The sequence below is a fragment of the Nonomuraea sp. NPDC003727 genome (assembly GCF_053586935.1).
The window spans coordinates 395,709-494,820 of record NZ_JBSFNE010000006.1 but is presented as its reverse complement, the minus strand read 5'-3'; the positions used below and the strand labels follow the sequence as shown (position 1 = coordinate 494,820).

At 71.6% G+C, this 99,112-nt stretch carries 98 protein-coding genes and 1 riboswitch (1 of these 99 running past the window's edge); of the genes, 47 read left to right on the top strand and 51 right to left on the bottom strand.

Annotation, left to right across the window (positions count from 1 at the left end):
* Positions 1-41 precede the first annotated feature (41 nt).
* The 11 genes from ACWDLG_RS18735 to ACWDLG_RS18685 form a co-directional block, all read right to left on the bottom strand.
* Positions 42-803, bottom strand: coding sequence for a class I SAM-dependent methyltransferase (locus tag ACWDLG_RS18735; RefSeq protein ID WP_449921422.1), 762 nt, complete (start codon positions 801-803; stop codon positions 42-44).
* Positions 803-1,483, bottom strand: a complete 681-nt coding sequence (locus tag ACWDLG_RS18730; protein ID WP_449921419.1) for a DUF4191 domain-containing protein — start codon at positions 1,481-1,483, stop codon at positions 803-805. Before ACWDLG_RS18730 ends, ACWDLG_RS18735 begins: the two co-directional genes overlap by 1 nt.
* A 273-nt stretch (positions 1,484-1,756) precedes the next feature.
* Positions 1,757-4,186, bottom strand: coding sequence for a beta-glucosidase H (locus ACWDLG_RS18725; protein WP_449921418.1), 2,430 nt, complete (start codon positions 4,184-4,186; stop codon positions 1,757-1,759).
* Between the two features lie 123 nt (positions 4,187-4,309).
* The gene (gene lipA / locus ACWDLG_RS18720) at positions 4,310-5,239 is read right to left on the bottom strand and encodes a lipoyl synthase (RefSeq protein ID WP_449921417.1); all 930 of its coding nucleotides are present in this window, start codon (positions 5,237-5,239) and stop codon (positions 4,310-4,312) included.
* An 18-nt stretch (positions 5,240-5,257) separates the two neighbouring features.
* Positions 5,258-6,235, bottom strand: a complete 978-nt coding sequence (locus ACWDLG_RS18715; protein ID WP_449921415.1) for a M48 family metallopeptidase — start codon at positions 6,233-6,235, stop codon at positions 5,258-5,260.
* 32 nt (positions 6,236-6,267) lie between these two features.
* Positions 6,268-6,942, bottom strand: coding sequence for a lipoyl(octanoyl) transferase LipB (gene lipB / locus ACWDLG_RS18710; RefSeq protein ID WP_354919549.1), 675 nt, complete (start codon positions 6,940-6,942; stop codon positions 6,268-6,270).
* Positions 6,943-7,038: 96 nt separating this feature from the next.
* Positions 7,039-7,776, bottom strand: a complete 738-nt coding sequence (locus ACWDLG_RS18705; RefSeq protein WP_354919546.1) for a Type 1 glutamine amidotransferase-like domain-containing protein — start codon at positions 7,774-7,776, stop codon at positions 7,039-7,041.
* Between the two features lie 35 nt (positions 7,777-7,811).
* Positions 7,812-8,705, bottom strand: coding sequence for a TIGR01777 family oxidoreductase (locus tag ACWDLG_RS18700; RefSeq protein WP_449921411.1), 894 nt, complete (start codon positions 8,703-8,705; stop codon positions 7,812-7,814).
* Positions 8,706-8,921: 216 nt separating this feature from the next.
* On the bottom strand, positions 8,922-10,382 hold the full coding sequence (gene sucB, locus ACWDLG_RS18695) for a 2-oxoglutarate dehydrogenase, E2 component, dihydrolipoamide succinyltransferase (protein WP_449921408.1): 1,461 nt from the start codon (positions 10,380-10,382) through the stop codon (positions 8,922-8,924).
* 21 nt (positions 10,383-10,403) lie between these two features.
* Positions 10,404-11,768, bottom strand: coding sequence for a dihydrolipoyl dehydrogenase (gene lpdA / locus ACWDLG_RS18690; RefSeq protein WP_449921406.1), 1,365 nt, complete (start codon positions 11,766-11,768; stop codon positions 10,404-10,406).
* 38 nt (positions 11,769-11,806) lie between these two features.
* Complete coding sequence (locus tag ACWDLG_RS18685) at positions 11,807-13,276, bottom strand: leucyl aminopeptidase (RefSeq protein ID WP_449921403.1); 1,470 nt, start codon at positions 13,274-13,276, stop codon at positions 11,807-11,809.
* 96 nt (positions 13,277-13,372) lie between these two features.
* Between ACWDLG_RS18685 and ACWDLG_RS18680 the strand changes: the two genes are divergently transcribed.
* The 3 genes from ACWDLG_RS18680 (at position 13,373) to ACWDLG_RS18670 (ending at position 15,638) form a co-directional block, all read left to right on the top strand.
* On the top strand, positions 13,373-13,720 hold the full coding sequence (locus ACWDLG_RS18680; RefSeq protein WP_354919531.1) for a GntR family transcriptional regulator: 348 nt from the start codon (positions 13,373-13,375) through the stop codon (positions 13,718-13,720).
* On the top strand, positions 13,717-14,694 hold the full coding sequence (locus ACWDLG_RS18675; RefSeq protein ID WP_449921402.1) for a hypothetical protein: 978 nt from the start codon (positions 13,717-13,719) through the stop codon (positions 14,692-14,694). Before ACWDLG_RS18680 ends, ACWDLG_RS18675 begins: the two co-directional genes overlap by 4 nt.
* A gap of 83 nt (positions 14,695-14,777) precedes the next feature.
* Positions 14,778-15,638, top strand: a complete 861-nt coding sequence (locus ACWDLG_RS18670; protein WP_449921399.1) for a CPBP family intramembrane glutamic endopeptidase — start codon at positions 14,778-14,780, stop codon at positions 15,636-15,638.
* Here ACWDLG_RS18670 and ACWDLG_RS18665 read toward each other — a convergent pair.
* Complete coding sequence (locus tag ACWDLG_RS18665; RefSeq protein ID WP_449921398.1) at positions 15,635-16,387, bottom strand: adenosylcobinamide-GDP ribazoletransferase; 753 nt, start codon at positions 16,385-16,387, stop codon at positions 15,635-15,637. The genes ACWDLG_RS18670 and ACWDLG_RS18665 overlap by 4 nt on opposite strands.
* A gap of 326 nt (positions 16,388-16,713) precedes the next feature.
* On the opposite strand from ACWDLG_RS18665, the gene ACWDLG_RS18660 reads away from it, so the two are divergent.
* A complete protein-coding gene (locus ACWDLG_RS18660) occupies positions 16,714-17,520 on the top strand; it encodes an ABC transporter ATP-binding protein (protein ID WP_449921396.1) in 807 nt (268 codons plus the stop codon).
* 98 nt (positions 17,521-17,618) lie between these two features.
* Here ACWDLG_RS18660 and ACWDLG_RS18655 read toward each other — a convergent pair whose 3' ends face one another.
* Positions 17,619-18,731 (bottom strand): bifunctional adenosylcobinamide kinase/adenosylcobinamide-phosphate guanylyltransferase, encoded by a 1,113-nt coding sequence (locus ACWDLG_RS18655; RefSeq protein WP_449921393.1) that lies wholly within the window; start codon positions 18,729-18,731, stop codon positions 17,619-17,621.
* Positions 18,732-18,861: 130 nt separating this feature from the next.
* The gene (locus tag ACWDLG_RS18650; protein WP_449921391.1) at positions 18,862-19,794 is read right to left on the bottom strand and encodes an SCO2322 family protein; all 933 of its coding nucleotides are present in this window, start codon (positions 19,792-19,794) and stop codon (positions 18,862-18,864) included.
* Positions 19,795-19,874: 80 nt separating this feature from the next.
* On the opposite strand from ACWDLG_RS18650, the gene ACWDLG_RS18645 reads away from it, so the two are divergent.
* Complete coding sequence (locus ACWDLG_RS18645; RefSeq protein ID WP_354919511.1) at positions 19,875-20,081, top strand: hypothetical protein; 207 nt, start codon at positions 19,875-19,877, stop codon at positions 20,079-20,081.
* 49 nt (positions 20,082-20,130) lie between these two features.
* Here ACWDLG_RS18645 and ACWDLG_RS18640 read toward each other — a convergent pair whose 3' ends face one another.
* A complete protein-coding gene (locus ACWDLG_RS18640; protein WP_354919508.1) occupies positions 20,131-21,129 on the bottom strand; it encodes an aldo/keto reductase family protein in 999 nt (332 codons plus the stop codon).
* Positions 21,130-21,166: 37 nt separating this feature from the next.
* On the opposite strand from ACWDLG_RS18640, the gene ACWDLG_RS18635 reads away from it, so the two are divergent.
* Together ACWDLG_RS18635 and ACWDLG_RS18630 are read left to right on the top strand one after the other, a co-directional pair.
* Positions 21,167-21,331, top strand: coding sequence for a hypothetical protein (locus ACWDLG_RS18635; protein WP_449921388.1), 165 nt, complete (start codon positions 21,167-21,169; stop codon positions 21,329-21,331).
* 110 nt (positions 21,332-21,441) lie between these two features.
* Positions 21,442-22,521, top strand: coding sequence for a hypothetical protein (locus ACWDLG_RS18630; RefSeq protein WP_449921387.1), 1,080 nt, complete (start codon positions 21,442-21,444; stop codon positions 22,519-22,521).
* 79 nt (positions 22,522-22,600) lie between these two features.
* Here the strand turns inward: ACWDLG_RS18630 and ACWDLG_RS18625 are convergent, their stop codons facing one another.
* Both ACWDLG_RS18625 and ACWDLG_RS18620 read right to left on the bottom strand, forming a co-directional pair.
* Positions 22,601-24,502, bottom strand: a complete 1,902-nt coding sequence (locus tag ACWDLG_RS18625) for a multicopper oxidase family protein (RefSeq protein ID WP_449921384.1) — start codon at positions 24,500-24,502, stop codon at positions 22,601-22,603.
* Between the two features lie 164 nt (positions 24,503-24,666).
* On the bottom strand, positions 24,667-25,251 hold the full coding sequence (locus ACWDLG_RS18620; protein WP_449921457.1) for a DUF3043 domain-containing protein: 585 nt from the start codon (positions 25,249-25,251) through the stop codon (positions 24,667-24,669).
* 152 nt (positions 25,252-25,403) lie between these two features.
* Between ACWDLG_RS18620 and ACWDLG_RS18615 the strand changes: the two genes are divergently transcribed.
* The 5 genes from ACWDLG_RS18615 to ACWDLG_RS18595 all read left to right on the top strand — a co-directional run bounded on the left by ACWDLG_RS18615 (position 25,404) and on the right by ACWDLG_RS18595 (position 28,787).
* A complete protein-coding gene (locus ACWDLG_RS18615; protein ID WP_449921381.1) occupies positions 25,404-26,198 on the top strand; it encodes a PspA/IM30 family protein in 795 nt (264 codons plus the stop codon).
* A complete protein-coding gene (gene pspAA, locus ACWDLG_RS18610; RefSeq protein WP_449921379.1) occupies positions 26,195-26,473 on the top strand; it encodes a PspA-associated protein PspAA in 279 nt (92 codons plus the stop codon). The genes ACWDLG_RS18615 and pspAA overlap by 4 nt, the downstream gene beginning before the upstream one ends.
* 3 nt (positions 26,474-26,476) lie before the next feature.
* Positions 26,477-27,376: a zinc metalloprotease HtpX gene (htpX, locus tag ACWDLG_RS18605; RefSeq protein ID WP_449921377.1), complete on the top strand. Its 900-nt coding sequence runs from the start codon at positions 26,477-26,479 to the stop codon at positions 27,374-27,376.
* Between the two features lie 3 nt (positions 27,377-27,379).
* Positions 27,380-27,937, top strand: coding sequence for a PspA-associated protein PspAB (gene pspAB, locus ACWDLG_RS18600; RefSeq protein ID WP_449921374.1), 558 nt, complete (start codon positions 27,380-27,382; stop codon positions 27,935-27,937).
* A 235-nt stretch (positions 27,938-28,172) separates the two neighbouring features.
* Positions 28,173-28,787, top strand: a complete 615-nt coding sequence (locus ACWDLG_RS18595) for an SIMPL domain-containing protein (RefSeq protein ID WP_449921372.1) — start codon at positions 28,173-28,175, stop codon at positions 28,785-28,787.
* Positions 28,788-28,845: 58 nt separating this feature from the next.
* On the opposite strand, the gene nadA is transcribed toward ACWDLG_RS18595, so the two are convergent.
* Positions 28,846-29,988 carry a quinolinate synthase NadA gene (gene nadA, locus ACWDLG_RS18590; RefSeq protein WP_449921369.1) on the bottom strand — a complete coding sequence of 381 codons (1,143 nt, stop codon included), beginning with the start codon at positions 29,986-29,988 and terminating at the stop codon, positions 28,846-28,848.
* A gap of 324 nt (positions 29,989-30,312) precedes the next feature.
* Here nadA and ACWDLG_RS18585 point away from each other — a divergent pair, with 324 nt between their 5' ends.
* Complete coding sequence (locus ACWDLG_RS18585) at positions 30,313-30,666, top strand: HesB/IscA family protein (RefSeq protein ID WP_354919477.1); 354 nt, start codon at positions 30,313-30,315, stop codon at positions 30,664-30,666.
* A gap of 98 nt (positions 30,667-30,764) precedes the next feature.
* Complete coding sequence (locus tag ACWDLG_RS18580; protein WP_354919474.1) at positions 30,765-31,751, top strand: carbohydrate kinase family protein; 987 nt, start codon at positions 30,765-30,767, stop codon at positions 31,749-31,751.
* Between the two features lie 172 nt (positions 31,752-31,923).
* Here the strand turns inward: ACWDLG_RS18580 and ACWDLG_RS18575 are convergent, their stop codons facing one another.
* The 4 genes from ACWDLG_RS18575 to ACWDLG_RS18560 all read right to left on the bottom strand — a co-directional run bounded on the left by ACWDLG_RS18575 (position 31,924) and on the right by ACWDLG_RS18560 (position 34,646).
* Complete coding sequence (locus ACWDLG_RS18575; RefSeq protein ID WP_354919472.1) at positions 31,924-32,355, bottom strand: CBS domain-containing protein; 432 nt, start codon at positions 32,353-32,355, stop codon at positions 31,924-31,926.
* 141 nt (positions 32,356-32,496) lie between these two features.
* Positions 32,497-32,943, bottom strand: a complete 447-nt coding sequence (locus tag ACWDLG_RS18570) for a MarR family winged helix-turn-helix transcriptional regulator (RefSeq protein WP_449921366.1) — start codon at positions 32,941-32,943, stop codon at positions 32,497-32,499.
* A 259-nt stretch (positions 32,944-33,202) separates the two neighbouring features.
* The gene (locus ACWDLG_RS18565) at positions 33,203-33,448 is read right to left on the bottom strand and encodes a sulfurtransferase TusA family protein (protein ID WP_354919466.1); all 246 of its coding nucleotides are present in this window, start codon (positions 33,446-33,448) and stop codon (positions 33,203-33,205) included.
* Between the two features lie 64 nt (positions 33,449-33,512).
* Complete coding sequence (locus ACWDLG_RS18560) at positions 33,513-34,646, bottom strand: cysteine desulfurase family protein (protein ID WP_449921364.1); 1,134 nt, start codon at positions 34,644-34,646, stop codon at positions 33,513-33,515.
* 197 nt (positions 34,647-34,843) lie between these two features.
* On the opposite strand from ACWDLG_RS18560, the gene ctaC reads away from it, so the two are divergent.
* From ctaC to ACWDLG_RS18540, 4 genes are all read left to right on the top strand, one after another.
* Positions 34,844-35,602: an aa3-type cytochrome oxidase subunit II gene (ctaC, locus tag ACWDLG_RS18555; protein ID WP_449921361.1), complete on the top strand. Its 759-nt coding sequence runs from the start codon at positions 34,844-34,846 to the stop codon at positions 35,600-35,602.
* On the top strand, positions 35,599-37,254 hold the full coding sequence (ctaD, locus tag ACWDLG_RS18550) for an aa3-type cytochrome oxidase subunit I (protein WP_354919458.1): 1,656 nt from the start codon (positions 35,599-35,601) through the stop codon (positions 37,252-37,254). Before ctaC ends, ctaD begins: the two co-directional genes overlap by 4 nt.
* On the top strand, positions 37,254-37,649 hold the full coding sequence (locus ACWDLG_RS18545; RefSeq protein ID WP_354919456.1) for a cytochrome c oxidase subunit 4: 396 nt from the start codon (positions 37,254-37,256) through the stop codon (positions 37,647-37,649). Before ctaD ends, ACWDLG_RS18545 begins: the two co-directional genes overlap by 1 nt.
* Positions 37,650-37,901: 252 nt before the next feature.
* Complete coding sequence (locus tag ACWDLG_RS18540) at positions 37,902-38,978, top strand: Ig-like domain-containing protein (protein WP_449921357.1); 1,077 nt, start codon at positions 37,902-37,904, stop codon at positions 38,976-38,978.
* Positions 38,979-38,988: 10 nt separating this feature from the next.
* Here ACWDLG_RS18540 and ACWDLG_RS18535 read toward each other — a convergent pair whose 3' ends face one another.
* The 3 genes from ACWDLG_RS18535 to ACWDLG_RS18525 form a co-directional block, all read right to left on the bottom strand.
* The gene (locus ACWDLG_RS18535; protein WP_449921354.1) at positions 38,989-39,693 is read right to left on the bottom strand and encodes a sensor histidine kinase; all 705 of its coding nucleotides are present in this window, start codon (positions 39,691-39,693) and stop codon (positions 38,989-38,991) included.
* A gap of 139 nt (positions 39,694-39,832) precedes the next feature.
* Positions 39,833-40,879 carry an anthranilate phosphoribosyltransferase gene (trpD, locus tag ACWDLG_RS18530; protein WP_449921351.1) on the bottom strand — a complete coding sequence of 349 codons (1,047 nt, stop codon included), beginning with the start codon at positions 40,877-40,879 and terminating at the stop codon, positions 39,833-39,835.
* A gap of 8 nt (positions 40,880-40,887) precedes the next feature.
* Positions 40,888-41,286: a hypothetical protein gene (locus tag ACWDLG_RS18525; protein ID WP_354919574.1), complete on the bottom strand. Its 399-nt coding sequence runs from the start codon at positions 41,284-41,286 to the stop codon at positions 40,888-40,890.
* A gap of 197 nt (positions 41,287-41,483) precedes the next feature.
* Between ACWDLG_RS18525 and ctaE the strand changes: the two genes are divergently transcribed.
* Genes ctaE through qcrB form a run of 4 tightly spaced genes read left to right on the top strand, consistent with a single transcriptional unit; the run spans position 41,484 to position 45,682 of the window.
* Positions 41,484-42,098, top strand: coding sequence for an aa3-type cytochrome oxidase subunit III (ctaE, locus tag ACWDLG_RS18520; RefSeq protein ID WP_354919444.1), 615 nt, complete (start codon positions 41,484-41,486; stop codon positions 42,096-42,098).
* Positions 42,099-42,114: 16 nt separating this feature from the next.
* The gene (gene qcrC, locus ACWDLG_RS18515) at positions 42,115-42,924 is read left to right on the top strand and encodes a cytochrome bc1 complex diheme cytochrome c subunit (protein WP_449921349.1); all 810 of its coding nucleotides are present in this window, start codon (positions 42,115-42,117) and stop codon (positions 42,922-42,924) included.
* Complete coding sequence (gene qcrA / locus ACWDLG_RS18510) at positions 42,921-44,030, top strand: cytochrome bc1 complex Rieske iron-sulfur subunit (RefSeq protein WP_449921348.1); 1,110 nt, start codon at positions 42,921-42,923, stop codon at positions 44,028-44,030. Before qcrC ends, qcrA begins: the two co-directional genes overlap by 4 nt.
* Positions 44,027-45,682: a cytochrome bc1 complex cytochrome b subunit gene (gene qcrB / locus ACWDLG_RS18505; RefSeq protein ID WP_354919435.1), complete on the top strand. Its 1,656-nt coding sequence runs from the start codon at positions 44,027-44,029 to the stop codon at positions 45,680-45,682. Before qcrA ends, qcrB begins: the two co-directional genes overlap by 4 nt.
* 553 nt (positions 45,683-46,235) lie before the next feature.
* Here the strand turns inward: qcrB and ACWDLG_RS18500 are convergent.
* Positions 46,236-46,523, bottom strand: a complete 288-nt coding sequence (locus ACWDLG_RS18500; protein WP_354919433.1) for an Lrp/AsnC family transcriptional regulator — start codon at positions 46,521-46,523, stop codon at positions 46,236-46,238.
* A gap of 17 nt (positions 46,524-46,540) precedes the next feature.
* Positions 46,541-48,265 carry a DEDD exonuclease domain-containing protein gene (locus ACWDLG_RS18495; RefSeq protein WP_449921345.1) on the bottom strand — a complete coding sequence of 575 codons (1,725 nt, stop codon included), beginning with the start codon at positions 48,263-48,265 and terminating at the stop codon, positions 46,541-46,543.
* A gap of 140 nt (positions 48,266-48,405) precedes the next feature.
* Here ACWDLG_RS18495 and ACWDLG_RS18490 point away from each other — a divergent pair, with 140 nt between their 5' ends.
* From ACWDLG_RS18490 to ACWDLG_RS18480, 3 genes are read left to right on the top strand one after another with little or no spacing between them, the layout of a single operon-like run.
* Complete coding sequence (locus tag ACWDLG_RS18490; protein WP_449921342.1) at positions 48,406-49,926, top strand: serine/threonine-protein kinase; 1,521 nt, start codon at positions 48,406-48,408, stop codon at positions 49,924-49,926.
* Positions 49,927-49,930: 4 nt separating this feature from the next.
* Positions 49,931-51,361, top strand: coding sequence for a serine/threonine-protein kinase (locus ACWDLG_RS18485; protein ID WP_449921340.1), 1,431 nt, complete (start codon positions 49,931-49,933; stop codon positions 51,359-51,361).
* A gap of 44 nt (positions 51,362-51,405) precedes the next feature.
* Positions 51,406-52,959, top strand: a complete 1,554-nt coding sequence (locus ACWDLG_RS18480; protein WP_449921338.1) for a hypothetical protein — start codon at positions 51,406-51,408, stop codon at positions 52,957-52,959.
* A 159-nt stretch (positions 52,960-53,118) separates the two neighbouring features.
* On the opposite strand, the gene ACWDLG_RS18475 is transcribed toward ACWDLG_RS18480, so the two are convergent.
* The 3 genes from ACWDLG_RS18475 to ACWDLG_RS18465 are packed head-to-tail and all read right to left on the bottom strand — an operon-like array spanning position 53,119 to position 55,733.
* Entirely contained in the window at positions 53,119-55,023 is a 1,905-nt protein-coding gene (locus ACWDLG_RS18475; protein WP_449921335.1) for a PH domain-containing protein, read from the bottom strand.
* Complete coding sequence (locus tag ACWDLG_RS18470) at positions 55,020-55,511, bottom strand: PH domain-containing protein (RefSeq protein ID WP_449921333.1); 492 nt, start codon at positions 55,509-55,511, stop codon at positions 55,020-55,022. The genes ACWDLG_RS18475 and ACWDLG_RS18470 overlap by 4 nt, the downstream gene beginning before the upstream one ends.
* A 3-nt stretch (positions 55,512-55,514) precedes the next feature.
* A complete protein-coding gene (locus ACWDLG_RS18465; protein WP_354919413.1) occupies positions 55,515-55,733 on the bottom strand; it encodes a hypothetical protein in 219 nt (72 codons plus the stop codon).
* Positions 55,734-55,844: 111 nt separating this feature from the next.
* On the opposite strand from ACWDLG_RS18465, the gene ACWDLG_RS18460 reads away from it, so the two are divergent.
* Together ACWDLG_RS18460 and ACWDLG_RS18455 are read left to right on the top strand one after the other, a co-directional pair.
* On the top strand, positions 55,845-57,014 hold the full coding sequence (locus ACWDLG_RS18460) for a sensor histidine kinase (protein WP_449921330.1): 1,170 nt from the start codon (positions 55,845-55,847) through the stop codon (positions 57,012-57,014).
* Positions 57,011-57,661, top strand: coding sequence for a response regulator transcription factor (locus ACWDLG_RS18455; protein WP_449921454.1), 651 nt, complete (start codon positions 57,011-57,013; stop codon positions 57,659-57,661). The genes ACWDLG_RS18460 and ACWDLG_RS18455 overlap by 4 nt, the downstream gene beginning before the upstream one ends.
* Here ACWDLG_RS18455 and ACWDLG_RS18450 read toward each other — a convergent pair.
* On the bottom strand, positions 57,656-58,684 hold the full coding sequence (locus ACWDLG_RS18450; protein WP_449921328.1) for a phosphotransferase family protein: 1,029 nt from the start codon (positions 58,682-58,684) through the stop codon (positions 57,656-57,658). The genes ACWDLG_RS18455 and ACWDLG_RS18450 overlap by 6 nt on opposite strands.
* 168 nt (positions 58,685-58,852) lie before the next feature.
* Here ACWDLG_RS18450 and ACWDLG_RS18445 point away from each other — a divergent pair, with 168 nt between their 5' ends.
* Together ACWDLG_RS18445 and ACWDLG_RS18440 are read left to right on the top strand one after the other, a co-directional pair.
* Positions 58,853-60,130 (top strand): NYN domain-containing protein, encoded by a 1,278-nt coding sequence (locus ACWDLG_RS18445; protein WP_354919404.1) that lies wholly within the window; start codon positions 58,853-58,855, stop codon positions 60,128-60,130.
* A 101-nt stretch (positions 60,131-60,231) separates the two neighbouring features.
* Complete coding sequence (locus tag ACWDLG_RS18440; protein WP_449921326.1) at positions 60,232-61,188, top strand: NlpC/P60 family protein; 957 nt, start codon at positions 60,232-60,234, stop codon at positions 61,186-61,188.
* Here ACWDLG_RS18440 and ACWDLG_RS18435 read toward each other — a convergent pair.
* Entirely contained in the window at positions 61,152-62,081 is a 930-nt protein-coding gene (locus ACWDLG_RS18435) for a LysR family transcriptional regulator (RefSeq protein WP_449921324.1), read from the bottom strand. The genes ACWDLG_RS18440 and ACWDLG_RS18435 overlap by 37 nt on opposite strands.
* A 341-nt stretch (positions 62,082-62,422) precedes the next feature.
* A riboswitch (cyclic di-AMP (ydaO/yuaA leader) is annotated at positions 62,423-62,565 on the top strand.
* Positions 62,566-62,638: 73 nt separating this feature from the next.
* Between ACWDLG_RS18435 and ACWDLG_RS18430 the strand changes: the two genes are divergently transcribed.
* The 4 genes from ACWDLG_RS18430 to ACWDLG_RS18415 all read left to right on the top strand — a co-directional run bounded on the left by ACWDLG_RS18430 (position 62,639) and on the right by ACWDLG_RS18415 (position 66,544).
* Positions 62,639-63,199 (top strand): C40 family peptidase, encoded by a 561-nt coding sequence (locus ACWDLG_RS18430; protein WP_449921322.1) that lies wholly within the window; start codon positions 62,639-62,641, stop codon positions 63,197-63,199.
* 117 nt (positions 63,200-63,316) lie between these two features.
* A complete protein-coding gene (locus ACWDLG_RS18425) occupies positions 63,317-64,132 on the top strand; it encodes a hypothetical protein (protein ID WP_449921321.1) in 816 nt (271 codons plus the stop codon).
* Positions 64,129-65,352, top strand: a complete 1,224-nt coding sequence (locus ACWDLG_RS18420; RefSeq protein WP_449921318.1) for a M48 family metallopeptidase — start codon at positions 64,129-64,131, stop codon at positions 65,350-65,352. The genes ACWDLG_RS18425 and ACWDLG_RS18420 overlap by 4 nt, the downstream gene beginning before the upstream one ends.
* A gap of 103 nt (positions 65,353-65,455) precedes the next feature.
* Complete coding sequence (locus tag ACWDLG_RS18415) at positions 65,456-66,544, top strand: glycosyltransferase family 4 protein (RefSeq protein ID WP_354919388.1); 1,089 nt, start codon at positions 65,456-65,458, stop codon at positions 66,542-66,544.
* Between the two features lie 31 nt (positions 66,545-66,575).
* On the opposite strand, the gene ACWDLG_RS18410 is transcribed toward ACWDLG_RS18415, so the two are convergent.
* The 7 genes from ACWDLG_RS18410 to ACWDLG_RS18380 all read right to left on the bottom strand — a co-directional run bounded on the left by ACWDLG_RS18410 (position 66,576) and on the right by ACWDLG_RS18380 (position 72,356).
* Complete coding sequence (locus tag ACWDLG_RS18410; RefSeq protein WP_449921316.1) at positions 66,576-66,779, bottom strand: hypothetical protein; 204 nt, start codon at positions 66,777-66,779, stop codon at positions 66,576-66,578.
* A gap of 108 nt (positions 66,780-66,887) precedes the next feature.
* Positions 66,888-67,682: a DUF4097 family beta strand repeat-containing protein gene (locus tag ACWDLG_RS18405; protein ID WP_449921314.1), complete on the bottom strand. Its 795-nt coding sequence runs from the start codon at positions 67,680-67,682 to the stop codon at positions 66,888-66,890.
* 35 nt (positions 67,683-67,717) lie between these two features.
* Entirely contained in the window at positions 67,718-68,290 is a 573-nt protein-coding gene (locus ACWDLG_RS18400; RefSeq protein ID WP_449921312.1) for a toxin-antitoxin system HicB family antitoxin, read from the bottom strand.
* A gap of 47 nt (positions 68,291-68,337) precedes the next feature.
* Positions 68,338-69,216 carry an NAD-dependent epimerase/dehydratase family protein gene (locus tag ACWDLG_RS18395; RefSeq protein ID WP_449921311.1) on the bottom strand — a complete coding sequence of 293 codons (879 nt, stop codon included), beginning with the start codon at positions 69,214-69,216 and terminating at the stop codon, positions 68,338-68,340.
* A 73-nt stretch (positions 69,217-69,289) separates the two neighbouring features.
* Positions 69,290-70,204, bottom strand: coding sequence for a carbohydrate ABC transporter permease (locus tag ACWDLG_RS18390; protein WP_354919374.1), 915 nt, complete (start codon positions 70,202-70,204; stop codon positions 69,290-69,292).
* Positions 70,201-71,067, bottom strand: a complete 867-nt coding sequence (locus ACWDLG_RS18385; RefSeq protein ID WP_449921309.1) for a carbohydrate ABC transporter permease — start codon at positions 71,065-71,067, stop codon at positions 70,201-70,203. Before ACWDLG_RS18385 ends, ACWDLG_RS18390 begins: the two co-directional genes overlap by 4 nt.
* Positions 71,067-72,356, bottom strand: coding sequence for an ABC transporter substrate-binding protein (locus ACWDLG_RS18380; RefSeq protein WP_354919369.1), 1,290 nt, complete (start codon positions 72,354-72,356; stop codon positions 71,067-71,069). The genes ACWDLG_RS18385 and ACWDLG_RS18380 overlap by 1 nt, the downstream gene beginning before the upstream one ends.
* A 167-nt stretch (positions 72,357-72,523) precedes the next feature.
* Here ACWDLG_RS18380 and ACWDLG_RS18375 point away from each other — a divergent pair, with 167 nt between their 5' ends.
* Positions 72,524-73,129 (top strand): PadR family transcriptional regulator, encoded by a 606-nt coding sequence (locus ACWDLG_RS18375; protein ID WP_449921307.1) that lies wholly within the window; start codon positions 72,524-72,526, stop codon positions 73,127-73,129.
* Complete coding sequence (locus tag ACWDLG_RS18370) at positions 73,116-74,333, top strand: FAD-dependent oxidoreductase (RefSeq protein ID WP_449921304.1); 1,218 nt, start codon at positions 73,116-73,118, stop codon at positions 74,331-74,333. Before ACWDLG_RS18375 ends, ACWDLG_RS18370 begins: the two co-directional genes overlap by 14 nt.
* A 10-nt stretch (positions 74,334-74,343) precedes the next feature.
* Here ACWDLG_RS18370 and ACWDLG_RS18365 read toward each other — a convergent pair whose 3' ends face one another.
* Positions 74,344-76,095 carry an AMP-dependent synthetase/ligase gene (locus ACWDLG_RS18365; protein WP_449921303.1) on the bottom strand — a complete coding sequence of 584 codons (1,752 nt, stop codon included), beginning with the start codon at positions 76,093-76,095 and terminating at the stop codon, positions 74,344-74,346.
* Between the two features lie 168 nt (positions 76,096-76,263).
* On the opposite strand from ACWDLG_RS18365, the gene ACWDLG_RS18360 reads away from it, so the two are divergent.
* Genes ACWDLG_RS18360 through ACWDLG_RS18330 form a run of 7 tightly spaced genes read left to right on the top strand, consistent with a single transcriptional unit; the run spans position 76,264 to position 81,833 of the window.
* Positions 76,264-77,031 carry a metallophosphoesterase family protein gene (locus ACWDLG_RS18360; RefSeq protein WP_354919357.1) on the top strand — a complete coding sequence of 256 codons (768 nt, stop codon included), beginning with the start codon at positions 76,264-76,266 and terminating at the stop codon, positions 77,029-77,031.
* Positions 77,032-77,052: 21 nt separating this feature from the next.
* Positions 77,053-77,490: an SRPBCC family protein gene (locus ACWDLG_RS18355; protein WP_449921300.1), complete on the top strand. Its 438-nt coding sequence runs from the start codon at positions 77,053-77,055 to the stop codon at positions 77,488-77,490.
* Positions 77,487-78,650 carry an ArsA family ATPase gene (locus ACWDLG_RS18350; RefSeq protein ID WP_449921297.1) on the top strand — a complete coding sequence of 388 codons (1,164 nt, stop codon included), beginning with the start codon at positions 77,487-77,489 and terminating at the stop codon, positions 78,648-78,650. The genes ACWDLG_RS18355 and ACWDLG_RS18350 overlap by 4 nt, the downstream gene beginning before the upstream one ends.
* Positions 78,643-79,032, top strand: coding sequence for a DUF5304 family protein (locus tag ACWDLG_RS18345; protein WP_449921294.1), 390 nt, complete (start codon positions 78,643-78,645; stop codon positions 79,030-79,032). The genes ACWDLG_RS18350 and ACWDLG_RS18345 overlap by 8 nt, the downstream gene beginning before the upstream one ends.
* Positions 79,033-79,061: 29 nt before the next feature.
* Positions 79,062-79,994: an ROK family glucokinase gene (locus ACWDLG_RS18340; protein WP_449921293.1), complete on the top strand. Its 933-nt coding sequence runs from the start codon at positions 79,062-79,064 to the stop codon at positions 79,992-79,994.
* Positions 79,995-80,003: 9 nt separating this feature from the next.
* On the top strand, positions 80,004-80,696 hold the full coding sequence (locus ACWDLG_RS18335; RefSeq protein WP_449921291.1) for an endonuclease/exonuclease/phosphatase family protein: 693 nt from the start codon (positions 80,004-80,006) through the stop codon (positions 80,694-80,696).
* A 36-nt stretch (positions 80,697-80,732) separates the two neighbouring features.
* Positions 80,733-81,833, top strand: a complete 1,101-nt coding sequence (locus ACWDLG_RS18330) for a hypothetical protein (protein ID WP_449921289.1) — start codon at positions 80,733-80,735, stop codon at positions 81,831-81,833.
* Positions 81,834-81,864: 31 nt separating this feature from the next.
* On the opposite strand, the gene ACWDLG_RS18325 is transcribed toward ACWDLG_RS18330, so the two are convergent.
* Together ACWDLG_RS18325 and ACWDLG_RS18320 are read right to left on the bottom strand one after the other, a co-directional pair.
* Complete coding sequence (locus ACWDLG_RS18325; protein WP_449921287.1) at positions 81,865-82,308, bottom strand: hypothetical protein; 444 nt, start codon at positions 82,306-82,308, stop codon at positions 81,865-81,867.
* Between the two features lie 42 nt (positions 82,309-82,350).
* Positions 82,351-83,109, bottom strand: a complete 759-nt coding sequence (locus ACWDLG_RS18320; protein WP_354919334.1) for an alpha/beta hydrolase — start codon at positions 83,107-83,109, stop codon at positions 82,351-82,353.
* Positions 83,110-83,275: 166 nt separating this feature from the next.
* On the opposite strand from ACWDLG_RS18320, the gene ACWDLG_RS18315 reads away from it, so the two are divergent.
* On the top strand, positions 83,276-83,977 hold the full coding sequence (locus tag ACWDLG_RS18315; protein WP_354919331.1) for a lysophospholipid acyltransferase family protein: 702 nt from the start codon (positions 83,276-83,278) through the stop codon (positions 83,975-83,977).
* Here ACWDLG_RS18315 and ACWDLG_RS18310 read toward each other — a convergent pair.
* Positions 83,974-84,267 carry a hypothetical protein gene (locus tag ACWDLG_RS18310; protein WP_449921282.1) on the bottom strand — a complete coding sequence of 98 codons (294 nt, stop codon included), beginning with the start codon at positions 84,265-84,267 and terminating at the stop codon, positions 83,974-83,976. The genes ACWDLG_RS18315 and ACWDLG_RS18310 overlap by 4 nt on opposite strands.
* A 154-nt stretch (positions 84,268-84,421) precedes the next feature.
* Here ACWDLG_RS18310 and ACWDLG_RS18305 point away from each other — a divergent pair, with 154 nt between their 5' ends.
* Positions 84,422-84,829, top strand: a complete 408-nt coding sequence (locus ACWDLG_RS18305; RefSeq protein WP_449921279.1) for a hypothetical protein — start codon at positions 84,422-84,424, stop codon at positions 84,827-84,829.
* On the opposite strand, the gene mmuM is transcribed toward ACWDLG_RS18305, so the two are convergent.
* Both mmuM and ACWDLG_RS18295 read right to left on the bottom strand, forming a co-directional pair.
* Positions 84,762-85,628, bottom strand: a complete 867-nt coding sequence (mmuM, locus tag ACWDLG_RS18300; protein WP_449921276.1) for a homocysteine S-methyltransferase — start codon at positions 85,626-85,628, stop codon at positions 84,762-84,764. The two genes, ACWDLG_RS18305 and mmuM, sit on opposite strands and share 68 nt — an antisense overlap.
* A 566-nt stretch (positions 85,629-86,194) precedes the next feature.
* A complete protein-coding gene (locus ACWDLG_RS18295; RefSeq protein WP_449921451.1) occupies positions 86,195-86,707 on the bottom strand; it encodes a fasciclin domain-containing protein in 513 nt (170 codons plus the stop codon).
* 213 nt (positions 86,708-86,920) lie between these two features.
* On the opposite strand from ACWDLG_RS18295, the gene ACWDLG_RS18290 reads away from it, so the two are divergent.
* Positions 86,921-88,432 (top strand): SDR family oxidoreductase, encoded by a 1,512-nt coding sequence (locus tag ACWDLG_RS18290; RefSeq protein ID WP_449921273.1) that lies wholly within the window; start codon positions 86,921-86,923, stop codon positions 88,430-88,432.
* Positions 88,433-88,669: 237 nt separating this feature from the next.
* On the opposite strand, the gene ACWDLG_RS18285 is transcribed toward ACWDLG_RS18290, so the two are convergent.
* The gene (locus tag ACWDLG_RS18285) at positions 88,670-91,390 is read right to left on the bottom strand and encodes a VIT domain-containing protein (protein ID WP_449921270.1); all 2,721 of its coding nucleotides are present in this window, start codon (positions 91,388-91,390) and stop codon (positions 88,670-88,672) included.
* Entirely contained in the window at positions 91,387-92,511 is a 1,125-nt protein-coding gene (locus ACWDLG_RS18280) for a MerR family transcriptional regulator (protein ID WP_449921267.1), read from the bottom strand. Before ACWDLG_RS18280 ends, ACWDLG_RS18285 begins: the two co-directional genes overlap by 4 nt.
* Positions 92,512-92,621: 110 nt before the next feature.
* On the opposite strand from ACWDLG_RS18280, the gene ACWDLG_RS18275 reads away from it, so the two are divergent.
* Positions 92,622-93,089 carry a Dps family protein gene (locus ACWDLG_RS18275; RefSeq protein WP_354919314.1) on the top strand — a complete coding sequence of 156 codons (468 nt, stop codon included), beginning with the start codon at positions 92,622-92,624 and terminating at the stop codon, positions 93,087-93,089.
* A gap of 132 nt (positions 93,090-93,221) precedes the next feature.
* Here the strand turns inward: ACWDLG_RS18275 and ACWDLG_RS18270 are convergent, their stop codons facing one another.
* A complete protein-coding gene (locus ACWDLG_RS18270; protein ID WP_449921263.1) occupies positions 93,222-95,921 on the bottom strand; it encodes a KAP family P-loop NTPase fold protein in 2,700 nt (899 codons plus the stop codon).
* Positions 95,922-96,063: 142 nt separating this feature from the next.
* On the opposite strand from ACWDLG_RS18270, the gene ACWDLG_RS18265 reads away from it, so the two are divergent.
* A complete protein-coding gene (locus tag ACWDLG_RS18265; protein ID WP_449921260.1) occupies positions 96,064-97,161 on the top strand; it encodes an alkaline phosphatase PhoX in 1,098 nt (365 codons plus the stop codon).
* Here ACWDLG_RS18265 and ACWDLG_RS18260 read toward each other — a convergent pair.
* The 3 genes from ACWDLG_RS18260 to ACWDLG_RS18250 form a co-directional block, all read right to left on the bottom strand.
* Entirely contained in the window at positions 97,143-97,721 is a 579-nt protein-coding gene (locus tag ACWDLG_RS18260; RefSeq protein ID WP_449921258.1) for a TetR/AcrR family transcriptional regulator, read from the bottom strand. The two genes, ACWDLG_RS18265 and ACWDLG_RS18260, sit on opposite strands and share 19 nt — an antisense overlap.
* A gap of 9 nt (positions 97,722-97,730) precedes the next feature.
* Positions 97,731-98,360 (bottom strand): N-acetyltransferase family protein, encoded by a 630-nt coding sequence (locus tag ACWDLG_RS18255; RefSeq protein ID WP_449921255.1) that lies wholly within the window; start codon positions 98,358-98,360, stop codon positions 97,731-97,733.
* An 81-nt stretch (positions 98,361-98,441) separates the two neighbouring features.
* Positions 98,442-99,112 carry the 3' portion of a bifunctional helix-turn-helix transcriptional regulator/GNAT family N-acetyltransferase gene (locus ACWDLG_RS18250; RefSeq protein WP_449921252.1) on the bottom strand. Its footprint extends 253 nt past the window's final position, so 671 of the gene's 924 nt are visible here — the last part of the coding sequence; its start codon lies beyond the right edge, outside the window; its stop codon occupies positions 98,442-98,444.

The following is a 99,112-nucleotide window of genomic DNA, read 5'->3' as shown; positions in this document are numbered from 1 at the left end:
GCGGCGCCGCGACCCACGCGGCGCCGCGGCCGGCGGGGCGGCTACGCGCTACAGGTGAAGATCGCCGTGCCCGGGAGGTGGCGGCCCCTGAGGGGGCTCCACCCGCCCCAGACGCGGGCGTGGCCCTCCGGCCACTCCGGCTCCATGAGCGAGGTCACGGTGAGCCCGCCGGCCACGATCAGGCCGATCCAGTCGCCCATCGTCCGATGGTGCTCGACGTAGGCGAGCCTGCCCTCGTCGTCGGTCTCGGCGTACGGCGTGCGGTCGAAGTAGGAGCGGTCGGAGGTGAGGCCCCGCTCGCCCGGGTCGTCGGGGAAGGCCCACCTGATCGGATGGCTCACCGAGAACACGAACCTGCCGCCCGGCCTGAGCACCCGCTTGACCTCGGCGAAGACGCGCGCTGGCGCCGCCACGAACGGCAGCGCCCCGAACGCCGAACACACCAGGTCGAAGACGGCCGCCCCGAACGGCAGGCTCTCGGCGTCGGCCTGCAGCACGGGCACCCGCGACCCCGTCTCCAGGTCGATCCGCTGCGAGTGGCGAAGCTGCCGGTGGGAGATGTCGAAGGCCACGACGCGCGCGCCCCGCGTGCTCAGCCAGCGCGAGCACTGGGCGGCGCCGCAGCCGATCTCCAGCACGTCCTTGCCCGCGACGTCACCGAGCAGGTGCGCCTCGGCCTCGTCGACCCCTTCGGGGCACCACACGAAGCCGGCGTCCCGCAGGAACTCGCCGTGCTCCACCTGGTAGTCGTCCGCGTTGCCGTCCCACCAGGAACGGTTGGCCCGCGACGAAGCCGACAGCACTAGCGCATCTTCGGGCCGCGCGGCATCCGCGCGCCCTTGGGCATCGGGCCCTTGGGCATCGGCAGGTTCTTCGGCAGCGAGCGCAGCCGGTCCTTCACCTGGTTGACCGCGGGCTTCTTGAGGTTGCGCGGCAGCTTCATCAGGTGGCGCTGGAGCTTGCCGAGCGGGATCTGCCCCTCGCCGTCACCGCACTGGATGTCGTAGACGGGCACGTCCATGGCGACGCGCTGCAGGCGCTTCTTCTCGCCGACGAGCATCTTCTGCACGCGGTTGCCCGGCCCCTCGGAGACCAGGACGATGCCCGGGTGGCCCACGACCAGGTGCACGAGGTCCTGGTCACGGTTGGCGGCGATCGCCGGGGTCACCTCCCAGTTGCCCCGCATGCCCTGCAGCACCGCGGCCGCCGCGCCGGTCTGGCCGTCGAGCAGGCTGTACTGGGCGCGCTGCGCGAGCTGGCCGAAGACGACCAGGCCCACGGTGAACGCGAGCATGACGCCGATGAAGATGGAATACCAGAAGAAGCCAGTGACCAGGCCGATCACGATGACCACGGCCAGCGTGGCGACCGCCGAGAGGAAGACGATCGGCATCCCCTTGGGATTGGCCTGCTGGATGATCTTCGCGATCATGCGGAGCTGCTTGATGCGCCCCGGCTTTTCTGGGTCTACGGGCTTCGCCATGTTGTGAAGGATACAAACACCCCCCGCCGGAGATGAAAACGTGACCCTCCACGTTTTTCTCCGGGGCCGGCCGTACCTCGCGGAAAAGCCGGCGCGGCCCCTCGAACAGCGGGGTTTTCCTGCCCTTCAGGCGCGGATCGAACGGTCACCAAAACCCGCCGGGCGACGCCGAACCCGGCGGAAATGACCGGCAGCCCGTCCGCCCCACCGGCGCGCCGATCCTGGCGTGCGTCCTGGAGGCCGCCCCGTCGGCGGCTCGGGTCTTGACGGCGCTCAGACCTTGACGGTGACCGCCACCCGCGGGTCGGCAAGGCTGCGGCCCGCCGCGATCGTGTACTCGCCTGGCACGGTGCGCCAGCCGTCCTCCGTCCACACCTGGAAGGCCCGCTCGGGCAGGAACACGGTGGTCAGCACCGTCTCGCCCGGCGCCGCCTCCACCACGTCGAAGCCGGCCAGCCACCGCGCGGGCCGCTCGTCGGGCGTCACCGGCGACACGTACAGCTGCACGACCTCCCGCCCTGGGCGCGTGCCGGTGTTGGTGACCGCGACCGTCACGGTCGACCCCTCGGCCGCGATGGTGTCGTACGACCAGTCCGTGTAGCCGAGGCCGTGCCCGAACCAGAACGCCGGGGTACGGCCCAGCCGCTCCCACGCCCGGTAGCCGATGAAGACGCCCTCCTCGTAGGCGACGGCCCCGTCGACTGGCGTGACGTCGACGACGGGGCTGTCGGCCAGCCGTACCGGCCAGGTGGTTGGCAGGCGGCCCCCAGGCTCGGCGTCGCCGTACAGGACGTCGGCGAGCGCCGATCCCGCCTCCTGGCCGGGGAACCAGGTGAGCAGCACCGCCGCCACGTCGGCGGCCCACGGCATCTCCACCGGCGAGCCCGCGTTCACCACGACGACCGTGCGCGGGTTGGCGGCGGCGACGGCGGCGATCAGCTCGTCCTGGCGGCCGGGCAGGCGCAGGTCCTTGCGGTCGAAGCCCTCGCTCTCGACCTCCAGCGTCGTGGAGGCCACGACCACGGCCACCTCGCACGCGCGCGCCGCGGCCACGGCCTCGGCGATGAGCGCGTCCTGGCCGGGGGAGGGGTTGGCGTGGCCGAGGGTGAAGGCGACGAAGGCCATGCCGCTGAAGGCGCCGGCCGGATGCGTCACCTCCACCTCGTACGGCCTGCCCGCGGTGAGCTCGACGACGACGCGCTTCTCGGGCGGCGCCAGGAACGCCGCGGCGGGGTCGTCGCCCTCCAGCTCGATCGTCTCGTCGAGCACCGTCGCGCTGTCCACCCGCAGCGTGAAGGGGCCCACCCCGGCCACCGACAGCTCGTGCGCCCCGGTGAGCTCGGGCGTGTAGGCGGCGCGCAGCCGCACCGCGCGCAGCCGCTCGCCGTCCACGTCGGACGGCAGCTGGCCGACCCACCGGGCCTCCGTGGCGGCCAGCGGGTGCTCGGCCAGCACCTGGCCGCCGTCGCCCAGGAACTGCGCCGCCGTCGGTACGGCCAGCGGAGCCAGCCGTACGCGGGGGTCGGTGCCGAGCGCGTACCTGACCTCGCCGCGGGCGCGCAGCCCCTCCAGGGGGGAGACGGTGCGGTCGGGGAAGACCTGGGCGCTGCCGCCACCCATGATCCGCGCCTCGTCGGCGGCCGAGCCGATGAGCGCGAGGGTCGGCGTCCCGGCGAAGGGAAGCAGCCCGCCCTCGTTCTTCAGCAGCGTGAAGGAGCGTGCGGCCACCTCGCGGGCCAGCGCCACCCCGTCGATCGACCCGGCCCGCGCGCCCCGCAGGGCCTGCTCTGCCCGCGGGGCCTGCTCTGCCTGGACGGTCTGGTCGGCCGGGGCGGCCGCGTTCGCCTCGCGCGCGCGCAGCGCCCCCACGCGGGCGGCCAGGCGCAGGATGCGGCGTACCTTGTCGTCGATGACGGACTCGGGCACCCGGCCCTCGCGGACGGCCTCCTCCAGCTTGTCGCCCCACGGCCCGAACGGGCCTGGCATGGCCACGTCCGTGCCGCCGACCGCCGCCGCCTCGGTGGACCGCACCGCCGTCCAGTCGGACACGACGTAGCCGTCGAAGCCCCACTCGTCCTTGAGCACACCGTTGACCAGCGCCGAGTGCTCGGTCATCGTGGTGCCGTTGACCGCGTTGTAGGCGGTCATCATGCCCCACGCCCCGGCCTTCGCCACCCGCTCGAAGGGGGCCAGGTATGCCTCCCGCAGCACCCGGTCGGTGACCTTGACGTCGACGGTGAACCGGTCGGTCTCGAAGTCGTTGGCCACGAAGTGCTTGGGCGTGGTCGCGACGCCGCCCTCCTGCACGCCCTCCACGTAGGCGGCGCCCAGCTCCCCTGTCAGGTAGGGGTCCTCGGAGAAGCACTCGAAGTGGCGTCCGCCGAGCGGGGAGCGGTGCAGGTTGATGGTCGGCGCCAGCAGCACGTGCACGCCCTTGCGCCTGGCCTCCTGGGCGAGCAGCCGGCCGACCTGGCGGACCAGGCCGACGTCCCAGGTGGCGGCCAGCGCGGTGGGGCTCGGCAGCGCGATGGAGGGGTCGGCGGAGCTCCACTGCTCGCCGCGCACGCCGATGGGCCCGTCGCTCATGACGAGCCGGTCGAGGCCGATCTCGGGGACGGCGGGCAGCGACCACATGTCCGCGCCGGTGAGCAGGCGGATCTTGGTGGCCAGGTCCAGCTGGGTGATCAGTTCGTCGAAGTCCACGCAGCCAGTGTTAACCAGAAAACTTACCGCTTACTAGGTTTGTTACTATTGCGTTACCTGTAGCGGGGTGTCCGGGCAAAAGAAAAAGGCCGCACGGCGTGCGGCCTTTTCTCGGTGCGGTGGTCAGGCGTTCTGGCGGGCCGCCATGGCCTGCTGGTAGAGCCGGCCCGCGCGGTACGACGAGCGCACCAGCGGACCCGACATGACGCCGGCGAAGCCGATCGCCTCGGCCTCGGCCTGCAGCTCGACGAACTCCTCCGGCTTCACCCACCGGTCGACGGGATGGTGGCGCGGCGTCGGGCGGAGGTACTGGGTGATCGTCAGCAGGTCGCAGCCCGCCTCGTGCAGGTCGCGCATCGCCTGGATCACCTCCTCCCGCTCCTCGCCCATGCCCAGGATCAGGTTGGACTTGGTGACGAGCCCCGCCTCGCGCGCCTTGGTGATCACCAGCAGCGAGCGCTCGTAGCGGAAGGCGGGACGGATGCGCTTGAAGATCCGCGGCACCGTCTCGATGTTGTGCGCGAACACCTCGGGCTTGCTGGAGAAGACCTCCTCCAGCTGTTCCTGGTTGGCGTTGAAGTCGGGAACCAGCAGCTCGACGCCGCAGCCCGGCAGCAGCGAGTGGATCTGCCTGGCCGTCTCGGCGTAGAGCCAGGCGCCGCCGTCGGGCAGGTCGTCACGGGCGACACCGGTCACCGTGGCGTACTTCAGGCCCATCTGCTGGACCGACTCGGCCACCCGGCGCGGCTCGTCCTTGTCGTACTCCTTGGGCTTGCCCGTGTCGATCTGGCAGAAGTCACAGCGCCTGGTGCACTGGTCGCCGCCGATGAGGAAGGTCGCCTCGCGGTCCTCCCAGCACTCGTAGATGTTGGGACAGCCCGCCTCTTCACAGACCGTGTGCAGGCCCTCCCGGCGCACCAGCGATTTCAGCTCGGTGTACTCGGGACCGGTCTTGAGCTTGGTCTTGATCCACGGGGGCTTGCGCTCAATAGGGGTTTCGGCGTTGCGCACCTCCAGGCGGAGGAGCTTACGGCCATCAGGAGCAACGGTCACCGTTAAAGCTTACGTCGCTCAACTTATGAGACCGAACCCGCGGGCGGCCCTGGCATAGTGGCCGGCGAGTTCGGTGTCGATGACCGCCGACTCGGCCGCGCCGAGCAGCCGCGAACCCGGCGCGGAGGTGAGCACGCCGTCGTCGGACAGCCGGGCCCGCGTCAGCGCCGCCTGCCTGATCTGCTCCACGCTCTCGCCGCGCAGCACCGCCGCCTGCATCGGCGCCAGATAGCTGCGGCCCGCGATCAGCTCCTGCAGCTCGGTCAGGTCCTTCTCGGTCACCGCGCGCAGCGTGATCGCCCGCCGCCGCTCGGCCGCGCGCGGGTCGCCCGAGCGGATCAGCCACCGCAGCAGGTGCTCGGCCGCCAGCACGGGCCAGCCGAAGATCCTGCCGACGGTACGGCCGAGCATGCCCGCCACGTTGTAGGAACTGCTCGGGGCCCAGGCGCCGAGCGTGAACGCCATGGCCACGTCCGCCTCGGTGCGGGCGCTCAGCGGTTCGGAACCCAGCAGCGTGTGGCGCCACTCGCCGAGCGTCGACAGCGCGCCCTCCACGATCGGCCCGTCGAGCGTCTCGGCCGCGGCGTACGCGCCGGCGACCACCGTCACGCGCTGCCGCGGCGACAGCGCCAGCCACAACGGCAGGCCGATGACCAGCGTGGGGGTCCTGCGCAGCCCGATCCGGGGGCAGCTCGCGACGGTGGCCAGGTCCAGCACCGCCACCTGGGCGGGTCTGGCCACCCCCACCTCGTCGGCCACGCGCTCGGCCAGGCCGTACAGCGCGGGGGCGGCGTCGCGGTCGAGCACCTCCGCGTCGGCGGGCAGGCGGGCGAGGCGCGGGCGCAGCAGCACCCCGATCCCCACCAGCACGGCGCCCATCAACCAGGACACGATCCGGGTCGGCCCGTTGAGGATGATCGACACGCCGAGCACCACGAACCCCAGCGTCAGGGCATGGACAGCGAGGGATAGGACAAGAGCGGCAATCCTTCGCATGTCGCCGATACTAGAAGCGGCGCACCCCGATGTCAGCGCAGCTTTGCCAGTGCTTGGAGAAGGTCCTCCTCGTGCATGTCGTGCGGCTCGGCTTCCAACGCCTCCGCCAGACGTTTCTCCGCGTACGGCATGACCTCGTCGACCACGATCCGCCGGCCCGACTCCTGCGACAGCGAGGTGACACCCGCGTCGGTGATGCCGCACGGCACGATCCTGCTGAACCAGCTCGGGTCGTTGGCGCAGTTGAGCGCGAAGCCGTGCATGGTGACGCCGCCCACGATCCTGATGCCCACCGCCCCGAGCGCCCGCTCGGGGCCGCCCTCGTCGCGGACCCAGACGCCGCTGCGCCCCGCGACCCGGTGGACGGCCACCCCGAAGTCGGCGCAGATCTGGATCATGGCCTCTTCGAGCGCGTGGACGTAGGCGCCGACGTCGCCCACCCGCATGATCGGATAGCCGACGAGCTGACCAGGGCCGTGCCAGGTGATGCGGCCGCCCCGGTCGACGTCGACGACGGGCGTGCCGTCGGCGGGCCGCTCGTGCGCCGCCGTACGCCTGCCCGCCGTGTAGACCGGCGCGTGCTCCAGCAGCAGCGCGGTGTCGCCGAGCGTGCCGGTCACCCTGTGGGCGTGGACGCGTCTCTGGAGTGTCCAGGCCTGCTCGTACGGCACGTCCACACCAAGACGGACAATCGTCAGCTTCGCCACAGATAAAGGTTACTCACAAGAAACGACCACGGGACCGCAATGAGGTTCCTCTGGCCTGCTCGCCAGGTCATCACGACCCCGTGGGCGCGACCGTCGTCAGGCGGTGAGCAGCCTCGGCTCGATCCTGAACTCCTTCACGCCGCCCGCGCCGTCGTGCTCCACCCGGTAGGCGTAGCCCGCGGGATCGACGGTGACCGCCTGGATGAACTCGGTGCCGACGTAGTGCAGGCCGACGCCTTCGTCGGCGGCGTAGCCGTCGGGCAGCTCGCCGCTGGCCACCGACTCGTGCAGCAGCTGCCTGCGCTGCGGGTCGGAGTTGTAGTGGACGCCACAGGAGTAGGGCAGCAGGCCCAGGCCGTCGGCCCACACCTGAAGCTTCGGGCCGAAGGAGTCGGTGTTGCCGCCGACGTGCCAGCACAGCGCGCCCGCGCTCTGCCCCGCCAGCACCACACCGGACCGCCACGCCTGCTCGAAGGCCTCGTCAAGGCCGTGCAGGCGCCACAACGCCGCCAGGTTGGCCACACTGCCACCACTGACGTAGATCATGTCCTGCTCGAGGATCCAGGCCCGCGGATCCTCGACGTTGGGCATCGGGAAGACCGTCAGGTGGCTCACCTCGACATCCCAACCGGCGAAGGCGCCGTACATCTTCAGCAGCCAGTCGGAGTCGTCGCCCGTCGCGGTGGCGAGCAGGCCGAGCTTGGGCCGGTCCTGGCCGGTGAGGTCGAGCGCGTAGCGCAGCAACGGGCTGGCCTGCAGGAAGCCGTAGCGCTCCGTCGGCTTGAAGGACCCGCCGCCGATGGCGAGGATATGGGACTGTCCTGACCTGGTCATGTGCTACCCCCACGGTGAGTCGGACGAACGGCTCACTAGAGTACGGCCGCCAGCGCCTCGTCGAGGGTCGGATGAAGGAACCTGAAGCCGCTGTCAAGCAGTTTGGACGGAACGGCGCGCTGTCCGATCAGCAGTCCTTCGTCCGCGAAACCGCCGAGCCCCGCCCGAAGCGCGAACCCGGGAACCGCGATCGGCATCGTCGCCCGCTTCAGCGCCCTGCCCAGCGCCAGCGTGAACTCCTTGTTGGTCACCGGCTCCGGCGCGGCCACGTTCACCGGCCCCTCCAGGGCCCGGTTGTTCAGGATGTGAAGGGCCGCGCGGACCCAGTCGTCGAGCGTGATCCACGACCACCACTGCCTGCCCGAGCCCAGCGGCGCGCCGAGCCCCATCCTGAAGATCGGCAGTATCTGCTTGAGCGCCCCGCCCTGCGCCGACAGCGTGATCGCGGTTCGCAGGGTCGCGGTCCTGACGCCCGCCTGCGTCGCCTGGCCGGCCTCGGCCTCCCAGCGCTCGCACAGCTCGGCCAGGAAGCCCTCGCCGCGCGGGCCGCTCTCGTCGGTCACCCGGTCGCCCGTGTCGCCGTAGAAGCCCGCTCCAGAGGCGGACATCAGCACCTCCGGCGGGCTCTCCAGTTCCTTCAGCGCGGTGACCAGCGTCCTGGTGCCCATCACTCGGCTGTCGAGGATCTCGCGACGGTAGTCGTCGCTCCACCGCCGCTCACCGAGGCCCGCGCCCGCCAGGTGGACCACCGCCCGGGCGCCCTCCAGCACGGCCCGGTCGACGACGCCCTTGTCGGGCTGCCAGAACGACTCGTCGGTACGGCGCGGCGTCCGCCGTACCAGCCGGACGACGTTCTCGCCCTCCGCGGTGAGCGCGCCGACCAGCGCCCTGCCGAGCAGACCTGACGCGCCCGTCACGATGATCGCCATTCCTCCACCCTACGCGCAGGCGTCCGCACACCCGCGGACCCGGCCCCGCCGGCCCGCGCCGCGGCCGGGGAACGGCCCGTGCCGGTGAGGACGCCCCTTCGCGGGAACAGTGGGGGAACAGCCGGGGGAACAGTGGGGGGAAGTCGCGGAAAACGGGCGGGGCGCCCGCGGAGAGACTCCGCGGGCGCCCCGCGTCCGAACCGGGTGTACCGGGTGTTACGCCAGACCCAGCTGCGCCTCGAAGCGGCCCTCCTCGAGGCGGCGCTTGATCGTGGTCAGGAAGCGCGCCGCGTCGGCACCGTCGACCAGGCGGTGGTCGTAGGTGAGCGCGAGGTAGACCATCGACCTGACGGCGATGACCTCGCCCTCCGGCGTGTCGACCACGACGGGACGCTTGACGACCGCGCCGGTGCCGAGCATGCCGACCTGCGGCTGGTTCAGGATCGGCGTGTCGAACAGCGCGCCACGGCTGCCGGTGTTGGTCAGCGTGAACGTGCCGCCGGTCAGCTCGTCGGGCGTCACCTTGTTGTCGCGGGTGCGCTCGGCCAGGTCGGTGATCTTCCTGGCCAGGCCGGCCAGGTTGAGGTCGCCGGCGTTCTTCACCACCGCGGCCAGCAGGCCGCGCTCGGTGTCGACCGCGAGGCCGAGGTTCTCCACGTCGAAGTAGGTGACCTCGTTGGTCTCGTTGTTGATCGTGGCGTTGAGCTTCGGGTGCTGCTTGAGCGCCTCGACCGTGGCCATCGCGAAGAACGGCGTGAAGGTCAGCTTGACGCCCTCGCGGCGCAGGAACTCGTCCTTCGCCTTCGCGCGGAGCTTGGCGATCTTGGTGACGTCGACCTCGACGACCGAGGTGAGCTGGGCCGCGGTCTGCAGCGACTCGACCATGCGCTTGGCGATGGTCTGCCGCAGGCGCGACATCTTCTCGGTACGGCCCCGCAGCGTGGTGTCGACCTGGACCGGCTCGGGCGTGGCCGCCACCGGAGCCTGCGCCGCGGGCGCGGCGGGGGCAGCGGCGGCGGGCGCCGCCTGGGCCGGAGCGGGAGCCTGGGCGGCCGGAGCGGCCTGCTCACGCTGCGCCTTGGCGGCCTCGAGCACGTCCTGCTTGCGGATGCGGCCGCCGACGCCGGTGCCGGTCAGCGCGTCGAGGTCGACGCCGTGCTCGTTGGCGAGCTTGCGCACCAGCGGCGTGACGTAGGGGCTCTCGCCCGAGGACGGCAGCGGTGTCGGCACGGTGGCGGGCGTGGTCGTCGCCGGCGCGGGAGCCTGCGCCTGCACCGGAGCCGGGGCGGGCGCGGGAGCCGGAGCCGGCGCGGGGGCCGGGGCCGGCTGCGGGATCGAGGAGACGGGCGCGGGAGCCGGCTCGGGCTCGGGCTCCGGAGCCGGAGCGGGCGCCGGGGCGGCCGCCGCCTCGGGAGCGGGAGCGGCGGCGCCGGCGCTGCCACCCTCGTCAATGATCGCAAGCTCGGCGCCGACCTCGACGGTCTCGTCCTCGGCGACGACAATCTTGGTCAGCACACCCGCCGCGGGCGACGGGATCTCGGTGTCGACCTTGTCGGTCGACACTTCGAGGAGCGGCTCGTCGGCCTCGACGCGCTCGCCCTCCTTCTTCAGCCAACGGGTTACCGTGCCCTCGGTCACGCTCTCGCCGAGCTGGGGCATCTGTACGGAGACCGGCATGGGTATGTCTTCCTCGAGTTCTTAGTTGTGGACGTGCAGGGGCTTGCCGGCCAGCGCCAGCATGGCCTCGCCCATGGCTTCGGACTGGGTCGGGTGCGCGTGGATCAGCTGGGCGACCTCGGTGGGGAGCGCCTCCCAGTTGTAGATCAGCTGGCCCTCGGTGACGAGCTCGCCGATGCGGCGGCCGACCATGTGGACGCCCACGACCGGGCCGTCCTTCCTGGCCAGCACCTTGACGGCCCCCGCGGTGCCGAGAATCTGGCTCTTGGGGTTGCCCGCCAGGTCGTAGACCTGCTCGACGATCTCGATGCCCCGCTCGGCCGCCTGCTTGGAGGTGATGCCCACGGAGGCGACCTCGGGGTCGGAGTAGGTGATGCGCGGCACGCCGTCGTAGTCGATCGGCGGCGGGTTGAGGCCCGCGATGTGCTCGGCCACCAGGATGCCCTCGGCGAACCCGGCGTGCGCCAGCTGCGGGGTGGCGATCAGGTCGCCGATCGCGTAGACGCCCGGCACGCTGGTGCGGCAGTGCTCGTCGACGACCACGGTGCCGCGCTCGATCGCGACGCCCTGCTCCTCGAAGCCCATGCCCTCGCTCACCGCGCCGCGGCCCACGGCCACCAGCAGCAGCTCCGCGTCGAGGGTCTTGCCGTTGGCCAGCGTGACGATCACGCCGGTGTCGGTGGTCTTGACGCTGTCGAAGAAGACGCCCAGCTGGTAGGAGATGCCCCTGCGGCGGAAGGCGCGCTCCAGCAGCTTGGAGCTCGACTCCTCCTCGGCCGGGAGCAGGTGGGGCAGGGCCTCGACGATGGTGACCTCGGCGCCGAAGGAGCGGTAGACGCTGGCCAGCTCGACGCCGATGACGCCGCCGCCCAGCACGATGACCGAGGTGGGCACGCGCTCCATCCGCAGCGTGTGCTCACTGGTGATGATCCGCTCGCCGTCGATCTCGAGGCCGGGCAGCGTCTTCGGGGTGCTGCCGGTGGCCAGCACGATGCTGCCGCCCTCGTAGACCTCGCCGCCGACCTGGACGCGGTTGGAGCCGGCGAGCCTGCCCTCGCCCTCGACGATCGTGACACCCGCTGACCTCAGCAGGCCCTGCACGCCCTTCCACGCCCGATTGACGATCTTGTCCTTGAAGGCGTGGACGCCGGGGACGTCGATGCCGTCGAAGCGCGCCTTGACGCCGTAGGCCTCGCTCTCGCGGGTCTCGTCGGCGATCTCGGCCGAGTGCAGCAGGGCCTTGGTGGGGATGCAGCCGCGGTGGAGGCAGGTGCCGCCGATCTTGTCCTTCTCGATCAGCGCGACGGTCTTGCCCAGCTCTGCCGCCCGCAGAGCGCAGGCGTAGCCGCCGCTACCGCCACCTAGGACGACGATGTCGTAGGCCACAGGAAAGCTCCTTGTCGGATGGTGATGCCGTCATCTTTTCACTTGTTCAAGCCCGTCGCGGCCCTCTCGGCCAGTCCGATGAGCGTGCGGGTGATGGCGCCCGTGCCGCCCTTGGGGGTGTAGCCGTGCGGCTCTCCCTTGTTGAAGGCGGGCCCGGCCATGTCGATGTGGGCCCAGCGCCGGTCGTCGGGCACGAACTCCTTGAGGAACAGGCCCGCGGCCAGCATGCTGCCCCAGCGCTCGGGCTGCAGGTTGGCGATGTCGGCGATCGGCGAGTCGAGGCCCTTGCGGAGCTCCTCAGGCAGCGGCATGCCCCATGCTCCCTCGCCCGCCTCGCCGGCGACCGAGACGACCAGCTCGCGGACGGCGTCGTCGTTGGACATGACGCCGGCCGTCCGCCAGCCGAGCGCGACGATCTGCGCGCCGGTGAGGGTGGCGACGTCGACGATCAGGTCGGGGTCGTCCTCCAGGGCGCGGGCGATGCCGTCCATGAGGACCAGGCGGCCCTCGGCGTCGGTGTCGAGCACCTCGACGGTCTTGCCGCTGTAGCTGGTCAGCACGTCGGAGGGGCGGGTGGCGGTGCCGCTCGGCAGGTTCTCGGCCAGGCAGAGGTAGCCGACGGCGTTCACCTTGACGCCGAGGCGGGCGATGCCGAGGAGCGCGCCGAACACCGCGCCCGCGCCACCCATGTCGGACTTCATCCAGTCCATGGCCGCGGACGGCTTGAGCGACAGGCCGCCGGAGTCGAAGGTGATGCCCTTGCCGACGTAGGCCAGCGTCTGGGTCGCCTCGGGGTGGGAGTAGGACAGGCGGACCAGCCGCGGCGGGTTGGCCGAGCCCTGCCCGACGCCGACGATGCCGCCGTAGCCGCCCTCCTTGAGCTGCTTCTCGTCGAGGACCTCGACGGTCAGACCCGCCTTGGCGCCCTCCTGCTCGGCGATCTCGGCGAACTTGGCCGGCCACAGGTCCTTCGGCGGGGTGTTGACCAGGTCGCGCACCAGCGTGACCGCGTCGGCCACGATGGCGGCCCGCTCGGCCGAGCCCTCGGCGGCGGTCAGCACGACCAGCTCGCCGACGGGGGCCTTCTGCTCGCCGTTGGTGCGGTACCTGTCGAAGCTGTAGGCGCCCAGCAGGCCGCCGAGCGCCACCGCCTCGGCCTCGCCGGCGGAGGAGGCGGGCAGGGCGAGCGCGGCGCGGGCCGTACCGGCCAGGGCGCGCGTGGCCGCACCGGCGGCGCGGCGCAGCCCCTCGACGTCGGCGGACTCACCGAGCCCGACGGCGACCAGCAGCGGCGCGGTGATGGCGCCGAACGTCGGGATCTTGGACACTTCGCCGGGCTTTCCCGTGAAGCCGACGGCGTCCAGAGAGGCGGCCAGTTTGCCGTCGAAGGCGGCGTCGAGGCCCTTGGCAGTGGGGCGCGGGCCCTCCGAACCTGACAGGAAACCGACGACCAGCGCGTCGGTGTCGAACGAGACGGGATCTGCTGAGTTCAGCCGCACAGTGGTCACGTAGACCGATGCTATCCACGGTTGGCGGCTTATTCATAAACAGGGGTTCATCCCACCAATACGGCGTCGCCAAATGGTGCTAGTGTTAATAGCACTATGTTGCTCACGCTCGATCTCAACGATCCCCGGCCGCTGCACGAACAGGTGGCCGGGGCGATCAGACGCGCCATCGGTGAGGGCTCCTACCAGGCAGGCGACCGCCTCCCGCCGGCCAAGGACCTCGCCGACGCGCTGGGCATCAACGCCAACACCGTGTTGCGTGCCCTGCGCGACCTGCGCGACGAGGGCCTCCTGGAGTTCAGGAGAGGCAGGGGAGTGAGCGTCGCGGGCGTGCCCACGGGCCGCGCGCTCATCGTCCAGCGCGCCCGCGACCTGCTCGAGGAGGCGAAGAAGTACGGCTACAGCCGCGACGACCTCATCGAAGTACTGAAGGAGCTGTCATGACCAGCAGGACCCGTGCGTTGCTCGCCACCGGGGTGTGGGGGCTGACCGTCATCCCCGCCCTCGTGGCACTCCCCCTCTCCCTGAGAGACAGGTTGCCCGAACCGCTCGCCACCCACTGGAGCGGCGCCACGCCCGACGGGAACATGTCCTTCACCCAGAACATGCTGTTCAGCGTCACCATGGCCGCCGTGATCCTGGTGGTCATGGCGGGCATCGCCGTCCACGGCAAGGCCTTCGAGCGCAGGCTGAGCCGCGGCTACTGGTGGGGCGTCCTCTTCGGTTCCGCGGTCTTCGTCATCGGCATGGAATGGTCCATCCTCCGCGCCAACCTCGACGTCCAGGTCTGGACCCAGGCCGGCGGCCTCGGCTGGGCCCCCGTGGCCGTCATGGCCGGGGCCGCCGCCGTCGGCGTGCTCGCGGGCTTCCTCCTCAGGGGCGAGCCCGACCAGGCCGCACCCGAGGGCGAGGCGCCGCCCAGGCTGCGGCTGCGCTCCGGACAGCGCTCGGTGTGGGTCAGCCGCGTCTCCAACCCGTGGCTGGTCGCGCTCACCGCGGGATCGGCGCTGCTGACGGCCGCCGTCGGCGTCCTGACCCTCATGGGGCTGACGAGCGGCGCGGGCTGGTCGCTGCTCGGCGTGTCGGTGCTCCTGCTCACCGTCGGGCTGCTGACCTCCTCCATCACCGCGCGGATCACCGATGACGGCCTCGCCATCGGCTTCGGGCCGTTCGGTTGGCCGGTGCGCAGGATCAGGCTCTCCAAGATCGACAGCGCCTGGTCGGAGCAGCGCTTCCCCAGCCAGGTGGGCGGCTGGGGCATCCGCGGCGTCCCCGGCGCGGCGGCCATCATGCTGCGCGGCGGCGACTGCCTCGTCCTTCGCTACCGCTCGGGCGGCCAGCTGCTGATCAGCATCGACGACGCCGAGCGCGGCGCCGCCCTGCTCAACGCCCTCATCGAGGAGAGAGCCGGCGCGTGACCCGCCGCCACGAGCCCTTCCTGCCCGCCGATCCCCATGACTTCGGGCCCCCGTCCTGATCCCCCCTACACCTGGAGTCCCAGATGATCGTGTTGTTCCTCGCCGTCGCCTTCGGCGCGGCGTGGCTGGCCGCGCTTCCCCTCTGGCTCGGCGGCGGCCTGGCCGACCCCCTGTTCGGCCCGCTGGTCGGGCTGATGATGTTCACCCCGAGCCTCGGCGTCCTGGCCGTCTGGCTCGCCAGGCGCACGCCGTTCCGCGCCTGGGCGAAGGAGACCGGCCTCACCTTCGGCGAGCGCCCCGGCCGCACCGTCGGCCTGCTGCTCGCCACGTGGGCGGCCGTCCCCCTGGTCGTGTACGGCACGCTCGCCCTCACCGCCGCCCTCGGCCTGGTCTCCCTCGACCTCGACCGCCTGAGCCTCTTCAGCGCCGCGTCGGGAGCGCCGGGCGACCCGCACACCGCCCTGATCGTCCAGCTGGTGGTGACGACCCTGGTGGCCCCGATCGTCAACATCATCCCCATGGTGGGCGAGGAATGGGGCTGGCGCGGCTGGCTGCTGCCCAAGCTGGTCGAATCGCGCGGCGTCTTCGGCGGGCTGGTCCTCTCCGGAGTGATCTGGGGGCTCTGGCACGCCCCCGCCACCGGCCTCGGCTACAACTACCCGGCCGTCGGCCCGTGGGCCGCGCTGCTGTTCGTGGGATTCTGCGTGCCGGCCGGGATGCTCTTCGGCTGGCTGCGCCTGCGCACCGGCAGCATCTGGCCCGCCGTGATCGGCCACGCGGCGCTCAACCCGGCCGCCTCGCTCGCCCTGATGCTGGGAGACGCGGCCGCCCCGCCCAACGCCCTCTTCGCGGGCATCACCGGGCTGGTCGGCTGGGCCGTGCTCGCCGTCCTCGTGGCCCTCGTCTTCAGGCGCTGGCCCGTACGGCAGCCGCAGCCGGTCTAGCCGAACACCGCGCACACGACCAGCACGGCGGTGGTCGCGGTCTCGACGAGCGCGCCCAGCACGTCGCCCGTGATCCCGCCGAGCCTGCGCACCGCGTGGGCGAGCAACCCGCTCGCCGTCCCCAGCCCGGCGAGCACGGCCAGCGGGAGGACCAACCCGTACCCTCCCGCCGGCCCCCACGGCCCTCCCAGCAGCACCGCCGCGCCCACCACGACCAGCGTGGCGACCAGCGCGGCGGCCGGCCGTACGGTGCCCGCCACCATGGCGCCGAGCCCCTCGGGCCGCGCCGGCGGCACCCCGCGCGTGCACGCCCACGTCAGCGCCAGCCGCCCGGTCACGCAGGCGGCCACCAGCGCGACCGGACCCGCCTCGGCCAGCGCCGCACACTGCACGATCAGCGTGAACACCAGCGTCAGAACGCCGAACGGCCCGATGTCCGACTTCTTCATCACCTCGAGCGCCTGGACGGCGGGCCTGCCGCTGCCGAGACCGTCCGCCAGGTCGGCGAGACCGTCCAGGTGCAGGCCCCTGGTCAGCAGCGCGAGCAGGCCCAGCGCCAGCGCCGCCCCGAGCAGCGGCGAACCTGGCAGCGCCAGCGGCAGGCAGCTCACGGCACCGAGCAGCAGCCCTGCCAGCGGCGCGAGGAGCATCGCCCGCCCGGCCACCTCACGGTCGACCCGGTTCACCATGACGGGGAAGACGCTCAACGTCCCCACCGCGAACCGCATCCCGTCCACCCACCCGGCCATGAGCGTCGATCCTACGGTCCCCCCGGACTTCCCCTGCGGCCCGGCTCCCTGGCCTCCTGGCCTCCCTTTCCGGGCAGCCCGGCGCATGCGGGGAGCTTCCCGGCGCATCCGGGGGACGTGGACGTCACCGTCCGCGCACACCGAAAGGGCGGCGCTTCCTGGCGCATCCGGGGGACGTGGAGGTCACCGTCCGCGCACACCGAAAGGGCGGCGTTTCCTGGCGCATCCGGGGGACGTGGAGGTCACCGTCCGCGCACACCGAAAGGGCGGCGTTTCCCGGCGCACCCGGGGGAACGGCGCGGTCGCGCGGTCGCTAGGGTGTCCGGATGCACGCCGTGGAACTCGAAGGTGTCAGCGTCAGGGTGGTCGCCAGGACGCTGCTGGCGGAGATCGACTGGCGGGTCGCCTACGGCCAGCACTGGGTGATCCTCGGCCCGAACGGGGCAGGCAAGACCACGCTGCTGTCCCTGGCCGCCGCCGTACGGCATCCCAGCGAGGGCACCGCCACCATCCTCGGCCGCCGCATGGGCCGGGTGGACCTGCGCGAGCTGCGCAGGGACATCGGCCTGGTCGCCGCCAGCCAGCGCCTGGTCGACGAGGGGCTGCTGGAGGAAGAGGCGGCGACCGCGCACACCGTGGTCCTCACCGGGCACACGGGCACGAGCGCGCCGCTCTGGGACAGGTACGGCCAGGCCGAGCACGACAGGGCCCACGCGCTGCTGGCCGAGATGGGCTGCAAGGACCTGGCCGACCGGCTCTTCGTGGTGTGCTCGCAGGGAGAGCGCGCCCGGATCAGGGTGGCCAGGGCGCTCATGGCGGACCCGGCCATGCTGCTGCTGGACGAACCGTTCGCTGGACTGGACTTCCCCGCCCGTGAAGACCTCATCACCTCCATCGAGGACCTGGCGGCACGCGACGGGCTGACCACGGTGACCGTCACGCACCACCTGGAGGAGGTGCCCGCCACGACCACGCACGCGCTGCTCATGCGCGACACCCGCATCCTGGCGGCGGGGCCGGTGGAGGAGACGCTGACCGAGGAGGCGCTGTCGGAGTGCTTCGGCCGCAGGCTGCGCGTCGACCGGCTGGACGGCCGCTGGTCCGCCCGCGCCGTCCGCACCCGACACCCCTGACCCGGCCCGTCTTGGTCCGGCCCGCCTGATCCGACACCCCTGGCCCGGCCCGCCTTGATCGCGGCCGCGTCTTGTTTTCGCTCGGCGGCGGGTGGCGTTCAGCCGAGGGGGAGGAGGCGGCCCGCCACGACGAGCGTGACGTCCTCCGACTCGGCCGCCAGCCGCTGGTTCAGGCGGCCCAGCGCGTCGCGGAAGGCCCGCCCGCTGGAGGTGGAGGGGACGACGCCGAGCCCGACCTCGTCCGACACCGCGACGATCCGGTGCCGGGTCGAGCGCCAGGCCGCCACGAGCTCGTCGCAGCGCCGTACGACCTCCTCGCGACGCGCGGGCTCCTCCCACGCGTCCGCCTGGTCGAACACCGCCGCCAGCCACGTCCCCAGCCCGTCGACCAGTAGCGGCGTCGTGGCCCGCGCGATCGCCTCGGCCAGCTCGGTGGTCTCCTCGCATGCCCAGTGCGCCGGACGCCTGGCCTGGTGGGCGGCGACCCGCGCGGCCCACTCGGGGTCGCCGTGGCCCGAGGGTCCCGTGGCGAGGTAGGTGACGTGCGGCTCGGCCGCCAGCCGCAGCTCGGCCTCGTCGGACTTGCCCGACCGGGAGCCGCCCAGCAGCAACGTGCGGCGCGGCGGGGCCGGGCGGGGCGGGGGAGCCTGCGCGGTGTCCACGACCGTCCCGTCCGGTACGGCCCGCGCCCCCCACAGCGCCAGCCGTCTGGCCAGCTCGGACTCCGACCTGACACGGTGGTCCAAGCCGACGGCGACGACGTGGGTCCCGGCGGTCACGAGCCCGCGCCGTCGCAGGTCGCCGAGGACGGCGGGGTCGTCGAGCAGGTCCACCAGGACGAGGTCGCACGAGGGGCTCTCGCCGCCGGACGTCGGATTCCCGGATCCCGGCACCTCACGCGACCCAGGAGAACCGCCGCCGTGCCGACAGCCGGCCGGAAGACCGCTGAGAGCGCTGAGAGCAGAGCCGAGGTCGGTCAGGGAGCGGATGCCGGACAGGTCGAGCAGCCGGGAGCCGTCAGGGGCGACGAGGAGCGGGCCCGTCGCCGCATAGCCGGGGGGACACGCCCCACCGCCCGGCCACGGTATCCCGTCGACCTCCACACGCAGCGGCGAACGCCACCCCGGCGGCAACCCCGCGCACGACGCGCACGCGCACCCGGGCGAGGGCCAGCCGTCCCGCCCCGCCGTACCGATGAACCTGACAAGCACGCGTCACAGCGTGGCACGCCCGCGGAACCCGCGCGCCACCCGCACCCCGCCAATGAACCTGAGCGGCACGCGTCGCAGCGTGGCGCGCCTCCGCGACCTGCGCCCCGCCGCTGAACCTGAGCGGCACGTGTCACAGCGTGGTGCGCCTGCGGGACCTGCGCGCCGCCAATACCCCGGCGCCCACGAGTACGAGCGCGGCCACGCCGCCGGCGATCCATGCCACCGGCAGTCCGCCATCCTCCACGGAGGGGGCGGAGGGCGTGGCGGGGAGGGACGGCGCGGCGCCGCCCTTCGCGCGCGCTGGATAGTCGTTGACGGCCAGGACCGTTCCAGCCGGCTCCGCGCGCACCCTGGTGGCCAGGGCCAGCGCCTGCACCCCCGTCGCTCCCTCGGGAGCGGTGACGCACGCGGTGAGCGACGCGGGCGGTCGCTCGCCGGGGTAGGCGTCGAGGTCCGGGTCGCCGAAGTCGGTCACGACGGCCACGCGCTGGTGCCCCGAGGCGGCGGGCTCCTTGCCGCAGACCTGGTCGAAGGCGGGCAGCTCGCCGCGGGGGGACTCCGGCGCCGAGCCGTCGGGAGCCGCGGCGAACCGCCAGCCGATCACCGCCCCGTCGCGTACGGCGGCGGCCGCCTCGCCGGACAGCCATGCGGTGCCGTCGCTGTGCCAGTAGCTCCACCGGCGGGCGGCGTTCGGATCCACCCCGCCCGTGGCGGGATCGGCCAGGACACGGCCGCGATGACCCGAGCCGCGATGACCCAAGCCGGGATGACCCAAGCCGGGATGACCCAAGGCGGAGGGGGCGGCGAGGGCGGAGACGGTCGCTGGGGGAGCGGCGGCCAGGGCCGAGACGGACGAGGTGGAGGCGGCGGCGAGGGTGGAGACGGTCGAGGAGGAGGGAACGGCGGAGGCGGAGGCTGGGGGAGCGGCGGCCAGGGCCGAGACGGTCGCGGCTGAAGGAGAGGTAGCGGTCGTGGCTGAAGGAGAGATAGAGGGGGAGATGGCGAGGGCAGGGGTGGAGACGGTGAGGGTCGCCGCGAAGGCGAGCCCGAATGCGCGCAGCATCGATCAACCTCCATGCTCCAGGGGTATGGTGCGGGTGCCGATGTGAGCTCGGGCGATCCCGCGGAAAAGGAGCGTATGGCATGACTTGGCGCTGGCGTTATGAAAACGCGAATGGTGGTGAAGTGACCGACCGCCTGCTGCCGCGCGAGGTTTTTCCCAGCCAGGCCGACGCGGAGTCCTGGCTCGGTGAGAACTACCGTGAGCTGCTGGAATCCGGGGTCGAGCGGGTGGCTCTGCTCGAGGAGGACCGGGTGGAATATGCGGGTATGTCGTTGCGAACGGAGTGAATGAAAAAACCCCTTGGGAGCCAAGGGGTTTTTCTTTCATGCGTAACCGCTATGGCCTGGTGGCCGGCGAGATCGTCTTGGCCGGGTCACGCTCGACGATCGGGCCGAGCACGTCGTCGATCTTCTGGAGCACCTCGGCGTCGAGCTTCACGCCGGACGCCTTGACGTTGTCACGCACCTGCTCAGGCCTGGACGCCCCGACGATGGCGCTGGCGACGTTCGGGTTCTGCAGCACCCACGCGATCGCCAGCTGGGCCATGCTGAGCCCGAGGTCGGCCGCGATCGGCTTGAGGTCCTGGACACGGGCGAGCACGTCGTCGGTCATGAACCTGTCGATCATCTTGGCGCCGGTCTCGTCGGTGGCGCGCGAGCCCGCGGGAACGGGCTGGCCGGGCAGGTACTTGCCGGTCAGCACGCCCTGAGCGATGGGCGACCAGACGATCTGGCTGACGCCCTCCTTCTCGCTCAGCGGCACGATCTCCGTCTCGATGACCCGCCAGATGGCGTTGTACTGCGGCTGGTTGGACACGATCCGGTCGAAGCCCATCTCGTCGGCGATCTTCAGCGCCTGGGCGATCTGGTCGGCGGTCCACTCGCTGACGCCGACGTAGAGGACCTTGCCCTGCCGTACGAGGTCGTCGAAGGTCTTGAGGGTCTCCTCGAGCGGAGTGGCGTAGTCGAAGCGGTGCGCCTGGTAGAGGTCGACGTAGTCGGTCTGCAGGCGACGCAGCGAGCCGTTGATCGACTCGGTGATGTGCTTGCGGGACAGGCCGCGGTCGTTGGGCCCGGGGCCCGTCGGCCAGTAGACCTTGGTGAAGATCTCCAGCGACTCGCGGCGCAGGCCCTTCAACGCCCTGCCGAGCACCTCTTCGGCGCGCGTGCCCGCGTAGACGTCGGCGGTGTCGAAGGTCGTGATCCCCTCGTCGAGCGCCGCCTTCACGCACGCGATGGCGGCCTCCTCCTCGACCTGTGAGCCGTGGGTGATCCAGTTGCCGTAGCTGATCTCGCTGACCAGGAGACCGCTGCGGCCGAGGTGACGGAATTCCATGCGCCCGACTGTATCGGTTCGGGATAGTGTGCCCAGCGTGGTGAAGGTTGTACGGCATGCGCTGACCGCCGCCATCCTGACCGCGATCGCCGTACGGCTGCGCCGCCGCATGTCGGCGTCGCCGGGCACGGGGAAGGCGCAGGCGCAGCGAAAGACGCGGACGCAGGGAAAGGCGCCGACGCGGGGCGCGGCGCCGACGTAGGGCACGGCGCAGATGTAAGGCAAGACGCGGGCGCAGGGAGAGACGCCGAGACCGGTCGGCGGTGATCTCCGTGGCGCCGGTCCCGGGGCGGGTCCGGTAGGGTGCCGCGCGTGCTCAAGCTCCTGCGGATGGCCCTGACCGCCGCCGTGCTCGCCGCGATCGCGATCAGGATCGACACAAGGACCAGGACGGCCGCTCCCGACCAGGAGCCGGCGCCCGGCCTCCCTGCCACCGAGCATCCAGGGCATCCAGGGCATCCAGGGCATCAAGGGCGTCCGGGGCGTCCAGCACGTCCGGGGCAGCCGGGGCAGCCAGAGCGCCGCCGGCGGCTGGACGCCCGCTTCCTCGCGGGAGCGCTGGTGGGAGTGCTCGTCGCCGGTGTGGTGGCCGCCGGGCTGTACGCGCTCGCGGGTCGTTCGCCGCGCGAGGCCGACGTCCGGGCAGGGCGGATGCCGATGGCCGGCGAGGCCGCCAGGAGCGGGGCGCCCCAGCCCCCCGGGCAGCCCGCGGCGACCGCCGTCCCGCAGCCGTCACCCCAGCCGTCCCGGCTGTCGTCTCCGGCGACGGGGGCCACGCCGCGGCCCGATCCCGCCTGCTCTCCTGAACGGCGTCCGGTGACGATCAGGCCCCTCGACCGCCAGGTCCAGCGGCAGGTGAACGCGCAGTGGCGGCGCATCGAGCGGTGGTTGCGGCGCAACGACCCGGCCGGCTACGCCTCCCTGCGCGGTCCCGGCAGGGCGCGCACGATCGCCGTCGCCGAGTCGCAGATGGGCCTGGAGTTCCCCGACGACCTGCGGGCCTCCCTGCTCCGGCACGACGGTTCGACCGGCCCCTTCGGCTTCGGCTTCGCCGAGAAGGGCACGCACAACCTCAGCATCAGGGGCATCCGCGACGCGTGGCGGCAGATGTGCGCGCTGGATCCCACCGACAGCGGGGGCGACCCGCGCGCCGAGACGTGGAACGGCCGGATGATCCCCTACGCCGCCCGCAACGGGACCGACCGGCGCCCCGACTTCGGGGTGATCGACTCCGTCGTGGGCGACGTCAAGGCTCCGGGCATGCGGGACGTCCGGTGGCCCTCGTACCTCGCACTGCTGAGCGCCGTGGCCGACATGCTGGAGTCGCCGGACGGGTGGTACTCGGGCGTGGTCAAGCGGCCGCCCTCCTCGGAGGCGACCGAGTCCGGGTGACCGAGTCCGGGTGACCGAGTCCGGGTGACCGAGTCTGAGTGACCGAGTCTGCGTGACCTAGTCCGGGTGACCGAGTGACCTAGCGCCCGCGCAGCCGGGCCTGGTCCACCAGGGCGTGCCGGTGGTGGCCGTGCTGCCCGCGCAGGGCCAGGACGGCGGGCGGGAAGACGACCAGCGGCCGCATCATGCCCTCGTCCTGGTGTTCGAGCAGGTGGCAGTGGTAGGCGAAGCGCCCGCTGCCGCCTTCGAACCGTCCCGCGACCTTGACGACCTCCGCCCCGCCGACCCTGACGACGTCCTTCCATCCCTGCTCGTTCGGGTCGAGCACGCCCGCCTGCTTGAAGGTCACCGGCGTCTCCGTCGTCCCCCTGTCCACCTTGAATCCGGAAATGTCGTAGACGTCGCGACTGAGGATCTGGAAGCGCATCAGGTGGATGTGCATGGGGTGCATCGCGGGAGCGACGTTGACGAACGTCCACGCCTCGGTCCCGCCCAGCGCGGCGAAGAAGTTGACGGCGTCGTCGGGCATCCGCGCCACCCGCCGGTACGTCCTGACCGTGCCCGAGGCGTCCTTGATCTGGACGACGCCTTCCGTGCCGACCGGCGCCGCAGGATCCTCGGCCATCTCCCACATCTGCGCGTGGTCGCCGCCGCCCACCATCGTGAGCACCACCCGGTGCCCGTGGTCGGCCGGCAGGTTGTCGTGCGTGGTGCGCACGAAGCTCGGCGAGATCACCGCGGGCAGCGTGAAGGAGTCGTGCGGCCTGCGGTCGGCCACCCGGAACTGCATCACGTCGGGGAAGGGGATGTTCGCCTGCGGCGCGGGCTGGCCCGGCGCGCCCGGCCCGCAGTTGACCAGCTTGACCCGCCTACCGGCCAGCGCCCGGAAGTCGACGAGCACGTCGGCCCGCTCGGCGGGCGCCAGCACCAGATCGCCGTCGATCGCCACCGGCGCGGGCAGCAGCCCGCCGTCGCTGCCGATCTGCTTGACCACGCCGGTCACCGGCTGCCCGCTCGCCTCGTCCAGCAGGCGCAGCCTGAACGTCCTGGCGTTGGCCGCGTTGAGCACCCTGAACCTGTACCACCGCGGCTCGACGTCCATGTACGGCCAGACCACCCCGTTGACCAGCGTGTACGGCCCGGCGAAGGGCCTGGTCACCACCTTCGGCGTGGTCGCGGCGATCTGCACCTTGTGCAGCAGGTCCCCGGTGAGGAGCCCGGCCGCGTCGGTGTCGAAGTTGCGGTCGCACAGGATGAGCGGGACCTCGTGCCTGCCGGCGGGCAGCCCGAGCGCGTCCTCCTCCTCGTCCCTGACCAGGTAGGCGCCCAGCAGGCCGGAGAAGACCGTCCAGGTGCCCACGTGCATGCCGTGGTCGTGGTACCAGAGCCCGGTGCACGGCTGGTCGTTGAGGTACTCCACGGCCTCGGCCTCACCGGCCAGCAGCCCGTTCTCGCTCCAGCCGTCGTTGCCCGCGTTGGTGATCGCGCCGTGCAGGTGGACGGCCAGCCAGGGCGGGATCGCCGCCACGTCGGCGCGCGGCGTGGCCCCGTCCCTTCCCGGCTGGTTGATCGGGATCGTCGGACCGGCCGGCACCTGGACCGCGGTGACCGGCACGGTCTCGTCCTTGATCGTGTTGGTCCACGCCACCTTGACCTTCTGGCCGCGCCGTACCTCGATGGTCGGGCCGGGGAAGCTGCCGGCGTAGGTCCAGAGCCGCGTGGGCGGCAACTGGGAGTGCAGCCTCCTGCGCACCGAGCGCATCTCGAGCACGACCTCCCTGTCCTTGGGCCTGAGCACCCGAGGGACGGGCAGGGCGTCGAGGAACGGCGTGAGCGTGGCGGTGGTCGGCCGGTCGACGCCGTCCAGCTCCGGGCCGTCTCCGATGAGTGGTTCGGGTTCGGCGGCGGCCGCCGTGGTCGTGGTCACCGCGGCCGCGGCCCCCGCGGCGACGCCGAGGAACCCTCGTCTTGTCGTTCGCACCTGGTCTCCCCGTGAATGAAGAACCGGACCCCAACGGGTGGGACGAACGTGACGACTCCCAGGTTTGCTGGATTTTCAGGAAATTTTAAGTTCCTGATGGCAGGCGCACATACCAGTACGGCCCGCGTCCTGCGGGACGCGGGCCGTACTGGTATGAAGCGAGCTCAGGCTTTGGGCGGCGCCGGCTTTCCGCCGGGCAGGAACTGCGGCGGCGGGAAGCGAAGCCTGCGGATCTGCAGCGCGCGCATGGCCGCGTAGAAGCCGATGCCCTTGATGTCCTCGTTCGGGAACTTGTCCGCGGCGGCCTTCTTCACCTTCCACGACACCCAGAACGACGTGGCCAGCACGCCCACCATCATGACCGGCCAGCCGACCGTGATGACGCCGAAGTAGACCCACTGGCGGGCCGCCGGCGGGAACGGGATCCACGTCAGCAGCAGGATGACCAGAGAGAAGGGCAGGAAGTACTGGCTGAGGACGCGGCGCGAGTCGACCCAGTCGCGAGCGAACTTGCGCACCGGGCCCTTGTCGCGGGCCGGCAGGTAGCGCTCCTCGCCGCGCAGCATGCCCTGGCGTGCCTTGTCCCGGTCGGCCGTCTGCCTGGCCCGCATCTGCTTGTAGGCCTCTTTGCGGTTGGCAGGCGCGGTCACCGGCTGGCGCCGACGCCCTTCGGCGTCACGGCGCTTCGGGGTGGGACGACCTTTGCCCTGGGGCTTAGGATCGTCAGTGGGGACGGGGGATTCGTCCACTGAGGTCTGGGTTCGGCGTCGCAACACAGCGTCAACCCTACCTGGAGTGCAACTTAGTGACGCCCCCGTGCGTTATGCGTAGGGTAATCCCAAGGCGGCTGCGCTGCACTGGGTGATCACAGCACGACCTAAGAAGGGGACGGCCGACGCGCATGAGCGTGATGAAGAGACTTTCGATGATCTTCAAGTCCAAGGCCAACAAGGCCCTGGACAAGATGGAGGATCCGCGCGAGACCCTTGACTACTCCTATCAGCGGCAGCTCGAGCTGCTGCAGAAGGTGCGCAGGGGTGTGGCCGACGTCGCCACCTCGCGCAAGCGGGTGGAGCTGCAGATCAACCAGATCGAGCAGCAGGCCAGCCGGTTGGAGGACCAGGGGCGCAAGGCGCTGTCCGTCGGGCGCGAAGACCTGGCCCGTGAGGCGCTGACCCGTCGCTCCAGCCTGCAGACGCAGATCGCCGACCTGCGGGTCCAGCACGACAACCTGCAGGCCGAGGAGGAGAAGCTCACCACCGCCTCCCAGCGGCTGCAGGCGAAGGTCGACTCCTTCCGTCACAAGAAGGAGACCATCAAGGCCACCTACACCGCGGCCGAGGCGCAGACGCGCATCAACGAGGCCTTCTCCGGCATCTCCGAGGAGATGGGCGACGTCGGCCTGGCGATCCAGCGCGCCGAGGACAAGACCGCGCAGATGCAGGCCCGCGCCGGCGCCATCGACGAGCTGCTGGCCTCCGGCGCGCTCGACGACTTCAGCGGCAGCCGCAGCGACGACATCCAGGCCGAGCTCGACCGCATGGGCGGCGGCAGGGACATCGAGCTGGAGCTGGCCAGGATGAAGGCCGAGCTCGGCCAGGGCTCGGCGCCCCAGGCCTCCATCGAGCAGGGGCAGCCGCAGGCCCAGCCGCAGCAGCAGACCCAGCAGCTGCGCCAGCCGGGGGAGCCCGCATGATCGTGCGCATCATGGGCGAGGGCCAGGTCCAGATCGACGAGTCCGACCTCGGCGTGCTCAACGAACTCGACGGCGAGCTCGAGACGGCCATCGAGGCCGGCGACGAGCCCGAATTCCGTCAGAAGCTCCACGCTCTGCTCGACAAGGTGCGCCATGTGGGCAAGGCGCTGCCGGACGACAGCCTGGAGCCGTCCGAGCTGATCCTTCCCCCCGCTGACGCCTCGATCGAGGAAGTCAGGGAGATGCTGGGCGACTCGGGGCTCATCCCGGGATAGCCCGTGAGCACCCGGTTCGCGTCCGACCGCGGTCTCACCGTCCGCATGGTCATGACGATGTTCCTGCTGGGTCTGCTCTACGTCGTCTTCGTCGGCGCCCTCATCGCCCTGGGCGTGCGGGCGCTGGGCGTGCTGCTGATCGCCGGCGGCATGTTGCTGGTGCAGTACTTCCTGTCCGATCGCATCGCGCTGTTCGCGATGGGCGGGCGGGAGGTCTCGCCGCAGGAGGCGCCCGCCCTTCACGGCCTGATCGACAGGCTGTGCGCGATGGCCGACATGCCCAAGCCGAGGGTCGCCATCGCCGACTCCGACGTGCCCAACGCCTTCGCGACGGGGCGTAACAGGCAGCACTCCGTCGTCTGCGTGACGACCGGCATCCTGCGCCGGCTGGAGCCCCGCGAGCTCGAAGGCGTGCTGGCGCACGAACTCTCGCACGTCGCCCACCGCGACGTCGCCGTGATGACCATCGCCTCCTTCCTCGGCATCCTGGCCGGCCTCATGACCCGCTTCGCCCTCTACAGCGGGCTGGGCAGAAGCCGCGACAGCAACCAGGGCGGCCTGCCCATCGGCCTGATCGTGATGCTGGTCTCCATCGCCGTCTACGCCGTCAGCTTCCTGCTCACCCGCGCCCTGTCCCGCTACCGGGAACTGGCCGCCGACCGGGCGGGCGCGCTGCTGACGCAGCAGCCGTCGGTGCTGGCCAGCGCGCTGGTCAAGGTGAGCGGCGAGATGGCCAGGATCCCCACGCGCGACCTGCGCGAGGCCGAGCCGTTCAACGCCTTCTACTTCGCGCCGGCGCTGGCTCCCGGCAAGGCGCTGGCGCAGCTGTTCTCCACGCACCCGCCGCTCGAGCGGCGCCTGGAGAACCTGGAGAAGATCTCCGCGCAACTCGGGAAAGGCTGAGCGATGGGCTGGCTCGACGTGATCCTCGGCAGGTCCAAGCCGGTCCGGCCCAACCTCGACGCGCTCTTCGCGCTGCCGTCGGCGGCCGTCACGCTGCAGGCCGCCACCGGTCTGGCGCCCACGGGGGTGGGCTCGGTCAGTTTCCGCGCGGCCGAGGGCAGCGCCTTCGCGACGCTCAGCGCCGACGTCAAGGCGCTGCTGGGGGACAGGGTGGAGGAGACGCGCGACGAGTACGGGTACTCGTGGCTGGTGGTCAGGCGCGACCCCGACGCGGTCGGCGACCTGGTCACCGAGCTGCACGCGGTCAACTCCTCGCTGGAGGGGGCGGGGTTCGGGCCGTCCCTGCTGTGCTCGCTGGTGTCCTTCGCCGACCCGCAGCAGCGTCGCCTGGCGGTCGTCTACCTGTACAAGCGGGGGACGTTCTATCCGTTCGCCCCGCTGCCGGGCCACACCAGGGACACCGCGCTCGAACTCCAGGTGCGCGGGGTGCTGGCGGGCGAGCTGAGGATCGAGGAGGACCTCGGCCGGTGGTTCCCCGTCTGGGGCGCGCCCGGTTTGTGACGCTCCCGCCCGCGCCGGGCCGCCTGTTCGAGGATCGAACCGCCATCTGGTGGGCAGACCATTCCATGATCTGGTCAAGTGGTCGTGTCGGTCGATGGGGACAGGCGGGACCGATGGTGACATGGCGCCTATGATCAAACTTGCTGTCGCGCTCGCGGCTTCGGCCGTCGCGATCGGAATGACGAGCACGCTCGGCGGTACGGCTCATGCGGCGCCGGAATCAGCGAGGGTGGTTGTGGAAGAGACGAGAAACCAGATCGCGGTCGTCGGGCAGGGCGCGGTCTCGGCCGCTCCTGACGTCATGCGCCTGACGGCGGGCGTCGAGGTCCGCAGGGCGACGGCGGGCGAGGCGTTCGCCGCGGCCAGGGCGGCGGCGGCGAAGCTCACCAGGACGCTGATCGGGGCCGGTGTGGCCGCCGACGACCTCACAACGAACGAGCTGTCGCTCGGCCCCGAGTACGAGAGCTACCCGAAGGTGTCCGGCTACCGCGGCGCCCAGGGCGTCGAGGCGGTGGTCCGCGACCTTTCCAAGGCCGACCGGATCATCGACGCGGCCGCCGCCGTCGGCGAGGAGGTCAGGCTCAACGGCGTCTCCTTCGAGGTCTCCGACCGCACCAGGCTGATGGAGGCGGCCCGCGCCGCCGCCTTCAAGGACGCGGCGGACAAGGCCAGGCACTACGCGGCGCTGGCCGGACGGCGGCTCGGCGACGTGGTCGAGATCACCGAGGAGATCACCGGCGGCCCCATCCCGATGCACGTCTCCGCCACGCTCGCGGAGGACAAGGCGTCGGTGAACCCCGGACGGCAGAACCTTGGCATCAACGTCCGGGTGGTCTACGAGCTGAGGTAGCCCGCCGAAGAACGGTGGTGCGGGCCCTTCCCACGCGGGAGGGCCCGCATCCGGCGGTCTACGGCAGGGCCAGCATGCGGTCGAGGGCGACCTTGGCCCAGTGGGTGGTGTCGGCGTCGACCGTGATCTGGTTGACCACCTCGCCGAGCACCAGCGACTCCAGCGCCCACACCAGGTGCGGCAGGTCGATGCGGTTCATCGTGGAGCAGTAGCAGACCGTCTTGTCGAGGAACGAGACGCCCTTGTCGGGGAACATCTGCGCCAGGCGCTTGACCAGGTTCAGCTCGGTGCCGATGGCCCACTGGGAGCCGGCCGGCGCCGCCTCGAGCTTCTTGATGATGTACTCGGTCGAGCCGACGTGGTCGGCCTTCAGCACGACCTCGTGCTTGCACTCGGGGTGGACCAGCACGTTGACGCCGGGGATGCGGCGCCGTACGTCGTCGACGGAGTCGGCGGTGAAGCGGCCGTGCACCGAGCAGTGACCCTTCCAGAGGATCATCTTGGCCCGGCGCAACTCCTCCACGCTCGGCGGCCGGTGGGGGTTGTAGACGACGCAGTCGTCCAGCGACATGCCCATCTCCAGCACGGCGGTGTTGCGGCCCAGGTGCTGGTCGGGCAGGAAGAGCACCTTCTGGCCCTGCTCGAAGGCCCACTCGAGAGCCCGCCTGGCGTTGGACGAGGTGCACACCGCGCCGCCGCGCCGGCCGCAGAAGGCCTTGATGTCGGCGCTGGAGTTCATGTACGTGATGGGCACGGTGACGTCGGCGATGCCGGCGTCCTCCAGCAGCTCCCACGCCTCCTCGACCTGGTCGAACGTGGCCATGTCGGCCATCGAGCACCCCGCCGCCAGGTCCGGCAGGATCACCTTCTGGGAGTCGCCGGTCAGGATGTCGGCGGACTCGGCCATGAAGTGCACGCCGCAGAAGACGATGTACTCCGCCTGGGGGCGGGCCGCGGCCTGCTGGGCGAGCTTGAAGGAGTCGCCGGTCACGTCGGCGAACTGGATGACCTCGTCACGCTGGTAGTGGTGGCCGAGGACGAACAGCCTGTCGCCCAGCGCCTCCTTCGCCTTGCGCGCGCGCTCCACCAGCCCCGGGTCGGAGGCCGGGGGAAGCTCGCCGGGACAGTCGACGCCCTTCTCGCTGTGCGGATCGGTGCCCTGCCCGAGGACGAAGAGCGGCAGCCCTGTCTGGGTGGCCATGGCCGTACCCCCTTATCGTCGAAGTGACGACTAATGATGACACACGGCTTGGGGCGATTTGTTCCGGCCACCCGTTTCGGGTGATCGCCGCAGGCCGGAGGGGGTCCGGTCGTGCCTGCCGTATCGGGAGGAGCAGGTGGGCGCCGGTCCGCGTCCGTGGGGCGCGTCACGGGAAGGGGTCGGTTTCCGGTTCTTCTGGACGATCCATAACAACCCCGCAGACGCGGAATGCATAGCTCGCCTCCGGTGTTGGTAGCGTCTTAGTAGGACGTCAGAAACAGACAGCCGTGACACTGCGGCTGATCCAGACGCGGGAGTCAGCACATGACGGTTGAGAGCAGCGAGACCACGGCGCAGGGCCTGATCCTGACCGACGCGGCCGCGGCCAAGGTCAAGAGCCTGCTGGAGCAGCAGGGTGAAGAGGGCCTCCAGCTGCGTGTGGCCGTGCAGCCGGGCGGCTGTTCCGGTCTGCGTTACCAGCTCTTCTTCGACGACCGCTCGATGGACGGCGACATCGTGTCCGACTTCGGCGGCGTCGGTGTCGTGACCGACAGGATGAGCGCGCCGTACCTGATCGGCGCCACCATCGACTTCGTCGACACGATCGAGAAGCAGGGCTTCACGATCGACAACCCGAACGCCACGGGCTCCTGCGCCTGCGGCGACTCGTTCAACTAGGTCGGCGCCTCCAGGTCCCGCTCGCCTTTGTGCGCGCGGGACCTTCGCGTATTCTCTTGGGGCTCATTGGCTTGCTGACAACGAGGAAGAAGAACCCCGTGCGCATCGCCGTCACCGGCTCCATCGCGACCGACCATCTGATGACCTTCCCCGGAAGCTTCGGGGACCAGCTCATCGCCGACCAGCTCGACCGGGTCTCCCTGTCGTTCCTCGTCGACGATCTGCAGGTCAGGCGCGGTGGTTGCGCGGCAAACATCACCTTTGGGATGGGCTGTCTGGGCCTCAGCCCCATCCTTGTGGGAGCGGTCGGGGCGGACTTCGCCGACTACCGCTCGTGGCTGGAGCGCCATCGGGTCGACTGTGACTCGGTTCACGTCTCCGAGACCCACCACACCGCTCGTTTCCTGTGCACCACCGACGAGCAGCACAACCAGATCGCCTCGTTCTACACCGGCGCGATGGCGGAGGCGCGGCTCATCGAGCTGCAGCCGATCGCCGACCGGGTGGGCGGCCTCGACCTGGTGCTGATCAGCCCGAACGACCCCGACGCCATGCTGCGCCACACCGACGAGTGCCGCCAGCGGGGCATCCCGTTCGCCGCCGACCCGTCGCAGCAGCTGGCCAGGATGTCCGGCGAGCAGATCCGCCAGCTCGTCGACGGCGCGGCGTACCTGTTCTCCAACGACTACGAGAAGGGCCTCATCGAGCAGAAGACCGGCTGGTCCGACGCCGAGGTGCTCGACCGGGTCGGCGTCCGGGTCACCACGCTCGGCCCGAAGGGCGCGGTCATCGACCGCAAGGGGGAGCCCTCGCTCCACGTGACCCCCGCTCCCGAGCTGGGCAAGGCCGACCCGACGGGTGTCGGCGACGCGTTCAGGGCCGGCTTCCTCGCGGGCGTCGCCTGGGGGCTGCCGCTGGAGCGGGCGGGCCAGATCGGCAACCTGACGGCCACGCACGTCCTGGAGCGGGTGGGCTGCCAGGAGTACGAGCTGGGCCAGCGGGTGTTCCTCGAGCGGTTCGCCGCCGCGTACGGCCAGCCGGCCGCCGACGAGGTCGCCCAGCACCTCCGCTGCCACTACGCCTGACCACCGGTCGACGGCCACCGGGTTCACCGGTGGCCGTCGGTCCTTCACGCCGCTGCGGCGGCACGTCGCTTCCTTCCGGCTTGCCCGCCGGGGCGCCCGCCTCTCCTGGGCGGTCAGGTAGGCCGGGCCGTCCCCGGCCTACCTTTCGGTCTCCGCCGTGGCCGCGGCGCGGTCAGGTCGCGTAGACCCGGTGGCAGAATTCGGCGAGCTTGTCGTCGGGCAGGTGCTTGGCGAGGTCCGCCTCGGTGATCATGCCGACGATGCGGTGCTGGTCGATCACCGGCAGCCTTCTGATCTGGTGCTCCTCCATGCGGGACAGCGCCTCTTCCACCGTCGCGTCGGCGGGGACCCAGACGAGGCCCGTCGCCATGTCGCCGGCCGTCGTGCGGGAGGGGTCGCGTCCCGACGCGATGCAGTTCACGACGATGTCCCTGTCGGTGATGATGCCCTTGAGGCGGTCGTCGGGCCCGCAGACGGGCAGCGCGCCGACGTTCATCTCGCGCATCATCTGAGCCGCGCGGTCGAGGGTTTCGTGAGCGGCGATGCACTCCACGCCCGGGTTCATGAGGTCACGCGCGGTGTTGTGCGGATGTCCGCTTGTCATGTGATCCCCCCTGAAGTCGATGACGGTGGTCCGTGAGGTTTCTACCCATTTGCACCCTTTGTGACCCTGGGAAGGCACCTCTCCGCCATGTCGCCGACATGCTCGGGTCGGCTGCCGCGGGAACAGGCCCGGCGGCTGGCGTCAGCCGGGGAGGTTGAGCAGCTTGCCGAGGAGCGCCGCCAGTTGCGAGCGCTCGTCGGGGGTGAGCACCTGGAAGGTGTCGTGGAGGAACGCGGGAACGGCCCCCTCCGCCGCGGCCAGCCGGTGCCGTCCCGCGTCGGTGATGGTGACCGCGTAGGAGCGCCGGTCGCGGGGGTTGCGCTCGCGCCTGACGCACTCCGCCCGCTCCAGGTCGTCGCAGATCGTCACCATCACGCTGCGGTCGATGCGCAGCTCCTCGCTGAGCGCCTGCTGGGAGCAGGGGCCGACGTCGTCGAGCATCTTCAGCACCAGGTGCTGGCCCACACCGAGGCCCTGCCCGGCCGCGTGGGCGTCGGCCGCACGGGCGACAGAGGCCGAGGCCCGGCACAGCGCGATGTCGAGCCGCTCGCCGGCCAGCTTGGGAAAGTACGTCGGCCTGACCTGCATCGAAACCTCTCATCACCCTGGAGGTCCAGCCTAGCACTCTTCGTTTGAGGCCAGATCGTCTGTGCTCATACCGTTTGTAGCGCAGACCATGTCGACGCGCGGGCGCCTCAGGAGCGCGAACCGGCGGCGGTGCCGGGCGTGCCGTACGACGAGGTGATGCCGGCCGCGTTCGTGCCCGTGGCCTGCACCGTCGGCACAGAACTCAGGGCCGACCGCAGGTTCCCGCGCGAGCGGGTCCTGCCCCGGGAACGCCGGCAGGTCAGTAGTTGCGCCGCACGTGGATCGCCCAGCCGCCCGCGGGCAGCTCGTAGGTGCCCACGTGGGGATGCGACTTGAGCCTGCACCAGGCGGGCACGTCGGTGTAGGCGGCCGGATCGTCGGCCAGGACGGCGACGATGGCGTTCAGCGGGACGTGGTTGATCCGCTCGGCGAGCATGATGATCGGAATCGGGCACTTCTTGCCGAGCGCGTCGATGGTCAGGGTCGGCTGAGCTGCGACGGTCACGAGGCCCCCTTCGTCGGTCTCATGACCCCCGTGCCGCGTCCATGAACGACGACCCCGAGCCCGGTCATACGACCCCTGCGTCTTGACGTATCCGGCGCACCATCTCAGGGAGGACGGCCAGGAACCGGTCCACCTCGGCGGCGGCAGCGCCCCTGGGCAGCGATACCCGGACGTTTCCATGAGTGAGCACGCCCATCGCCTCCAAAACGTGCGATGGACGAAGCGTACTAGCCGTGCACGAACTCCCGGACGATACCGCGAAACCCGCCTTGTCCAGCTCGGTGAGCAGCGCCTCCCCGTCGACGTAGAGGCAGGAGAAGGTGACGATGTGCGGCGCCCTGCCGACCGGGTCGCCGATCACCTCCACGTCGGGCACGAGCGTGGGGATCCGCTCCCTGATCGTGTCGACGAGGGCCGACAGGCGGGCGTTCTCCAGCGCCGCCTCCTCCCGCATCGCCGTCAGCGCCGCCGCCGCCGCGACGATCGACGGGACGTTCTCGAAGCCCGGCACCCGGCGCCGCTCACGCTCGTCCTCCGGCAGGAACGAGCGGAACCGGGTGCCCTTGCGTACGGCCAGCACCCCGACCCCCGCGGGCCCGCCCCACTTGTGCGCGCTCGCGGTCAGCACCGACCAGCCCTCCGGCACCGGCAGCCGGCCCGCGGTCTGGGCGGCGTCGACCAAAAGCGGCACCTCCAGCCGCCGGCACGCCGCCGCGGCCTCGGCGACCGGCTGCAGCGTTCCCACCTCGTGGTTGGCCGTCTGGAGGCAGGCCAGCGCCGTGCCCTCGGCCGAGACCGCCGCGGTGAAGGCGTCGAGATCGACGCGGCCCGCCAGGTCGACGCCGACGGTGGTGACCGTGCCGCCCTGGCTCTCGTGGACCGACGCGGCGTGCAGGACGCTGGAGTGCTCCACCGCGCTGGTGACGAGGTGACGTCCGGCCCTCCGCCTGCCGTGTAGGGTGCCCAGGACGCCGAGATGCACGGCCTGGGTGCCGGAAGAGGTGAAGGAGACCTCGTCCGGCCTGGCGCCGAGCGCCTCGGCCACCTCCGTGCGTGCCTGTTCGAGAAGCAGGTGGGCACGGCGGGCCTGGCCGTACAACCGCGCGGGGTCGGCCCAGCCCGCGTCCAGGGTCGCGATCAGCGCCTCGCGTGCCTGGGGATGCAGGGGCTCGGTCGATGCCGCGTCGAAGTAAGCCACATCGAGACATTAACGGGGGCGAGCGGGGAGCCGACCACCCCCCACGCTAATGTGTCTGCAATCAGCTGTGCATATGGAAATACGAGCGCCCAGGAGAGACTTCTGGGCTTCATCTGTGGGGTAGGCGATCCGTGAGTCCGACCCGCCGTACTGAGCGGCGTCCGTTGGGCCGGCGCAGAGTGTCCAGCGCCGCCGGTTTGGCGTTGCTGCTGGCCTCCGCGACGGCCTGTGCAAATGACGTGCCCGAGGCCGACTGGTCGCGTGGTCTTCTTCCTGAGGGTGCCACCGAGCAGGCTGACATCGTCACGAATCTGTGGAACGGGGCCTGGATCGCGGCGCTGGCCACGGGGCTCGTCGTCATCGTGCTGATCCTGTGGGCGTGCGCCTTCCACCGCAAGCGCAAGGCGTCGGCCGAGCTTCCTCCGCAGGTTCGCTACAACCTGCCGATCGAGATCCTGTACACGGTCGTGCCGCTCGTCATGGTGTCGGTGTTCTTCTTCTTCACCGCCCGCGACGAGAACGTGCTCATGGACACCTCGGCGCAGCCTGACGTCACGGTCCACGTGGAAGGGTTCCAGTGGAGCTGGCGGTTCACCACCGACGCCGGTGGCAAGACCGCCAAGGTCGTCGGCATGCCGGTCAGCGACTACCAGGCGCCCCAGTCGCCGGAGCTGGTGCTGCCGGTGAACAAGAAGGTGCTGTTCAAGCTCGACGCCGACGACGTGATCCACTCGTTCTGGGTGCCCGCGTTCATGTTCAAGCGCGACGTGATCCCCGGTATCTCCGGCGAGAAGAACAAGTTCATGATCACCACGTTGAACAAGCCTGGTGTCTACGCGGGCCGGTGCGCCGAACTGTGCGGCGTCGACCACAGCCGCATGCTCTTCAGGGTCAAGCTCGTCTCGCAGGCCGAGTTCGACCAGTACATGACGACCCAGGCTGGGAGAGCCCAGTGACCGCCATCCAAGCACCCTCAGTCTCGGCGCGGCCGACCCGCAAGGGCCTGGCCATCGCCAAGTGGATGTCCTCCACCGATCACAAGGTCATCGGGCATCTCTACCTCATCACGTCGTTCGTGTTCTTCCTCATCGGCGGCGTGATGGCGCTGATCATGCGCGCCGAGCTCGCCCAGCCGGGGCTGCAGGTCACCACGAACGAGCAGTTCAACCAGCTGTTCACCATGCACGGCACGATCATGCTGCTGATGTTCGCGACGCCGCTGTTCGCCGGCTTCGCCAACGAGCTGATGCCGCTGCAGATCGGCGCGCCCGACGTGGCGTTCCCCCGGCTCAACATGGTCAGCTACTGGCTCTACCTGTTCGGCAGCATCATCGCGGTCAGTGGATTCCTGACCCCGAACGGCGCGGCCAGCTTCGGCTGGTTCGCCTACACCCCGCTGTCGAACGCGATCAGCTCGCCCGGTGTCGGCGGTGACCTGTGGATCATGGGTCTGGCGCTGTCCGGTCTGGGCACCATCCTCGGCGCGGTGAACTTCATCACCACCATCATCTGCATGCGCGCGCCCGGCATGACGATGTTCCGGATGCCGATGTTCACCTGGAACATCCTGCTGACCAGCATGCTCGTGCTGATGGCCTTCCCGGTGCTGGCCGCCGCGCTGCTCGCGCTGGAGGCCGACCGCAAGCTCGGCACCCACATCTTCGCCTCCGAGACCGGTGGCGCGATGCTGTGGCAGCACCTGTTCTGGTTCTTCGGCCACCCCGAGGTCTACATCATCGCGCTGCCGTTCTTCGGCATCGTGACCGAGATCCTGCCGGTCTTCAGCCGCAAGCCGATCTTCGGTTACATCGGCCTCGTGGCCGCGACCATCGCCATCGCCGGTCTGTCGATCACCGTGTGGGCGCACCACATGTTCGCCACCGGCCAGGTCCTGCTGCCGTTCTTCTCGTTCATGACGTTCCTCATCGCGGTTCCGACGGGCGTGAAGTTCTTCAACTGGATCGGCACGATGTGGCGAGGCCATCTGAGCTTCGAGTCGCCGATGCTGTTCTCGGTGGGCTTCCTGATCACCTTCCTCCTCGGCGGTCTGACCGGCGTCATCCTGGCCTCCCCGCCGCTGGACTTCCAGATCAGCGACAGCTACTTCGTCGTGGCCCACTTCCACTACGTGGTCTTCGGCACCGTCGTGTTCGCGATGTTCGCCGGCTTCTACTTCTGGTGGCCGAAGTTCACCGGCCGGATGCTCAACGACAAGCTCGGCAAGGTGCACTTCTGGTTGCTGTTCATCGGCTTCCACACCACCTTCCTCGTCCAGCACTGGCTGGGCATGGTGGGCTTCCCCCGCCGTTACGCCGACTACGCCCCGACCGACGGCTTCACCGACCTGAACCTCATCTCGTCGGTGGGCGCCTTCATCCTCGGCGCCTCGACCCTGCCGTTCTTCTACAACGTCTGGAAGACCTGGCGCAGCGCGCCCAAGGTCACCGTCGACGACCCGTGGGGCTACGGCGGCTCGCTCGAGTGGGCGACCTCCTGCCCGCCGCCGCGGCACAACTTCACCTCGCTGCCGCGCATCAGGTCCGAGCGTCCCGCGTTCGACCTGCACTACCCGCACGTGTCGGCCAAGCCGCAGGAGGTTGAGGCCTGATGAAGGTTCAGGGTTGGCTGTTCCTGCTCTGCGGACTGTTCTTCGCGGGCGTGGACGTCGTCTACTGGTTCTGGTCTAAGGAGCCCGTCGGCACCACGGCCATGGCCATCTCGGTCGGCTTCGCCTTCATGATCGGCTACTACCTGATGTTCACGGCTCGCCGTATCGGCGACCAGCCGGAGGACAACAAGACGGCCGAGATCAGCGACGGCGCCGGAGAGATCGGCTTCTTCAGCCCGAGCAGCTGGTGGCCGCTGTTCGTCTGCCTCGCGGCGGCGTTCGCGTTCGTCGGCTTCGTGATCGGCCTGTGGATGTTCCTGATCGGCGTCTTCATGGTGATCATGGCGATGGTCGGCTTCGTCTTCCAGTACTACCGGGGTAACTTCTCCCACTGATCCGACCAGCACAGAAGCGGGTGCCCTGTCCGAGGGCGCCCGCTTTTGGTGTTTTTTACTCCATGCCGAATGTGGCGAAACGATCACTGCGGGTAGTAAGGGGGCGTTAGGGCTTCGACGGAGAGGGGAGTACCCGTGGGGCGGATGACTCAAGGATCGGCTGGAGTTCTGGCCCTCGCCGTACTCGCAGCGTGCTCGGCAGGCAGCACCACGGGCGGGGCCTCGCCCAGCGCGGCGCCACCGCCCGCGAGTGTGGCGATCGTCCCTGCCGACAGGTCGGGCAACGTGCCGACCGGCCAGACCGTCCTGGTCACGGCCCGCGGTGGCACGCTCAGGGACGTCACCGTCACCGGACCGTCCGGCGGTCTGGAGGGCGAGCTCAGCGCGGACCGCACGAAGTGGCGCAGCAAGCGGTACAGCCGCCCCGGCACGACCTACACCGTGAGCGCGCTCGTGGCCAACCCCGCCGGTCAGACGACCAGGACCACCAGCACCTTCACCACGGTCAAGGCGCACGGCACCTTCGGCATCGAGCAGCTGCTGCCGCACAAGGACGACACCGGCCTGACGGTGGGCGTCGGCATGCCGATCATGATCACGTTCGACAAGGACGTCACGGACCGCGTGGCCGTCGAGCGGAACCTGGTCGTCAAGACGTCCAAGCCGGTCCAGGGCGCCTGGCACTGGTTCGACGACCGGCACGTGGACTTCCGGCCGAAGACCTACTGGCCCGCCCGCACCAAGGTCCGCCTCGAGGCGCGCCTGGCCAACGTGCCCGGCGCCCCCGGCATCTACGGCAAGCGCGACTACACCCTCGACTTCACCGTCGGCAGGTCGCAGATCACCTCCGGCAGCACCGGCAACCACCACCTCGTGGTGAAGCGCGACGGCAAGGTCGTCAGGAACATGCCGATGAGCGCCGGCCAGGGCGGGGAGTGGAAGTATTACACCACCTCCGGCATCCACCTGGCGATGTCGAGGGAACCGGTGACGGTCATGACCTCGCCGGGGATCGGGCCCGGGCAGGCCGGCTACTACCAGCTGACGGTCTACAACACCGTGCGGATCTCCAACTCGGGCGAGTACGTGCACAGCGCGCCCTGGTCGGTCGGGTCGCAGGGGTACTCCAACGTCAGCCACGGGTGCGTGAACGTCAGCCCCGAGAACGCGGCGTGGTTCATCAAGAACACCCTGATCGGCGACCCGATCGTCATCACCGGGTCCCCGCGCCCGCTCGAGCCGACCAACGGGTGGGGCCACTGGCAGGAGAACTGGAAGGAGTGGCTGCAGTGGAGCTCGCTGAAGTCGATGACCACCGAGGCGCTGTAGCGCCGTCGCCCTAGTGGAGCGGGAGACGGGCGCGCACCGCGTGCCCGTCGGCGTGCCCCTCCACCGTGAGGGAGCCGCCGACGAGGGCGGCCCGCTCCCGCGCCGCCTGCCCGATGGGCCTGGAAGGCCCGTCGTCGCTCACCAGGACCTCCAGGAGGCGCCGCCGCCACCGCAGGGTCACCGTGGCCCTGGACGCGCCCTCGGCGTCTCTGAGGGCCTCCTGAACGATCCGGAAGGCGGACAGTTCCACCCCCGGCGCGGCCGGCGCGGGGGAGCCGTCCTGGACGAGGTCCACCGACAGGCCCCTCCCGCGCATCTCCTGGAGCAGGTCGGGCAGGTCATCGAGGCACGGCTGCGGGGTGCGCGAGGGCGGGACACCGGTGAAGGCGCTCAGGACGCCGAGCGTGCGCTGCAGCTCGCCGAGCGCCTGGCGGCCTGACTCCTCCGCGTCCTTGAGCGTGTCGGCGGCCCTGCGCGCGTCCCTGCCCATGGTCATCCGGCCCGCGCCGATGCCGAGGGTCATGACGCTGACCCGGTGCGCCACGACCTCGTGCAGCTCCTGCACGATCAGGGCGCGCCGTACGGTCTGCGCGCGGGCGCGCCGTTCGGCGGCCAGCTCGGCCGCGGAACGGGCGCGCAGCCGGAGCAGAAGGACGACTGCGGGGCACAGGACTACCGTGGTCACGGCGGCCAGCCATGACAGGAGAGGCGGCATGGCCGGGAGCGTAGGCGCGGGTCCCGTGCGGCGCATCCGCTCGGCGGTGGATCTTCACTCCACCCCCGAGCGTAGGGCGGGCCGTCGCGGGTGGCTCCTCGGCGGCCCGGCGCGGCCACCACCGGGCCGGGGAAGGGGCTCAGGCCATGCTGAGGGCGCGGCTGACCTCGACCCATCGGTCGAGCGTCGCCGCGGCGCGCCCCGAGTCGACCGCCTGTACGGCACGCGCGTAGCCGTCGATCATCGCCGAGTCGAGGTCGTCGCCGGGACCGTCGGCGGCCACCAGCGCGGCCGCGGCGTTGAGCAGCACCGCGTCACGCACCGGGCCGGTCTTCCCGCGCAGCAGGTCGTGCACCGCCTGGGCGTTGAACGCCACGTCGCCGCCGCGCAGCGCGCCCACCTCCGCGCGGGGGATCCCCAGCACCGCAGGGTCGAACACGGTCTGCGTCGCGCTGCCGTCGCGCACCACCCACACCGTGGAGGTGGTGGCGATGGTCAGCTCGTCGAGCCCGTCGTCGCCGCGGAACACCAGGGCCGAGACGCCGCGCTCGGCGAAGACGCCGGCCAGGACGGGCAGCATGCGGGCGTCGTAGACGCCGATGGCCTGCGCGGACGGGCGGGCCGGATTGGTCAGGGGGCCCAGGAAGTTGAAGATCGTCGGGACGCCCAGCTCCTTGCGCGGCGGACCGGCGAAGCGCAGCGCCGGGTGGTAGACGGGCGCGAAGCAGAACGCGATGCCCGCCTCGGCCGCCACCCGCGCGGTCGCCTCGGGCGGTAGGTCGAGCTTGATGCCGAGGTACTCCAGGACGTCCGCGGCGCCGCAGGAGGAGGAGGCGGCGCGGTTGCCGTGCTTGACCACGCGCGCGCCGGCCGCGGCGGCCACGATGGCCGCCATCGTGGAGACGTTGACCGTGTGCGCGCGGTCGCCGCCCGTGCCCACGATGTCGACGACGGGCCCCTCCACCCGCAACGGGGTGGCCAGCTCGAGCATCGTCCTGGCCAGGCCGGTCACCTCGGCGACGGTCTCGCCCTTGGCCCGCAGCGCGACCGCGAACCCGGCGATCTGCGCGGGGGTGGCCGAGCCCGACATGATCTCCCGCATCGCCCACGCCGTCTCGTCGGCGGTCAGGTGTTCCCCCGCCAGGAGGGCTGACAGCAGTGCGGGCCAGGTGGTGCGAGCGTCCATGGGAGAACCTACTTCGCGTTGAGTCGGGTCGAGGAGCGCTGCCGCATCAGGGTCGCGACGGCGTCGGCGACCGCGATCGGCTCCAGCGGCTGCGGCAGGACGGCGTCGGCGCGCGACCAGTTGGCCAGCCAGCGGTCGTCCTTGCGGGCGACGAGCAGCAGGATCGGCGGGCAGTCGTAGACCTCGTCCTTGGCCTGCTTGCTGACTCCCATGCCACCGGCGGGCTGGGCCTCACCGTCGAGCACGGCGACGTCGATCGTGCCCGAGTCGAGCAACTGCAGGACCTTCGGCTGGGTGGCGCACTCCACGATCTCCACCAGCGGGACGTCGGCTGCGGGACGGCGCCCGATGGCCTGCCGTACCTGGTCGCGGGTCCTGGCGTCGTCGCTGTAGACGAGGACCCTCATGGTGTCGTCGGTGCTCACGGTCACAGCTCACTATCAGTGGTAGCAGTATGGTCACCTGGGATCGTACCGGTGCCTTCAGGCGGAAACCCAGGCCGCCGGGGTCGGCGGGCGTTTTGCACTAATTCTCCCAGGCTGGGGGTGTGGGCGGACCCCCTAACGGGGGGTCGTGCGGCGACCCGACCACCAGAGCCGCAATAATGCTGCCCGTGGCGACAGCATCCGCAATTACGACGACGACAGCTCACGCGTCCCGGCGACCGAACCTGGTCAGCGTCGGGACGATCGTGTGGCTGTCCTCTGAGCTCATGTTCTTCGCGGCGCTGTTCGCGATGTACTTCACCATCCGGTCAGTGAGTCTCGGCCAGGGCAAGGCCTGGCCCGAGGCAGAGCTGAACATTCCGTTCTCTACGGTCAACACGATCATCCTGGTCCTGTCGAGTGTGACGTGTCAGCTTGGCGTGTGGGCCGCGGAAAAGGGTCAGGTCGGCAAGCTCCGCTTCTGGTACTTCGTCAGCTTCATCATGGGCGCCGTCTTCGTCGGCGGCCAGATCTACGAGTACATGCAGCTCGCTCATGAGGGCGCGACGCTTTCCGCGAACCCGTACACCTCGGTGTTCTACCTGACCACGGGCTTCCACGGCCTCCACGTGACCGGTGGACTGATCGCGTTCCTGTTCATGCTGGGACGCACGTACGCCGCGAAGCGCTTCACACATGAGCAGGCGACCAGCGCGATCGTCGTGTCCTACTACTGGCACTTCGTTGACGTGGTCTGGATCGGCCTTTTCGCGACCATCTACATCATTCAGTAAGGAAACGGGGATCTCTGTGACTAGGATCACCGCTCGGCGGCGGCATCCGCTCGCGAGATACGCCGTCCTGCTTTTCGCGTTGGCGCTGGTCGGGGGGGTGTATACCCTCATCTCGCCGACCGGCAGGCCGGCGGACGCCGCTCTGGCGGCCGGCAAGGCCGACGACGTCGCTGAAGGCAAGAGCCTGTTCCAGGCGCACTGCTCGAGCTGCCATGGCCTCAACGCCGAGGGCACTTCCACCGGACCCACGCTCGTCGGCGTGGGCGCGGCGGCAGTCGACTTCCAGGTGAGCAGCGGCCGCATGCCCGCCGCCAACCCTGGTGCCCAGGCACCGCGCAAGCCGGTGCCCGCCTGGGTCAACGAGGACACCACCCGCCAGCTCGGCGCCTTCGTGCAGTCGCTCGGCGGCGGTCCCGTCGTGCCCGACAAGAACGCCGTCGACGCCGCGCAGGGTGACGTGGCCAGGGGTGGTGAGCTCTTCCGCGCCAACTGCATCCAGTGCCACAACTGGACCGGGGCCGGCGGTGCGCTCACCCAGGGCAAGTACGCGCCGAACCTGAACCAGGCGACGCCCACCCAGATCTACGAGGCGATGGCCACGGGACCGCAGGCGATGCCGGTCTTCAACGACTCCACGATCACTCCCAAGGAGAAGCGCGACATGATCGCGTACATCGTGGATGTGCGCGAGCAGAAGGACCCCGGAGGCTTCGGACTCGGCCGCATCGGCCCGGTCACCGAGGGCCTCGTGGCGTGGCTCGTGGGCATCAGCGCCCTCGTGCTGGCCGCCATCTGGATCACCGCTAAGAAGCGACAGGCGTCATGACAGACAACGGACATGAGATCGAGCAGCCGGACGAGCGCGTCCCCAAGCGCGTCATCGGCACTCCTCCGCACGGCAAGACCCTGATCCCCGCGGAGCAGAAGCCGGTGGACGTGGAGGTTCCCGGCGTCTACTTCCCCGACGAGGCCAAGGCCCGCAAGGGCGAGCGGATCGTGGCGCTCTGCTTCACGATCACCTTCATCGCCGCCCTCGTGTTCATCGTCAACTACGTGGTCTTCCAGGTAGGCGACGTCGACAGCACGGCGGTCTCCAACTTCGCGCTCGGCGCGCCGCTGACCGTGGCCCTGCTCGGCCTCGCGGTCGGCATCGTGGTGTGGGTCCGTCAGGTCATGCCGAAGTACACGCTGGTCCAGGAGCGCCACCCGATGGCCTCCGACGACCCCACCAGGCGTTACGTCGCTGAGACGTTCCTGCAGGGCGCCAAGGAGAGCGGCCTGGCCAAGCGGCCGCTGCTGCGCCGTACGCTGCTGCTGGCCTCGGCCCCGCTCGGGCTGATCCCGCTGGTGCTGATGCGTGACCTCGACAACTCCAAGATGCCCGCCTCGGCCTTCCAGAAGGAGCTCCGCCACACCGTGTGGGGCACCAAGAGCAAGGAGGGCAAGCCGCTCAAGCTCGTCGTCGAGGGCACGGGTCAGCCGATCCGCGCCGCCGACTTCAACTCGCCCGGCGGCATCCTGTCGGTGGTTCCCGAGGGCTACGAGCACGACCTCAACGCCCTGGCGAAGGCCACGCTCATCCTGATCAAGTTCCGTCCCGAGGAGATCAAGTCGGGCACGAACCTGAACTGGACCCACGACGGGATCGTGGCCTACTCCAAGATCTGCACGCACGTCGGCTGCCCCGCGGCCCTGTACGAGCAGACCACCCACCACATCCTGTGCCCCTGCCACCAGTCGACGTTCGACGCCGCCGACGGCGCCAAGGTCATCTTCGGCCCGGCCGCCAGGCCGCTGCCCCAGCTGCCCATCGGCGTCGACGAGCAGGGCTACCTCATCGCCAAGGGCGACTTCGCGGTGCCCGTCGGTCCCAGCTTCTGGGAGCGCGGCGACGCCGAGGCGAAGGTCAGGTCCGAGGGAGGCCACGCGTGAGCGACGACCTGAAGACGGTTCCCAAGGCCATCGGCGGCACGTCGAGCTACATCGACGACCGGATCGGCGCGGGCACCTTCCTCCAGCGCAACCTGCGCAAGATCTTCCCCGATCACTGGTCGTTCCTGCTCGGTGAGATCGCGCTCTACTCGTTCGTCATCCTGCTGCTGAGCGGTACGTTCCTGACGTTCTTCTTCAAGCCCAGCATGATGCACGTCATCTACGACGGCCCCTACGAGCCGCTCAAGGGCGTGATGATGTCGGAGGCCTACGCCTCCGCACTGGAGATCAGCTTCGAGGTCCGCGGCGGTCTGCTCATGCGGCAGATCCACCACTGGGCCGCCCTGCTGTTCGTGGCCGGCATGATGGTGCACATGCTCCGCGTGTTCTTCACGGGTGCATACCGCAAGCCGCGCGAGCTGAACTGGGTGATCGGTGTCCTGCTGCTGACGCTCGCGCTGGCCGAGGGTCTGACCGGCTACTCGCTGCCGGACGACCTGCTGTCGGGCGCGGGTCTGCGCATCACCGAGGGTGTGGCGATCTCGCTGCCGCTCGTCGGCACCTACATCACCTTCTTCCTGTTCGGCGGGGAGTACCCGGGCGAGGACGTCATCTCCCGGTTCTACTCGCTGCACATCCTGCTCATCCCCGGTATCCTGCTGGCCCTCATCTCGGCCCACATGGTGCTCATGTGGGTGCAGAAGCACACGCAGATGCCGGGCAAGGCGCGCAACAACCACAACGTGGTCGGCGCGCCGTTCTACCCCGCCTTCATGCTCAAGGCCGGCGCGTACTTCCTGTTCACCTTCGCGGTGATCGCTGGACTGGCGACCTTCGCGCAGATCAACCCGATCTGGGCGTTCGGTCCCTACACGCCTGCCGACATCTCGGCCGGTTCGCAGCCCGACTTCTACATGGGCTTCCTGGAGGGCTCCCTGCGGTTGATGCCGCCGTGGGAGATCAACCTGTTCGGGAGCAGCGAGGCCGGCACGCTGCCGCTGAGCGTGATCATCCCGGCGCTGGTGCCGATGGGCATCATCATGACCGGGCTGGCCCTCTACCCGTTCCTCGAGCGGTGGGTCACCGGCGACAACCGCGAGCACCACATCGCGGACCGTCCCCGCAACAACCCGCACCGCACCTCGATCGGCATGGCCGCCATCGCCTTCTACGGCGTGCTGTGGCTGCTCGGCGCCAACGACGAACTGTCGGCCAACTTCCACATCAGCCTGAACTGGACGACCTACATCGGCCGGGTCATGGTGTTCGTGGCTCCGGTGATCGCCTACATCGTCACCTACCGGATGTGCCTCGGCCTGCAGCGTTCCGACGCCGCGATCATCGGGCACGGCGTGGAGTCGGGTGTGATCAAGCGGCTGCCGCACGGTGAGTTCATCGAGATCCACACGCCCGCGGCGGACGACATCGAGGCCCACATGCGCGGCAAGGAAGCCATCCCGCAGGTGGACGTCGACGCCGACACCGACGGCATCCCGCCCAAGGGGATGCGCGGCCCGCTCGGCAAGCTGCGCGGGAGCATGTCGAAGGCGTACGGCGGGGAGAAGATCCCGCTGGACGACGGTCACGGACACGGTCACGGCGACGAGCACGCCGAGATCACCTCCGGCGACGACCGCAGCCTGACGCACTAGTCTCGCCACACGAAACGCCCCGGCCCGGACACCATCCGTCCGAGCCGGGGCGTTTCCCTTTCCGCCGTCGCCTGGCGTCTTCTTCAGCGCGGGGGACTTCCTTCGCCTGGCGTCTCCTCACCGCGGGCGGCTTCCTTCCCCCACCGTGTCCTCGCCGCGGGCGTGTTGTCCGCCCTCCCGTACGGCAAGCCGGGTCAAGGCCACCGCAGGCGCGTGGCCGGGGCCCGTCCATCACGCCACTCCAGCGGGACTCCGGCCGGCCGCCGTCACGTCGCCCGCGATGCCCGCTGTCCGTCTCCCAGGCCGGCCACGTGCGCTCGGTGACGCGTATTCCTGGAAAGAGGCCGGCCACGTGCGGAGGGTGGCGCCTGGCCCGGCTTGCCGTACGGGCCGGGTGGATGTCTGGAAGCGAAGCGCGCCGGGCACCCGCTCGGCACTCACGCACGCGCGCGGAGGGACGCGCCCGCGATCGACGGGTCAGCGCTCACGAGGAGGAAGGGGAGCGCGGTGCGGGCGGTCGGATGGGGGCGACCGGTGGAGAAGGGGGCGCGGGTCAGTCGGATTCGGTGAGGCCGATGGAGAAGGCGGCGTCGAGGTCGTGCTTGGAGTAGGTGCGGAACGCGATGTGCGTCGAGGTGTCGAGCACGCCGGGCACCTTGTTCAGCCGCCCGGGGATGACCTCGGCGATCTCCTCGTAGGCGGCGACGCGCACGATGGCCAGCAGGTCGTATTCGCCGGTGATCGAGTAGACCTCGCTGACGCCGTCGATCTCGGCGATCGTCTGCGCGATCTCCGGGATCCGGTCGACCTCGGCGTTGATGTGAACGATTGCCGTGACCATGCACCAACTGTATCGGGTCACCGCAACGGTCGTCCCTCGCGGCGACTGCGGTGGTCGAGGCGCTGGTAGGCCAGGTCGATGCGGGCCTTGTGGCGGGCGGCGCCGTGGGCGGGCAGCGCCCATTCGCCGTCGACCTCGACCAGGCGCACTCCCGGCGACTCCAGCCAGCGCAGGATGCACTCGGTCTCCTCGGCGCTGGCGGCGTGGATGGGGCCGGGGCCGGGGATGACGACCTCCGCGGTGGCGACGAGCTTCTCGACGAAGGGCGTGGGGTGGGCGCCGCGCGGCATGTGGGCGGCGGCGGTGAGCCTGCCGTAGCGGATGACGTGGATGTCCCAGCCGCCGTCGAAGGCGGGGCTGGCCGCGACCATCTGCGGGATGCGGGTCAGGGAGGTGAGGCGCTGCATCCTGGCCGCGGTGCGGACGTAGGAGGCGAGCCGGTCGCGGTCGACGGAGGCCTCCTCGTAGCGTTGCTCGACCGACAGGCGCTCCATACGGGCCTCGAGCGCGGTGAAGACGAGGGAGACGTCGGTGGCCATGGCCCTGCGGGCGCTGGCGACGTGGACGGCGTAGTCGGCGGGCGTCTCCAGCCCCTCGCACGGGGCGCCGCACCGGCCCATCTCGTGCAGCACGCACGCGGGCCGCCGGGTCCTGAGGGTGAGGCGCTCGGTGCACTGGCGCAGCGGCACGGCGTCGTGGAGCGCGGTGCGGGCGTCGTCGGCGGCCTTGGCGCTGGTGAAGGGGCCGAGATAGGCGGCGCCGTCGTCCTTGAGTTCGCGCACGATCGACAGGCGGGGGAAGGGCTCGTCGGTCAGCTTGAGCCAGACCACCTTCTCGGGAAAGCGTGACCTGCGGTTGTAGCGGGGTTTGGCGCCGCCGATCAGGCGCAGCTCCCTGACCTCGGCCTCCAGCGGGGTGGCGCAGACGATGTGGCGGACCTGCTCGGCGATGCCGATCATCTCGCGGATGCGGGGCCTGGTCTCGCTGGCGGTGAAGTAGGAGCGGACGCGGTTGCGCAGGTTGGTGGACTTGCCGATGTAGAGGACCTCGCCGCGGGCGTCCTCGAACAGGTAGACGCCGGGGGCGTGGGGCACGGTCTCGGCCAGGTGGCGCTTGCGCTGCTGCTCGGGCGTGGGGGCGCGGACGAACGACTTGAGCTCTTCGAGCGTGTGGACCTGGAAGGACCCGGCACGGGCGATCAGGCCGTGGAGCACGTCGACGGTCGCCCTGGCGTCCTGCAGGGCGCGGTGGCAGGGCTCGACGGGGCTGTGGAAGAACCTGGCGAGCGTGGAGAGCTTCGCGTTGGGGATCTCGTCGCGGGTCAGCACCCTGCGCGCCAGGTCGACGGTGTCGACGACCGGATTGGCGGGCGGCGGGTAGCCCTGCGCGGCGCAGGCGGCCTTGATGAAGCCGGTGTCGAAGGCGGCGTTGTGGGCGACCAGCGTGGCGCCGGAGATGAACTCCAGGAAGCTGGGCAGCACCGACTCGATGAGCGGGGCGGCCATCACCATCGCGTCGGTGATGCCGGTCAGCACGGAGATGAACGGCGGGATGGGACCGCCGGGGTCGACGAGCGTGGCGAACTCGCCGAGCACCTCGCCCGCGCGCACCTTGACCGCGCCGATCTCGGTGATCGCGTGCTCCTGCGCCGAGCCGCCGGTCGTCTCCAGGTCGAAGACCACGAAGGTGACCTCGCTCAGCGGGGTGCCGAGCTCGTCGAGAGTGCCTTGAACCGCGTCCACGTTCCAAGACCATAGAGAGGCGGACCGACAGTTATCGGGGCGACCCGGCGATCGACGGATTGATCTGCGCGCCCGGGTTCGCGGTGGGCGACGATCCGGGCGGACCTCATCATGGGAGATTATTCGTTACTCTCCCCTGTATGTCCGGGGGACGACTCGCCGGCCGCTACACCCTGATCAGGCCGCTGGGCAGCGGCGGGATGGGCAAGGTCTGGCTGGCCAGAGACGAGATGCTCGACCGCGAGGTGGCGGTCAAGGAGCTCACCCTGCCCGAAGGGCTCGACGAGCAGGGCAGGGCCGAGGCCGTGGCCAGGGCCGCACGCGAGGCGCAGGCCACCGCCCAGCTGCGGCACCCCGGCGTGGTCGCGCTCCACGACGTCCTGGTCGAGTACGGCAGGCCGTGGCTGATCATGGAGTTGTTGCGCGGCCGCACGCTCGGCGACGCGATCGCCCAGGAGGGCCCGATGCCGCCCGCGACGGTCGCCAGGATCGGCGCGGACGTGCTGGAGGCGCTGACCGCCGCCCACTCGCGCGGCCTGCAGCACCGCGACGTCAAGCCGGGCAACGTCTTCCTCACAGACAGCGGCCGGGTCGTGCTGACCGACTTCGGCATCGCCAGGCAGGAGGGCCAGGCGACGCTGACCCAGGCCGGCCTGATGATCGGCTCGCCCGGGTTCATCGCGCCCGAACGCCTGGAAGGCGAGCCGGGCGGACCGGCGAGCGACCTGTGGTCCCTGGGCGCCACGCTGTTCGCCGCGGCCGAGGGTGTCTCCGCCTACGAGGGCACGGCGATGGAGCGGATCAGGGCGACGCTGACCGCGCCGCCGCGCCCGCCGTACCTGGCCGGGCCGCTGGCGCCCGTGCTGACCGCGATGATGGCCAGGCACCCGGCGGCGCGGCCCGATCCGTGGAGCACCGTCCACGCGCTGCGCCAGATCGCCTCGGGGCAGGAGGCTCCGTCGCTGACGCGCCAGGACCTGACCGTCCCCGGAAGGCTCGGCCGGCCGCGCCGCGGACGCCTGCGGTGGCTCCTGCCTGCGGGCGCCGTGGTGGTCGCGGGCGCGGTGGCCGCCGTCCTGTTCCTGTGGAAGGGCGGCGCCACGGCCACGCCCACCGCGTTCACACTGCCCGTGGACCTGTGCGGGCTGCTCACCCCGTCCCAGGTCGGCGAGGCGCTGGGCACCGGCCAGCCGCCCAAGGGCACGCAGAACGTGGCGGAGGGCGACGACAGCCTCGGCGTCGCCTGCGACTGGACCGTCAACGGCAGGGGCGTGTCGCTGACCGCGCAGCGCGACTCCGACACCCCGCAGCCCTGGGCGATGACCGCCGAGTCCGCCCACCGGCTGATGGAGAGCCAGCGGGTGTGGATCGGCAAGTACAAGGAACTGCAGTGGTCGTGGAAGGAGATCGGCGCCAAGGGGCCGTTCACCGCGCAGATCGGCAAGGCGCAGCCGCTGCAGGGCGTGGGCGAGGAGGCCTACACCTACGAGCTGAGCGCCCACGGCAGGGTCCACACGGCCGTCGTCATGTACCGCGTGGCCAACCTGGTCATGCAGGTGGAGTACACGACGCTGGCCAGCAGGCCCACCGACGAGCAGGTCAGGGAGAGCGCGCTGACCATCGCCCGGCACACCGAGCAGGCGCTGCGGAGCGGGGGCTAGCGACGTGCACTACCTGCTCTCGGGCCGGTACCGGCTGACCGAACGGCTCGGCGAGGGTGGCGCGGGCACGGTGTGGCGCGCCCTCGACGAACGGCTCGGCCGCGAGGTGGCCGTCAAGCAGGTCCGCATCCCGCAGCAGCTCGACGCGGCGGGCCGGGCGGCCTTCGTCGAGCAGGCCATCCACGAGGCCAGGTCGGCGGGCCGGCTGCGTGACCCCTCGATCGTCATGGTCCACGACGTGGTGCTCGACCAGGACCTGCCGTGGATCGTCATGGACCTGGCGACGGGGCGCTCCCTCGACAAGATCATCAAGGAGACCGGGCCGCTGCCTCCGCACATCGTGTCGCGCATCGGCCTGCAGATGCTGTCGGCGCTGGAGGTGGCCCACGCGCACGGCATCCTCCACCAGGACGTCAAGCCGGCCAACATCCTGCTGGACGCCGACGGCACCGCGATGCTCACCGACTTCGGCGTGGCCGCGCCCGTGGGCGGCGTCGGCGGTGGCGGGTCGCCCGGATACATGGCGCCCGAACGGCTCAACGGCCTGCCCGCGGGCCCGGCCTCCGACCTGTTCTCGCTGGGCGCGAGCCTCTACACCGCGGTCGAGGGGAAGCCGCCCTTCCACCGGGAGATGCAGGCCGCGGTGGCCGCCGCAGTCCTGCTGCACGACCCGCCGCCGCCCGAGCGGGCGGGCCGCGACCTGGGCAGGCTGATCCTCGACCTGCTGGCCAAGCAGCCCGAACGGCGCCCGCACGCGCGTGAGGTCCGGGAGCGGCTGACGAGCTCGGCGCACACCGCCCCGGTCGCCTACCGGCCGCGCCGCCGGTGGAAGCTGCCCGCGGCGCTGGCGGTCGCCGGGGCCGCCGCCGTGGGCGGGCTGGTCTACGCCCTCGCCGTCGCCGGGCCCGGGCAGGCCGGACAGGGCAGGTTCGCCGGCGTGCCCGACGCCTGCGCGCTGCTCAGCGACGCCCAGGCCCGCGCCCTGCTGGGCGGCGAGATGCGCAGGGACGCGCCGATGCCCGGCGGCTGCAGGTGGAAGGTGTGGCGAGGATCCGGCGAGGAGCGCTCGATCAGCCTGCGGCTGACCGCGCACCGGCCGCAGGACGGCCACGACGGGCCGGGGGTGGCGGCGCTGGTGTTCGACGCCGACCGTGGGGCCGCCGCCGCGTCCGACGGCACGTCGTTCCGGAAGACCACCTACAAGATCAGGGACGTCCAGGGGGTGGGGGAGGCGGCCTTCGCCCAGGACAGCTTCCAGACCCACCAGGTGGGGCAAGGCCGTACCGGCCAGGTGTGGTACCGCGTGGCCCTGCGCGACAGCAACCTCACCGCGGAGGTCGTCTACCACATCCAGGACGCGAGGCAGGCCGACGCGGCTGGCCAGCGGGTGGCCGAGACGGCCGCGCGGCAGGTCACATCCTCGCTTCGAGGCTGACAGGTGCGAGTCAACCGCCATCAGGACGGCTAGCATCCATGCCCATGTCTTGGAATCAGGACGATCCCCCGCCTACCAACCCGTACCGCGCACCGGACTGGCAGTTCCAGCAGGTGCCGACGATGCCGACGCAGCCACCGTCCCCGCCGCCGAAGCGACGGGGATGGGTGCTGCCGGTGGTGGCGGGAGGGGCCGCGGTCGTGCTGATCGCCGGCGGCGCGGGCGCCTTCCTCCTGTACGGCAGGCCCACCGCCGCCGACGAGCCCGCCAAGCCCACACCGGTCTCCCCTTCGGCCGGCGTCACGGCATCGGCCACGGGGTCGGCCACCGCGCCCGCCGCCGCGCCGACGCTCGACGCCTGCGCCATGCTTCCCCCCGCCGAGGCCGAGCGCCTGGTGCCCGGCGCGACGGTGGACAAGCGCTCCAGGGACTCCGACTACGCCGTCGTCTCCTCCTGCGACTGGACCAACCGCCGCATCTCCTACGGCGAGTTCTGGCGCAGCCGCGAGATCAGGATCAACGTCTCCCAGTACCGGCCCGACGGGCCCAAGACGGGCAGGGCGGAGGCGCAGCAGGCGCACGAGGCCGAGCGCGGCTTCTTCTCCTACAAGGCGACCAGCAAGGACAAGGACGCGAAGCCGGGGGAGAAGAACTACTACTCGCCCCTCAAGGAGTACGCGGGGGTGGGAGACGGCGCCTTCGGCCAGTACACCTGGCGGCGCGACAAGCTGCTGTGGTACTCGTTCGGCGAGGGCCGCGTCCGGGTCGACGACCTCGTCATCGAGGTGCACTACCAGGCCAGCCAGCAGCGCAAGGAGGCCAAGCTGCTGACCAACGAGAGCGTCCAGTCGGTCAGCGAGGAGAACGCCCTGCGCGAGGTCGGCGTCCTGCTGACCCACCTGGCCAAGGCGGCGGCCGAGTGGAAGAAGGCCCATCCGGCCGTCCTGGCCACGGTCGCGCCCAGCGCGTCGCCGTCCCCTTCGCCCGCCCCGACCCCGTCGTCGACGCCCACCGTGCTGGCCCAGATGCCCGAGGCGTGCAAGCGGATGGCGCCCGCGATGATCAAGCTGGTGCCCGGCGCGACCGAGCGGGCCAGGGGCAACGACGCCGTCGGCGTGAAGGAGACCGAGTGCCGCTGGCTCAACCTGAAGGCCCCCGCCGGCCAGGGCCGGCGCGGGATCCGCAGCGCGCTCGTCACGGTCCAGGTGTTCAGCAACCGGGCGGGCGCCGGAGATCCGACCGCCGCGTTGAGCGCCTACTCCACCGAGCTGTCCGGCGCCGTGGGCATGGCGGAGAGCTCGCTGGGCGGCTTCACCTGGGGCAAGGTCGACAAGCCGCAGGGGCTCGGTGACGCCGCCTTCGTCCAGTACCGGGTCGACAGGAAGAACGCCGTCTTCAACGGCGCCGCCGACGTCGTGGTCAGGAAGGGCTTCACCGTCATCCAGGCCTCCTTCTCGGGGGCCGAGATGGGTGCCGACGAGCCGACCAACTCGCCGAAGGTCGAGGTGCTGGGCGAGAAGGAGGCCCGGGCGGCGGCCATGACGGTGGCGAAGGAGATGCTGGCCGCCCTGGCCCAGGCGACCCCGCAGAAGGACTGACGCGCCCGCCCCGCGCGACGGGACCGTCTGCGCGGGGCGGCGGGGCGGCGGGGCGTCTGCGCGGCGCGCCGTCCCGTCTGCGCGGGGCGGCGGTTTGTCGGCGTAGGGCGGCGGCCCGTCTGTGCGGCGCGGCGGTCAGGTCCTGGGCCGGACGGGCGGTCAGGTCCTGGGCCGGGCGGGGCGCGGGACCCGGGCCAGGAACGGCTCCAGCAGTCCCGGTACGGCACGCGCCGCCAGGTCGAGCCCCTCGGTGACGCCCACGTCCAGCACGTCGTAGTGGCCGTCGCCCGCCGCGGTCGTGGCCGACACGGTGATGAGGCCCAGCCGGCGCTGGAAGACCGACTGGCGGATCCGCCAGCCCACGATGCCGCCGGTGTCGAGCGCCACCGTGGTACGGCCCGCCGAGCCGGCCCGGGTCAGCAGGTGGCCGCCGGCCAGCCGGTGCCCGAGCCCTCGGTAGGCGTCGGCGGCCAGGGCCAGTCCGGCGGGAAGGGCGAGGACGGGCAGCGCCCAGGCGACCGGCGGGATCCACCCGGTCAGCCACTCGGTGACGCCCATGGCGGCGGCAAGCACGGCGACCGCGCCGAAGGCCTGGCGCGTGCGACGGCTCCTGGCCGCCTTCGGGTGCGGCTCCAGCTCGCCCCATGCCACGGCCGCCCGCGCGTCCACCGGAGCCGTAACGATGGATCCGGTAGGTCCACCGGCGGCCCCGGCGAGCCCGTGGGCGTCCGGCGCGCCGGCAAGGGTGTGTCCGCCGTCGGGCCCATGGGTGTTCGGAGTTCTGGAAACGGTGTGTCGGCCCGCGGCAGCGTGGTGGTCCGCTGTGCCGGGGAATCCGCGGGTGGCGGGTGCGTCCTGGACGGCGGGGCCGGGCGGGGTGGCGGCCGGTGAGGCGTGCAGGACGTGGGAGGCGACGCGGAAGGCCTCGGCCCGCGGGACCGGCGGGGTCAGCGCGGAGACCTCCTCGCTCTCCTGGCCTTCCGCCTTGCGCAGCCCCACCGCCACCGCCCTGACCTTGGCACCCCCGCCCAGCCTCAGCAGCAGCGGTTCGGCCACCGCCACCCCGCGCAGCCTGCGTGTCTCCATGGTGAGCGACCGTGTGGTGAGCAGCCCCCTGCGCACCCGCAGCGTCCGGGCCTCCTGCTCGAGCCGGTAGTTGCCCCACGACTCGGCGAACAGCCCCAGCGCGCCGGCCAGCCCGACCAGCAGGCTGCCTGCCGCCACGATCGGCACCGCGATCCACGGGTTGCCGGTCAGCCACTCCCACGCCGCCGTGGCCGCCGCGGTGCTGAACAGGTCGATGCCGACCACGTCGAGCATCTTCTTCAGCGCGCCGGCCGCGATCGCGCCGCCGACGAACACCCAGATCGACAGCGGCGCGTAGCGGATCCAGCCCCACCGCAGAGCGGCGACGACCCGCACGCTCTCCTCGTGTCCAGCGTGCCCGGGGTGCCCGGAGTGCCCGAAGTGACCGGGGTGTCCGGGCTCGGTGTGCTCACGATGGCCGGGCCCGGCGTGCCCGAAGCGCTCTGGGTGCCCGGGGTGACCGGCGCTCGGTGAGGCCGGTGCGGCCGCACCCGCCCCCGTCAGGAGGGTACGGCGCAGCGCCTCGGCCTCGGCGGTGGCGATCGCGTTGAGGGTGAGCTCGGTGTGCTCGCCGGTGGTGTGCTCGCCCGTGCCGATCTTGACGACGGCCAGGCCGAGCGCCCGCCGTACGACGTCGGCCTTGACGTCGACGCTGCGCACCCGGTCGCGCGGGATCGACCGGTGCTGGCGGACCAGCACGCCCGCCCGCAGCTCGAGCCGGTCGCGGGTGAGCCTGAACCGGGTGGTGCGCAGCCGGGCGACGCCGTAGGCGTAGGCGGCGGCCACCACCAGCGCCACCACGCCGGCGGCGCCCGCGACGACCAGCTCGCGCGGCTGGTCCGCGCCGGTCAGGAGGCGCGTCACGCCGAAGGCGGCGGGCGCGGCGACGGTCAGCGACACGGCCGCCGTGGCCAGCGGGATCCTGCGGTGCAGCGCGCTCCACGCCACGTCGTCCTGGTGCTGCTGCCGCGCGGTCACGTGGCGTCCCCCTTCGTCGCCTGCGTCACGGCGGTGAGCCTGGCGGCGAGCTCGGCGGCCAGCTCGTGGTCGAGCCCCTCGATCGTGATCGCCCCCGCCGCCGACGCGGTCGTCACCGTGACGTCGGCCAGCCCGAACATCCGCTGCACCGGGCCGCGCGCGGTGTCCACGGTCTGGATGCGCGACATCGGCGCCACCCTCCAGGTGTGGGTGATCCAGCCGGAGCGGACGTAGACCGCCTCGTCGGTGATCTCCCACCGCTGGACCCGGTAGTAGGCGCGCGGCACGGTCGCGGCCGACAGCAGGCAGGCCAGCGCGACGGCCACGGCCAGCCCGCCGAGTACGGCCGGCCGCGGCGTGAGGAACCAGTAGGCCGCCAGGACGGCCGCCGCCAGGGGGACGGCCAGCAGGAAGGCCTGGACGGTCCACCAGGCGACCGTGCGCGGGTCGGCCAGGTTGCGAGGAGGGCGCAGGGTGAGCTCGGTCACGGGTCAGCCGGTCCTCTTCATCGAGTCGGCGGTGGCCAGCAGCGCGAAGCCGAGGATGCCGAGCCCGATGCCGGCGAAGACCTCGTAGCCGTCGAGGAACGGCAGGCGGTTGACGATCAGGAAGTCGTGCGCCCAGCCCCACCAGCCGAGGACGGTGTTGACCACGCCGCCGACGCCCTGGATGAGGAGCACGGCGCCGGCCACGTCGAGGATTGCCTTCATGCAGCCAAGCCTCGGGTTCGGGCGGCGGCCGCTGCGTCGGCCACAGGTTGAGACCGGTATCGACTTTGGTCGCTGTCGCCCCGCCGAATGGTGGCCCTACGGTGGGGGACCATGAAGGTGGAGTACCGGTGGCTGCTGCCCTCGGTCCTGCTCGGCGATCCGGAGGAGGGGCGGCCGGTGCGCCGCTCGACCCGCGACTGGATCGTGGACATCCTGGTCTTCCTGGTCGCCTGCGGGCTGGCGGTGCTGTCGCTGCCCGACCTGGACGGCCTGGCCAGGCCGTTGCGGGTCAGTGAGCAGGTGCTGGGCGCGCTGGCGTGCGCGTCGGTGTGGCTGCGCCGTCGCTGGCCGGTCACCCTGGCGGTCGTGACGACGCTGCTGTCGGCCACCTTCGTCATGGTGGGCGGCGCCTCGGCCGTGGCGCTGTTCACGGTGGCCGTGCACCGCCCCTTCAAGATCTCCGGCATCGTGCTCGCGCTCAACCTGGTCAGCGTCTTCCCGCTGGCGCTGTGGCGCCCCGACGAGCTCGGTCCCGCGTGGATGATGGGCGTCGGGGTGCTGCTCGTGTTCGCGGTGTTCGGCTGGGGCATGGTCGTCAGGTCCAGGCGCCAGCTGGTCCACACCCTCAGGGAGCAGGCGCAGGTGGCCGGCCGGGAGGCCAGGCGGCTCGAACGCGAGCGCATCGCCCGGGAGATGCACGACGTGCTCGCCCACCGCATCTCCATCCTCAGCCTGCACGCGGGTGCCCTGGAGTTCCGGCCTGACGCGCCGCCCGAGCAGATCTCCAAGGCGGCAGGGGCGATCAGGGAGAGCGCCCACCAGGCGCTGCAGGACCTGCGTGAGGTCATCGGCGTGCTCCGCCAGCCGGGCGACGAGGCCGACGGCCGTCCCGAGCGCCCGCAGCCCACGCTGGACGACCTGCGCGGGCTGGTCGAGGAGTCGCGCGCGGCGGGCATGGAGGTGGCGCTCCGGCTGGAGGCGGTCGGCCACGCGCCGGAGAGTCTCGGCCGCAACGCCTACCGGATCGTCCAGGAGGCGCTCACCAACGCGCGCAAGCACGCCCCCGGCGCGCCCGTCCGGGTGGTGGTGACGGGCGGCCCTGGCGAGGGGCTGACCATCGCGGTCCGCAACAAGACCAGCTGGCCGTCCAGCATCCCCGGCACCGGCACGGGGCTGATCGGGCTGGCCGAGCGGGCGGAGCTGGCCGGTGGCCGGCTGGCCCACCGGCGCGCCGCCGAGGGGGATTTCGTTCTGGAAGCATGGCTGCCGTGGGAGAAATGAAGATCCGGGTGCTGATCGTCGACGACGACGCGCTGGTCCGAGCGGGGCTGTCGATGATCCTCGGCGGCACCGGCGACATCGAGGTGGTGGGCGAGGCCGCCGACGGCGACCAGGTGCCGAGGCTGGTCGCCGAGCACCGGCCCGACGTGGTGCTCATGGACATCCGCATGCCGCGCGTCGACGGGCTGTCCGCGACCGAGGCGCTGCGCGGCACGGCGAGCCCGCCGGAGGTGGTCGTGCTCACCACCTTCCACGCCGACGCGCAGGTGCTCAGGGCGCTGCGGGCGGGGGCGGCCGGGTTCCTGCTGAAGGACATCCCGCCGGCCGACCTGGTCGCCGCCATCCGCCGGGTGGCCGCGGGGGAGCCGATCCTGTCGCCCGCCGTCACCAGGCAGCTCATCTCCCACGTGGCCGACGGCGGCGCGGGCACCCGCAGGGACCGGGCGCGGGCGATGCTCGACAGGCTGAGCGAGCGCGAGCGCGAGGTGGCGGTCTCGGTGGGGCGGGGGCGGTCCAACGCCGAGATCGGCGGCGAGCTCTACATGAGCGTCGCGACCGTCAAGGCCCATGTCTCGCGCATCCTCACCAAGCTGGCGCTCAACAACAGGGTGCAGATCGCGCTGCTGGTCCACGACGCGGAGTCATGACAGCATCCGCTCCAGCCGGGCGCGGTGCAGCACCATGTCGTCGGGGTCGTCGGGAGCGGGCTGCTCGCCGAAGTGGATCCGGCGCTGCCAGACGCGGGCCATGACGATGCCGTGCCGCAGCGCCGCGTACACCTCGTAGAAGTCCATGTCCCTGGGCGTGTGGCCGGACAGGTCGCGGTAGGTGGCGCAGACGTCGGCGCGGCGCATGAAGCCGGGCAGGCCGGGCAGCTCGAAGACCTCGGCCAGGTCCTGGAAGAACCGGTGCAGGAAGATCATCCAGGCCAGGTCGAGCTCGCGCGGCCCCACCGCCGCCATCTCCCAGTCGAGCACCGCCACGGGGGTGAAGTCGCGGTACATCACGTTGCCGATCCTGGCGTCTCCCCAGGTCAGCACGTCGGGGCCGGGCTCGGCGGGCCAGTGGTCCTCCAGCCAGTCGAAGGCCCGTTCCAGCAGCGGGATGCGCGAGGGCCCGCGCATCCACTCGTAGTAGGCGCGCTGCGCGTCGACGTGTGCCCGCAGCCCGCGCCGGCCGAGCGGAGCCAGTTCGGCGTCGCTGAAGCGGGTGCCGTGCAGCCGGGCGGCCACGGCGACCGTGGCGTCCTGCAGCCGCCGCCGGTCGTCGGGCGCCGCCTCCAGCAGCCAGCCCTCGAAGGTGTACGGCGGGACGTCGGGCGGCACCTCGCCCTCCTCCCGCTCCATCACGAAGAACGGCGTGCCGAGCGGTCCGGCCGACGGCTCGAACCGCAGCGCCCTCGGCGCGAGCACCCCGGCCCGTTCCCTGGCCAGCCGCATCACCTCGAACTGCGTGCCGAGGTCGTAGGTAGGGAAGACCGGCACCGCCTCCCGCGCGGGCGCCAGCCGGGCCACGCACCTGGTCGTGCCCGCGGTGAAGAACAGCGTCTCGCTGGACATCCCGTTGGCCGAGGGTCGCGAGAGCTGCGAGACCTCCTGCCCGAGCCAGGCGCTCAGCCGCTCGCGCAGCTCGTCGAGGTCCCTGGTGGAGGTGCGCATCTGCTCGGTCACGACCCTGTCGTACCTCTCCAACCAAGCGCTTGTCCATATACGAGTCACGACACGGACATGTGTGTGACACCCTTACCCTTGGTGAGTAGGACAATCGCGAAGGGTCAGTCGAGAGGCAGTGGGATGAGCTCAGCCGGTGATGGCCTGTCTCGTCCGCTTCCCGAGCAGGTGAGGCTCAACGTGGTGGACCTGGCGGCCCAGCTGCTCGGCGCCATGCCGCCCACGTCCGTGCCGGCGCCGCTGCGCGGCATCGCGAAGTTCGACCCCCGTAAACGCGCCAAGCTGGGCGGCGCGCCCATCGCCGCCCAGCTGGAGAACGACAAGACCTTCCGCGAGGCCGTCGCCGAGTCGATCGAGAAGGGCTGGCCCGAGCTGGTCGCCTCGCTGGCCGAGGGGCACGTGCCGCCCGCCGCCGACCCCGTGCTGGTCGCGGCCGCTGCGTACCTGACCAGGCCGCCCGGCTGGGCGGACATGGTGGAGATGGCCAGGGCCGACCTGGAGCAGTCGGCTGTCGCCGCCGAGGGATCGGCGCAGGAGGCGACCGTCACCCGGCTGCGCGAGCAGCTGGCCACCCAGAAGACCGCCGCCAAGGAGGAGTCCGAACGGCTGCGCGAGCAGCTCAAGGCGGCCAGGGCCGAGAACTCCGACCTGCGCCGCAAGCTCCACGACGCCAGGGAGCGGCTCAAGACCGCCGAGCAGCGGGCCGCCGAGCTGGCCCAGACCGCCGAGGATGCCAGGGTGGCGGCGTCCACGGCCGGCAGCGCGGGGGAGGCCGAGCTCCGGCGGACGCGCGAGCGCCTGGTCGACGTCGAGCGGCAGCTCGAGGCCTCGCGCAGGGCGGCCCGTGAGGGCCGCAGCATCGAGGACACCAGGATCAGGGTGCTGCTGGACGCGCTCCAGGACGCCTCCGCCGGGCTGCGCAGGGAGCTCGCCCTGCCCACGACGATCAGCAGGCCCGCCGACTCGGTCGCGGCCGTCGCCCCCGGCGCGCCCACCGTGCGGGGAGTGCCCGCCAGGGCGCTGGCCGACGACGATCCGCAGCTGCTCGACCAGTTGCTCGCGCTGCCCCAGGTGCACCTGATCATCGACGGCTACAACGTCACCAAGACCGGGTACGGCACGCTCACCCTCGCCGACCAGCGCAACCGGCTGATGACGGGCCTCGGCGGCCTGGTCGCGCAGACCAGGGTCGAGGTCACGGTCGTCTTCGACGGCGCGGAGCTCAACGCGCCCGTGCAGGTCGTCGCGCCGCGCGGGGTCCGGGTGATGTTCAGCGCGCCCGGCGAGATCGCCGACGATCTGATCCGCCAGCTGGTGCGGGCCGAACCGCAGGGCAGGGCGATCGCGGTGGTCTCCTCCGACCGCGAGGTGGCCGAGTCGGTGCGCAGGATGGGGGCGCGCCCCGTGCAGTCGGCGCTGCTCCTGCGCCGTCTTGGCCGAGCCTAGGTCACAAATTGGGTGACTTTTTGAGCTGCTAGGCACCGCTTCTGTACTATTTCGCCCCAGGCGTGATCACTGGGAGGCGTGTCGTCGTGAGGTTTGGCCGGGTGCCGGTGGCTGTGGGTCTCGCGCTCGGAGCGCTTTTCCTGCCCTTGGACGGCGCGCTCGCCGATCCCCGCCCCTCGATCCCTCAGGCCAAGGCCAAGCTCGAGAAGCTCAACGACAAGGCCGACAAGGTCGTCGACAGGTACAACACGGCCACCGAGAAGTACAAGAAGGCCAAGAAGACCTACGACGGGCTCAACACCAGGTACAAGAGCAAGCTGGCCAGGGTGGCGGGCCTGCGTGCCGAGGTCGTCGGCATGGCGGTCAACGCCTACCAGGGCGTCGACGCCACCACCTGGTCCTCGCTGATGGGTGACGCCGACCCCACGGCGACCCTCGGCAGCATGGCGCTGATGGGCCAGATGACGGCCGAGCGGGCGCAGACCCTCGCCGCCTTCGACGAGGAGAACCGGCAGCTCAAGGCCGACAAGGAGGAGGCGCAGGGCGCGCTCACCGAGGCCGACAAGCTGCGCGACGACGTCAAGTCGGAGCGGGACAAGATCCTCGAGCTGGTCGAGCAGCAGAAGAAGCTGCTGCGCAGGCTCGGCGCCTACCGGGTGGGCAACCCCAACAGCACCGGCCTCAAGTACACCGGCTCGGCCTCCGGCAACGCCGCCGCCGTGCTGAGCTTCGCCTACGCGCAGATCGGCAAGCCGTACCAGTACGGCGGGACGGGCCCGGGCGGCTGGGACTGCTCGGGACTGACCCAGGCCTCGTGGCGGGCCGCCGGCGTGTCGCTGCCGCGCACCACCTGGGAGCAGTGGGCCTGGGGTGCCAAGCGCAGGGTCTCTCTCGACAAGCTGCAGCCCGGCGACCTCATCTTCAGCTCAGGGCTCGGGCACGTGAGCATCTACGCCGGCGGCGGCAAGATCGTGCACGCCCCCCAGACGGGTGACGTGGTGAAGGTCGCCAGCCTGTCCTCCTACGGCGGGCGGCTGGTCGGCGCCATCCGGCCGTAGGTCTCGCTCAGCTCGCGCAGCACCCGCAGGTAGGCGCTCACCGCGGGCGGGCGGCCCGGCGCCGGCAGGACGGCGGCGCTGATCCGCCTGGCGGGCAGTCGCGGCGCGGGCTCGACCAGCCGGATGCCGGAGCGCACGGCCATGCCCGCGATCGACGGGTGGAGCATCACGCCCACGCCCGCCGCCACCAGGCCCTGGCGGCCGTTCCAGTCGTCGCACAGGTGGGCGATCCTCGGCGCGCGTCCCATCGCGGCCCGCAGCTGCGCGACGGGGGCCAGGCCGTCGGGGTGCGTGCCGTCGATCCAGGGCTCGGCGGCGAGGTCGGCCAGCCGTACCCGCTCTCCGGCCGCCAGCGGATGCCCGGCCGGCAGGGCGACCAGCAGCTCGTCGTCGAACAGGTCGAGCACTTCCAGCCCCGGGTCGGGGACGGGATCCCACGAGGTCAGCAGGGCGACGTCGGTGGCGCCCTCCGCCAGGCCGGCGGTGACGGGGCACGCGACGTCAGGGCCGCCGACCTTGAGGGAGAGCTCGACGCCGGGGTGGTCGGCGGCGAAGCGGCGGAAGCTCTCGGGCACGAACCTGGTGGCCGCGCTCGGGAAGGCGGTGACCCTGACCCGGCCGGTGTCGGCCGTGGCGAAGGCGCGCAGCCTGGTCTCGAACAGGCTCATGCCGTCGAGCACGGCCATGGCCTGCTCGATCGCCGCCCGGCCCGCCTCCGTCGGCTGGACGCCCCTCGGGCGGCGGTGGAAGAGCGTGACGCCGGTGTGGCGTTCGAGCATGGCGATCTGCCGCGAGACGGCCGGCTGGGTCATGGAGAGCACCTCGGCCGCTCCGGAGAACGAGCCGCGCCGTCCGACCTCCACCAGGACGCGTAGCGACCACCCATCAAGCATGCGCCGAGTGTATGTCGCAGGGATTAAGCCTTAATTCTCCTTATACCGGGAGTGTGAGGAAAGTAACGGATGCGATCTGACAGGTCGCCACAGAAGCAACTGTGAGCAGGGTCACATCCGGATAACGAAACCCGGTGTAGAGCAGCGACTCCTCTTCTGACAAGAACCAGTCGGTGATCTTGACAGCTTTGCCCGGCCTTTGCCTGGCCTTGGGGTGCCGGGTACGTTCTCGCATCGCGGCGACCAAGCCATGGCGCCGGAACCGCTCACCGGCCCCGCAACGGCCGGTGCACGCATAAAGATCCGCTGGTCGCCGCGCCGTAACCCCAGACAGGCGTGCGCGGGTCGACCCGCCGAGTCCGTGCGGCATGGAGCACGGAGCCGGGGACCCACGTTCCTGGGGTGAATCCGGCCTGCGGGCCGGAAGGGCGACTTCCCCGCCCGAACCCGTCAGCTAACCCGGTAGGCATTGGTGGAAGTCCCAAGGAGACATTCTGTCTACCCCCTCTAGCACAACCCGTCTGTCCTGTCTTGCCCTCAGCGGCGTCGTGGTGGCGATGGGAGGGATCGTCCTCCACGCACCCGCGGCGCAGGCGACAGTGACCCCGGCGACAGCGGCCCCCGCGACCACCACCCTGGTGACCCCGGTGACCACCACCCTGGCGACGACGACGACCGTGAAGACGGCGCCGGCCGTACAGGCGGGCGCGGCGTCGACGGCCGCGGCGACACGGCAGGCCAAGGCGGCTCGACAGCGGCTGAAGGCGGCCAAGGCCGTCGCCACCGCCAAGAAGCAGATCGGCGACCCCTACCGCTTCGGCGGCACAGGACCCGGCGCCTTCGACTGCTCGGGACTGGTCCAGTACTCCTGGGCCAAGGCCGGCATCAAGATCCCCCGCGTCACGTACAGCCAGTACGCGCGCATCAAGAAGAAGGTCAGGTGGAGCGATCTCAAGCCTGGTGACCTGATGTTCTTCCGCGGGAAGGGCCACGTCGGCATGTACGTCGGCAAGGGCCGGATGGTCCACTCGCCGAGCACGGGCAAGACCGTGCGGATCGAGAAGCTCGGCGGCTGGCGCAAGGCGTCCTTCGCCGGCGCGGTCCGCCCCGGCGCGTAACCCCCGGCCGCCGGACGCCCGAAACTCCGGCGCGTAGCCCCCGGCCGCCGGACAGGCCTAAGCCCCGTCCATCCCCCTCGGACGGGGCTTCGGCCTGTCCGGGCTAGCATCACAGCCGTGGTGACCCGCAGAACCCTGCTGGCGGCCGCGCTGGCCGGACCGGCGATCTGCACGGTGGCCGGGTCCGCGGGACGCCGCCTGCCGCCCGAGGCCCGCGCGCTCGGCGAATCAGGCGTCGTCGTCGCCTACGGCGCGCGCTCGCTCGTCGTCGGGCACCACACCGCCGCCGCCCTCCTGCGCGACCTGGCCACGCGGGCCGACGTGGCGGCCCTCACCGTCTCGGCGGTCCTGCGGCGCGCCGTACGGCCACGGGTCGTGGTGCCCAGGACCACCGCGGAGGCGGCCGCCCTCGCGGGCACGGGCCCCGTCGTGGGGCTGGCCGCGCTGGCCTCGGCGGGACAGGTGATCGTCCTGCCCGGCGCCTTCGCGCGCCTCACACCCGTGGGCCGCGACGTCGTCCTCACCCACGAGCTGACCCACGTGGCCGCCGGAACGGAAGGGCGGCCCGTGTGGCTGCGGGAAGGGTTCGCCGACTACGTCGGCTACCTGCGCTCGGGACTCGCGACGCGGGTGGCGGCCGCGGAACTGGCGGCCGAGGCGCGCGCGGGACGGCTGCCCGGCGCGCTGCCCGCCGACGCCGCCTTCGCGCCGGGCACGCCCCGGCTCGCGCAGGTCTACCAGGAGTCATGGCTGGCCTGCCGCCTGATCGCCGCCAGGTACGGCGAGCGGGCGCTGGCCGACCTCTACCAGCGGGCCGCCGGAATGCGGCTCGGCCAGGCGCTCGAGCCGCTGGGCCTGTCGGTCCGCGCGCTCGTCGCGCACTGGCGGGAGTATGTCCGCAACGAGCTGACAGGCGCGGAGGGAGACGGATGAGGCGGCTGGACCGGCAGGCGGGCATCGCGTTGACGGTGCTCGGGGTGGCCATCCTGGTGGTCGTGGTGCTCACCACGCCGTGGGACGTCATGGCGGGGGCGCCCACGGTGCCGCCCGACCCCGCACAGGACTTCACCTCCGCCCAGATCGCCCGCTCCCGCGCCTTCGACGCGGCCACGAGCGTGCCCTCCTACCTGTCGCTCGGCCTGACCGTCGTGTTCGCCGGCCTGCTCGTGGCCACCCCCCTCGGCGCGCGGCTGCTGCGCGGGCTGAGGGGACCGTGGTGGCTGCGGGTCGTCCTCGGCGTCGTCGTGCTGACCGCCGTCGTCGAGGTGCTGCGCTGGCCGCTGGGCATGTGGTTCGAGACCGAGCTGCGCGCCTTCGGGCTGTCCACCCAGAACTGGTGGAGCTGGACGGGCGACCGGCTCAAGTCCATCGGCGTGCGCGTCGCGCTGCTGTCGGTCATGGTGCTCGCGATCGTCGGCCTGGCCAGGCGCTTCAGGCGGTGGTGGGTGCCCGTGGCGGCCGGCGCGTTCGTGCTGACGGTGGGCGCCTCCTTCGTCTACCCCGTCGTGTTCGAGCCGATCTTCAACGACTTCGCCCCGATGCCCGCGGGAGAGCTGCGTACCGACCTGCTCGATCTGGCCAGGCGGGCCGACGTGCCGGTCGAGGACGTGCTCGTCGCCGACGCCTCCCGCCGGACCACCGCGCTCAACGCCTACGTCTCCGGGTTCGGCGCCACGCGCAGGATCGTCGTCTACGACACGCTGCTGAAGGCGCCGGACAAGGAGGTGGAGCTGATCATCGCGCACGAGCTCGGGCACGCCACGTACGACGACGTGCTCCACGGCACGCTCGTGGGCGGGCTCGGCGCGGCCTTCGGGGCGGTGCTGCTGTTCTGCGTGGCCCCGCTGTGGCGCCGGCCGTTGTCGGACCCGCTGGCGGTCGGGGCCGTCATGGGGTTCCTGTCGCTGGTGACGGTGTTGTCGGGGCCCGCGCAGAACCTCGTCAGCCGTCACGTCGAGGCGAGGGCCGACCTGCACGCGCTGGACCTGACCCGGGACCCGGGGACGTTCATCGCGATGCAAAAACGGCTTGCTGTTACCAACATTTCGGACTTGTCGCCTGATGCTGTGGAATATGTGCTCTATGCCTCGCATCCGACCGCGCCGCAGCGCATCTCCATGGCCCGCTCATGGGAGCTCATGAACGCCCCGTGAGCAGGGCGCTTCCCATGACCTCCGCCCCTGCCGCGCCCCGGCCCCGCCCCGCCTCCCGGCGGACGCGCCGTGCCGGCCGGCCGGATGTGGGCGGGGTGGCGGCGTGACCAGGGTGCTCATCGTCACCAACGACTTCCCGCCCAGGCCGGGCGGTATCCAGTCGTTCGTCCACGGGCTGGCCCTGCGCACCCCCTCCGTGATCGTCCACGCCTCGCGGTGGCGCGGCTGGGAGGAGTTCGACGGGCGCCAGCCGTACCCGGTCGTCCGGCATCCCACCTCCCTCATGCTGCCCACGGCCGCGGTGGCGCGCGCGGCGGCCAGGCTGGTGACCGCGCACGGCGTCGACACCGTCGTCTTCGGCGCGGCCGCCCCGCTCGGCCTCCTCGCCCCCCGCCTGCGCGCCGCGGGGGCGCGCAGGATCGTCATGCTCACCCACGGGCACGAGTCCTCGCCGCTGTTCCGCCCCCTCATGCGGCGGATCGGCGCCCACGCGGACGTGGTCACCTACCTCGGGTCCTACACCCACGCCCGGCTCGTCGGGGTGGTGCCCGCCGCCAAGCTCGTCCGGCTCACGCCGGGCGTCGACCCGGCGCTCTTCCACCCGTCGGTGGAGGCGGCGGCGCTGCGCCGGTCACTCGGGCTCGACGGCAGGCCCGTCGCGGTCTGCGTGTCCAGGCTCGTGCCGCGCAAGGGACAGGACACGCTGATCACGGCATGGCCGCTGGTGCTGCGGGCGGTCCCGTCGGCGGTGCTGCTCGTCGTGGGCGGCGGGCCGTACCACCGGCGGCTGGCCCGCATGGCGGCACCCCTCGGCGGGTCCGTACGGTTCACCGGCGTCGTGCCCCCCGCCGAGCTGCCCTCGTACTACGCGGTGGGCGACGTGTTCGCCATGCCGTGCAGGACCCGGCTGGGCGGGATCGACGTCGAGGGGCTGGGGATCGTGTTCCTCGAGGCGTCGGCGACCGGCCTGCCGGTGGTGGCGGGCGCCTCCGGCGGAGCCCCCGACGCCGTACGGCACGGCGAGACGGGGTTGGTGGTGGACGGCAGGTCGGTGGAGGAGGTGGCGGGCGCGCTGATCGACCTGCTGGGCGATCCCGGAAGGGCGCGCAAGATGGGGGAGCGGGGCAGGGAGTGGGTGTCGGGCGAGTGGGACTGGGAGCACGTCGCCGCCCGTTTCCACACCCTCCTGTGACACGGGCCTGTGACGTGTGCCCGGGCGGGGGTCAGGCCGAGGGGGCGGGATGGACGCCGGTCTGGCGGGACGGGTCGATGGAGTCGGCCAGGCGGTGCAGGCCGAGCGCGAGCGTGTGACGCAGCCCGCCGTCCCGGCCGGCCCGCCACGGTCGTAAGGCGGCCAGGCGCTCCGCCGCGGCGACGCGGTCCCGGTGCGCCGACCGGGTGTACAGGTAGCTCAGCTGGTCGTTCATCGCGCGTCCTCCGTTTCGGTGTCGCGGTCCGGGTGTGCTGATCGGTCGATCCGGTCGTTCATCGAGCGTCCTCCGTTTTCACTGCCACTGGCCGGTCGATCCGGTCGTTCATCGTGCGCCCGCGGCCCTGACGATCGCGATGTCGCCGCTCAGCGTGCGTGCCCGCACCTCGACCTTGTCGACGCCCTCGGCGGGTTCCTCCGACTGCCGCAGCTCGGACCGGACGCGCCCGGACAGCGACGACACCTCGAGCCAGGCGGCCGACCCCTCGGCGATCGCGATCCTGATGTCTCCCGAGGCGCTCTCGGCGCCGACCCTGCCGCGCGCGACGCTCTCCACGACCAGGTCACCGGAGGCCGAGCGGCTGCCGACGCCGCCGCCCGCATGGCCGATGACGGTGTCGCCGGAGGCGGTGACGACGGAGATCCCGCCGCCGACCGTGCCGAGCCGCACGTTGCCTGAGGTGGCATCGACGATCGCGTCGCTTTCGATGACGTCACATCTGACGTCGCCGGAGGCGCTTTTGACGCCGAGTTCGACCGCGTGCGCCACCGTGACGTCACCCGAGGCGCAGTCGACAGCCACTTCCCGCAGTTCGCCCGTGGCGATGACGTCGGCGGAGGCGGTCGTGGCGCGCAGGTTGGAGCGTGAGGGCAGCGCGATGGAGACGTGGAGTGCGGGCGCCCTCCTGAACCGCTGCCGGTCGGGGGCCTTGACGGTGATCACCCCGTCGGCGTGCTCGACGACGACGTCCTGCGCGTACTCGATGTCGGTGGGGCTGCCGGGGTCGGCCGGCCGTACCTCGACGTGGGTGTCGTCGCGGTCGCTCGCGCTGATCCTGATCTGGCCGGCCGGGATGTCGACGTGGGCGGTGACGGGCTCGGGTGTGGAGAAGACGGGCATGACGGAACTCCAAACGTGTGAGAGAAGGACGGCGGTCAGCTCACCCAGCCGCTGATGCGGCGGCCGATCGTGGGGGGCGGCGTGCCGGGCGCGGGCTCGGCGACGGCGCCGGACAGCGCCCTGACCAGCCAGGCGTTGACCGAGACGCCCGAGGCGGCGGCGGCCCGTTCGATGCGGGCCTTCAGCGCCTCCGGCAGCCGGAGCGTCATCCGGGCGGTGCCCTGGTCGGCCTCGCCGGGCGGCGTCGGCGGCTCGGGGGCCTCCGGCGGGAACCCCGGAGCGGCCGGGAAGGGCGGCAGCGGGGCAGCCCCCGGGGCGGGCGGGAAGGGCGGCTGCGGAGCGGCGGGCGTGCCCGCGTGCCAGGCGGGCGGCACGGTGACCACGAACTCGGGCTGCCTGCCGCGGATGCGCACGTCGACGACGCCGGGCTCGATCTCCCGCGTCAGCTCGTCGGCGGCCTCGGAGAGCACCTCGATGAGCGTGAGCCGCAGAGAAGAGTCGAGCAGCCCGGTGAGCCGGTCGGCCATCGCCCGCGCCTCTGGCCCTGCGGCGTCGGCCGCGTCGCCGAACTCGCGGCGCAGGTTCTCGATGTAGTGCGTCAGATCCATGACGTCATCATGGCATCACCATGACGTCAACACAAGAGGGGGTGACGTCAGTGGGCGCGGCCGTCCTCGTCGAGGTAGTCGCGCCACGACCGCTTCGGCCTCCAGCCGAGCATCCTGACCGCCTTCTCGCACGAGATCGCCGAGGCGTCCACGCGGTCGTGCGGGCGCACCTCGACCGCGTCGCCGTACAGCCGGGCGGCCAGCGCGCGCAGGTCGTGGCCGCCGGCGTTGTCGGGGGAGGCGATGTAGAAGATCTCGTGCCCCGGCAGCGAGCACTCCACGGCCAGCACGATCGCGTCGGCCAGGTCGTGGACGTCGACGTAGCCGCCCAGGCTGACGCCGGCCGCCGCGGCGTCCCTGACGACGGGGCCGAGGTTGCGCTCGTAGTTCCCCTCGTGCTGCACCCAGCTCGGCCTGATCGAGACGCAGCGCAGGTCGCAGCGGCGCACCGCGGCGTCCATGAGCTGCTCGCCGAAGTGCTTGGCGAGCGCGTAGGGGTCCTGCGGGCGGGCGGGATGCTCCTCGTCGACGGGGACGTAGTCGGGCAGGAAGGGCCGGTCGGGGAAGAAGAAGCCCGGCACGGTCTCGCTGGAGATGTTCACGAACCGTCCGGCGCCGCAGGCGATCGCCGCCTCCAGCACGTTGAACAGCGCCATGAGGTTGTTGTGGAAGACCACGTGCGGCGGGTTGGACAGCGGATCGGGGATGGCGGCGGCGTGCACGACCGCCTCGACGCCCCTGACGGCGGCGAACGCCTGGCCGGCGTCGGTGAGGTCGGCCTGCTGGTAGGCGGGCGCGCCGGGCTCGGCGCGCTCGTGGACGGGACGGGTGAGGTCGATCGCCGTCACCTCGTGTCCGGCCGCCTGGAGGGCGCGTACGGTGGCGCGCCCCACCTTGCCGTGGGCTCCTGTGACTGCGACGCGCACGTGGTTCCTTTCGTACGGCCCGGCCGGGCGGGCGGCGCGCCTCCCCCTGGGAAAGACGGGGGGAGGAGGCGCGTCAGCCCTTGGTGGAGCCGAGCGTGAGCCCGGAGATGAACTGCTTGTGCGCCAGCTGGAAGACGATCAGCGTCGGCAGCGCCACCAGCAGCGACCCGGCCGCCAGCAGGTTGTAGTCGGTGAAGAACTGCCCGCGCAGGTTGTTCAGCGCCGACGTCACCGGCAGCTTGTCGCCCGACGACATCAGCACCAGCGCCCACAGGAAGTCGTTGTACATCCACGTGAACTCCAGCGTGGCCAGCGCCGCCAGCGCGGGACGGCACAGCGGCAACGTCAGCTGCCAGTAGCGCCGCCACACGCTCGCCCCGTCCACCAGCGCCGCCTCGGAGATCTCCTCGGGGATCGTCCGCATGAAGTTGGCCAGCACGAACACGCAGAAACCGAACTGGAAGGCCACGTGGACGAGGATCAGCCCGAGGTAGGAGTCGTACAGCGACAGCGAGTCCGACAGCCACCACGGCAGCGGGACCAGCGTGTACAGCGTGTACAGCGGCGTGATCAGCACCTGCGGCGGCAGCAGGTTGCCCGCCGTGAACACCACCAGCAGCACCTTGCGCCCCGGGATGCGCAGCCGGGCGATCACGAAGGCGGCGAAGGAGGCCAGCAGCAGGGTGAGGATCACGCCGGGCACGACGACGATCAGCGTGTTGAGGTAGTACTTGGGCAGCTCGGCCTGGGCCCAGGCCTGGGTGTAGTAGTCGAGGGTGAGCGTGCGGGGCAGCGAGAAGTAGCCCAGCTCGGCCGTCTCCTCGTACGGCCGCAGCGAGGCGTAGACGGCCAGCAGCAGCGGCAGCAGCCAGCCCAGCGACACGACCACGAGGAAGGCGTGCAGCACCACCCGCGACGGCCGGAAGGGGCGTTTGGCCGGCGGCCGGGCCGGCTGGACGGCGGTGGGGCGGGAGGCGGTCAGCGTCACCTGCGGTCCTCCTTGAACATCTGCGTCAGGTAGGTGACGATGAACCCCATCGAGATCACCAGCAGGATCACCGCGATCGCCGAGCCGAACCCGATCCTGCTCGCCTCGCCCACGATGTTCTCGGTGACCAGCACCGACAGCAGTTCGAGCCCGTTCCTGCCCTTGTTGATGGCGTAGACGATGTCGAAGGCGCGCAGCGCCTCGATGACCGTGATCACCAGCACGATGATGTTGATCGGCCGCAGGGTGGGGAAGACCACGCGGAAGAACGACTGCGCCTCGTTGGCCCCGTCGATCGCCGCGGCCTCCTTCAGCGCGGGGTCGACCGCCTTCAGCCCGGCCAGGTAGATGATCATCACGTAGCCGACGTGCCGCCAGGCGGCGGCCACCATGACGACCCAGATGTTGATGTCGCTGTCGCCGAGCCAGTCGGTGGTGAGCCCGGTGACCGCGTTCAGCACGCCGTAGTCGGAGGAGTAGACGAGCTGGGCGATGAAGCCGACGACGGCGAGGGACAGGACGACGGGCAGGTAGAGCGCGCTCTGGTAGGCCCGCGACAGCCGCAGCCGCCGGTCGAGCAGCACCGCGCAGAACAGCCCGAAGGGGGTGGCGACCAGGCCGAGGAAGCCCAGCCACAGCACGTTGTTGCGGACCGCGGACCAGAACGGCGGGTACTCGCCCGCCAGGTCTCCGTAGTTGCGCGTCCCGATCCAGCGCAGCTCGGAGATGCCGTTCCAGTCGGTGCCCGACAGCGCGATCGAGGCCAGCGTGGGTCCCCAGATGAGAGCCACGTTGACCAGGACGGCCGTCCCGAGCCCCAGGCTCAGGACAGCGAGGTCCCTGGGGGAGTATCGGCGGGTCATCAACGGAAGATGTTGAGCTTCTGCGCCTCGATGTCCTTCAGCAAGGAGTCGATGTCGTCGGGTTTGCCGACGAACCGCTGCAGCGCCGGGATCATCACGGTCGAGGCGAAGTCGGGCCGGGTGTCGCGGTCGAGGAACTGGGCGATGTGCTTGGCCTGCGAGACCAGCTCGGCACCCCGTTTCTGCAGCGCGCTGTAGCCGCCGGTGTCGGCCTTGGAGCTGGCCGCCAGTGTGCCGGGGTCGAGCTTGGTGGCCGCGTTCTGCGAGGTGGCCTGCGCGAAGTGCTTGAGCAGCGTCTTGGCGCCGTCCACGTTCTTGGCCTTGGCCGAGATCATGTAGCCGTCGATCGGCGCGTCGATGGAGTCGGTGCCGAACTGCGGGTTGATCTCGGGGAAGGTGAAGAAGTCGATGTCGTCGCGGTCGGCCTCGGGGAACTGCTGGGCGACGAACATGCCCAGCAGGTACATGCCGGTCTTCTTCTGGGCGAGCGACTGCCCGGCCTCCTGCCAGGTACGGCCCAGCGCCGCGGGCTGGTGGAACTCCATCAGGCCCCGCCAGGTGTCGAAGACCTGCCTGACCTTCGGGTCGGTCCACGTCTCCTTGCCGGCCATCAGGGAGATGTGGAAGTCGTAGCCGTTGGTCCGCATGTTGAGGATGTCGAAGGTGCCCATCGCGGGCCAGCCGTCCTTGTCGGCGAAGGCGATGGGGATGAGCCCGTCGGCCTTCATCTTCCTGGCCAGCGCGGTTAACTCGTCCAGCGTCTTGGGTGGCTGGTAGCCCTTCTCCTCCCACAGGCTCTTGCGGTAGAAGACCGCCCACGGGTAGTAGGTGAACGGGACGAAGTACTGCTTGCCGTCCGAGCCTGTCGAGGCCGCCTTGAAGGCGGGGGTGTAGTCGGCGCCGATCTCCTGCCACACGTCGGAGATGTCGGTGGCCAGCCCCTGCTCGGCGAAGAACTGCATGCGGTAGCCCGCGAACCAGGTGAACACGTCGTCGGGCGTGCCCTTGAGGTAGCGGTTGATGTTCTCCTGGAAGGTGTTGTGGTCGACCGTGTTGATTCTGACGTCGGCCTGCGTGAAGGCCTTGATCACGGTTTCCAGTGACTTCTTGGGGATTTCGTCGGAGGCGTTGGAGCCGATGGTGACGGTGCCGCGCGCCGCCGAACCGCTCGCGCCGGGGGCGCGCTGATCGCTGGGGTTTCCGCCGCATCCCGCGAGGATCGCGGGGACTCCGAAGGCCGCTGCGCCGAGCAGCAGGTTCCGGCGGGTGATCGGCAGACGTTGGGTCATGGTGAGTTCCTCCTTGGCCGACCCTCAGATTCCCCCGATATTCCGCAAATTCCCACAGAATCAGCACGAATGTCAACGTAGGTTTCCTAACGATCGAGGGCTTCCCAGAGGCGACTTCCGCGCCTATAGTTGATGTCAACTAGTTGATGTCAACTATGGAGATGTGCGTGGAGAACCGGCGCAAGGTGTCCAACCCGCTCGCCCTGGCGGTGCTGGCGTTCCTGCTGATGGAGCCGATGCATCCGTACGAACTCGGGCGGCGGCTGCAGGAGACCCACAAGGACCGCAGCTTCAAGTACAACAGGGGCTCGCTCTACATGGTGGTCAAGCAGCTGGCGAAGGCGGGTCTCATCGTCGAGCGGGAGACCGTGCGCGACACCGAACGCCCCGAGCGCACGCTCTACGCGCTCACCGACCCCGGCCGGCGCGAGCTCTACGACTGGCTGCGTGAGCTGGTCGCCCAGCCGGCGGAGGAGTACCCGCACTTCGGGGTCGCGCTCTCCCTGCTGAGCGTTCTCGATCCGGCCGAGGCGGCCGGCCTGCTGCGCCGGCGCGCCACCGCGATCGAGGCGCAGGCCGGCGAGATCCGCGAGAGCGTGCGCGCCGCCACCGAGAGCGGCGTCGCATGGGTGTTCCTCGTCGAGGAGGACTACCGGCTCGCCGTGATCGAGGCCGAGCTCCGCTTCGTCGACCGGCTCGTCGAGGCGCTCCAGCAACCCGACTACGTCACCACCTGGCACACGATCTTCGGGAGTCATCATGGCAGCGGTTAGCACGGCACTGGTGATCGGCGGCGGCATCGCGGGCCCCGTGACCGCGATGGCACTGCGCCGCGCGGGCATCGAGGCGACCGTCCACGAGGCCTACGCGGGCACCGCGGACGGCATCGGCGGCACGCTCACCATCGCGCCGAACGGGCTGGACGCCTTACGGGCCGTCGGCGCGGACACGCCGGTCAAGGCCACCGGGCAGCCCGTGAAGGACACGGTGATCACCGACGGCGCGGGCAGGCTCATCGGCGAGTTCCGCGGCCTGGCCGACCTCGAGCCCGGCCAGGCGATGTGGCGCGGCGACCTGTACCGGGCGGTGCACGCCCACGCCGTCGCCTCCGGCGTCCCCTTCGCCTACGGCAGGCGCCTGGTCGGCGCCGACGAGAGCGCCACGGGCGTCACCGCGCACTTCGCCGACGGCACGAGCGCGAGCGCCGACATCCTCGTCGGCGCGGACGGCATCCGCTCCGTCGTCCGCACGCTCATCGACCCCGCCGCGCCCGAGCCGCGCCACGTCCCCCTGCTGAACTTCGGCGGCCTGGCCGACGTCGCGCCACCGGCCCGGCCCGACGCCGCGTACTTCGTCTTCGGCGGGCGCGGCTTCCTCGGCTACTGGGTCCAGCCCGACGGCAGGACCGCCTGGTTCGCCAACGTCCCCCACGACAGGCCGATGACCACCGCCCAGGCGCGGGCCGTGCCCGCGGACGAGTGGCTGCGCCGGCTGCGCGAGATCTACGCGGGCGACGTGCCCGGCCCGGAGCTGCTGCGGCACACCAGGCCCGAGGACCTGGTCACGCTGGGCACGGTCGAGATCATGCCGAGCGTGCCGCGCTGGCACAGCGACAGGATGGTGCTGGTCGGCGACTCCGTCCACGCGCCGTCGCCCAGCTCGGGACAGGGCGCGTCACTGGCGGCGGAGAGCGCGGTCGAGCTCGCCCGCTGCCTGCGCGACCTGCCCGACCCCGCCCGCGCCTTCGCGGCCTACGAACGGCTGCGCCGCGAGCGCGTGGAGAAGGTCGCCAGGCGGGCCGCCAGGACCAACAACAGCAAGGCGCTCGGGCCGTTCGCCATCACGATGATGAGGCTGATGATGCCGCTGGCGACGCGGACGTTCCTGAAGCCGGAGCGGACGCTCGGCGTCGAGCAACGCCACCACGTCGAGTGGGACGCCCCCGTCGGCGCCCCCTCGGCCACCTCGGCGCGATGAGCCCCCGTCGCTAGGCGTACAGGCCGTCGATCTCGGCGGCGAAGTCCTTCATCACCAGGTTCCGCTTGACCTTGAGCGTCGGCGTCAGGTGCCCGCTCTCCTCGGTCAGGTCCGCGTCCAGGATGACGAACTTCTTGATCTGCTCCGCCCGCGACACGCTCCTGTTGGCCGCGTCGACCGCCGACTGCACCTCCGCCAGCACTGCGGCGTCCTGCCCGGCCTGCCCGGCCGGCAGCCCGCGCTGCGCCAGCGCCTCGGGGTCGAGCGTGACGAGGGCGGCGGCGAACGGCCTGCCGTCGCCGACGACCATGGCCTGGGAGATCAGCGGGTGCGACCTGATGGCGTCCTCGAGCGGCGCGGGCGCGATGTTCTTGCCCGCGGCCGTGACCAGGATCTCCTTCTTGCGCCCGGTGATGCGCAGGTACCCGTCGCCGTCGAGCTCCCCGACGTCGCCGGTGTGGTACCAGCCGTCGGCGTCGACCGCCGCCGCGGTGGCCTCGTCGTTGTTCCAGTAGCCGTGGAAGACGTGGCGGCCCTTGGTGAGGATCTCGCCGTCCTCGTCGATCCTGACACTGGCGCCCGGGATCGGCTTGCCCACAGTGCCGATCTTGTTGGCGCCGGGCATGTTGACCGAGACGGGCGCGGTCGTCTCGGTCAGGCCGTACCCCTCGAAGACCTCGATGCCGACGCCGGTGAAGAAGTGACCGAGCCGCTCGCCGAGCGCGCCGCCGCCGGAGACGGCCGCCGACAGCCGGCCGCCCGTGGCCTGGCGGAGCTTGCCGTACACCAGCTTGTCGAACAGCAGGTGCCGCAGGCGCAGGCCGAGCGGCGCGCCGCCGGCGGACCGGGCCTTGCTGTAGGCGATGGCGACGTCGGCGGCGCGGGCGAAGATCCTGCCCTTGCCGCTCGCGATGGCCTTCTGCTCGGCGCCGTTGTAGACCTTCTCGAACACCCTGGGCACGCCGAGCAGGAACGTCGGCTGGAAGGCCGCCAGGTCGGGCGCGACGTTCTTCATGTTCGGCGTGTGGGCCAGCACGGTGCCGGTCTCGACGAGCACGATCTGGATCACCCTGGCGAACACGTGCGCCAGCGGCAGGAACAGCAGCGCCGCCCGGCCCGGCACGTCGAAGAGCGGCTCCAGCGGCCCCCTGGCCACGTTGATCGAGGTGAACAGCAGGTTGTCGTGGGTGAGCCGGCAGCCCTTCGGCCTGCCCGTGGTGCCGGAGGTGTAGATGATCGTCGCCAGGTCGCCGCCCTGCCGGGAGGTACGGCGCGCCTCCAACTCCTCGTCGGAGACGCCGGGACCGGTCAGGTCGCCGATCTCCGTCACCCGCCAGACGTTCTCCAGCGCCGGCTGGGCCGCCTTGACCGTCTCCTCGTGGGCGTCGAGCTCGACGAAGGCGGCCTTGGCGCCGCTGTCGGACAGGATCCACGCGACCTGGTCGGTGGCGGAGGTCTCGTACACGGGCACGCTGACCGCGCCGGCCGCCCAGATGGCGTAGTCGATGACGGTCCACTCGTACCGGGTGCGCGACATCAGCGCGATGCGGTCGCCGGTCTCGATGCCCGCGGCGATGAGGCCCTTGGCCAGCGCGGCGACCTCGTCACGGAACTCGCCCGCGGTGACGGCCGGCCAGCTCTCGCCGGCCTTCCTGCGCATCACGACCACCCCAGGCTCCTGCTCGCCGCGCCTGAAGACCGTGTCGGTGCAGTTGGCGGTTAGCGGAACATCCACCAGGACGGGGACGCTGTACTCGCGCACGGATCACTCCTCCGGGTGCACGCTTCTGGGACGACCGAGGACGCTACCGCGTTAAGTTACGCGTGGGTAGCCTCGTCACATAGGCGTTATCAAGGGCGTTCATCACGCTAGCAGCCGTTGGGCGCAGTGCCGCACCAGCCGCGAAGGGGCGCCACTAGGGTGTCCCGTATGCGGGTGCATGTCGTGAGCGATGTCCACGGAAGCGTCGACGCGCTGGCCCGCGCGGGCGACGGCGCCGACGCCCTGATCTGCCTGGGCGACCTGATCCTCTTCATCGACTACGCCGACCACGCCCAGGGCATCTTCCCCGAGCTGTTCGGCGCGGAGATGGCCGCCGAGTTCATCGCGCTGCGCACCGCCAAGCGGTTCGACGAGGCCAGGCAGCTGTCAGGACGGCTGTGGGCGAGCCTCGACGGCGATCCGCGCGATCACATCGAGCGGATCGTCAGGGACCAGTACGCGCGGCTGTTCGCGGCCATGCCGACGCCGGCCTACCTGACCTACGGCAACGTCGACCTGCCCCGGCTGTGGGGCGACTACCTCAGGCCGGGGCTGACCGTGCTCGACGGGCAGACCGTGGAGATCGGCGGGCTCACGTTCGGCTTCGTCGGGGGAGGGCTGCGCACGCCCTACCGCACGCCGTACGAGATCAGCGACGAGGAGTTCGCCGCCAAGGTGGCCGCGGTCGGCGAGGTGGACGTCCTGTGCTGCCACATCCCGCCCGCGGTGCCCGAGCTGCTCTACGACGTGGTGGCCAGGCGCTACGAGAGAGGCAGCGAGGCGACGCTGGAGGCGATCAGGCGCACCCAGCCGCGCTACGCGCTGTTCGGGCACGTGCACCAGCCGCTCTACGCGCGCACCAGGATCGGTAGGACCGAATGCGTGAACGTCGGCCACTTCCGTGGAAACGGCGTCCCTTACGTCCTCGAATGGTGACCTGACCGGTACCTTGGTCGCATGGCTGACCGCACCACGTCGAGCATCACCATCGACGCCGACCGCTCCAGCGTGATGACCGTCGTCGCCGACTTCCCCGCCTACCCCGAATGGGCGGGTCAGGTGAAGTCGGCCGAGGTCCTGACCACGGACGGCGACGGACGCCCGCAGACCGTGCGCTTCGTGCTCGACGCGGGGGTGATCAGCGACACCTACACCCTCGGCTACGAGTGGAACGACGACGACAGCGTCAGCTGGCGGGTCGTCGAGTCCGGCACGATGGTGCGCGAGCTGAGGGGGAGTTACACCCTCACCGATCGGGGCAGTGGCACCGAGGTGACCTACGATCTCGCGGTCGACCTCAAGGTCCCGATGATCGGCATGATCAAGCGCAAGGCGGAGAAGGTCATCGTCGACACGGCGCTCAAGGGTCTGAAGAGGCGTGTCGAGGGCCGATGAGAGTCCTGCTCTTCACCGGTAAGGGCGGCGTCGGCAAGACGACGGTGGCCGCGGCCACCGCGACGCTCGCCGCGCGGCGCGGGCTGAAGACCCTGGTCGTCTCCACCGACACCGCCCACTCGCTGGCCGACGCGCTCGCCGTCACCGTGGCCGACCAGCCGGTGGAGATCGAGCCCGGCCTGCACCTCCACCAGGTCGACACCCAGAAGTCGCTCGAACGCCACTGGGGAGAGCTGCAGGACTACGCCAGGGGCCTGTTCACCGAGCTCGGCCTCGACGAGATCACCGCCGAGGAGATCACCGTCCTGCCGGGCGCCGAGGAGGTCATCGCGCTGCTCGAGCTGCGCGAGCAGGCCCGGTCGGGACGCTGGGACGTCATCGTCGTCGACTGCGCGCCGACCGCCGAGACGCTGCGCCTGCTGTCCCTGCCCGAGGCGCTCGACTGGCACGTCTCGCGGCTGCTGCCCGTCGGACGCAGGCTGATGAAGGTCGTCGCGCCGTTCGTGCGCGGTCTCGCCCACGTCAGCACCCCCGGCGACGAGGTCGTCGGCGCGGCCGAGCGCCTGCACCGCAGCCTCATGGACGTGCGCGGGCTGCTCACCGGCCCCTCCGCCTCCGTCCGCCTCGTGCTGACGCCCGAGTCGGTGGTGCTGGCCGAGGCCAGGCGCACCCTCACCTCGCTCAACCTGTACGGCTACCGCGTCGACGCGGTGATCGCCAACCGCGTCTTCCCCGCCGAGGACGCCGACGAGTGGCGCACCCAGTGGGTGATCGCCCAGTCGAAGCTCCTGGCGGAGGCCGAGGAGTCGTTCGCCCCGCTGCCCGTCCACGTCGTCCCCTACCTGCCGGGCGAGCCCGTCGGCGCCGACGCGCTGGCCGAGGTGGGCGCGGCCGTTTACGCCGGCAGCGATCCGTTCGCCGATCCCGGCGTCGAGCCGCCGCTCGCCTTCGACGGCGACGAGCTGTCCCTCGCCCTGCCGGGAGCCGACAGGAGCGAGATCGACCTGGCCCGCAAGGGCGACGAGCTGATCGTCACGGCCGGGCCGTACCGGAGGATCCTGGCGCTGCCCGCCGCGCTGGCGCGCAGGAAGATCGGCGGCGCCGTGCTCCGCGACGGCCGCCTGCGGGTACGGTTCCTGGCAGGAGGGCGAGATGACTGAGAGCAACGACAGAGATCCCATCGGCACGGTCGCCGAGGAAGCGCGCAAGCTGTTCGACGCGCTGCAGGGGCGAGCCACCCGCCAGGTCGGCAAGACGGTGATCAACTCGTTCACCGGCGGCGGCAGCCGGGACAGGGACGTGTGGGGTGAGGCGGTCGCCGAACACCCCGAGGGCGAGTACATCTGCCGCGCGTGCCCGTTCTGCCGGGCCATCGCCGCGCAGCGGGAGTCGGGGTCGGACGTGACAGGGCATCTGATGGCCGCCGGTGGCGAGCTGTTCGCCGCCTTCCGCCAGGCCGTCGACGCGCTGAGCCGTCCGAGCACCGCCCGCAGGCCCCGTGAGGAGCGACGCGACGACGTGGAGCACATCGACCTGGGCTGAGGAGCTCCGGAGGAAAGGTTGGGACGGACATGCTGACGATCGGCGTGGACATCGGCGGGACGAAGGTCGCCGCGGGCGTGGTGGACGAGAACGGCACCATCATCGACAACGCCTTGCGGCCCACCGCGGCAGACCGGCCCGACCTGCTCGCCGTGACAGTCGCCGACGTGGTCAAGGAGCTGTCGAAGGGCAAGGAGATCGAGGCGGTCGGCGTGGGCGCGGCGGGCTTCGTCGACGAGACCCGCTCCATCGTCCGCTTCGCGCCGAACCTGGCCTGGCGCGAGGAGCCGCTCCAGAAGAAGATCACCGAGCTCGTCGGCCTGCCCGTCGTCGTGGAGAACGACGCCAACGCCATGGCGTGGGGCGAGGCCCGCTTCGGCGCGGGCAGGGGCGAGAGCCACATAGTGTGCGTCACCGTCGGCACCGGCATCGGCGGCGGCATCGTCATCGACGGCCAGCTCTACCGCGGCCGGTGGGGCATGGGCGCCGAGCTCGGCCACATGCAGGTGGTGCCCGAGGGCAGGCTCTGCGGGTGCGGCAACCTCGGCTGCTGGGAGCAGTACGCCAGCGGCAACGCGCTCGTCCGCGAGACCCGCGAGATCGTCGCCAACCAGCCGGAGCGGGCCTCGATCCTGCTCGGCATGGTAGGCGACACGATCGAGGGCGAGGAGATCACCGAGGCCGCCCGGCAGGGTGACGAGGCCTCGCTGGCCGCCTTCGCCAGCATGGCCGACTGGCTGGCGCAGGGCATGGCCGACCTCGCGGCCGTGCTCGACCCCGGGCTCTTCATCGTCGGCGGCGGCGTGTCGCGGGCGGCCGACCTGTTCATCGACAGGACACGCGAGACGTTCGCCCGCGCGCTGACCGGCAGGGGCCACCGGCCGGTCGCCGAGATCAAGCTCGCCCGGCTCGGCGCGTCGGCCGGGCTCGTGGGCGCTGCGGATCTGGCCCGCAGGAGGTAAATTCACGGGGTGACCATCACGGTCGGCACCTACAACGTGCGCGGCATGAAGGATGACGTCGCCGCGCTTGCCAGGGTCATCAAGGCGATGAGTCCTGACGTGCTGTGCGTGCAGGAGGCGCCGCGGCTGCTGTGCTGGCGGCGCCGGCGCGCGGAACTGGCCGAGTCGGCGGGGTTGCGCGTCGCCGCGGGCGGCAGTCTCGGCGGGGTGGCCATCCTCACCGCTCCCGGGGTACGGCTGCTGCACACCGAGAGCCACGTGTTAAAGATCTTCTTAGGCTTGGAGATCAGAGCCGTCGCCATCGCCGTCGTCGAGGTGGAGGGCGCGCGCTTCGCCGTCGGCTCGATCCACCTCGACCTCGACGAGGCGGCCAGGCTCCACCACGCCACGGAGGCCGTCACCATGATCGAGCAGGTCGCGGCCAGGTTCGGCGCCGCGATCGTCCTCGCGGGCGACATCAACGAGCAGGACGACAAGGCCACCTGGCGCTACATCGCGGCCAGGCTGAGCGACTGCTATCCGAGGGCGCCGCGAGGTAATGGTTTCACCTTCACGGCCAGGCGCCCCGGCAAGCGCATCGACGCGATCTTCGCCGCTCAGGGCCTCGAGGTCGCCTGGTGCGGTGGCGTCGACGCCGATCCCGGCGACCTCATGGCGGCCACCGACCATCTGCCGGTGGCCGCCAGGCTTGTGCGGACCTAGGCCGCGACGCGGCGCCGCGGGCCGTACCATTTGCTCATGACCCGTCGCCTTCGGCGGCGTGCGCTGTTCCTGTGCGTGGCAACCATCGTCTCCGGACTGCCCGTCGTGGGCGCCGCGCACGCCGAGCCCGCCAGCACGCCGATCGAGGCGTGGCAGCGCTCGACGAGCGTGCACCTGCGGGCCGACAGCACGCTGACCGACGTGGACGCGGTCTCCGCGACCGAGGTGTGGGCGGTCGGCCAGCAGCAGATCTGGGACGTGTGGGAGAACCGCGGCTCCATCAGCCGGTGGAACGGCAAGACGTGGAGCGAGGTGCCCATCCGCGACACGACGGGCACAGGGCAACTGCGCAGCGTGTCGGCCGTCTCCGCGGGCCAGGTCTGGACGGTGGGCGACGGCCACGACGGCCTGCCGTACCTGGGCAGGGGTGACGCCGGCGGCTTCGACAGGGTCAGGGTGCCCGGCGTGCGGGCGGGCGACTGGTTCGGCGGCATCGACGCCCGCGCCGGCCGGGTCGTCGCCGCGGGCAGCCGCGACGGCAAGGCGCTGCTGCTGACCGGGCAGGACGGCAGGTGGACGCTGCACCAGAGCGAGGAGGACGGCACCCTCTACGCGGTCGCCGGCACCTTCGCCGTCGGCGACACCGGCAAGGCGCCGCTGATCATGCGCTACGCCGAGGGCAAGTGGACCCGGATGCCGCTGCCCTCCGTCCCCGGCGGCTATCTGCGCGACGTCTACGTCGACAGCGCCAAGCGGGCGGTGGCGGTGGGCGGCGTCTACGGCGAGCTGGGCGTGTCCGAGCCGCTCGCGCTGGTCTGGAACGGCAAGCGCTGGAGCCGCGCCGACCTGCCGGAGTCACGCGCCAGGCTGTACGGCGTCACCGGGGACGGCAAGGGCCGTTTCTGGGTCTCCGGCTACGACCCCGACCACGACGACGAGGCGTACCTGCTGCGCAGGGAGAAGAAGCGGTGGGAGGTCATCCGCGGCGGCCCCGAGAAGGTCAGGGGCAGCGTCAGGCTGCAGGCGGTGACCTACCTGCCGGGCAAGGGCGCGGTCTGGGCCGTCGGCCACGTCGTCGACGCGGCCGAACGCTACACCGACATCGTGGAGTCCTTCGCGCGCTCGGCGGACCGCTGACCGCGACCGCCGCGGCGCGTGCTCCCGGCGGTCAGACGACCGCGCCGTCGTCCCAGCCGGAGTCGTTGGGCGGGCCGTCACCCATGCGCACCACGAGCGCCACGAAGCCGCCGATGAAGGCGGCCACCGCGGTGAACAGCGCCCACCCCTGCATGTCCCAGCCGCTCATGGCCGCAACCAGCAGGTAGGCGGGGCCGCCGAACAGGGCCACCCACGCGAGCTTGGTGGCCAGGTCGATCTTGGGCAGCGGAGGGGGCGGCTCGGGCACGAAGTGGCCCTCGTCGTCGTCCTCCTCCAGGGGCGTCTGGTCGTCGTCCGGCTCGGAGGCCTTGATCACCCTGCGGGTGGGCTCGGGCTCGTGATCGGCGGGGGACAGGTTCTCGCTGTCGGGCCACGGCTGCTCGGCCGAGTCCGGCTCGTTGTAGGACGCGACGATCTGACGCCAGACCTCGTCCTCGTCACTCTGCGGCGTCACGTCACATCCTTCACGAAGATCGCACTTGTCCCCCGGTGGCGATCAGTCTCTCTGCAAGGGTACCGAGGCATGTGTCCTGATGAAGTCCAGGCTCCCGGCAAAGATCTTGTCGGCATCGTTGTCGAGGGTCGCAACATGGTAGCTATCGGGGAGCTCCTCCACCGTCACTCCGGCGACCCGCTCGCGCAGGATCGCCACGCTCGTCGGTTTGACCACGTGGTCCTCGGGGCTGTGGAAGACCAGCACCGGCGCCTCGAGCGTCGCCAGGTCGGCCTGCACGAGCGACCACAGCCACGGCAGCGACGCCGCCGCCTTGACCGGTGTGCGCGTGTAGGCCAGCTCGGCCGCTCCCGGCTTCTTGATGTCGCCCGCCACTCCGGGAACCGACGCGATGAACCACTTCAGCAGCGGCGCGAGACGCAGCAGCGGCACGTCGTTGGCGATCGACGGGTTGACCACGATCACGCCCTTGACGCCAGGACCGTGCACCTCCGCCAGCCTTAACGCCATGCAGCCGCCCAGCGAGAGCCCGGCCACGAACACCTCCGCGCACCTGCCCTGCAGGTCCTCGAAGGCCTTCTCCAGCTCGGCGAACCAGTCCTCCCAGCGGGTGTGGCTCATCTCCTGCCAGGTGGTCCCGTGCCCGGGCAGCCGCGGCAGGGCCACGGTGAGGCCGTGCGCCGCCAGGTACTCGCCCCAGGGCCGCAACGACTGTGGTGTGCCGGTGAAGCCGTGACACAGCAGGACACCCACCTGTCCGGCCTCGTGGTGGTACGGCTCAGCGCCTGGCATGACCGGCATAACCGCTCCTCGCCGGGAAATCATCCCTGCACAATTTCGTCGGTAATTGATCCCCGATTTGCCCGATCGTCGCATGATATGGGGGAGTTGCGCGAGTGGTGGTGTAGGAGCTTGGCCACCGAGATGCGAAGATGATTACCGACTGTTCCGAGGGAGAGGTGGCCAGGTGTTCTATTGGGTGGTCAAGGCCATCTTGGCGCCGTTCCTGCATCTGATCTTCCGGCCGTGGGCCGAGGGCCTCGACAACGTGCCGCGTCAGGGGCCCGTCATCCTCGCGGGCAACCACCTGTCCTTCGCCGACCATTTCTTCGGCGCCCTCCACCTGCCGCGCAAGGTGATCTCGCTCGGCAAATCCGACTACTTCACCGGCCGCGGCGTCAAGGGCTTCTTCACCCGGCTGTTCTTCAGCGGCGTCGGCACCGTACCGATCGACCGTTCGGGCGGCAAGGCCAGCGAGGCGGCGCTGCGCACCGGCAAGCGGATCCTCGCCGAAGGCAGCGTGCTCGGCATCTACCCCGAGGGCACCCGCTCGCCCGACGGCCGCCTCTACAAGGGCAAGACCGGCGTGGCCAGGCTGGCGCTGGAGTCGCGGGCCCCGGTCATCCCCTGGGCCATGGTCAACACCTTCGAGATGATGCCGCCGGGACGGCCGCTGCCCAAGCTCGGCATCAGGCCGGGCGTGCGCTTCGGCAAGCCGCTCGACTTCTCCCGCTACTACGGCATGGAGGACGACCGCCTGGTGCTTCGCGCGGTCACCGACGAGATCATGTACGCGCTGATGGAGCTGTCGGGCCAGGAGTACGTCGACAAGTACGCCGCCAGCGCCAAGGTCGAGATGGAGCGCGCCGCCAGGGCGGCACGCGCCTAACCCTCCTCGGCCACCTGGCGCCGCCCGCTGTCCTCGACCACCCGCCTGACGGTGGCGCGCAGCCACGCGTGCGCCGCGTCGGCGTCGTGGCGAGGATGCCAGGCCTGCGCCTGCCGTGGCAGGCGCTGTTCCTCATCCCCGTCCCGATCGCCGGGCTGCTCGCCCTGCTCACCGCCAGGCTCGCGCCCCGGCTGCCCCGCCACCACGCCGACCTCGACCTGCCCGGCGCCGCGCTGCTGATCGCCGGATCCGTCGCGCTGCTGTTCGGCGTCATCGAAGGACCCTCGCACGGCTGGCTCAGCGCCCCCGTGCTCGGCGCTTTCGCCGTCGCCGCCGCGCTTCCTCGCGGGATTCGTCGCCCACCAGTTCCGTACGGCGGGGCCGCTGCTCGACCCCCGCCTGTTCGCCAGGCCGGGACTGCGGGCGGGCACGCTCGGCGTCGCCGTGCTCTTCTCCGGGCTGTTCGCGCTGTTCTTCGTCAACGCCCGCTACCTGCAGGACGTCATGGGCCTGTCGCCGCTGCTCACCGGCCTGGCGATCCTGCCCCTCACCATCCCGATGATCGTGCTGTCCCGGCTGTCGGCGCGCTTCGACCTGCGCGTCGCGGTGCCGTCCGGGCTCGCGCTGGTCGTGGCCGGGCTGGTGACGCTGTCGTTCGCGGGCGCCGGCACGCCGTACCTGGTCTACGCCGTCGGGCCCACGCTCATGGGCGCCGCCCTGGCCACCCACGGCATGTCGGCGGGCTACCTCGTGATCGCGGGCGTCGTCCTCGCCGGGGCGCTGCTCAGTCTGCGGTGGCTTCGCGCACCCGCCGCACGTGCTCAGGCGTCGTACGGCAGCAGCCCCCGATGAGAGCGGCGCCCATCTCCTTCCACTCCCTGGCGGCCTCGCCGAACTCGGCCGGGTCGGCGGTCCCCAGCCAGCGCCGGTTGTCCGCGTCCCACGTCTCGCCCGAGTTCGGGTAGACGACGATCGTGAACCCGGCCAGCTGCCGGAGCAGGCCCGGGATGTGGGCCGGCGAGGTGCAGTTCACGCCGACCGCCACCACCTGCGGGCTGTCGGCGAACAGGGCCGCGGCGAGCCTGATCGGGGTGCCGTCGTTGAGATGCTTGTCGTCGCGGCAGGAGAAGGCGAGCCAGGCCTTCGTCTCGGGCGTCTCCTTGAGGAGGCGGCCGATCGCCTTGGCCTCCGCGAACGACGGGATGGTCTCACAGGCCAGCAGGTCAGCGCCCGAACCCGCCAGGATCTCCCACCTCGGACGGTGCCAGGCGACCAGGCCGTCCTCGTCGAGGTCGTAGTCACCGGTGTATTCCGCGCCGTTGGCCAGGTACGCGCCGTAGGGGCCGACGCTCGCCGCGACCAGACCGCCGCCCGCCTCGTCCCTGGCCTGGACGGCGAGCTCGACGGACAGGGCGATCAGGTCGGCGGCCTCGCGCTCGGACATCCCCCGCTTGACGAAGCCGGGGACGGAGGCCTGGTAGCTGGCGGTCGTGGCCACCTGCGCGCCGGCGGCGAAGTAGTCGGCGTGGACGCGGCGGATCAGGGCGGGGTCCTCCACCAACAGCCGGGCCGACCACAGGTCGTCGCTCAGGTCGGCACCCAGGGCTTCGAGGTGGGTGGCAAGACCGCCATCCAGGACAAGTGTGCTCACACCATCACCTTATGCGCTGCTGCCTGGGCGTTCTTCCCGGAGGACAGGCGCCTCCCGCGCTCGTTCGTCCGGATGTGGTCGGTGCGAGCACACCCGTGGAGGCTCGAGCCCGCATTCGGCCCCGAGAAATTCCTGCCCCGGCGGCAGCAAGACTCCCGCCCTGCCCGCTCGCCATGGGGGCCGGCCGCCCCCCACTACCGCGTGCGCCCTCCACTCGCTCCTCCCGTGCGCCTCCGCCCGATCCTCCCGTGCGCCTCCGCCCGCTTCCCGTGTGCTTTCCCTCCCCTCCGTGACCGTCATCGGACGGCGCCTCGCTTGCCTGCGGTACTCGACGCAAGGGTGGGTGATGCACCCCGACCCCCGGGAGGTGCCGGGCCTTCCGAACTCGCGACGGTGAGAACCCCCGCCCGCTCTGGCGGACGGTGGGCCCCCGCCCGCTCTGGCGGACGGTGGGCCCCCGCCCGCTCTGGCGGATGGTGAGAACCCCCGCCCGCTCTGGCGGACGGTGGGCCCTCGCCCGGTCTGGCGGACGGTGGAGGCCCCGCCCGCGAGAGCCGCCGTGTCGGTTACTCGGGCATGAGGACCCTGTCGATGACGTACACGGTCGCGTTGGTCGTGCGAACGTCGCCGCAGACCACCTTGGCGTCATTCACCCGATAGCTCTCTCCCGAGCCCGAGGTGGTCAGCCGGCCGCCCTCGAGAGTGGTGAGTGTGGCGTCGGCCAGGTCGGTGGGCGTCTGCTCACCCTTGACCACGTGATAGGCGAGGACCTTGGTGAGCATCTCCTTGTCGGCCAGTACCCGATCCCGCGTCTGTTGCGGGATCGCGGCGAAGGCGGCGTTCGTCGGCGCGAACAGGGTGATGTCCTTGGCGGAGTTGAGCGTGTCCACGAGCCCGGCCTTCGCCACGGCGGCGGTCAGCGTGGACAGTGCGGGGGTGGTGGCCGCCGCCGTCGCCACGGGCTGCTCGGCCATCGCGCTGAAGCTGCCGGTGCCCGAGTCGGGTACGGCCGAGCACGCGGGACCGAACGGCTCCTCGGCCGCCCCGGACATGGCGGTGGCCATCGTGCTGACCGCCATGGTGGCGGCCAGGGTCAGGGCTGCCGGAAAAAGGAAGATGCGTCTCATGGTGCTTCCTTGTCTGGGATTGTGTCGTCAGCCCGGTATTCGGGCTTTCCGGTGGCCCGGAGGCGACAGGCGGCCCAAGAAACGGCAAAGCATGACAATTCCATTGAGCTGTCAAGAAAGGTCAAAGCGTGACGAGCCCGCCGTTCTGCCGGGCAAGCGTGCTGTATGGCTCGATGTCTGGTGACCGGGGCGAGCGGGTACATCGGCGGACGGCTCGTACCCGAACTGCTCGCCGCCGGGCACGACGTGCGCTGCATGGTGCGCTCGGCGGGACGGCTGCGCGACCTGCCCTGGGCAGGACGAACCGAGATCGCCGAGACCGACGCGCGCGACCTCGACCGGACCGCCGACGCCCTGCGCGGCATCGACGTCGCCTACTACCTCATCCACTCCATGAGCGGCGGCCGGGACTTCGCCGCCGCCGACCGGCAGGCGGCGCGCACGTTCGCCGCCGCGGCACGGCGTGCCGGGGTCCGGCGGATCGTCTACCTCGGCGGCCTCACACCGGAGCCGGGCGAAGGCCGGGCCGTCTCGACGCACATGAGCTCCCGCGCCGAGGTCGGCGAGATCTTCCTGTCGTCCGGGGTGCCGACCGTGGTCCTCCGCGCCGCGGTGATCATCGGGTCCGGGTCGGCCTCCTTCGAGATGCTGCGGTACCTGACCGAGCGGCTGCCGGTGATGACGACGCCGCGCTGGGTGCGCAGCCGTACCCAGCCCATCGCCGTCCGGGACGTGCTGCGCTACCTCGTGGCGTGGGCGGCGATCGACGAGGAGGTCAACAGGGACTTCGACATCGGCGGGCCCGACGTGCTGACCTACGCCGAGATGATGAACCGCTACGCGGCCGTGGCCGGCCTGCCCCCGCGACTGATCATCCCCGTGCCGCTGCTGACACCCAGGCTGTCGAGCCTGTGGGTGGGGCTCGTCACGCCGGTCCCCGCCTCGATCGCCCGTCCCCTGGTGGAGTCGCTGCGCACCCAGGCCGTGTGCCGCGAGCACGACATCGCCCGGTACGTCGGCGACCCGCCGGGCGGCCTGATCCGCTTCGACCGGGCCGTCTCTCTCGCGCTCCAGAAGATCAAGGAAGTCGACGTGGCGACCCGATGGTCCTCGGCGGCCGTACCGGGCGCGCCGAGCGACCCCCTGCCCACCGATCCCGACTGGGCGGGTGGCAGCCTCTACATCGACCAGCGCAGCGCGGTCGTCAGCGCCGCCCCCGAAGAGCTGTGGGCGGTCATCGAGGGCATCGGCGGCGAGAACGGCTGGTACTCCCTCCCCGTCGCATGGAAGATCCGCGGCGTCCTCGACCGGCTGGTCGGCGGGGTGGGCCTGCGCCGAGGCCGCCGCGACCCGCTGCGACTCCGGGTCGGCGACTCCATCGACTTCTGGCGGGTCGAGGAGATCGAACACGGACACCTGCTACGGCTGCGCGCCGAGATGCGGCTGCCCGGACTGGCCTGGCTCGAGCTGAGCCAGCGCCTCGAGAACGGGCGCACCGTCTACCACCAGCGAGCCGTCTTCCATCCCCACGGTCTGCTCGGGCACCTCTACTGGTGGACGATCCTCCCCTTCCACGGGCTGATCTTCGGCCGGATGCCGAGGAACGTGGCGGCCGCGGCCCGCGACACCGCACGCCGAGGACCGGATGGCGGGCCACGGGTGAGCCCCGGAGGGTGAGAGATGACGGCGGGCCGCGGCCCGCGACACGGCCCGCGGAGGACGGGGTGACGGGCCACGGGTGAGCCCCGGAGGGTGAGAGATGACGGCGGGACCCAGGGGCGGGCACGCTGACGACAGGGCAGCGTCCTCCGCCGCCGGGTCACTGGGCTGCTGGATGGAGGCCGCGCGGCGGTGAATCCACGCGGCCATGGGCTGTCGGACCCTCCATCCTGTCTCCGAACGCCGGACCTGTCCTCAGCCTCCTCGTTTCCAGAACGGGCGGGAGCGGCGGGTGGCGGAGTCGGTGGAGGACTCGCCCACCAGCAGAGTGAGGACCTCCACCGCGCGTGCCCACAGCGCGTCCGTGTCGGCGCCGGGGTGTTCGGCCGCTTCGAGTTCGGTGGCCAGCGCCGACAGCTCGGCATGACCGCCGAGATGAGCGGCGAGGGCGGCCAGCCTGCTGCCCAGGTCGGCCAGGTAGAGCCGGCGGTCGACGTGGACCGTCTTCAGCCGGTCGAGTTCGGCCACCAGCTGCGGTCTGACCAGGTCGAGCGACTGCCCGGCCGCCGGACGCGGCGGGGTGGCCTTCCCGCGGCCGAGCCTGGCGCTGAGCCCGCGGGACGGCCTGCCACGCGTGACGCGTGCCGCGTCCTCGCTCGCTTCGCGCGAGGGTCCTTCAGGCAACCAGCGCACCCCGCCGGACCCGCCGGGTCCACCGCGGTCGCCGCCTCCGCCGGGCAAACCGGAGACACCGGACCCTCCAGATCCAGCAGGCTCTCCAGCCCCGGGCTCTCCAGCTCCGCCGGGCCCTCCGGGCCCACCAGGGCTGCCGTGCTGTCCGGTGTCTGACGGTCCTGCTGGTGCTGCCGGTCCAGGCGCGGACTCCGCGACGTGGGCCGTGCCGAAGCCGCCCGAGAAGCCGCCCGAGAAGTCGCCGGAGGCCGGAGCGCCGGGCTCGGGCAGGCCCCCGGGGGCCGGCGAGCCGGTACGCCTGGGGGCGGCCGGCCTGGGCGGGGTGACGGGAGCGGCGGCCGCCATCGCGGTGAACATCATGCCGGACGCGGCGGGTGGCGCCATGGGTGGCTCCCACCCGCTGGGCGGTTCGACGGGCTGGATCACGTGGTGTTCGGGGGCGCCGTCGGTGACCTGGCGGGTGTCGACGGCGACGTATGCGGTGAAGCGGCACAGCACGCCGTAGATGAGGGAGGTCTCCACGATCCTGGACTCCAGGTCGTGCTCGCCCATGGCGTAGCGGTCCTCCAGGTCGCGCAGGTGCGCGCGGGCCCAGACGGCGCGGATGGCGGGATTGTCTACCACGGTGCCGGGAACGGTCTGCTCCCACGGCGCGCCGCCCGCGAGACCGTGGACGGTGACGGAGGAGCCGTCGCGGTAGCGTCCCGACACGGTCAGCGGGACGCCAGGGAAGATCGCGCCCAGGTGAGTGACGGTGCCGGCCTCGACGTCGAGGCCCTTCAACGACAGGTCGGTGACCAGCGGGGCGCCGATCCTGCGGTGGATGTGGTCCATGGCGGCGTCGAGGCGGTCCTCCGACTCGACCAGCTCGCAGCGGCCGGCGCCGAGGCTGGCGAGCCTGCCGAGGAAGCCCGCGTTGACGGCCCTGTCGATGCCGACGACGTGCACGCGCATGGCCGACAGGGCGCCTCCCGTCTGCTCCAGGATCTGGTCCTCGTTGCCGACCTGGCCGTCGGTGACCAGCACGACGATCCGGTCGCGAGGCCCGTCCTCGACCGGCTCGCCCGGCACGGTGGCGGGCTCGCCGACGGGCCCGCCGGGCGGGGCGGCGACGCCGTCCTGGGCGATGGCATCCGTGCCGGCCGCCCGGGGCTGGGCGAGCAGGGTGATGGCCCGCCGGAGCGGGGCGAGCAGTTCGGTGCCGCCGCGGGCGTCGACCCTCGACAGGTGTTCGACCGCGCGGTAGCGGTTGCGGTCGGAGGCCGCCCGCAGCCCCTCGAACGCCGGCTCCACCACCGAGTCGAACGTCAGCACCGCGAACCTGTCGTCGCCGGTGAGCGTGTCGACGATGCGGGCGGCGGCACGCCGGGCCGCCACCATCTTCCAGCCGGTCATGCTGCCCGAGCGGTCGAGCAGCAACACCACGTCGCGGGGGGTACGCCGCTCCGGGAGCGCGGGCGGCAGCACGGTCAGGTCGAAGGTGCCCTCGCCGTCGAGCAGCAGCGCCGTCGAGGCGTCGAAGCCCAGGCGCAGGATGAAGTCGCGGTCGAGGCGCTCGCCGGGGCGTACCTCGACGGTCGTGCCCTCGCGCTGGACGACGTGCAGGCTCGAGGCCAGCTCGCGCAGCTCGAGGCCCGCCGGATCGACGTCGGCGCGCAGCGACAGCCGTACCGGATGGGGGAAGCCCGGCAGCAGCACGGGCGGGGTGACGCGGGAGGCGTCGGGAACGGCGTCGGTGTCGGGGGCCACGCCGCCGCCCGCGGGGGCGCCGTCGACGGGCGCGCCGGGGATGTAGCGGGGCGCGACCACGAGGGGGAAGCGGAAGGTGGCCGCACCGTCCTCGTACGGCAGCGGCTGGCTCAGCGTGAGGCGCACGGTGACGCGCTCGCCCGGCAGGATGTTGCCCACCGTGATCGTGAAGACGTCGGGCCTGTCCTCCTCGGCGAGCGCGGCCCGCCTGCCCTCGCTGAGCGCCCTGTCGTAGTCGGCTCTGGCCTGGCCGCGCTCCTTGAGCACCCCCTCGATCACCCGGCCGTCGGCCTCCATCGTGAACGCGGTCACGGCCGCCCTGTCCGGCAGCGGGAAGACGTACGTGGCCTCCAACGTCACGTCGAACGGGTTGCGGAAGCCCTGGGCCACCTCCACGCCCGCGATCAGCCCGCTGATGCGCGCGACGACGTCGACGCTCTCCAGCGGGAGGTTGCCGCGCTCGGTCCGCAGCGCGCCCATGCCGGCCTCGGGGAGCGGCAGGCACTCTGTCGGGTCCAGCGAGATGATCTTCATGTCGCGCTCCCTTCGTGGAGGCGGCGCTCTTCGAGCACCGCGAGAAGCGGTCCGGCGGCGGCGAGGACTGCCTCGATGTCGGCTTCTGAGGGGGTACGGCCGGCGCCGTCGATGAGCAGCGTCACGCCCTCGGCCAGCCGTACGCCGTGGACAGGCCATGACCGCGGGCCGTGCTGGGGCCGGCGCGCCCAGAACCTCGGCCGTGCGCCTTCACCCGGCCACACGATGTCGGGGCCGCCCGGCGCGCCGAGGAGCGGGGCCGGAGCCATCCAGGACCCTCCGTCGGGCGGCCAGGCGGATCCGGGACCCGCGGCGGGGGCAGATGGCGACGGCGGGCTGGGGGACGAGCCGCCGGGAACCGCCGGGGGCCATGACGGCGACGCTGGGTCGGCGGTGAGAGACGCGTCGGGCCCGGCGCCGGCGGCAGGGGCGTGGTCCCGGTGGGGAGCGAGGTCGTGGATCGGATCGGGGACCCGTGAAGGGTCGCGGGGCGGCGCCTGGTATGGCGCCGGGCCGGGGGTGGCTTCGGGACGGAGCGCAGCGGTCGCGGGCGGTCGGGAGGCGTTCGGTGGAGCGGACGCCGAAGGTGTGGCATGAGGCTGCGGGGGAGTCGGCCCCGGCGCGGCGGGGGCGGCCTGGGCAGGCGCGGCTGAGACCGGCGGGGACGTGGCTGTGCGCTCCTGGGCGGACGATGCGGTGGGGGAGGGCTGAGAAGGCGCGGCCGGAACCGGCGGGGGAGCGACTGTGCGCTCCGGGGCAGACGGCTCGGCGGGGTCGCGCGGGGGGTGCGGGGGAGAGGTCTCGGTGGGCGGGGTGAGGTGGGCGGCCCGGGCGAGCATCGTGTCGGTGGCGCCCGCGAGAGCGACCTGGATCTCAGCGATGGACGATCCGTCGGCCTGCATCCGCTTGATCGCCACCAGTTGCAGCAGGTGCCGCCGCCCATAGAGGGCCACCCTGCCGCGCCTGGTGAGCGGCGGGTCGAGGAGCCCGATCGTGGCGTACCACCGGATCAGCCGCTCGCTCGGCACCTCGCGCACCCGGCCGTTGACCTGCTGGCCCGAGGCGCGCAGATGCTCGGCGGCGCGCTCCGCCAGCTCGCTGATCGTCCAGGTCTCGCTCATGATGCAACAATGACACTGTCATCGTTGCAGTGTCAAGATGGGGAAGATTCGGCTGGTGGCCGGGGTTGTTACGGGGGAGACCAGATTGTCGAGCGACGAGAGGAAACCTCATGGCTACGATCACCGGACCGCTGTCGGGCGACGCGCGCAAGGTTGTCGCGGAGGCTCTGCAGGGGGCGCTGGTCGACCTGATCGATCTGTCTCTGGTGGGCAAGCAGGCCCACTGGAACGTGATCGGTCCCCACTTCCGTCCGCTGCACCTGCAGCTGGACGAGCTGGTGACGGTCGCGCGTGAGCACGCCGACACCGTCGCGGAGCGTGCCGTCGCGCTGGGGATCAACCCCGACGGGCGCTCGGCCACGATCGCGGCGTCGACGAAGCTGCCGCAGCCGGAACACGGCTGGATCGAGGACGGCAAGGTCGTCGCGACCTTCACCGACATCCTCGAAGGCGTCATCAGGCGGATGCGGGAGCGGGTCGCCGCCACCGACGAGCCGGACCCCGTGACGCAGGACCTGCTGATCGCCGTCACGCAGGACGTCGAGAAGCAGCACTGGATGTTCCAGGCCCAGCGCTGACGTCACGGCCCTGCGCCGGACACGGCACCCGCACGGCACGCCCATGCGCACGGCCCTGCGCCGCGCCGGGCGACGGCCCCGGGCGGAGGGACCGCGGGAAGCCGGGCGCAGGGCGGCAGGAAGGGCGGAGGGCTACAGGAAGAAGGCGGCCAGCGTGGCGATCGGGGGGCGGGTGGCCAGGAGCAGGCGCAGCCCCTCCTCCGTCCCGTGGGTGGCCACCTCGGCCTCCACCAGCGCCCGCAGCCACGCGTCGCCGTCGCCCCGCAGCGCCGCCCCTTCCAGCCGGTCGAGCACGGTCGCCCCCGGGTGCGCCTCCCTGGTCAGCGCCGACAGCAGGTGCGGCCACCCGACCGTGAGGGCGGCCAGCTTGGCCACCGCCGCGTCGGGCGTGCGGGGCGCCCCGGCGAGCTGCCGCCGGTAGCTGACGAACGAGTAGAAGCGGAACACGTTGAGGTACCGCTTCACCTCGCGCGGGTTGCGCAGGTCGAGCCACGGGAGGGTGCCCCCGATGGCGTGGAAGGCGTTCTCGTCGCTGTAGAGGTCGCCGAAGACGCGGTCGGCGGCCCGCCGTACCTCTTCGGGGCGGGCGCCGAGGGCGTGCTGCGCGTGGCGGACGCTGTGCTCCAGGGTCGCCGACGTGGGCGACAGGCGCCTGATGGCGGCCTCCACCTTGTCGATCTCCTCCTCCCGTACGGGTTCGGCGGACGGCGGCGCGTCGTCGGCCTGCAGGCCGAGCAGGCCGCGCAGGTAGTGGGGCAGGCGGTCCTCGTCGAGCTGCGGCACGCTCAGCGGCAGCTGCACGATCTTCTCCAGGAACCGCCAGCCGACGCCTTCGGGCAGCCGCAGCCCCCGGTAGGCGTTCTCGACGTGCGCGGCCACCACGTCGGGCTCCATCGCCAGCACGAAGACGCAGTTGGGGAACTCGCCCGCCAGGAACAGGTTGATCGCCTCGATGACGTGCGCGACCGTGCCGGCGGAGCAGCGGTCGAGGTCGTCGACGAACACCACCAGCGGGCGTTCGGGGGTGGCCACCAGGTCCAGCACGTTGCGCATGTCGGTCTGCACCAGGTGCAGGAAGCCCGCCTTGCCGCGGTAGCCGTGCTCGCCGGCGAGACCGAGCGGGTCGGCCGGGCGCATCAGGTCGCTGAAGCTGCCGCTCGCCGCCTCGCCGAAGAACCTGGCCATCCGCAGCGTCCCGGTGATCATCGAGGCCAGGGCGCCCGACGAGCCGATCGCGGCGGCCGCGCCCTTCAGCCACGGCAGCAGCTGTTCGGCCGCCAGCGCCGCGCCGGACAGCAGCAGCGTGCCGGCCAGCGCGATCCCGACGGGCGCGAGCCTGGTGAGGGCCAGCCGGTAGGCCTGGCGGCGGACGGACTCCCTGTCGACCCGGGTGAGGTTCAGCTCCAGCCAGAACCGTTCCCGCTCGGCGGGCGGCAGGCGCCGGGTGACCTGCGTGATGATCTCGTGGGCGAGACCGGCCCACACCTGCTCGCCGTCCTGGTACATCCACGGGTTGAACCAGACCGTCGGCCGCCAGTCGCCCCCGGCCTCCGGTACGGCCCGGCCGGCGCGCGGGGCGACCGCCCGCCGTACCCGATCGAGGATCTCGGCGTTGGTCACCTGGCCGCGCTCGCGGCGCGGCACGCGCAGCCCGACCGGGTTCTCGCCGCTGGCTCCCGGGTCGAGAAGTTCCTGCACCATCCGCATGAGTGAGGTCTTGCCGACGCCCCACGGCCCTTTCACGCCGATCGTCAGCGGCGGCTGGGTGTCGGGGTGGCGGATGAAGGCGGCCATCGCCTCGGCGTAGACGCGGTGCCCGAGCCGGTCGTCGAGCGTCCACCGGTCCGGGGTCAGGCGGGCTCTCGGCCGTACGGCGGTGCGGCCCGCGCGCAGCCGCCGCAGGTTCCACGCCAGCCGGTCGGCCTCCTCGAGTGTCAGCAGCGATCCGCCGAACTCGCGTACCGCCTGGTGCGGAACCGGGGCCAGACCCCAGCGGACCAGCTCGTCCAGGCCTTCGCGGGCGTCCAGCAGGGCGGCGTGGTCGGCCGTCAGCTGCTCGGCGGGCCCGAGCAGCGAGGCCACGGGCAGCAGCCGCCGCGCGGCCTCGCTCAGGTGCAGGTCGTGGACGCGGGCGACGATCTCGGCCGCCGATTCGGGCACCTCCCGCTCGCCCACCGCTCTCAGCATGGCCGCCGTGTGCGCCAGCGCCACCTCTCCCGGGGTACGGCCCGCGCTGACGGTCACGTCCTCGATGTCGCCGTGGCCGAACATGATCGCGCGCAGGTCGGAGCCGCGTTCCTCGTAGGCTTGCCGCGCCATGCCGTACAGGTCGGCGACCGTGACCGCGTCGCGCCGGGACAGCAGGCCGTCGGCCAGCAGCCCGGTGAGGGAGGGGGCGGGGCCGGGCCGCTCGGTGCCGCGGCCGAGCGCGGCCGTCAGGGCGGCGGCGGCCACGGGCGGGTCGCCCGGCACGTTGAGCCGCGCGTGGCCGGGCTGCTCGGGGCCGGTGTGCAGCACCCAGCCGAAGTCGACCACCAGCAGCAGCGCCGCCGCGCAGGAGTCGCCGAGCCGCCGCGAGAACTCGGCGATCAGTCCCGTGAACGCGCTCGGCACCCACGCCGATCCGGCGGGCCAGCGGACCAGTAGCAGCTCGCCGGGCTCGGCCGACTGGAGGAAGGCCGCCAGGTCGGGGAAGGGGGTTTCAGGGCCGCAGGTGCGCACGCCGAACGCGCACTGCCGGAGGGCGTGCGCGAACCTGCGGGAGGGCTCACCGTCCAGGAAGACCAGGGCCCTGCGGGCCTTGATCCGGGGTGCCGGCCGCATGGGTGTCATGTCCAGGATGCTGGGACCCAGGATCGGCGGTGGCGCAGGGTTTGCGCAGAGTTTGACCGCGCGATCCCTTTCCATTCATGTCATTCCGATCGACTGGGCAAGGGCTTGGGCCTAGCGTGGCAACCGACAGGGAGGGCCCCACATGTTGCGCAGAACAGTGCTCCGCACGGGCGCCGTCGTGGTCGGCTCCCTGTGGCTCGGCTCGCCGGAGGCCCACGCCGCCGCCGGCCCCTACGGGCCGCTCGGCAAGCCCAACGCCGACGGACTGGCGCTCCCCAAGGGCTTCACGGGCCGGGTGGTGGCCCGTTCGGGGCGCAAGGTGGCGGGCCTGAGGTGGCACGCCGCCCCGGACGGCGGTGCCTGCTTCCCCGACGGCGACGGCTGGATCTACGTGTCCAACTCCGAGATCCCGCTGCTCGGCGGCGCGTCGGCGCTGCGGTTCGGGCCTGACGGCGCCGTCCGCGACGCCTACCGCATCCTGTCGGGCACCGACCTCAACTGCGCCGGCGGCGCCACCCCGTGGAACACCTGGCTGTCGTGCGAGGAGGTCACCAGGGGCCGCGTCTTCGAGTGCGACCCGTACGGCTCCCGCGCCGCCCGCCCCCGCCTGGCCATGGGCCGCTTCAAGCACGAGGCCGCCGCCTGCGACCCCGACCGGCAGGTCGTCTACCTGACCGAGGACGAGCCTGACGGGTGCTTCTACCGGTTCAGGCCGCGCGACTGGGGCGACCTGACGGAGGGCACGCTGGAGGTGCTGACCACGTCGGGCGCCTGGCGGCGTGTCCCCTCGCCGGCCGCGCTCACCAGGGCCACCCGCCACCAGGTCGACGACGCCAGGCACTTCGACGGCGGTGAGGGCTGCCACTACATGGGCGGCGTCTGCTACTTCACCACCAAGGGCGACGGCAAGGTGTGGGCCTACGACGCCGTCAAAGGCAGCCTGGAGCCGCTGTCGAGGGTGCGGGGCGCCGACAACATCACCGGTTCGGAGGCGGGCGAGCTGTTCGTCGCCGAGGACGGCGGCAACATGGAGATCAGCCTGGTCGGCCGCTCGGGAGAGGTTTCCCCGTTCCTGCGGCTGGCGGGCCACGACCGGTCGGAGCTGACCGGGCCCGCCTTCTCCCCCGACGGCAGGCGGCTCTACTTCTCCTCGCAGCGGGGCAGGAAGGGCGACGCGGGCGGGCTCGACGGCCACACCTTCGAGGTGACGGGGCCTTTCGCTCAGGCGTTGCTCAAGTAGCCGGTCAGCGCCGCCTTCAGCTCCTCGGTCAGCGCGGGCGAGTGGTGCGGGATCACGGCCTTGACCATGGAGACCGCCATCGTGCCCATCAGCAGGGCCCGGTCGGGGTCGAGGCCGGCGGAGCGGCGCAGGAGCAGCTCGGCGACCTGCTCGGCGATCGCCGCGTGCAGCCGTTGCGAGGCGGCCGCCAGCCGGTCGCCCGTGGCCGAGCCGTACAGCAGGGCCCAGTAGGCGGGCGAGCGGCTCTTGAAGGCCACGCTCTCGTCGACGAACGCCGCCACCAGGGCCTCCAGCGGCACCTCGGGGGTGACGGCGGCCAGCCGCTCGGCCCAGTACTCGCCGCGCTCGTCGGTGTAGCGGGCCACCAGGCCGTCGAGGATCTCGTCCTTGTTGCGGAAGAACTGGTACAGCGAGCCGGGCGACATGCCCGCCCGCGCCGCCACCTGGTTCGTCGTGAGGTCGGGGTAGCCCACCTCGGCGATGACCAGCTCCGCCGCGTCGAGGATCTCGGCCATGCGCTTGAGGCCCCGCGCCTGGCGGCGTACCGGACGGTCGGACATGCGAGCAGTTTACCGAGTTTCGTCGGCGACCAGCAGCGCCTCGGCGCCCACGGGCGTGAACCCCGCCGCCAGGAAGGCGCGCAGGCTGGCCGCGTTGCCAGGGGCGACCTGCGCCCACAGCGGCTCGTCGCACAGCGCGCGGGCCGCCGCGGCCAGCTTCCTGCCCACGCCGCGCCCCCGGTGGGCGGGATCGACCTCCACCGCGACCTCCCACCGCCCCGCCACGCCCCTGCCGATCACCAGCACGCCCTCCTCGCCGGCCCACACGCGTACGGCGTCACGGTGCCGCATGGCGCGCGCCACGCGGGGATGGCCGTCGTCGGTGATCTCGGTGAGCCCGGCGGGCGGCGGCCCTGCCAGCGGCCGGGCGAGCAGGAGCGCGTCGAGGTTGTCGACCGTCCTGCCGGTCTCCAGCTCCAGCGCCCGCAGGAACGGCGGGTTCAGCGGCGCGGACAGGTCGCCGTCGGGCAGCCTGTCGCGCAGCCAGCCGTGGTCGAGGTCGGCGAAGACCACGCTGTGCGCGGTGAAGGCGATCACGCCCATGTCGCGGTGGCTGGGTTGCGGCACGATCGTCACCGTGCCGTCGGCGCGGGGAAGCCTGCCCGCCGCCACGTCGGACAGCAGCTCGGCCAGTGTCATCAAGGGTCTCTCCTGTCGTCGGGGACGCGGCATCCCCTCCTGATCTACCGCAATCCGCAGGCCGGGGAGTGCGGGCCCGCTTCAGAGGTCGAGGGACCAGACCTGCTCGACGACGTCCACCCCGTTCTCGACCGACGTCTCCTCCGAGTCCAGGCTGAAGCCCGCCGCCTGGTAGATCCTGCGCGCGCTCACCAGCGAGTCCCTGGTCCACAGCACGATCCGCTTGTACCCCGACTCCCGCGCGTGCCGCAGGCACTCCTCCACCAGCCGCCGCCCCAGGCCGAGCCCGCGCGCCGCGGGCTCCACCAGCAGCATCCGCAGCTGCGCGGTGGTGTCGTCCTTGTGCACGCAGAACACCGAGCCGACCGGCTCCCCGTCGATCTCGGCGATCCAGCCCGTGTCCCTGGCCGGGTCGTACTCGCTGACGATGCGCGCGACGACCTTCTCGAACTCGAGGCCCCAGCCGTACTCCTTGCCGTACAGCGCCGCGTGCCGCCAGACGGCCCATCCGAGATCGCCCGTGCGCGGCGGCCTGATGACGTACGGCACGCGCGAGGCGGGCGCCTCCCGGCCGAGCGTCTTCCTGATCGACGACATCGCCGCGACGAGCCGCGCCTGCTCCTCCTCGCCGAGCCCGTCGAGCAACTGGCTGATCCGCTCGCTCTGGCGCCGGTCGAGCCCGGCGAAGGTGGTCGTGCCGGCCTCGGTGAGCCGGACGACCTGCTTGCGGGCGTCGCTCGAGGACCGCTCCC

What these genes read in the sequence shown, in the direction of transcription:
- ACWDLG_RS18355 (WP_449921300.1), top strand. Translation starts at nt 77,053, where the DNA reads ATGGCTGACCGCACCACGTCGAGCATCACCATCGACGCCGACCGCTCC.
- ACWDLG_RS18490 (WP_449921342.1), top strand. Translation starts at nt 48,406, where the DNA reads ATGTCCGGGGGACGACTCGCCGGCCGCTACACCCTGATCAGGCCGCTG.
- ctaE (WP_354919444.1), top strand. Translation starts at nt 41,484, where the DNA reads ATGCTGCCCGTGGCGACAGCATCCGCAATTACGACGACGACAGCTCAC.
- ACWDLG_RS18295 (WP_449921451.1), bottom strand. Translation starts at nt 86,707, where the DNA reads ATGGCGGTCAGCACGATGGCCACCGCCATGTCCGGGGCGGCCGAGGAG.
- ACWDLG_RS18730 (WP_449921419.1), bottom strand. Translation starts at nt 1,483, where the DNA reads ATGGCGAAGCCCGTAGACCCAGAAAAGCCGGGGCGCATCAAGCAGCTC.
- ACWDLG_RS18480 (WP_449921338.1), top strand. Translation starts at nt 51,406, where the DNA reads ATGTCTTGGAATCAGGACGATCCCCCGCCTACCAACCCGTACCGCGCA.
- pspAB (WP_449921374.1), top strand. Translation starts at nt 27,380, where the DNA reads ATGGGCTGGCTCGACGTGATCCTCGGCAGGTCCAAGCCGGTCCGGCCC.
- ACWDLG_RS18705 (WP_354919546.1), bottom strand. Translation starts at nt 7,776, where the DNA reads ATGACCAGGTCAGGACAGTCCCATATCCTCGCCATCGGCGGCGGGTCC.
- ACWDLG_RS18665 (WP_449921398.1), bottom strand. Translation starts at nt 16,387, where the DNA reads ATGGCCGGGTGGGTGGACGGGATGCGGTTCGCGGTGGGGACGTTGAGC.
- ACWDLG_RS18535 (WP_449921354.1), bottom strand. Translation starts at nt 39,693, where the DNA reads ATGCCGCCTCTCCTGTCATGGCTGGCCGCCGTGACCACGGTAGTCCTG.
- ACWDLG_RS18380 (WP_354919369.1), bottom strand. Translation starts at nt 72,356, where the DNA reads ATGACCCAACGTCTGCCGATCACCCGCCGGAACCTGCTGCTCGGCGCA.
- ACWDLG_RS18700 (WP_449921411.1), bottom strand. Translation starts at nt 8,705, where the DNA reads ATGGCGATCATCGTGACGGGCGCGTCAGGTCTGCTCGGCAGGGCGCTG.
- ACWDLG_RS18680 (WP_354919531.1), top strand. Translation starts at nt 13,373, where the DNA reads ATGTTGCTCACGCTCGATCTCAACGATCCCCGGCCGCTGCACGAACAG.
- ACWDLG_RS18275 (WP_354919314.1), top strand. Translation starts at nt 92,622, where the DNA reads ATGGCTACGATCACCGGACCGCTGTCGGGCGACGCGCGCAAGGTTGTC.
- ACWDLG_RS18255 (WP_449921255.1), bottom strand. Translation starts at nt 98,360, where the DNA reads ATGACACTGGCCGAGCTGCTGTCCGACGTGGCGGCGGGCAGGCTTCCC.
- ACWDLG_RS18285 (WP_449921270.1), bottom strand. Translation starts at nt 91,390, where the DNA reads ATGAAGATCATCTCGCTGGACCCGACAGAGTGCCTGCCGCTCCCCGAG.
- ACWDLG_RS18615 (WP_449921381.1), top strand. Translation starts at nt 25,404, where the DNA reads ATGAGCGTGATGAAGAGACTTTCGATGATCTTCAAGTCCAAGGCCAAC.
- ACWDLG_RS18320 (WP_354919334.1), bottom strand. Translation starts at nt 83,109, where the DNA reads ATGCCGGTCATGCCAGGCGCTGAGCCGTACCACCACGAGGCCGGACAG.
- ACWDLG_RS18340 (WP_449921293.1), top strand. Translation starts at nt 79,062, where the DNA reads ATGCTGACGATCGGCGTGGACATCGGCGGGACGAAGGTCGCCGCGGGC.
- ACWDLG_RS18570 (WP_449921366.1), bottom strand. Translation starts at nt 32,943, where the DNA reads ATGCAGGTCAGGCCGACGTACTTTCCCAAGCTGGCCGGCGAGCGGCTC.
- qcrA (WP_449921348.1), top strand. Translation starts at nt 42,921, where the DNA reads ATGACAGACAACGGACATGAGATCGAGCAGCCGGACGAGCGCGTCCCC.
- ACWDLG_RS18500 (WP_354919433.1), bottom strand. Translation starts at nt 46,523, where the DNA reads ATGGTCACGGCAATCGTTCACATCAACGCCGAGGTCGACCGGATCCCG.
- trpD (WP_449921351.1), bottom strand. Translation starts at nt 40,879, where the DNA reads ATGGACGCTCGCACCACCTGGCCCGCACTGCTGTCAGCCCTCCTGGCG.
- ACWDLG_RS18660 (WP_449921396.1), top strand. Translation starts at nt 16,714, where the DNA reads ATGCACGCCGTGGAACTCGAAGGTGTCAGCGTCAGGGTGGTCGCCAGG.
- ACWDLG_RS18290 (WP_449921273.1), top strand. Translation starts at nt 86,921, where the DNA reads ATGGCTCGATGTCTGGTGACCGGGGCGAGCGGGTACATCGGCGGACGG.
- ACWDLG_RS18370 (WP_449921304.1), top strand. Translation starts at nt 73,116, where the DNA reads ATGGCAGCGGTTAGCACGGCACTGGTGATCGGCGGCGGCATCGCGGGC.
- ACWDLG_RS18715 (WP_449921415.1), bottom strand. Translation starts at nt 6,235, where the DNA reads ATGCGAAGGATTGCCGCTCTTGTCCTATCCCTCGCTGTCCATGCCCTG.
- sucB (WP_449921408.1), bottom strand. Translation starts at nt 10,382, where the DNA reads ATGCCGGTCTCCGTACAGATGCCCCAGCTCGGCGAGAGCGTGACCGAG.
- ACWDLG_RS18385 (WP_449921309.1), bottom strand. Translation starts at nt 71,067, where the DNA reads ATGACCCGCCGATACTCCCCCAGGGACCTCGCTGTCCTGAGCCTGGGG.
- ACWDLG_RS18330 (WP_449921289.1), top strand. Translation starts at nt 80,733, where the DNA reads ATGACCCGTCGCCTTCGGCGGCGTGCGCTGTTCCTGTGCGTGGCAACC.
- ACWDLG_RS18410 (WP_449921316.1), bottom strand. Translation starts at nt 66,779, where the DNA reads ATGAACGACCAGCTGAGCTACCTGTACACCCGGTCGGCGCACCGGGAC.
- ACWDLG_RS18430 (WP_449921322.1), top strand. Translation starts at nt 62,639, where the DNA reads ATGGGAGGGATCGTCCTCCACGCACCCGCGGCGCAGGCGACAGTGACC.
- ACWDLG_RS18265 (WP_449921260.1), top strand. Translation starts at nt 96,064, where the DNA reads ATGTTGCGCAGAACAGTGCTCCGCACGGGCGCCGTCGTGGTCGGCTCC.
- ACWDLG_RS18360 (WP_354919357.1), top strand. Translation starts at nt 76,264, where the DNA reads ATGCGGGTGCATGTCGTGAGCGATGTCCACGGAAGCGTCGACGCGCTG.
- ACWDLG_RS18435 (WP_449921324.1), bottom strand. Translation starts at nt 62,081, where the DNA reads ATGCTTGATGGGTGGTCGCTACGCGTCCTGGTGGAGGTCGGACGGCGC.
- ACWDLG_RS18270 (WP_449921263.1), bottom strand. Translation starts at nt 95,921, where the DNA reads ATGACACCCATGCGGCCGGCACCCCGGATCAAGGCCCGCAGGGCCCTG.
- pspAA (WP_449921379.1), top strand. Translation starts at nt 26,195, where the DNA reads ATGATCGTGCGCATCATGGGCGAGGGCCAGGTCCAGATCGACGAGTCC.
- ACWDLG_RS18455 (WP_449921454.1), top strand. Translation starts at nt 57,011, where the DNA reads ATGAAGATCCGGGTGCTGATCGTCGACGACGACGCGCTGGTCCGAGCG.
- ACWDLG_RS18420 (WP_449921318.1), top strand. Translation starts at nt 64,129, where the DNA reads ATGAGGCGGCTGGACCGGCAGGCGGGCATCGCGTTGACGGTGCTCGGG.
- ACWDLG_RS18465 (WP_354919413.1), bottom strand. Translation starts at nt 55,733, where the DNA reads ATGAAGGCAATCCTCGACGTGGCCGGCGCCGTGCTCCTCATCCAGGGC.
- ACWDLG_RS18345 (WP_449921294.1), top strand. Translation starts at nt 78,643, where the DNA reads ATGACTGAGAGCAACGACAGAGATCCCATCGGCACGGTCGCCGAGGAA.
- ACWDLG_RS18350 (WP_449921297.1), top strand. Translation starts at nt 77,487, where the DNA reads ATGAGAGTCCTGCTCTTCACCGGTAAGGGCGGCGTCGGCAAGACGACG.
- ACWDLG_RS18650 (WP_449921391.1), bottom strand. Translation starts at nt 19,794, where the DNA reads ATGCTGCGCGCATTCGGGCTCGCCTTCGCGGCGACCCTCACCGTCTCC.
- ACWDLG_RS18405 (WP_449921314.1), bottom strand. Translation starts at nt 67,682, where the DNA reads ATGCCCGTCTTCTCCACACCCGAGCCCGTCACCGCCCACGTCGACATC.
- ACWDLG_RS18675 (WP_449921402.1), top strand. Translation starts at nt 13,717, where the DNA reads ATGACCAGCAGGACCCGTGCGTTGCTCGCCACCGGGGTGTGGGGGCTG.
- ACWDLG_RS18545 (WP_354919456.1), top strand. Translation starts at nt 37,254, where the DNA reads ATGAAGGTTCAGGGTTGGCTGTTCCTGCTCTGCGGACTGTTCTTCGCG.
- ACWDLG_RS18575 (WP_354919472.1), bottom strand. Translation starts at nt 32,355, where the DNA reads ATGACAAGCGGACATCCGCACAACACCGCGCGTGACCTCATGAACCCG.
- ACWDLG_RS18460 (WP_449921330.1), top strand. Translation starts at nt 55,845, where the DNA reads ATGAAGGTGGAGTACCGGTGGCTGCTGCCCTCGGTCCTGCTCGGCGAT.
- ACWDLG_RS18670 (WP_449921399.1), top strand. Translation starts at nt 14,778, where the DNA reads ATGATCGTGTTGTTCCTCGCCGTCGCCTTCGGCGCGGCGTGGCTGGCC.
- ACWDLG_RS18260 (WP_449921258.1), bottom strand. Translation starts at nt 97,721, where the DNA reads ATGTCCGACCGTCCGGTACGCCGCCAGGCGCGGGGCCTCAAGCGCATG.
- ACWDLG_RS18280 (WP_449921267.1), bottom strand. Translation starts at nt 92,511, where the DNA reads ATGAGCGAGACCTGGACGATCAGCGAGCTGGCGGAGCGCGCCGCCGAG.
- ACWDLG_RS18525 (WP_354919574.1), bottom strand. Translation starts at nt 41,286, where the DNA reads ATGAGGGTCCTCGTCTACAGCGACGACGCCAGGACCCGCGACCAGGTA.
- nadA (WP_449921369.1), bottom strand. Translation starts at nt 29,988, where the DNA reads ATGGCCACCCAGACAGGGCTGCCGCTCTTCGTCCTCGGGCAGGGCACC.
- ACWDLG_RS18645 (WP_354919511.1), top strand. Translation starts at nt 19,875, where the DNA reads ATGACTTGGCGCTGGCGTTATGAAAACGCGAATGGTGGTGAAGTGACC.
- ACWDLG_RS18585 (WP_354919477.1), top strand. Translation starts at nt 30,313, where the DNA reads ATGACGGTTGAGAGCAGCGAGACCACGGCGCAGGGCCTGATCCTGACC.
- ACWDLG_RS18400 (WP_449921312.1), bottom strand. Translation starts at nt 68,290, where the DNA reads ATGGATCTGACGCACTACATCGAGAACCTGCGCCGCGAGTTCGGCGAC.
- ACWDLG_RS18640 (WP_354919508.1), bottom strand. Translation starts at nt 21,129, where the DNA reads ATGGAATTCCGTCACCTCGGCCGCAGCGGTCTCCTGGTCAGCGAGATC.